The following is a 115,041-nucleotide window of genomic DNA, read 5'->3' as shown; positions in this document are numbered from 1 at the left end:
TACCCGGAGGTGTCGCTGAACCTTCTATCGCTCGATCGCACGGTCGATCTCGTGTCCGAGCAGGTGGATATCGCCATTCGCCTCGGCGACCTCGCCGACAGCTTCCTCCATGCGGTCAAAATCGGCGAATTCCGTTTGCTGACCTGCGCGAGCCCTGCCTATCTCGCGCGACATGGCGAACCTCAGGGTCCGGGCGATCTCATCGATCGCGAGGGGATATTCTTCAACAAGCGGACATTCTTCTGGACATTCGACGTCGACGGCAGGCCGATGGAGGCGGCGCCCCGCAACCGGCTGGAAGTGAATACAGCGGCGAACTGCGTCGCAGCAGCCGTCGGCGGAGCGGGGATCGCGCGGCTCTTCGACTACCAGGTTCCGGACCAGCTGGCGTCTGGCGCGCTCGTGCCCATCCTGCGGGATTTCGATGGAGCACCACAGCCGATTCATATCGTTTACGCGCGCCAGAGGATTCTGGCGCTGAAGGTACGCGCTTTTGTCGACTGGGCTTCGCCAAGATTAGGCGCGCGATCGAAGAAAGAAGGTAATCCAGCTTTATCTGAATGATGCGCGAATTTCTTCAACTGTATGTTCAGGATATTGAAGATGTGGAAAGTGGCCGATACCCGGCAGGATATCGATTTTCGCACCGATCTTGGCGGCCAACTCGATGCCCATTTCCTTTCTTATGTAGACGTCCTTTTCGCCCCAGATCTGCTTGACCGGCGTCTTCAGTCGCTCGAGGTTGGCCTCGAGGACGTTCTGGTCGCGCGTGAAACTCGCGTGGTAGTGGGCAAAGGCGTCCGCTGACGTCATCCCATCGAGGCTCCACGAACGGACCATGTCCCGCTGGACGTCGGTCGGCAAATCGAATTGCTCAGCGGGCGACAGGCCGCGCCTGTGCACGTTCTGAAGGATCTCGTCGCTTGTCTTGTTCATATACGCTCGGGTCGGCGAGGCCGTCGGCTCGGCCTTGAGGTTCTGCAGGCTCTCCCACATGTATTGCGGCCGGTCGAACGGCGCGAAGTCTCCGACGATGATCCGCCTGGCGATCGCCGGCTCATCGAGAGCAAGCAGCAGAACGGGGAGGGCGGCGATATCGGTCGCATAGATCACGAGGTTCGACCGGTCGATGCCGGCCCTCTCGATATAGGCCTTCAACACCGCCGCGTAGGCCTGCGGCGCGTAGGAAAACCGTTGCAGGATCGGGCGCGACGACTGGCCGTAGCCCGGCCAATCAAAGGCATGAACGTCATAGTCGCGAGCAAGCGTGCTCGCGATATGCTTCCAGACCGTCAGCGTTTCCGGAAACCCATGCAGGAAAAGCGCGGTGCCTTTTGGCGCCGGGGCGCGAACAATCATTCTCCTCAGCGTGAGCATCTCGTCGATCTCGATGAAGTCGACGGCGCCGTGCCGGGTTTCCGCGGACGCTAAGACTTCTCCGAGGGGGATGGATGAAGCTGCGGCGACCGATGCGGCGCTATTTGCGGTTTTGTTCTCAGACATAGGAGGTCCTTTCCTGAACGACGGGTCAATGGTTCTGTCTGCGCAAATAAGTGGCCACGCCGTCGCCGCGCGGTAGCCGGGGAAAATGAGAGGAACCCTCTCGATGTCGCTGCGACGCCGCTGCGCAATGCTTTTTCGATCGAGAGGCTGCCTCTTAATTTCTCAAGGTGCTGGGTCTGCTTCGACCGACCCAAATAGCTACCAGCCGCCGATTTGAGAAAGCTCGTTAGCGTATCGAGGCGGGAGGCAGAGCGTCGGGCGACAGCATGAGGAAGAACTGATATGACTGACCGAATTGAACCCATCAAGGGAACAGCCCTTGTCGAACCTGTCCGTTGACCCTCGATGTCAGGAAAGGACACACGTCATGGCGCTGCTGACCTCTTTGAACCACAGGCCTATGTCGCGACGCTCGCTGCTGTGGGGAAGTGCCGCCGCCGGCATATCCGCGGTTCTCCTTCCGCTCGCATCAGAGGCTGCCGATGTCACCGCCGCAGCGGCGGAGATCCGACCGTTCAAGGCCGAGGTTTCCGAGGCAGCGCTCGCCGATCTCAGGCGGCGACTTGCCGAGACCCGATGGCCCGACGGCGAAACCGTCACGGATCGTTCGCAGGGCGTCCAGCCCGCGAGGCTGAAGGAGCTGGTGGCCTACTGGCAGTCGTCCTACGACTGGCGCAAGGCAGAGAGCAGGCTGAATGCCTTTCCGCAATTTCTCACCAATATCGAAGGACTGGACGTCCATTTCATCCATGCCCGTTCCCGCCATGAAAACGCGCTGCCGCTGATCATGACCCATGGCTGGCCGGGTTCGGTGTTCGAACTGCTTGATGTCATCGGACCACTCACGGATCCGACGGCGCACGGCGGCTCGGCGGAGGACGCCTTCCACCTGGTGATCCCTTCGATTCCGGGATTCGGCTTCTCCGGGAAACCTCCGGCGACGGGTTGGAACCCGCAGCGAATAGCGGCTGCCTGGGACGTGCTGATGAAGCGGCTCGACTATGACCGCTACGTCGCGCAAGGCGGCGACTGGGGCGCGATCATCAGCGACGCCCTGGGTCGCCAGGCGCCCGACGGGCTGCTCGCGATCCACGTCAACAGGGTCGAGCGCGCCACGACGTTCCCATCGGACGCAGCCCAAGCTCTCAAAAATGGAGGACCGGCTCCCGGTACCCTGTCTGCGGACGAGAAAGTGGTCTTCGACGAGGCGCGGGACTTCCTCAACAATGGCTTCGGCTACGCCGCAATCATGAGCACACGTCCGGAGACGGTCGGTTACGGCATTGCGGATTCTCCCGTTGGCCTCGCCGCCTGGCTTTACGACAAGATCGCCGATTGGGTGTTCACCCCAGGCGACCCCGAACAGGCCCTCGGCAAAGATGCCATCCTCGACAACATCACGCTGTACTGGCTGACGAACACGGGCCCCTCGAGTGGCCGCATCTATTGGGAAAATGCGATGGCGGGCGCGAAGCTCACGGAGGTCAAAATACCGGTCGCCGTCACCGTATTCCCCGGAGAGGTCTACAAGCCGCCCAAGCACTGGTTGTCGAAAGCCTATCCGAAGCTGGTCTACTACAACCGCGTCGCCAAGGGCGGCCACTTCGCTGCCTGGGAAGAACCGGAACTCTTCAGTCAGGAGATCAGGGCAGGGTTCAAGACGGTGCGGTCATGAGCCGCCGATGGGGCGAGGGAACGTTGATCGCCGGTGATCATGCGACGAGTTCACGGACGGCCAGTGGCTGATCCTCGCATCACCCCTCTGCAAGCCTGAAAACATGGGCTTAGGCCACCGTCGAAGGGATCTCCGGGTAACGGCGGCCATTTGCGCGCGGGGGCAAACGTTAGGCTTTCGTCCGTCAGACGGGTTCGTCGATTGACGTTGATTGTGCAACGCTTCACAACGTCCGAAGTTTCTACCAACCAAGCAGAAGCGACGCCAACGTCGCGGGGACCACGGCTACATGCGCATCAACGACAACCGTCATTTTTTCGGTAGAGTGTCCATAGTCCTGACGGTGGTATTTTCGACGCTTCTGCTCGCGAGCGTAACGGCCGCCACAGCGGCCGAACCGACCGGTTCCTCGGGACCGATCCGTGTTATCATCGAATTGCCGAATGATGATGCCGGACGCGCGCTGGTCAATCGGATCGTCCCCGGCACTCAGGAACCGGCGCAACCGGCAGCGGCACCGCAGGAGGCGGCACCGCCGTCGATTGCCACTGCATTACAGGATTTGCGCCAAAGGTTGCTCATACTCGTCGATGCAGTCCCGACCCTTCCGGGACAGATCCAAACGGCGATCCGGGTCTTCCAAACGGATGATCGTATCGATGCCGTCGGACTGATCCTGGCGGTTACCCTCTTCATAGCAGGCGGATTCGCTGCGCAGCGCGTTGCCTGGTGGTCCGGGCGAGGGCTGCTTCATTTTGTGCTGACCGCGCCTGCCGACACCGTGCGGCAGCGGATCAAGCTCCATGCGAGCCGGCTTTCAATGGGCCTTCTCGCGTTGGTCGGTTATCTGATCGGAAGCCTCGGCGCGTTTATCCTCTTTCCTTGGCCTGCCGTCTTTCGCGATATTGCGCTCATTCTGCTATCAGCGGCGCTGATGGTGCGCCTCGGCGTGCTTGTGGGCCGCATTGTCATCGCGCCCGGCGCACGGCTGCCGCACATGCGGCTTCTGACGCTTGCCACCTCGCTTGCGTGGTTCTGGTACTACTGGCTCCTCGCAATCGTCGCCGTGCTGGCGGCTGGCTGGGCGATCATCGAAGTATTCCAGACCATCGGGGCTTCACCCATCCTGGTCGACCTTTTTACCGCGGCGTGGCTCGGTGTCGTTTCAATCACGCTGGTCGCCATGATTTGGCTGCGGCATTTTCGTTCTGATGGGCCGCCGGTGAACCGCCTGGTCTGTGTCGGCTTCAGCGCGAGCATCATGCTGTCGTGGCTGTTATGGGTGTCCGGGCTCCGCGGAGCATTCTGGACAGTGATCGTCATGACGCTTCTGCCGCTTACTGTTTCCGTGGCTCGTGATATCATTGGTCGCATTATACGATCCGGCGGCGAGCACGCCGTCGAAGATCCGGCCATCGTCGGATGGTCGGTGGTCATCATGCAAACGCTGCGTAACGGCCTCATCGTGGTCGCCGCGCTGCTCATTGCCCGTTCGTGGGATGTCAATCTCAGTGACCTTGCCGCAGCCGAGACGGTGACCACACGTTTGATCCGCGCAGGGATCCGTATCGTTATCGTGCTGCTGGTGACCGATGTCATCTGGAAGCTCGCAAGCACGCTGATCGACAGTCAGATGGCGGTGGCGTCGCGAAGTGCGGAGGCTGGGCATCAGGACGGACCCGATGTGCGCCGGCGTCAGCGGTTGAATACCCTGCTTCCGATCCTTCGCAATGTGCTGTTTCTGGCGATCGGTGCTGTCGGTTTCCTGATGATCCTGGATGCGGTCGGCATTCAGATCGGACCGCTGCTGGCGGGCGCTGGCGTCGTCGGTATAGCCGTCGGTTTCGGTGCACAAACACTCGTCAAGGACATCATCTCCGGCGTCTTTTATCTGTTCGACGATGCCTTTCGCATCGGTGAGTACATTCAGGCAGCAAAATACAAAGGGACGGTCGAAGGTTTCTCGCTACGATCCATCCGCCTGCGACATCATCGCGGTCCAGTCACCATCGTTCCCTTCGGCGAACTCGGCGCGGTGCAAAATCTGAGCCGCGACTGGGTGATCGATATCATTACTCTTACCCTGAATTATGACAGCGACCTTGAGGAGGTCCGCAAGACCATCAAGCGCATCGGCGTCGAGCTTCTGGAGGATGCCGAACTCGGGCCCAACATCATCGAGCCCTTGAAAATGCAGGGGATCGAGCAGATGGCCGATTACGGTGTGCAAATTCGGCTGAAGTTCATGGCGAAACCCGGCGAACAATTCGGCGTTCGCCGGAAGGCCCTTGCCATGCTCAGGAAGACATTCGCGGAAAAAGGCATCCAGTTTGCAACTCCGACGGTTCATGTTTCCAGCGGGACGGGAGATGCAATAGCCTCCGCCGCCGCCGCGGAACTACAACGGCCATCAAAAGTCATCCCAACACCTGAGGAGTAACCGCGTCGAGCCACGGGCGGCTTTCCATCGAATGCTTCGAAGCAATCGCAATGCTTAGCCGCTTTACGAGGGAAGGTCCGGAGATGAAACCGAAGATGTGCTTCAAAAGGCAAATTCGCGAGGATTGGTTTGAAAGAGTTGGACGTTGAGATGGATGACGACGGTATGTGATTGTAATCAGATGACATCTTATTGTTCCATAATCTATCTTATGCGATATTCACATGTAGAGGCTATTTAGTAATGCGACAGTTGGGCCAGTTAGAGATGCGACAGTCTCGCCTCTCGACGCACTGGTCAATGTCAACACGCTGCAGGGTTATGATCGATGCGGTGCAGCCGGTCTGATTTCGCAGAAGCGATCGCGGCGATGCAATCGCCTCCATAGCGAGGATTTTCGCGATGCGGCGCTCTCCATTACGGTCAGTAGCCGAGCGCACAACCATCTTTCCGATGATCGGAGGCGCCCAACAGCGTGTTGTGTTGATCGTCGATCCAGATTGCCTGGGCACCGCCGATCGCCCAATTCGGAGCGGTAACCTTGAAACCGCGCGCTTCGAGATCAGGACCGATCGAGGCACGGAGAAGTGCTTCGGCCTCGATGATCGCCGTGCCAGGCAGCGGAAAGAGCCGGGGTAAATCGATTGCGCTCTGGATGTCCAAATTGAAATCAAAAAGCTTGGAGAGGAAGTGGGCGTGGCCCATCGCCTGATAGTGTCCCCCCATGACGCCGAACGACAAAACAGTTTTACCATGGCGTGTGACCAGGCCTGGGATGATCGTGTGCATGGGCCTCTTGCGCGGCGCTATCGCGTTCGGATGGCCCTGCTTCAAATTGAAGCTCTGTCCACGATTGTGGAACAGGACGCCGGAGTTCTGAGCCATCAAGCCGCTTCCGTAGGGATGGAAGATAGAGTTGATGAAGCTGACAACATTTCGGTCCTTGTCGACGACCGAAATGTAAACGGTGTCCGAATGCTCGACGCCGTCGATGGCCGCGCCGGCGTCGGCGATCCTATGCATGTCGATCTTGGCGGCAAGATTGTCGGCAAGTTCCTCGGACAACAGGAAATCGACCGGAACATCCGCGCCTGCGGCGTCGGCGACCCAGCGATCGCGGGCGGCATAAGCCAGCCGAGTGGCCTCGACTTCGATGTGCAGATTGTCGACGCCCATTGGATCGCCTCTGCGTTCAAAGCGCTCCAAGATCTTCAGGATCATCAGCGCGACGATGCCCTGCCCGTTCGGCGGACATTCATGCACCGTCCACCCTCGATATGTGGCACTGACAGGCTTGACATATTCGCCAGCGGCAGACGCAAGATCCTCACGTGTATGCAGGCCGCCAAGTGAATTCAGCCGTGTCACCATGTCGTCCGCTACGGGGCCGCGATAGAAGCCGTCCCGCCCCGAAATCGCAATCGTTTCCAGTGTTTGTGCCAGTTCCGGCTGACGTTGAACCGATCCGACCTGCGGGGCCTGATCGTCGACCAGGAAAATGCGGCGTGTCGAAGGATCGCGCAGCAGCAAATCAGTTTGATTCGAGAGGTCGGCGGCAACCCGCGGTGTGATCGCATAACCGTCGCGAGCCAGTGCAATTGCGGGCGCAAGGATTTCTGACAGCGACATTCTTCCATGATCGGCAACGAGACGCGTCCACGCCTCCACCGCACCAGGAACCGTCACTGCATGCGGCGACCATCGCTCGATGGAAGCGATCCCGTTTTCCCGAAACCAATCGAAATGCGCCGCAGCCGGCGCGCGTCCCGAGCCATTGTAGGCAACGACATCATCATTTCCGTTTGATGACAGCAACGCAAAGCAATCGCCGCCTATGCCGGTAGAACCAGCCTCGACGACGCATTGCACGGCGCAAGCTCCCACTGCAGCGTCGATCGCCTTGCCGCCCACCTTGAGTATGTCGATGGCGGTCAAGGTCGCCATTGGGTGTGATGTTGCCGCCATCCCGTTGCGGCCGACAGCCATCGATCGTCCAGGCAATTCGAAATTTCGCATATCGTCAGTTCCTTCACTCAATAGAGGCCGGTCGCCCTCTCCCACGTGTAGGTGTCATCTAATGCCCGAGTGGAGCGGTCGAACAAGTCGTTGATCTGTGCTTCAGTGAAAATAAGCGGCGGGCAAAATGAGTAATTGTCGCCAGGGTACGGGTCGTTCCGCCGGCTGTTTAATGCTTGCGGGCACGGGGCAGCAGGTTCATGCTGTTTCTCTGTTTTGGCCCCGTTGGTCGCGGCTGACCTAGTCGTCACGCATCGGGTTTTCGTGGGACGCGTGCGATGGAGTGCGCCGGCTGCGGTTTCGATGTTCAAAGCGGTTTTGCCTTCTGTCCGCGATGCGGCGCAAGGCAGCCTCTCTGCTGCGCCGCTTGCGGCAATCCTTGTCAGCCCGATTTTGCCTTTTGCCCCAAATGTGGCGCGTCGATCTCAGGCAAAGCCCAGCCTGCGCCGAAGCCAAGCATCGAGGTGGTGCCGTCCAAATCCGATGGCGACGCCGACCGGCGGCCGGTGACCGTGCTCTTTGCCGATCTTTGCGGTTTCACGACGCTGAGCGAGCAGATCGATCCTGAAATCATGCGGCTGCTGCAGAACGAATTGTTCGAAGAGATGACCCAGGCGGTCGAGGCCTATGGCGGCTTCGTCGACAAGTTCGTCGGCGATGCGCTGCTGGCGCTGTTCGGCGCGCCGGTCGCACATGAGGACGATCCGGTTCGGGCGCTCGGGGCCGCACTCGATATGATCGGTCGGGCGACTGCAGTCGGCGCGCGCTGGCGCTCACGCGCCGGCGTGCCGCTGCGTCTGCATATCGGCATCAATAGCGGACCTGTTGTCACCGGCGGCTTCGGCGCAGTCAGCACAAAATCCTATTCCGTAACCGGCGACACGGTGAACACCGCCCAGCGCCTGCAATCGATGGCCGGCGAAAACGATATCCTAGTCGGGCCATTGACCTATCGCCTCACCCGCCATGCCTTTGCCTTCGACAGTCTGGGCGCACAGACCCTGCGCGGCAAAAGCGGAAACGTCCTCGTCCATCGGCTGACCGGGCTGCTGGAAGCGCCGCATACGGCGCGCGGGCTCGAAAGTTTCGGCCTTCAGGCGCCGATGATCGGACGGGATACGGAGTTGTCGCGGTTGCTGACATGCCTCGATCTTGCCTGCGGCGGTGCGGCGCAGCTCGTCCGCTTGATCGGCGAGGCCGGTATCGGCAAGTCGCGGCTGGTCGACGAGTTCGTCGGGACCGCCGCCAATGCGGCCCGATTCCAGGGCCTTGCCATACGCAGAGCCACCTGCTCTCCCCTCGGCGAGCAATCCTATGGCACCCTCGCCGCGGTTGTGCGCAGCGCTTATGGCATCGGCGAGCGGGATGATCTCGACAGGACACGGCAACTGCTGACGACAGGTTTCCGCGCGCTCGATCTCACGCAGGAGGACGTCGAGGGACTTTTGCCGCTCTTTCTGCATGTCCTCGGTCTCGGCGATCCCGACGGGGCGTTACGGCACATCGAGCCGGAACAGTTGCGACGACAGATCTTCTATGCGGTGCGCACCGTCTTCGAGCGGCGGCTGGCGCAAGGTCCCCTGCTGCTTGTCATCGAGGATCTGCACTGGGCGGACGTTGCCTCGCTGGAAGTGCTCCGCTTCATGATGGATCGGCTGGAGCGCAGCCGGCTGATGCTGCTTGCGATCTACCGGCCGACATCGCAGACCGACCCGCTGAACTCCAATCGCGTCAACGTCACCGTGCAGCGTCTTGAACCGCTCTTTGCAGCCGAGGGGCAGAAGCTGCTTGCTGCCTTTTTCGGCGAGGGTCATGGCAAGTTGCCGGTGACGATGCGAAAGCGGATCCTCGACCGCGCCGGCGGCAATCCGCTTTTCATCGAAGAAATCCTTAGGGTGCTGATCGACATGGGCACGTTGCACAATGACGGTCAGCGCTGGCATGTCGCGGCCGACGATACGGATGTCGATATACCGGTCAATCTGCAAGCGCTGTTGCTTGCTCGCGTCGATCGTCTGCCACAAGAGATAAGACGGTTGGCGCAGGAGGCGGCGGTGGTCGGCCCGAAGTTCGATACCGCCCTGCTCCGCACCGTGGCGACCGACCCCGGCGCGATCGATGCCGCGTTGGATTTTCTCTGCGATGCCAATATCATCGAAGAATTGCGCGGTCCCGATGCCGGCGGGTTGCCGGGCTATCGTTTCAGCCAGACGCTGATGCACGACGTCATCTACCATAATCTCCTGTTGCAACGGCGCATGGAGCTTCATCTTCGGATCGGCCGGGTTCTGGAACACCAATATGGCGCGGCGCCCGATCGGCCAGAGCATCTGGCGCAGCTCGGCCATCACTTCAGCCTGACGACCGAAAAGGCCAAGGGAGCCGGGTATCTAATGGCGGCGGGCGATCTGGCGCGCAAAACCTATGCCAATGACGATGCGATGCGCCTTTACCGTCAGGCGCTTGCGGCCTTTGCCAACGAGCCGGAGGTGACGCCGGAGCAATTGGCGCTGCTGGAGCGTCTTGCCGATCTTTGTGGTCCTGCGGGCCGGCGCGACGATGCCTTGAACCATTATCATAGCGCGCTGGCGATCCACCGCGCCAAAGACGACCGGATAGCTGCAGCGAGGATATTGCGAAAGATTGGCCGTCTGCATCTTGATGCGGGGCGCCGCGACCAGGCGGAAACCCATTGCGCCGCGGCCGAAGCGATGATCGCGACGATCGATGCGCCGGTCGAGCACGCGCATCTGCTGCAGGAGCGCGGCCATCTGGCCTTCCGCATGGGCGATCAAGCTGCCGCCGCCGAGTGGGCGACGCAGGCGCTGCAATGCCTGCAGACGCTGCCGGTCGACGGAACGACCGAGGCCGGGCGGGAGGCGGCGCGCGCGATGGCCGAGGCGCTGAACACCAAGGGTGTGGCCCTGGCGCGCCTTGGACGCCGCCGCGATGCCGTGCAGGAAGTGGAGCGCAGCCTTGCGGTCGCCGAAAAGGCCGATTTGCAAAGTGCAGCGTGCCGCGCCTATTCCAATCTCGGCGTTCTCTACACTATCGTCGACCCGGCCAACGCCATCAGGATCTGCCGGCGCGGACTGGAGGTCGCCACCCGTATCGGCGATCTCGGCTTCCAGGCGCGGCTTCTCGCCAATCTCGCCGTTTCCTGCTGTACCTTTACTGATCGCTGCGCCGCCGAGGGTGTTCCGTCGGCGGAGAAGGCCGTCGAAATCGACCGGGCTCTCGATCAGCGCGATCATCTCTCCGTGCCGCTGATCGTCCTCGGACAGATTCATCAGTGCCACGGAGAGCCGAAGCTAGCTCGTAAGTATTACGAGGAAGCCCTTGAGGTTGCGAAGGAAATTGACGAGCCGCAACTGCTCTTTCCGTGCTATGATGGCTTGGCGACACTGAGCCTCGAGCATGACGACATGGACGAGGCGGAGCGGTATTTCACGCTGGCACAGGATGTGTGCATTCGCCACAACCTCGATCCAGGCACACTTGTCGTCTTGCCGTTCCTCGACTGATCCTCCTCTTCGTACCACGACTGGAGATCGGTTAGTCGAACTGATTCAGACAGATAAAGGGAGGAATTAAACATGCAGGAGAACCACTCGGAAAGACCATTGCAGCCTGGAGATCGCGCGCCGAACGTGGTGCTGGATGCGATCACCCGCCAGGGTAAGATCGCCATCGACGATTTTCGCGGTCAAAAGCCGGTGCTTGTCGGGCTGTTCCGCGGACTGCATTGCCCCTTCTGCCGCCGGCAGATCGCCGCCATGGCCGAACTCACCGGTGCATTGCAGGAAAAAGGTATCGACAGCCTGACTGTGGTGAATACGCCGATCGACCGTGCCCGCCTCTATTTCCGCTACCACCCGCTTCCCAACCTGCTGGCGGCCTCCGACCCTGAGCGGATGTCGCACAGGGCGTTCGGCCTGCCAAATGTCCAGTTCACCGAAGCCGAGAATGACTGGCCGCACAAGCTCAGCATGAGCACGGTGACCTCGATGCGTATCGACATGCCGGGCGAGCTCCCCGAGCCCATGGACGTGATGGCGGCGGTGGACTATCTCGACAAGGCGGATGGTTACGAATTCACCGAGGATGACACGCAGATGATCGCTACCGGCTATGGCCAGCTTGTCGGCGAATTCCTGCTCGATCGGGATGGCGTCGTGCGCTGGTGTTTCACGGAAGTCGAGGAGGGTGGCCGCCATATGTTCGGCGGTCCCGCCCCTCGGGAAGTGATGTCGGCAGCCTCGAATATGGCTGTTTGAAGTGATCGGTCTTGCGTTCGGGGATTACTCCTCGGCGTTACATCGGGCGTGAGGCTAGCCAGTCGTGAAACGCTGCAACCTGGTATCGACGCAACGCCTTTGGCGAGGCGACGATGTAATACGCCCACTTCACCGACCAGCGGATATCCGGCAACAGATGGACCAGCCTGCCGCTGTCGAGTTCCTGCGCCACGAGCGCCTTGCGCACGAGGGCGACGCTCCTCGCCGCGACTGCGGCCTGGATCACCGCCGCTGCGCGCCGGCGGCGGGCATCCGCTTCCCGGAAGCCGCAATGGGTGTCTGGCCTGTGGAAGGACCACCTCATCCTGGCAGAGAGCGAGACAAGCCCCTCCGAACCTGGTTACCTTGCCGGCGCAGTTACCGCTGCGGGTCGAGCAGTCGCCGACATTCTGTCGAAGATGGATTCCAGATGAACATCATACATCAAGCCTCGGCCGACCCGGCAGCCGCGAAGCGCAACTCCTGGGTCCTTACCATTGCGCAGGCCTTCGGTGGCGCCAATGCCCCGATCATCGTCTCGCTCGGCGGTCTGGTCGGACAGCATTTGTCAGCGGATCCCGATCTCGTCACCCTTCCCGTCAGCCTTCTCAGCCTTGGGCTGGCACTCGGGACGCTCCCTGCCGCCTGGGTAATGCGTCGCTTCGGACGCAAGCCCGGCTATCTGCTGGGCTCGGCGATCGGCATGATCTCCGGTCTGATCGCTGCACTGGGGATCGTGCTCTCCAGCTTCCTGGTCTTCTGTCTTGGCACCTGTCTTGCAGGTTTCTACTCCTCCTATGTTCAGAGCTACCGGTTCGCCGCGACCGACAACGCCACCGGGTCGCAGAGCCATAAAGCGATCGCCCGGGTCATGGTCGGCGGCCTGGTCTCCGCGATCATCGGGCCGCAGCTCGTCATCTGGACGCGCGACGCCCTTCCGGGAACACCCTTTGCCGGGAGCTTCCTCAGCCAGGCCGCCCTTGCCGCCTTGGCGTTTCCGGTGCTGCTCTTTCTTCGCACATCGACGCCGCGGGCGGCTCATGCACCGGAAAGCGCCCCGGAACGGCCGCTTGTCCAGATTTTGACCTCGCCGCGCTATCTCCTCGCCATCGCAACCGGTGTCGTTTCGTATGGCTTGATGACCTTCGTGATGACCGCGTCACCGATCGCGATGGTCGGGCATGGTCACTCGATCGACCAGGCGGCACTGGGGATCCAATGGCACATTCTCGCCATGTATGCCCCGAGTTTCGTTACCGGCCGCCTGATGGTGCGCTTCGGCAAGGAACGGATCGCAGCCGTCGGTCTCCTCCTCATCGGCTGCTCGGCGGCCGTCGCGCTCTCCGGCTTCGACATCGCCCACTTCTGGCTCTCGCTGGTTCTGCTCGGGATCGGCTGGAACTTCGGCTTCATCGGCGCAACCGCCATGGTGGCCGACTGCCATACGCCGGCGGAACGCAGCAAGGTGCAGGGTGCAAACGACTTCCTTGTCTTTGGTACAGTCGCCTGCGCGTCCTTCTCGGCCGGATCGCTTCTCCACAGTTCCGGCTGGGAGACGATCAACTGGATCGTGCTTCCGGCCGCCGCCCTGGTGCTGGTTCCCCTGGTCTGGCGGGCGGCACGGCCCATCGCGATATAGGCCGGCGATCCTCAAGCCGTACGGCGACCGTGGCGCCTGAAGTCGATGTGCGGCGGGTCACGCCAGGGCGTTTTCCTTCTGCTGCTCTCGCAGTTAGCCTCACCTGCCCCCAAATTTCCGATTTATTATATAACCTGTTATATAACCTGTACTGCAAATGGAGAGGCGGCATGGTCGAGGATGTGGTCCGAACGCTCGGCTTTATGTGCATGGGCAGCCGGTTGCGGCGTATTGGAGAGAGGCTGCAGGCCGATACGCAGCAGGTCATCGACGAGGCCGGTCTCGGCATCCAGGCGGGTCAGTATCCCTTTCTTGCGGCAATCGACAGGGCCGGACCGCTGACGATCGGCGAGCTTGCCCAGGCAGTAGGAATTACCCAGCCCGGTGCAACGCGCACCATCGGCCAGCTTCTCGAACTCGGCTTTGTCGATATGCAGCCGGCCGCGGACGATCAGCGCCGCAAACTGGTCTCGCTGACCAGCAAGGGACAGCACCTCGTCGATCATTCGAAAAAGGTGATCTGGCCGCGCATCGCGGCCGCCGTTGCGGATCTTTGCGGCGATCTCGAAGGGCCTATTCTCCAACAGCTCGCAGCCATCGAGGACGGGCTTGCGGCGGTGCCGCTTGCGCGCCGCAAGCCGGGCAAGGAGGAAGAAGCATGACCCATATCCTCGACCGGCCGATCTGGACCGCGCTTAAGACGGCGCATGCCGGCCTTGCGGAGGGGAACGAAAACGCGCGGCGATACCCACCATCGATCGTCTCCTTCGCCGCCTCCGCTGACGATAGGCCCGAAAGCCTCGACGCCCTCGAGAATCTGCCTTCGCAGGAGGAGAGCATGATCCTCGTCGAAGCCGGGCCGATCGCCATTCCAGCGGGCCTTGCCATCGCCACGGAGGCACCGTTGGTCCAGATGATTGCCGAGCAGCCGCATGCGAAAATTTCGGATTCCCGCATCGAGATGCTGACGGAGGCCGACGCCGCCGACATGCTGGCTTTGGCGACACTGACCAAACCCGGGCCATTCACTCTGCGCGCCCAGTGCCTGGGGAGCTTCTGGGGCATCAGAAGCGACGGACGGCTGGTGGCGATGGCTGGGCAGCGGATGCGGCAGACCGGTTTCATCGAGCTCAGCGGGCTCTGCACCCATCCCGATTTCCAGGGGCGCAGTCTCGGCACCCTGCTCTTCCGCTTCGTTGCCGGCGAAATCGCATCCAACGGCGATACCGCCTATCTGCATGCCTATGCGGCAAACACATCCGCCATTTCCCTCTATCTCGCGCTCGGCTTTACGCTTCGCGCGGAGATGAATATGCGCGTGGTCAAACGCCGCTCATGAGCGAGTGCACGACGCACCTCTTTTCCGCACGGCTGCGCGGGACGATGTCTCGCGCCGGGCTCCGGTCCCATCCGAGACGAGATGCGCCGGCGGGGCTTCGAAGCGCCTATCGGACCGCAGCCGGCAGCACTTCGAATTTCCAGAATTTTTCCGGGCTGAAATAGGTCTTGGCAAATTCGCGGATATCGCCGGCGGTGACCTTGTCGTAGCCGCTGAGATTGTCGCGTATCCGATCTAAACGACGCGCATCCGTCTGAGCGCCGCGCAGATATTCGATCCAATATTCGTTGCTCTGCCGCTGATGCTTCAGTGTCTCGATAATGGGTTCCCGTGCACGCGCGAACTCGTCCGGAGAGACATCATGCGCCCGCAGGTCGTTGGCGATCTCGTCGACAAGAGCATAGAAGCGCGCAATCTTTGCCGGGGCCGTCTCGACATAGAAAAATGCGTAGCCATAGCCGGGGACTTCCCTTGACAGATTAGCGTCGCCCTCCACGGCGTAGCTTGCGCCTTCTGTAATACGAAACCGGTCGATCAGCCTGTTTTGGAAAATCTGGGTGGCAATATTGGCGGTGAAGGACCGCGGCAGATCGGAGAGCAAATCGCCGATCGGAGCCCCTACGGCGGCGGCGGCGTTGTCTGCCCTGCCGCTATGGGTCAGCAAAACGGGTTTCTCGTTCGCCGCCGGAAACCGCACGTCGCCCCGAGCATTGCTCGGCCCCGCCTCCGGGCGCGGCGGCAAAGCGCCGAAGGTTTCAGCTGTCAGCCGGATTGCGTCGTCCACCGTAACGTCGCCGACGATGGTGATATCGATCGGGCCGCTGGAAACCATAGGCCGGAACACCGCCTCGAAATCGCCTGGCTTGGCGGCGGACAACTCAGCGCGATCGGGGAAGGTCCAGCGCGGATCGCCGGAATGCACGAGACCTGCGAAATCACGGCTGACGACGCCGCCGGGGGTCGCCTGATACTGATCGAGGCCGCTCAAATAGGCCTGCTGCACACGCTTGAACGCCTCGGGGCGGTACGCGGGATCAGAGGTATATGCCGTCATCAGCTGCAATTGCGTCACAAGATCTTCAGTCCGTGTACGACCGTCGAACTGGAAGGAGCTGTCGCCGACCGAGAAGTCGATGCCGACGATGTTGGCCGTCAGCGCTTTCTGTACATCCTGGTAATCCATGGCCCTCACGCCGGACAGCGCGACGGCCGGGGATGCCCAGATCGGGGCGGGACGGTCGTGCGGTAGATCCAGTCGGCCGCGGCCGATATCTTCGCGCACCAGCACTTCGTTGGCGCGCAGCTTGGTCGGCTTGACGGTAAGCCGTACGCCATTGGAAAAGCGCACCATGGTCAAGCCGAGATCATCGACGGCGCGGCGTTCGACCACAGCCCCGGGTTCGCCGAAATGGGTGTAGGGCCAGGCGACGTCAGCGACACTGGCTGGCGCCGAGACGGCAATAGCCTTTGAAGCGTCATAGGCTTGGCGTACCGCATCGGCGCCGGCCTGCGGTGATTGGGCTGTCTGCAGCACGACCTGCGGACCGTTGCCTGTGAAAGCAAGTTGCAGGGCCTGATTGACCTCGGCCGCCGTGACGCCGTTCGTCATCGTTTCGAACAGTGAGAGATCCTGGGCAGGCGACGTGAAGACCTGATTATCATCGACGCTGCTGGCCAGTGTGGAAGCAATGTCGGTGGTCGTGCGCGTCTCGGCTCCGGCCACGGCAGCCTGGAGGGCCGAGCGATATTCGAGGATTTCGCGATCGATCTCAGCCTGCGCAACGCCGAACTCTTCGATGCGACGCTGTTCCTGGTCAATGGCCGTGAGGGCTGCCTGCCATTTGTCCGGCTCGGAATTTGCCGAGATCAGCACGACATGCGCGGAATCGAGGAGATCCTGGGAGCCGACGCCCGCGCTGATGAAAGGGGCATCCGCCTTGCTGGCGATGGTGCTCACCCGACGTTTGAGCACCATCAGGCCGAGATCTTCGACAAGCTCGGTGCGGCGCTTGGCGAAGGTGTCCGCCGTGGCGTCGTAAGGACGCGTCCAGGCGATCTGTACGCTAGTCATGCCGCCGGGAACGACGAGGACGCCGGTGCTTTCGCCTTTCGTCTCCAGTGTGCCGAGATCCGGTTTAGCAGGCGTCGGACCCACGCCCTTCCAGTCGCCGAAGCGCTGCCGGATTTCGATTTCCATGGCGGCGGGGTCGATATCGCCCACCACCATCAGCGTTGCCCGATCCGGCCGGTAGTTGGCCCGGTAATAATCGCGAACGAGGTCCACCGGCGCATTGCTGATAATGTCGGCTTTGCCGATCGGCGCGCGCATGGTCGCGCGCTGGCCAGCGAGCAACGAATTCATGATTCCGAGCCCGGCGCGATACTGCGGCGTATCGCGCAGCCGTTCCTCCGACAGGATGACGCCGCGCTCGCGATCAAAGGCGCCGGCATCGAGGGTCAGCTCGCTTGCCGTCTCTCGCATCAGCATCAGGCCCGTCGAAACCGTGTCGGCATCGACCTCGGGAAGATCGAGCGCATAGACAGTCTCATCATAAGAGGTATGGGCGTTGGTGTCCGGTCCAAAGGCCAAGCCCTTGCGCTGCAGGATACGGATGATCTCCCCTTCGGCGACATGCGTCGAACCCTTGAAAGCCATGTGCTCCAGAACATGCGCAAGGCCCTGCTGGTTGTCGTTTTCCTCAAGCGAGCCGGCGCCAATGCGAAAGCGGATTGCGGCCTGTCCGGGCGGTGTGGCATTGCGCATGATCGCAAACCGCATACCGTTGGCGAGCGTGCCGAAATGGACGTCGGAATCGGCCTGGAGATCGCTTTGCGTCTGTGGCCAGGACGCGGACAGGGTGTCCGCATAGGCCGGCGAGGCGAAGTTTGCGACAAGGGAGACGGTCGCGAGAAACCGCCAGGCGGCGGCGCATTCCATTTTGTGAGACATTCTTGTCCAGGAGATAAGCATTAAGAGATGGGAAGCGTTGATCTGACTATTCCACAGGTTGCATTTCGCTTCAACTTCCATGTGTGTGATTGGATAAGAAGTGAAAACTCGAATTAGCCGCCTGTGTCAGACCAATGTCATCGAAGTCTCCTAAGGGATTGCGCCTTATCTGTCACCAGGAGGCGTTTTCGATGGCGACATTGGAGCAGGTCGCGTTCAGGGCGGGATGCTCGCTGGCGACGGCAAGCCGGGTACTCAACCGCAACGGACCGGCCAGCGACCTGATGGTGCGCAAGGTGCGCCGCGCCGCGGCGGAACTCGGCTACCGCCCGGCCGGCCTGTCCGTCGGGCGGATTGGGCGCAGGCCGGTGGTCGGCGTGCTGATTCCGAGCATCACCAATCCGGTCTTTGCCTCGTCGCTGTCGAGCATCCAGAACCGCATGCTGGTTGCCGGCCATGGCGTGTTGATCGCCCAGTCGAATTACGACCCGGCGCGCGAGGCCGATGCCGTCGCAGCACTGCTGAACGACCGGCCGACCGGGCTGATCCTCACCGTCTGCGATCCGTCGACCAGCGAGGCGCTGCTTGCCAGGCTGCCGCCGACCGTGCTGCTCAACAACCTGCCGACGGCGCAGTTTCCGGCGGCCGTCACCGCCGACAATCGCGGCGCGGGCCGCGAGATCGCGACCTTCCTGATCGGCATGGGCCATCGCCGCATTCTGTTTCTCTCCGGCAATTTCGCCGCCTCCGACCGCGCGCGCCTTCGCTACCAGGGTTATCTCGACGCCATGGCCGAGAATGGGCTGACACCGCGCGATGCCATGCAGATCCCCTTCGTCGGCGGCTATGACCAGCTCGATCTCGGTGTCGCGATGGCCTCGCCTTCTCCGACGGCGATCATCGCCTCCAACGACCTTCTGGCGCTCGGCGTCATCGGCGCGCTGAAGCGTGAGGGGCTCTCGGTGCCCGGGGATGTTTCGGTCGCCGGCTTCGACGGCATCGCCATCGGCCGGCTGATCGATCCGCCGCTGACGACGATTGAAATGCCGGATGCCAGCATGGGAGCAACGGCCGCCTCGCTGCTTCTCGACATGGCGGAGAATGCCGCCCCTGCCCGCCATCTCGATATCGCCTATACCCTTCGCCGCGGCGGCACGGTGCGCGCCATCTGAAGCGTGCGAAACACGAAGGCCGCCAAGCGCTCGGCGTGGCGGCCTGCTTTATTGCTTCTAAGGAACCAATCAGCTGCGCGGCAGCATGCCTTCGACATCGGCGGCTGCGTCGTCAAGCGCTGCCTTCGGCTCGGCCGACTGGTCGACGATGCGCGAGAGGTTGTCGACGATCGTCTGCGTGACCTTGACGCCGTTCGAACCGGGGAAGGCATACCAGGGGATCATCACCGGCATCTGGCTGAGGCCTGCCTGGAACAGCGGGTTCTGCTTGTAGAAGTCGCCGAGGTATTCGGGCGACTTGGCGGCAAGCTCGTTGTTCGGAACGTAACCGGTGCCGGGCACGACGACGGAGGCGCCATAAGGGCCGGCGGCGAATTTGGCGAATTTCCAGGCGGCATCCTGCTTGGCAGCATCATGCGTCAAGATGACAACGGCGTTGCCGCCCGTCGGCAGATGGCCGTTCACCGGGTCGATCAGCGGAATCTTGGCCGTGCGCAGATCGAACTTGCTGCCGACATTCTTGATCGTGTTGCGCAGAGCGCCGGTCGTCTGGAATTCGAAACCGACCTTGCCGGCTGCGAAAGCCTGCTCGCCGGCGGGTTTGGTGAAAACGGGCATGCCGCCTTCGGTGACCAGGCGATGCAGGACCTCGACGGCCTTCTGACCTTCGGCACCGTTGAAGGCAACCTTGCCTTCGTCGTCGCTCAGCATCCTGCCGCCGGCGCCGAAGAGCAGCGCCGAAAACATCCAGTCGTCACCCTGCCAGCGGAAATCGATGCCGTCGACGCCATTGCCGAGCGCCTTGATCTTGCCGCCAAGGGCGATGACCTCATCCCAGGTCTTCGGCGGATTTTCGGGATCGCCGCCAGCCGCCTTCACGAGATCGGCGTTGTAATACATGATCGGATTGGAGGTCGCGAAAGCAAGGCCCACTTGCTTGCCCTTGACCTGGGCGAGCTTGAGGATCGTGTCGGAAAAGCCCTGCTCGGCCATGTTGCCGTCCTTCCGGACGAGCGGGCCGAGGTCGACGGCGACGTCGCGTTCGTCGAGCATGCGCAGGCGGTTCAGGCCGATGAAGGTAATGTCGGGCATTTCGCTGGTGCCGACCTGGCGAAGGATCGTCTGGATGCCTTCTTCATAGGTTGCCGAGGGGCTGGCGAACTGGATCTTGATATCGGTGTTCTCAGCCATGAACTTCTTCGAGATCGTGTCCATCACGTCCTTGAAGAAACCCGGCATCGGGTAATGGACCGTCAGCGTCGTCTCGGCCTGCGCGGGAAGCGCGATTGCCATCGAGACGGCCGCTGCGGCGAGCAGCTGGGTGATATGTTTCATCGCTCGTTCTCCTTACGTTGAAACCGGTCAGCCTTTGAGACCGGTCATGGTGATGCCCTCGACGAACCGCTTCTGCGCGAGCAGGAAGGCGACAACGAGGGGAAGGGTAATGATGAGGGTCGCCGCCATCAGCGCGCCGTAGTCGTCGCCGGCCTCGGCGGCGCGGAAATACATCAGGCCGAGCGGCGGCGTGGCATAGTCCTGCTTGCTGATGACGATCAGCGGCCAGTAAAGGTCGTTCCAATGGGCGACGACCGAGAAGATGGCAAAGGCGGTGACCGCCGGCCAGGCATTCGGCACGATGACGCGGGCGACGATGCCGACCTCCGACATGCCGTCGAGACGGGCGGCATGGATGAGATCGTCCGGCATGGCGCGAAAGAACTGCAGGAACATGAAGATCGCGAAGACCGAAATGGTGAAGGGCGCGACCAGAGCGGCATAGCTGTTGAGCAGCGAGGCACGGTCGAAGGCGACATAGAGCGGCAGCGCGGTCGCATGGATCGGCACGAGAAGGCCGAGCATGACCAGCACCATCATGGCGCGGGCGGCGCCGAAGCGAAGTTTGGCCATGGCGTAGGCGCAGGGGATCGCCACCAGCACCTGAAAGAAGAAGATCAGCCCGCAGACGACGACGCCGTTCCACAGGAGCCGCCCCATCGGCACCCGGCTCAAAGCCTTGGCGAAATTCTCGACATAGGCGAGATGCGCCGGGATCAGCGACAGCGATGAGGTGAAGATATCGCTCTGCGTCTTGCCGGCCGCGGAGATCATGAAGATGTAAGGCGACAGGAAGATGATCGCCCCTAGGGAAAGCAGGCTCAGGCGGATGATCCTGCCTAGGGAAAAAGCGCTGGTCATCATGTGTAATGTACCCGGCGATCGAGAAGGCGGTACTGCAGGAACATCAGCACCACCAGGATCAGCAGAAACACCACCGTCATCGCCGAGGCATAACCGACGCGCAGATAGACGAAGCCCTCCTGGTAGATCGTGAAGAGCAGCACTTCAGACGTCTTGTTCGGACCGCCCTCGGTCAGCGTCTTCACCGTCTCGAAGACCTTGACCGCATTGGTGATGCTGATGGTGATGACGAAGAGCGTCGTCGGACCGAGCATCGGCCAGGTGACCAGCAGGAAGCGGTCGAGCGAAGATTTGGCGCCGTCCACTTCGGCGGCCGCGTAAAGCTCGCGCGGGATCGCCGTCAGCCCGGCCAGGAACAGCACCATGTTGAAGCCAGCCGATTGCCAGACGCCGATGATCGAGAGGCTGTAAAGTACCGTGCCGGAGCTGCCCAGCCAGTTCGGGCCGGGAAGCCCGACAAGCGCCAGCAGCGCGTTCAGTGGGCCGATCGTCGGATGGAACATATATTGCCAGACGGTCGCCATGGCGACGATCAGCGAGGCGACGGGCAGGAAATAGGCAGTGCGGAAAAAGCTGCGGGCCGCGGTTTCGCTCTCGATCAGCATGGCGATGCCGAGACCGAGAAAGATCGAGGCCGGTGCGACAATCGCCGTATAGACCGTCGTATTCCATAGCGATTTGCGAAACGTCCGGTCGGTGATCAGATGGGCATAATTCTCGAAGCCGACGAAACGGAACTTGCCGTAGCCGAGTTCGAAATCGGTAAAGCCGAGCATGATGACTGAAGCAACCGGCAAAAGCACGAAGAGAAAAAGCAGGATCATTGCCGGCAGCACCAGCATCCAGGCGATGCGGGCCTCGCTACGCCGATGCGCAACAGCAGAATCGTGCGGAGCGGCCATGGAAACAACGCTAGCCATGCGCCCTCTCCCGCGGGGCATCGCCCATCGCGAGCCCGGCATCGGCGTTGCCGAGCCCGGCATCACCTGTTGCAACGCTGCCGGCCAGCCGGCTGCCGTCCTCGGCAAAGATCAGCGTGCGGCCCGGCGACAATCGAAGCCCCACCGCATCGCCTGCCGTAAGGCCCGAGGCTTCGGATGGTTGAACCTTGGCAACGACAGTCTCGCCGACCGCATCAAGCCGGCAATGGAGTATGACCTCGGAGCCCAGGAACTCGACGCGTTCGACATGGGCGGCAAGGCCGTCATGCCGGTTCTTCGACAGAAAGACGAATTCGGGACGAATGGCGAGCGTGACCGGCACCTTCCTGTCTGGTGCATTTTCAAGTGTCAGGCGCAAGCCGCCGAAAGCAATGGTGCCGCCTTCGGCCGCAGCCGGAAGCAGATTGATGCGCGGCTGGCCGATGAAGCGGGCGACCTCGATATGGGCGGGATCGTCGTAGATGACCTCAGGGCTGGCGATCTGCAGCAATTTGCCGCCCATCATCACGGCGACGCGGTCTGCCATCGACAGCGCTTCTGCCTGGTCATGGGTGACATAGAGGGTCGGCACGCCGGCGCGCCGATGCAGGTCGACGATCTCGCCGCGGGCATGGACGCGCAGGTTGGCGTCGAGGTTGGACAGCGGCTCGTCCATCAGGAAGATGCTTGGCTGGCGCACCATGGCGCGAGCGAGCGCCACGCGCTGACGCTGGCCGCCCGACATCTGGCCGGGCTTGCGATCGAGCAGATGGTCGATCTTCAGCGATGTCGCCATCTCCCTGACGTCGCGGGCGATCGCCGCGCGGGTAGCGCGCTGACCTGGAATCAGCGATCCCACGAAAGGCAGCCGCTCTACTCTCGACAACCGGCGCATTGCCAGCGGCACCGCAATGTTTTGCGAGGCCGTCAGGTGCGGATAGAGCGCGTAGGACTGAAAGACCATGGCGATGTTGCGGTCGGCGGCCGCCACACCGGACATGTCCCGTCCGCGGATCAGGATCTCACCGCGGTCGGCATGGTCCAGGCCGGCAAGAATGCGCAAGAGCGTGCTCTTGCCGCAGCCGGAGGGGCCGACCAGCGCGATGAATTCGCCGGCCTCGACGTCGAGGCTGACGCCATCGAGGATCTGGTTGTCGCCGAAAGCCTTGGTGATGCCGCGAATCGAGAGCGCGCTCATTCGACGGGTTCCCGCTCTCTGACCGCCTGCGGATAGACCTCGTGCACGACCTCGTCGAGTACATAAGCGGTCATGCCGGGAACGGCGACGATAGTGCTTTCGACATCGGCATCGAATTCGTGGACGACGGCGCCGATCAGACGCTCGCCCGGCATCTCCCGCTCCATCTTGTCGATGATGAAGGCGGCCGACGGACCCCAGGTCAGTTGGGTATTGTCGAAGCGGCCCTGCCAGGCCCAGTGAAGGTGGCCGCTGGCAAACAGGGCCACGTCATGGGCTGAGATCATATCGTAGAGCCGCCGGCGCTGAGCGGGGTGAACGCTCCAATATCCGGTATCGCCTTCGTCAGGCGCATCGACGAACAGCGGCTTGTGGGCGAAAAGCGCCACACGCCGCCCCGCGCTGTCGGAAAGCGCCTGGTCGAGCCATTCGAACTGGGCTTCCTCCTCGTCATCCTCATGACCGAGAAGCAGCGAATTCAATCCGATGAAACGCCAGCCGGCCGCATCCTCCAGCCAGCGGTCGGGACCGGCAAGGCTGCGCCAGCGCGACAGCCGCTCGGCATCGACCGCCTGGTCGGATCCCTTGAGGTGGCCGACATCGTGATTGCCGGGGACGATCAGCATTGGGATCGACACCTGGCGCATCAGATCCATCGAGAAGGTGATGTCCTCGTCCTTGTCGGCACCGTCGACCGTGAGATCGCCGGTATGAACGATCAAGTCGGCGCCGGTCGCTTCGATCCAGGTCAGAAGCGGCGCCCAGTTGCCGTTGAAATGCGGCTTATTGGGACTGAAATGGGTGTCGGTGATCTGAATGATTTTCATCGGCGCGTCTCCGAGACCTGGGAAGCGCGTGGTGCGTGCTTCCTTCTCGTGCCCTCTCTAGAAGGCTCGCATGTCAATCAGACACCGCCGGTTTTCAGCTGTTTCTCAGTTTTGACATCCATCTGTCATGCAAGAAGAAGGCTGCCCCCTGGAGCGGGCAGCCTTCGCCTGCATTTGGAACTGGAAACGCATGAGTTCAGTGCCGTCGCGCGTTGGCAGGAATGGACGACACCGTGGCCGAGACAGGGTCGCTTGCCGGAAAGCTATCCTCAAGACCTTCATTGAGTTCTTCCTCCAGCACCTTACTGTCATGGGTCGAACGTGCGCTCGGCTGGCCGATCAGGCCCCTGCTGCCTTCGTCGAAATTTCCGTTGCTCAAGGCATCGTAACGGTTGATGCTGCCATCCGCTTCCCCGGCAGCAAAGCTGGTCAGCTGGACCATCATCACCTTGGCGTGGTCGACGGCTGTGGAGTCGTCGAGCTCGCCATGAGAGTTGTCGATCTTGACGGAGATCGATTCTCTCCTTCGCCCAAGAATTCGACGGTGAAGACGTCACCGGCCTGTGTCACTCGTGTATCGATCAACTGCATGGAAACCTCCCGTGTTCATCGATATCAACGGCAATCACGGTCGGTGAGTTCCACGCCACTTCGAGACAAGGCAGCGACCGATCCTCGCACAGCATCCGCGCTGGAACAAAGAATGGCGGATGCGCGTTCATTGACGTCCAAAAGGTCCGCGTCCATGTCGAAGTCAACACTGTCGCCGCAAGAAAAACATTCGTTCTCCAACATTCCCGCAGACCAGAAGCTCGCCTTGATATCGCGATATTCGCAGGCGTTGCGCAAGCTCGCCAGATCGGCCGAAGCGGTCGGACGGGGTGATATGCTGCCGATGCTGTTTCAGGTGGCCGATGGGCTGGACAAAATGGCACCCGAGATTGCCGAGACCGAGGCGGGGCTCGAGGTGATGGCGCGCACGGCGCGGCTGATCCGGACGGGCGAGGACATGCTGCTGCCGAGGTCCTCGTCATCAGTCGCCCATTGAACGTCATCCAGCGAGAACGACCTGACTAAAGGCAGCACCGACCCCGGCCCTTATGGTTAATTTATTAATAATTCAGAGTTTATAAAGGGAACGAAGCGGCCTTTCCGAGTGTTGGTGGTGCGCCGTAGAGGAACCTCGATGATCCTGAAAATCCTTGCCCCCAAAATCGACACCGATTGCCATGACACCGGCACTTATGCCGATGGCATCTTTGCTGAAAACCGGATCGATCTGTCCGCTCGCCACAACGGCCGCCGCCGGTCGCAGCATGAGCGCGACTATGGTGCCGGCAGAAAACTGGACAACCTGCCGGTCGGGTTTGCCTGAGGGCCGCCCGCCATTACCTTCTGCCTTGGAAAAGCGTGACGCGTTACAGCCTGCGAAACACCAGGACACCTGACGCAGGCAGCACGGCATCGAGCGTTCCCGCCGTGGCTCTGATCTTTCTGCCGCCGTTGCCGACATTCCAGCCGCCATATGTCTGGGCATCGGTGTTGAAGACCTCTTCCCAGAGGTCATCTCCTAAACGCTCGCTGCGCAGCCGATAGCCACGTTCGAAGGGAGCGTCGTTCAGCGATCCCACCACGAGGAAATCCTGGCCGTCGTTCCATCGATGAAATGCGATCACCCGATCCTCGTCATGGACATAGGGAACGGCGATGTTGCGAGAACGAATGGCATCTTGGTGGATGCTGAGCGCGATCAGATCGCGATAACAGCTGATCATCCCCGCCCCGTTGCCCGAAGCCTCGCCGAGGATATTCTCGCGGTTCTCCAGGAAATCACTGTAACGATAGGGCTTCTGGGCGCCGATTTCCTCGCCCATGAAAAACATCGGCGTGCCGGCCGATAGCAGCGTCATCGCCGCCGCGAACCTGGATCTCGCCTCCGCCCAAGCCCTGGTCTCGCCGACGATCGGTGCGAAATTGACCGCGATGACTGCGGTTCTTGCCGACCCCTCGCGATTGCCGCAATCGTCGTGCGATTGGTTGTAGACCACCTTGGATCGCGCGCTCGCCTGCAAGGCGCCGGCAAGGGACGACATGGTCAGCGCCCGCTTGTCGCCAAAACCGGCATTCTTCAAAAGCTGCGCCTGAGCGCCGCCGTGATATTCGACGAGGTTGTGATGAAAATCGCCGTACCAGGTCGCGTCGAAGCCGAGCCCGTCGCCGGTCAGGCTCGGCTCCGTCATCGCCGACCAGTCCGAATAATCCTCGGCCGTCAGGAAAACCTCGGGCTTGATCAGCCGCATCGTGCGGCTCCACTGCTTCAGGAATTTCGCGCCTGACGCAGCGGCCCGATCGGCGCGCCGGCCGTCGGCATGCAGCACCGGATATTGATGGATCGAACTGGTCTGATCGAGCCGGAAACCATCGATATGGCAGACGGAGACGAGAAATGCCGCGCTGGAGATGAAAAGCTGGCGCACGGCCTCCTCATCGAAGGCAGGCGCCCATCCCGTCGAGATGTTGTCGATATAGCCGCCCGTCGGATCGGCGTAATCGCCGGGGCGTCCCTCGTACCAATAGTAGATATTGCGGGTGGGGTCGTTGGAATCATAGGCCCATTGCGCCCGCTCGCCATCCGGATCGAAGTGGTTGTAACAAACGTCCAGAATGACGGCGATGCCCTGCTGGTGGCAGGCCTTGACGAATAACTTCAGCCGGTCGGTGCCGCCGGTCCCCTGATCGGCGGCAAAGAAATGCGACGTGCCGTAACCCCAGTTGGCCCGCGTCTCGAATTCGGCGATCGGCAGCAGTTCCACGGCGTTGACGCCGAGCGCGGAAAGATGCGCGACGAAGGCGATCGCATCATCCAGCGTTCCCGGCGCTGGCTTGCCGAAACCGAGCGCGCCGACATGCAATTCATAGATCACCAGATCCTCGAGCCGCTCAGGAAGTTTGCGGCCGGCCACGAATTCGTCAGCCCAGAACGCCTCGGCGGCAAGCTCCTGCCCGGACGGCAGCGTCACCCACTTCGGGTCGCAGACGACCGAGCAGCTCTGCGGTCCGTCCAAACCAGCCGGCGATCCGTGATAGGCCGCGCCATCCGGATCGAAATCTCCCGCACCGATCTGCATCAGCGACCAGATGTCGGTCCGGTAGGCGAGCGATCCATCATCCTTGGTGACGCGATACATATACGGCGTGCCGACCATGCCGTCGAAATCGGTAAGGCGGCCATCGTCGCCGGTTTCAACCGACCAGATCCCCTCGCCGGTCCTTCGCATGCCGATGGTCCCGAGCGCTCCGGTGCCGTCGTCGGCGACGTAGCCGATGGCGGGATCAGCGAGGACAAGCGAGACCTCCCGAGCGTTCGGCGCCCAGACCGAGAAGCGAATGCCGGCGACACCGTCACGCCTCTCAACCCGGTTCGCCCCCAGACGGCCGATCCATGTCAGGTGATAGGTCTGCGGCGCCATCTCCTGGTGGAGATCGAAGGAACGTTCGCGACCCGACGAGGCCTCGTCGTCCAACTCGGCGGTGATTGCCCATAGATCCGGCATGCCCGGCCGATCGAGCTCGATGCCCCATCGAAAATTCGTGCCGATCTCGGCATCGGGAAAGGAAATCCTGGCGACAAAGACATCATATCCATCCTCGTCACGCGAGTCCTGCATAGGAACCGATGTCCAATCATTCGCGGGGCGGCCATGCTCGTCCCAACTGCCGCGGAGACGGACATTGTCAAACGCCATCGACGGCAGGCCGCTGCAAAACCGGAATTGCACATTGACGGTCATCGGATCCTCCAGAGGTATCGGATTTCGCCGGACTCCGCTTATGCGGCTGTCTCACTTGAGCAGTGATCGGCAGGCTGAATGCAAAATGCAAGCACCGATTCGGCATTCAAGGCGATCCAGCACGAGCCACATTCAGGACAATATATCATGGTTAACGGGCAATACTGCACGGCCCCTCCTCGTGTATTAAATCGAATCGGCAGCAGAAATGGGGATATATTCCCATCGCCGATTCCCTCTAAAACTGGGAGAAAAACTTATGGCTCAAGCCGTTAGAATAAACGATATTATTCAATCCTTTGGAATTGATACGCATATCGACTACACCGACGGAAAATATTCCAATGTCGGAGAAGTTGTCAAAGCTTTAGACTATCTTGGCCTTGATGCGGTCCGCGATCACGCCCCCAACTCCGCTTCCGATCCTAACGGTCAAACCCATCTCGGCGATGCTGCCGAAGCCGGCGTGCAGTTCGTCTTCAGCGCCCAGCGGGAAGTGGACCCCACCACGCTCGCCCAGCGGCTGCATACTTTCGTGCAGGCCCATCCGGGGTCGGTCGTCGGCATCGAGGGGCCGAACGAAGTCAATAACTGGCCGGTCAGCTATCACGGTCTTAGCGGCCAGGCAGCCGCGGTCGCCTATCAAAAGGACCTGTCTGCCGCCGTCAACGCCGATCCCTTGCTGAAGAACATCCCGGTTCTCGGCTTTACCGGATATACGGTCGCATCCGCCTCCGACTACACGACGATCCATACCTATGCGAAGGATGGCGACCAGCCATTCTCGTGGCTTTCCCGCGAAGCCGGCGTTCAGCGCGCTGCCGATCCGGGCAAGCCGCTGGCCATCACCGAGACCGGTTACCACACCTCCCTCACCGCCGACACCAATGGCGGCTGGGAAGGCGTCAGTGAAGCGACGCAGGCAAAGCTGGTGCTCAACACGCTGATGGACGGCGCAGCACTCGGATCGAAGCAGACATTCATCTACGAGCTGCTGGACGCCTATTCCGATCCGCAGGGCGCCAACCAGGAGAAGCATTTCGGGCTTTTTCATCTCGACTATTCAGCCAAGCCGGCGGCAACGGCGATCCACAATCTCACTGAAATACTGGCGGACGACGGCGCGGCAAAGGCGAGCTTCAGCGCAGGGGCCCTCAATTATTCGATCGACGGCATGCCGTCTTCGGCCCACAGCTTGCTCACCGAAAAATCGGACGGCAGCTACCAGATCATTATCTGGAACGAGCCCGACATCTGGAACCAGTCCACCGACACGGCCATTCAGGCCGCGACGACGGGCGTCAAGGTCAATCTCGGGGCCTCGTTCGGCTCCGTGAAGGTTTTCGACCCGGTGAGCGGGACGACGGCGATCAAAAGCCTCAGCAATGTGTCGTCGCTGACAGTGGATGTCGTCGACCATCCGGTTATCATCGACATCGGCGGCGGCAGCGCCAGCACGCCGCCAACGGCCGCCAGCCATATCTATGGCGGCACGGGCAACGACATATTCACCGTGAGCAGCCCCACTCAAATCGTCGACGAAAGCCGGGGCGGCGGAACCGATACGGTCATGTCGTCGATCAGCTTCAGCCTCAAGGATACGACGCATACGATCGGCAACGTCGAGAACCTGACGCTGACCGGCACCGCCAATCTGAACGGCACCGGCAATGGCCTGGCAAACGCTCTCGTCGGCAATTCCGGCAACAATATCCTTGATGGCAGCACTGGCGCCGACCATATGTCGGGCCATGCCGGCAACGATACTTATGTGGTCGACAATGCGGGCGATTTTGTCGATGAAACAGGGGCGTCCGGCAAGGACACCGTCAAGGCTTCGACTTCCTTCAGCCTGGCCGATCAGAAGCGCACGGGCGGAACGATCGAGAACCTCGCCTTGACCGGAACGGCCAATCTCAGCGCGACAGGCAACAACACCGCCAACGTTCTCACCGGCAACGACGGCAGCAACACGATCAATGGCGGCAAAGGGGCTGACCAGTTGACCGGCGGCCTCGGCAACGACAAGCTGATCGGCAAAGCCGGCGCAGACACGCTGACCGGCGGCGGTGGAGGCGACAGCTTTGTCTTCGATGTAAAGCCCGACAATGTCAGCGTCGACAAGATCGTCGACTTTTCCTCCGCGGCGGGCGACAAGCTGCTGCTCGACCATTCGATTTTCGCCGCGCTCAGCCTATCTCGATTTTCGGATGAGAATTTCGTGCAGGGAACGAGAGCGCTCGAGGCGGATGACAAGCTGATCTACGATCAGGCCAGCGGCAGACTCTCCTATGACGCGGATGGAAGTGCGGCGGGTGCGGCAGTCCATGTTGCTGATCTCGACAATTCTGCGGCGCTTCACTTCAAAGATTTCGGGCTTGTCTGATGCGGCCGGCCCGTCGTCTTCTGACGGCGGGCTCTCACACACGCGCGTTTCCGGGCTCCCCTTGCCGGCGTGACATTCCCGGCCACATTCCTCTGTTGACGCAACTCGCAGCACCGGAGAAGCCTTTGCCCTGGATCGCCTATATCGCCCATTTCATCGCCGCGGCGTTTCTGACCAACGGCATCCCGCATTTCGTCAACGGCGTCAGCGGCCGGCGTTTCCGCATTCCGTTCGCACCGCGGGCGCAGTTCAGCTCGCCGACGACGAATGTCGTCTGGGGCTGGGCGAATTTTCTCATTGCCTTCCTGCTGTTTGCCAATATCGGGCCACTCTATATCGGCGCGCCGGGCGATACGATCTTCCTCGCGGCCGGTACGCTTGTCACCGGCCTCCTGCTCGCCCGGATTTTCGACGGCGACAGCTGACATAGATAACTTGCATGATGATAGTCACTGCTGTAGTGACGTGATCCATGCAGCGGACGAGCTTCAGCCAATTCAAATGCCCGGCGGCGCGCGCGCTCGACAGCGTCGGCGACTGGTGGAGCATCCTCATCCTGCGCGACGCCTTTCAGGGGCTGTCGCGCTTCGACGATTTCCAGAAGAGCCTCGGGGTGGCGCCGAACATCCTGACGCGGCGGCTGAAACACCTGACGGATCAGGGACTGTTTGAACGGCGGCTCTACCATCAGCGCCCTGCCCGCTACGAATATCGGCTGACGGACAAGGGCCGCGATTTCTTTCCGGTGCTGATGACGCTGTTTTCCTGGGGAAGCCGGCACATCCCGGAGGAAGACCTCGCCTATCTGCTCGGCGATGCCGCCTCCGGCAAAGCGCGCGAGGCGGTGCTGGTCGACGCGCGGACCGGCGAACAAGTGACACCCGAAAACACCAGCCTGCTTGCAGGCCCCGCCGCCGATGACGAGGTGCACAAGCGGATCGCCCGCATGCGCGCCTGGTATCTCGGCATCGACGCATAAAGAGGAAAATATCATGGATCGCATCGTTGTCACCGGCATGGGACTTGTGTCACCACTCGGCACCGGCGTCGAGCTCGCCTGGAAGCGGCTTCTTGACGGCGGTTCGGGGCTGAGGGTGCTTTCGGACGGTGTCGTCGGCGAACTCCCGGCCAAGGTCGGCGGCATCGTTCCCGGCAGCGCCGAGGATGCAGAGAGCGGTTTCGATCCCGACCGTTACATCACCCCTAAGGACCAGAAGAAGATGGACCGCTTCATCCAGTTCGCCATCGCGGCGACGGAGGAAGCGGTGAAGCAGGCCGGCTGGATGCCGACCGACGAAGCGAAACGCGAACGCACCGCAACGATCATCGCCTCGGGCGTCGGCGGCTTCCCGGCGATCGCCGAAGCGGTGCGGATCGGCGAGACGCGCGGCGTGCGGCGGCTGTCCCCCTTCACCGTGCCCTCCTTCCTCGTAAACCTCGCTGCCGGCCAAGTCAGCATCCGCTACCGCTTCAAGGGGCCGCTCGGCGCTCCGGTGACGGCATGTGCGGCCAGCGTCCAGGCGATCGGCGATGCTGCGCGGCTGATCCGCTCCGGCGAAGCGGATGTGGCAATCTGCGGCGGTGCCGAGGCCTGTATCGACAAGGTAAGCCTCGGCGGCTTTGCCGCCGCTCGCGCGCTTTCCACCGGTTTCAACGACACCCCGGAGCTGGCGTCGCGGCCCTTCGACACGGCGCGTGACGGTTTCGTCATGGGCGAAGGCGCCGGCATCCTGGTCATCGAAACACTCGAACACGCGCTTGCCCGCGGCGCCACACCGCTCGCCGAACTCGTCGGTTACGGCACGGCGGCGGACGCCTACCACATGACCTCAGGCCCCGAAGACGGCGACGGCGCGCGCCGGGCGATGGAGGCAGCGCTCAAGCAGGCGAAGATCCCGGCTTCGGAGGTCAAGCACCTCAACGCGCATGCGACCTCGACACCGGTCGGTGACCGGGGCGAGATCGCGGCGATCGCCACGGTCTTCGGCCGCAATGGCGACATTGCCGTCAGTGCGACAAAATCGGCCACCGGCCATCTGCTCGGGGCCGCCGGCGGGCTGGAAGCGATCTTCACCATCCTGGCGCTGCGCGACCAAATCGCGCCGCCGACCCGCAACCTTGATGAGGCCGACCCTGATGCCGACGGCATCGATATCGTCGGCAAGACGGCGCGGCCGCTGGCAATGGACTATGCCATCACCAACGGTTTCGGCTTCGGCGGCGTGAATGCCAGCGCCCTCTTCCGGCGCTGGTCATAAAGTCCACTTTTCTTGCGCCAGAAATGGCCTACACTTCTGCTCTATCGGGTCTTTCCCCCGATAGAGCCGGAGATCTCCCATGCGCGCCTTCTTCGCAGTTCTCGTTCTGTGTGCCGCGTTCATCCTCCCCGCTGTCTCGGCCCTTGCCGAAGATCCGATCGACACGACGCGAACGATGATCGAGGAACAGATCACAGCTTTCCTCAAGGACGATGCCGAAGCCGCCTATTCCTACGCTGCTCCCGGCATCAGGGCGATGTATCCCGACAAGAACCTGTTCTTCGCCATGGTGAAAAAGAGCTACGAGCCGGTCTATCATCCCGGCAACTACGCCTTCGGCCGCAGCCGCTCGATCGACAACGGCGCGCTGATCTATCACGAGGTGCTGATTTCAGGCCGCGACGGCAAGGACTGGACGGCGATCTACCAGATGACTCGACAGCCAGACGGCAGCTACAGGATCAACGGCGTGCAGATCATGCCGGATGCCGACAGCAAGGGCATCTAAAGCATGTCGCGCAAAAGCGGGCAGCGGTTTTGCGATAACGACATGCGAAAAAATAAAGAGCTGGAGCGCGACAGCCGCACCTGAAAGATCGCGACGCGGTTTAGCGGATTAAGCATCCCTGCAGATTAAAGTTGTGTCCGGCGCTGCTGGAACGTACGGGCTCATGTGGTTCTGTCCCAGCGGTTGAAAACTCAATGCTCATTTCATTCAAGTGGTTGGTCACCGCCGCGGCGATCGGCTTTGCCGTCATGCCGGGTGTTGCGCAGGCGGAATCCTTTTCAAAGCTTGCACGGCGGGATTACGCCATCGGAAAACTCACCAAGGGGAAGTCCGGCGGCTACGGCTGGGTCGTCTCGAACGGCAGCAAGCGGTTCTTCTGCCGGCTGGATGCCAGCCTGGCTTATGTCAACAAGAAAGAGATGGTGAGCATCCTTGCAAGCGGACGGCTCATCAAGCTGAACCGCGCCGCGTTTGAGGCATCGATCGGTGGCCCTGATCCGTCCATACCGCAATGGAGCGATCTTCAGGCCGGCCGCGTCAAGCCGGCAGATGTCGGGAGCTGCACACCAGCTCCCTGATTAAAGGGCGTCGCATAGAGCGAGAGATAGATCAAACGGGTTGAAGATCGCCTCTTGCCCATTCTTCCTGCGTCTCCGCCATGAAATCGGCGAAGCGGCCTTCGGCGATTGCCTTGCGGATACCCTGCATCAATTCCTGGTAATAGGCGAGATTGTGCCAGGAGAGCAGCATGCCGCCGAGCGCCTCGTTGGCGCGGACGAGATGGTGCAGGTAGGCGCGCGAATAGTCGCGCGAGGCCGGGCAATTCGACTGTTCGTCGAGCGGGCGCATATCCTCGGCATGACGGGCATTGCGGATATTGACCTTGCCGCGGCGGGTAAAGGCCAGGCCATGGCGGCCGGAACGGGTCGGCATGACACAATCGAACATGTCGATGCCGCGGGCGACGGATTTCAGCATATCGTCCGGCGTGCCGACGCCCATAAGGTAACGCGGCTTTTCCCCCGGAAGTACCGGCAACGTCGTTTCCAGCATCTGCAACATGACGTCCTGCGGCTCGCCGACGGCAAGGCCGCCGATGGCATAGCCCTTGAGATCGAGTTGGCTCAGCGCCTCAGCCGAACGGATGCGCAGCGCCGGAATATCGCCGCCCTGGACGATGCCGAACATTGCCTTTCCAGGCTGTTCGCCGAAGGCGACCTGGCAGCGCTCGGCCCAGCGCAGCGACATTTCCATGGCGCGCTCGATCTCCTTCGGCTCGGCCGGCAGCGCCACACATTCGTCGAGTTGCATCTGGATATCCGAGCCGAGCAGCCCCTGGATTTCAATCGAGCGTTCCGGCGACATATGATGCAGGCTGCCGTCGACATGCGATTTGAAGGTGACGCCCTGCTCATCAAGCTTACGCAGGCCGGACAGCGACATGACCTGGAAGCCGCCGGAATCCGTCAGGATCGGGTGCTCCCAGCGGATCAGCTTGTGCAGACCGCCGAGGCGGGCGACGCGCTCGGCGCTGGGGCGCAGCATCAGGTGATAGGTATTGCCGAGGATGATGTCGGCACCGGTTTCGCGCACCTGGTCGAGATACATCGCCTTGACGGTTCCCACCGTGCCGACGGGCATGAAGGCCGGCGTCCGGATCGTGCCGCGCGGCATGGAAATCTCGCCGAGGCGCGCACCGGCATCGGTCTTGTCAAGTGTGAATTGGAAGTTCTCTGTCATTTGTCTTTCCGGAAAAGAAGGCTCGCGTCGCCGTAAGAGTAGAAGCGGTAGCCCGTCGCAATGGCGTGGTTGTAGGCCGCATGCATGGTCTCAAAGCCGGCAAAGGCCGAGACCAGCATGAACAGCGTCGAGCGCGGCAGATGGAAATTGGTCATCAGCATGTCGACCGATTTGAAACGGTAACCGGGCGTGATGAAGATGCCGGTGGCGCCGCTCCAGCCGCGGATCTCGCCGCTCTCTTCCGCAGCACTCTCGATCAGCCGCAGCGAGGTGGTGCCGACGCAGACGATACGCCCGCCCTTTGCCTTGACGGCGTTCAGCCGTGCCGCGGTCTCAGCGCTGACGGTGCCGCCTTCCAGATGCATCCGGTGGTCGTCGGTATCGTCGGCCTTGACAGGCAGAAAGGTGCCGGCGCCGACATGCAGCGTAACGAAATGGCGTTCAATGCCAGCTTTGTCGAGCGTCTCGAACAGGCCGGGCGTGAAATGCAGGCCGGCGGTGGGCGCAGCGACGGCGCCCTCCTCGCGGGCATAGATCGTCTGGTAATCCGCGCGGTCGCGCTCGTCCTCGGGCCGCTTGGCGGCGATATAGGGCGGCAACGGAATGTGACCGACGGCGGCAATCGCCTCGTCGAGCGCCGGGCCGGAAAGATCAAATGCGAGCGTCACCTCGCCGGCCTCGCCCTTTTCCTCGACGGTGGCGTCGAGCGAGCCGAGCAAGCAGCTTTCGCCGCTATGGCCGAAGGCGATGCGGTCGCCCTCCTTGATGCGCTTGCCGGGCTTGGCAAACGCCTTCCAGCGGCTCGGGCCGACGCGCATGTGCAGTGTTGCCGACACCTGCTGGCCGCCGGCGCCGTCCCGATGGCGGATGCCCTCGAGCTGGGCCGGAATGACCTTGGTGTCGTTGAAGACCAGCGCATCACCCGCCCGCAGGAACGACGGCAGATCGCCGACGCGATGATCAGAAAGCACGCGTTCCGCATCAGGCACGCTTTCCGCGTGGGGATTGACGACGAGCAGGCGCGCGCTGTCGCGCGGCTCGGCGGGCCGCAATGCGATGCGTTCATCGGGCAGATCGAAATCGAAAAGGTCTACGCGCATAAGGGTACTTTCAAAGCGAAACCCGCCCCCACGCGGTTAGGCGCAAGAGCGGGTTTCAGCAGAAATCACAATCAGACGTCGGCGGCAACCCGCATCGAGACGATCGAATCCGGATCGGAAACCGGCTCGCCGCGCTTGATCTTGTCGACGTTGTCCATGCCTTCGATGACCTGGCCCCAGACGGAATACTGCTTGTTCAGCCAGGGTGCATCGGTGAAGCAGATGAAGAACTGCGAATTGGCCGAGTTCGGGTTCTGCGAACGGGCCATCGAGCAGGTGCCGCGCGTATGGGTCGTCGCGGAGAATTCAGCCTTCAGATCCGGCTTGGAGGAGCCGCCCATGCCGGCGCGGCCGGGATTGAAGGTTTCCGAACCTTTCTTGCCAAATTCGACGTCGCCCGTCTGGGCCATGAAATCCTGGATGACGCGGTGGAAGACGACGCCGTCATAGGCCTTCTCGCGGGCGAGTTCCTTGATGCGGGCGACATGCTCCGGGGCGACCTGCGGCAAAAGCTGGATGACGATCTTGCCCTTGGTGGTTTCCAGAATGACGGTGTTTTCGGGATCCTTGATCTCGGCCATTGTCTTCTCCTCTTGTTTCTCTGGTAACTTACTTCTTGCCCAGGGTAACCTTGACCATCCGGTCGGGGCTTTTGACTTCGCCGTTCTGGCCTTCGCCGCGCTTGATCTTGTCGACATTCTCCATGCCGGAAACGACCTTGCCGACGACGGTGTACTGGCCGTTGAGGAAGGAGCCTTCGGCGAACATGATGAAGAACTGCGAATTGGCGGAATTCGGATCCTGCGAACGAGCCATGCCGACGGTGCCGCGCACGAACGGGGTCTTGGAGAACTCGGCCGGAATATCAGGCATATCGGAGGAGCCGGTGCCGGCGAGGCTCGCATCGAAACCCTTTTCCATGTTGCCGTATTTGACGTCGCCGGTCTGGGCCATGAAGCCGTCGATGACGCGATGGAAGGCGACGTTGTCGTATTCGCCCTTCTTGGCCAGCGCCTCGATCTGAGCGACATGCTTCGGCGCAACCTCAGGCATCAGCTGGATGACGACAGGGCCGTTCTTCAGCTGGATGGTTAGATAATGATCAGCCGACTGGGCGAACGCATCCCCCGCGAAGGAGGCGAGATATAGCACGCCGGCAAATGCGAGATAAAACAGTTTCATATGGGCTCCGTTGCGGCGGGTTCCGCCTGGTCTTTGCGCTTGCTAGTCTTTGCGTTTGTTGGTTTTGGCGCTTGCTATTCTGGGCGCTTGGATGTGAGGGCTTGCAAGACGGCGGCCGGCACGAAAGCGCTGACATCGCCGCCCATGGCGGCGATCTGGCGGACCAATGTGGCGGTAATGGGCCGCGAGGCCGTGCCCGCCGGCAAAAAGATGGTCTGGATATCGGGCGCCATCGTCCTGTTCATGCCGGCCATCTGCATTTCATAATCAAGATCGGTGCCGTCGCGAAGACCGCGGATCAGAAGCGTGGCGCCATGGCTGCGGGCGGCATCGACAACCAGATTGTCGAAGGCGACGACGTCGATGTCGCCGGTCTTGCCGGGCAGCGCTTGCGCCAGGGAACGGCGGATCAGTTCGGCTCTCTCCTCGAAGGAAAAGAGCGGCGCCTTGCCGGGATGGATGCCGATCGCGACGATCACCTTTTCGGCGACGTTCAGCGCCTGGACCAGAACATCCACATGCCCATTGGTGATCGGGTCGAAGGACCCCGGATAAAAAGCTGTCGTCATCTGGCCCGACCGTTGGTTTGACGCCTTTTGTCACGGATGCCGCCTTGCCGCAAGTGATTTGGCCAATCGTCCCGGACGGTTGAACGGCCCGTTCAAGGCGGTTTCAGACGGGATCTGCTTAACTCAAATCATCAAGACAGCCGATGCCATTCCGGCATCCGGCGCCCCCTCGAAAGACCAAGTCCATGCTGATCGTGCTCGTTGCACTTGCCGTCGTTTCCTCCCTCGCCGCCGAGCTGGCCTATGGCTATTTCGCCGATCGCTACGAGGTGAGCTGGGTGCGGCCGGCGCTTGCCGAGCATGCGGCGATCGTGCGCGCTCAAGGCCGGCTGCGCGAAAAACGACGTTCGAATCTGAACGCCAGATGAACGAGACATTCAAGGAGGCTTCAGATCGGCGTTGGTAAACACCCGTCAACATCCGGCGGAACCATTTTAAAACGGATGCGTTCATTCAACCGACACATAGATGCGATTATCGCGGCAGGAAGGACTAAAGATGCCCGGCAAGATTACGATGATTAACGTGCTCTGGATGGTAATGGTCACGGGCATGCTGACTGCAACTGTCGCTCTCTATGATCAGAAGATTGATACGTCCAAGGTTTATGGTCCCTATGCTTCGGCCCGGACGGCCGTACTGGGCCAGTACTGAGGGGCGGGAACGCAACTCCCCAGGAAAGGAATGCCTATGTTCACGATCTTGACAGTGCTCACGGCCCTTATCAGCGTCATGTTCATCGTGTCAGTAACCTCGACGATATCAGCGCTCCGGCGCGAAGGCGAAGAGGTAAAGGCGCTGAACGAAAAACATAGAGCGTTCTGACTTTCCTTTTTTACTTCCCTCTTCCCCACCTTGAGCGGCACCCTTCCGTCGCCTAAGGCCATTCAAAGCCGGATGCACCCAGCGTCCGGCTTTTTCTTTGGGCGTGGCTTTAAACCATTCCCCGGACTGAAAAGAAAAGGGCGGCTTGAAGCCGCCCCGTTCATCTGATCATTCCTCGGCGGGCCCCGGATCGCCATCGGCAATCGGCGCTTCGCCCGCAGCATCTTCGTCGGTAATAGCGGCGCCGTCGGCGACCTCGACGGCCTCCTCCGTCTCGTCCTCCTCCGGCTCGCTGATGCGCTCGACCGAAACGACCTTCTCGTCCTTGGCCGTCGAGAAGATGGTGACGCCCTTGGTGGCGCGGCTGGCGATGCGGATGCCGCCGACCGGCACGCGGATCAGCTGGCCGCCATCGGAAACCAGCATGATCTGGTCGCCGTCCTCGATGGGGAATGCCGCGACCAGTTCGCCGATCTCGCCGGTTTTCGACGTATCGGTGGCGCGAATGCCCTTGCCGCCGCGGCCGGAGATGCGGAAATCGTAGGACGACGAACGCTTGCCGAAGCCCTTTTCGGAGACGGTGAGAACGTACTGCTCAAGCTGTTTCAGCTCTTCGTAACGCTCGTCACTCAGTTGTCCCTCCTCGGTGACTTCCTCACCGACCAGCGCGATCTCCTCGGCCTCACCCGTTGTCAGACGCCGATCGTTGGCGGCGCGCTTCAGGTAGGCGGCGCGCTCCCACGGCTCGGCATTGACATGGCGGACGATGGTCATCGAGATGATGCGGTCGCCGCCGGCAAGGCTGATGCCGCGCACGCCGATCGAGTTGCGGCCGGCGAAAACGCGGACGTCGTCGACGGAGAAGCGGATGCACTGGCCGAGCGCGGTCGTCAGCAGCACGTCGTCATTTTCGGTACAGGTCTCGACGGAGAGGATTTCGTCGCCCTCCTCCTCGAGCTTCATGGCAATCTTGCCATTGCGGTTGACCTGGACGAAGTCCGACAGCTTGTTGCGGCGAACCGTGCCGCGCGTCGTCGAGAACATCACGTCGAGATTGTCCCAGCTCTCCTCGTCCTCGGGCAAGGGCAGGATGGTAGTGATGCGCTCGCCGGGTGCAAGCGGCAGCATATTGATCAGCGCCTTGCCGCGCGAGGTCGGCGTGCCGATCGGCAGGCGCCAGACCTTCTCCTTATAGACGATGCCGCGCGAGGAGAAGAACAGAACCGGCGTATGCGTATTGACTACAAATAGCCGGCTAACGAAATCCTGGTCGCGGGTGGTCATGCCGGAGCGGCCCTTGCCGCCGCGGCGCTGGGCACGATAGGTGGTCAGCGGCACGCGCTTGATATAGCCCAGATGCGAGACGGTGACGACCATGTCTTCACGAGCAATCAGATCCTCGTCGTCCATTTCGAGGCCGCCATCGATGATCTCGGTGCGGCGCGGCGTGCCGAATTCATTGCGGACAGCGAGGAGTTCGTCCTTGACGATGGTCTGGATGCGGACGCGCGAGGAGAGAATATCGAGGTAATCCTTGATCTCCTCACCGATTTTGTTGAGTTCGTCGCCGATTTCGTCGCGGCCAAGGGCCGTCAGGCGGGCAAGGCGCAGTTCGAGGATGGCGCGGGCCTGCTCTTCGGAGAGATTGTAGGTCAGGTCCTCGTTGATGCGATGGCGCGGATCGTCGATCAGACGGATCAGGCTTTCGACATCTTCGGCCGGCCAGCGGCGGGTCATCAATTCTTCGCGGGCCGACTGCGGATCGGGCGCCTGGCGGATGACGCGAATGACTTCGTCGATATTGGCGACGGCAATCGCGAGACCGACCAACACATGGGCGCGGTCGCGCGCTTTGCGCAGCAGGAATTTTGTTCTCCGGCTAACAACTTCTTCGCGGAAGGAGACGAAGGCGCGCAGCATGTCGAGAAGGGTCAGCTGTTCCGGCTTGCCGCCGTTCAGCGCCACCATGTTGCAGCCGAAGGACGTCTGCAGCGGCGTATAGCGATAAAGCTGATTGAGGATGACCTCGGCATTGGCGTCGCGCTTCAATTCGACGACGACGCGATAACCCTGGCGGTCGGATTCGTCGCGCAGGTCGGAGATGCCTTCGATGCGCTTGTCGCGCACCAACTCGGCCATCTTTTCGATCATCGTCGCCTTGTTCACCTGGTAGGGAATCTCGGTGATGATGATCTGCTCGCGGTCACCGCGCATTGGCTCGATGGCGGCGACGCCGCGCATGATGACCGAGCCGCGGCCAGTCTCATAGGCGGAGCGAATGCCGGCACGGCCGAGGATCTTCGCACCCGTCGGGAAATCGGGGCCGGGAATGATCTGGATCAGATCCTGCAGCTCGATTGCCGGATCGTCGATCAGCGCGATGCAGCCGTCGATGACTTCGGAGAGATTATGCGGCGGGATGTTGGTCGCCATGCCGACGGCGATGCCGCCTGCGCCATTGACGAGCAGGTTCGGGAATTTGGCCGGCACCACAACCGGCTCGGAGAGCGTACCGTCATAGTTGTCGCGGAAATCGACGGTTTCCTTGTCGAGATCGTCGAGCAGCGAATGGGCAGCCTTTTCGAGGCGGCATTCGGTGTACCGTTCGGCCGCCGGCGGGTCACCATCAACCGAGCCGAAATTGCCTTGGCCGTCGATCAGCGGCAGACGCAGCGACCAGGGCTGCGCCATACGGGCGAGCGCATCATAGATCGCGGAATTGCCGTGCGGATGGAATTTACCCATCACGTCACCGGTGACGCGGGCGCATTTGACGTATTTCTTGTTCCAGTCGATGCCAAGCTCGGACATGCCGTAGAGGATGCGCCGGTGCACGGGCTTCAGGCCGTCGCGCACGTCGGGCAGCGCGCGGCTAACGATGACGCTCATGGCGTAATCGAGATACGACCGCTGCATTTCCTCCATGATGGAGATGGGCTCGATGCCTGGCGGGAGCTTCCCGCCGCCGGGGGGTGTTTGCTCAGTCAAAACAGATCACGATCTCTTCTAGAATCACTTGAAGATTTATAGCGGAAAGCCCGTTGCAGCGCCAATTTCACCGGGCGTTTTGAACAGGCTTTTGCGGCTTAAAGAGGGTAAAACATGCAAGTTGCGCGGCCGAACCGGACAAATCCGCCGCGGGCCGCCGCGGGATATTTGCCAAATCGGAATCGCCGCTTCACAATCATAAAACCACGCATAAAAACCACCCGACTATATGGGGTTCCGGAGAGACGATGGCAAGCGCCGACCAATTGATCAACGCCTTCACGACGCTGCTGGTCACCATCGATCCGCCGGGGCTCGCACCGATCTTCCTGGGGCTGACGATGGGCATGAGCCGCGCCCAGCGCACGCAGGTGGCGCTGCGCGGCTCGGTTATCGCCTTCATCATCCTCGCCGTCTTCGCGCTGTTTGGGGCCGGCGTACTCGGCGTGCTCGGGATTTCGATCGGCGCCTTCCGCATCGCCGGCGGTCTGCTGCTGTTCTGGATCGCCTTCGAGATGGTCTTCGAAAGACGCCAGGAACGCAAGGAGAAGGCCACCGAAGCGGCCATCACCAAGGATCACATCGAGAATATCGCCGTCTTCCCGCTAGCCTTGCCGCTGATTGCCGGCCCGGGCGCCATCTCGGCGACGATCCTGCTTGCCGGCACGCTCGCCACCTCCATCGGGAAAGCCCAACTGATCGGCGTCATTGCCGCCAATCTGCTGCTGACCTTCCTAATGCTGCTGATCGCCGAACGGCTGGACCGTTTCCTCGGCGTCACCGGCCGGGCAATTCTGACGCGGCTTCTCGGCGTTATCCTCGCGGCCCTTGCCGCACAGTTCGTCGTCGACGGGGCGAAATCGGCGTTCAATCTGATCAGCGCAACGCCGCACTGAAAACGGCATCCGCCGCGAGATCAAAGAAAAAGAGCATGACGCCGTTAAAGACGTCATGCTCTCGGATAAATCATAAACCACGAACGGCCGATCAGAACGGGATGTCGTCGTCGAGATCCCGCGAGAAGTTGCCACCGCCGCCACCGCCGCGGCTTGGCGATGATGAGGGAGCCGGGGCGCCGTAGTCGTCGCCATAATCATTGCTGCTGCTGCCGCCACGGCCGCCACCGGAGCTTGCACCGCCGCCTTCACCGCGGCCGTCGAGCATGGTCAGCGTCGAACCGAAGCCCTGCAGCACCACTTCCGTCGAGTAGCGGTCCTGTCCCTGCTGGTCCTGCCACTTACGGGTCTGCAACTGGCCTTCGATATAGAGCTTGGCGCCCTTCTTCACATATTGCTCGACGACCTTGCACAGGCCCTCGTTAAAGACGACGACAGTGTGCCATTCGGTCTTTTCACGACGCTCGCCGGAATTGCGGTCGCGCCAGGTCTCCGAGGTCGCAATACGAAGATTGGCGATCGGCCGGCCATCCTGGGTGCGGCGGATTTCCGGGTCCGCACCGACATTTCCGATCAGAATTACCTTGTTTACGCTACCAGCCATGCTCTCACCCTACCTGCCGCCCTGCCCGGCGGCGTTTCAATCGATCGGCGCACCTTAAACCATCAACGACCGCCGATGCGCATGGGCGGCACTTAATCCACATATTTCTCCGTCAGAACACCGCATGCATCCATCAGGATTTTTGTTCTTTCTTTGTTCTAGTTTATCCGTATGATCCTGTCAACAGAATCGAAAACCTTCAGTGTTGCGGACATTCAGCCTCGACTCGCCGTTCGGCATCACTAAATAAGGGCTGTTATCCCAAAGGACCAAGCTGAGACGATGAGCGAACTGAAGACGATCTCCATCCGCGGCGCGCGCGAGCATAATCTCAAAGGCATCGATCTCGATCTGCCGCGCAATAAGCTGATCGTCATGACCGGGCTTTCGGGCTCCGGCAAATCCTCGCTTGCCTTCGACACGATCTATGCCGAGGGCCAGCGGCGCTATGTCGAGAGCCTCTCGGCCTATGCCCGGCAGTTTCTCGAGATGATGCAGAAGCCCGACGTCGACCAGATCGACGGACTGTCGCCGGCGATCTCGATCGAGCAGAAAACCACCTCGCGCAACCCGCGCTCGACGGTCGGCACCGTGACCGAGATCTACGACTATATGCGGTTGCTCTTTGCCCGCGTCGGCGTGCCCTATTCACCGGCGACCGGCCTGCCGATCGAAAGCCAGACCGTCAGCCAGATGGTCGACCGCGTGCTCGATTTCGGCGAAGGCACCCGTCTTTATATTCTCGCGCCGCTCGTGCGCGGGCGCAAGGGCGAATACAAGAAGGAACTGGCGGAGCTGATGAAGAAGGGCTTCCAGCGCGTCAAGGTCGACGGCCAGTTCTACGAGATTGCCGAGGCGCCGGTGCTCGACAAGAAATACAAGCACGACATCGACGTGGTGGTCGACCGCATCGTCGTGCGCTCGGATGTCTCGGCCCGCCTAGCCGACAGCCTGGAAACCTGCCTGAAGCTCGCCGACGGGCTGGCGGTCGCCGAATTCGCCGACAAGCCGCTGCCGCTGGAAGAGACCTCGGCCGGCGGTTCGGCCAACAAGTCGCTCAACGAGACGCATGAGCGCGTGCTGTTTTCGGAAAAATTCGCCTGCCCGGTTTCCGGCTTCACCATTCCGGAGATCGAGCCGCGACTGTTCTCCTTCAACAATCCCTTCGGCGCCTGCCCGACCTGCGACGGCCTCGGCGCCCAGCAGAAGATCGATCGCGACCTGATCGTGCCCGAGCCGGAACGGACGCTGCGCGACGGGGCGATCGCGCCCTGGGCCAAGTCGACCTCGCCCTATTACAATCAGACGCTGGAAGCGCTGGGCAAACATTACGGCTTCAAGCTCGGCACCCGCTGGAACGATCTTTCCGACGAGGCCAAGGACGTCATTCTCAACGGCACCGACGACAAGATCGAATTCCATTATGCCGACGGCGCCCGCTCCTATACGACGCAGAAGAATTTCGAGGGCATCATCACCAATCTCGAGCGGCGCTGGAAGGAGACCGATTCCGCCTGGGCGCGTGAGGACATCGAGCGCTTCATGTCGGCAGCACCCTGCCCTTCCTGCAACGGCTTCCGCCTGAAGCCGGAAGCGCTCGCGGTGAAGATCGCCACGCTGCATATCGGCGAAGTGACTGCCATGTCGATCCGCGTCGCCCGCGACTGGTTCGAGACGCTGCCGGCCAGCTTCAACGCCAAGCAGAACGAGATTGCCGTGCGCATCCTCAAGGAAATCCGCGACCGGCTGCGTTTCCTCAACGATGTCGGCCTGGAATATCTCAGCCTGTCGCGCAATTCCGGCACGCTGTCGGGCGGCGAAAGCCAGCGCATCCGGCTGGCCTCGCAGATCGGCTCGGGGCTGACCGGCGTGCTCTATGTGCTCGACGAGCCTTCGATCGGCCTGCATCAGCGCGACAATGCCCGGCTGCTCGACACGCTGAAGCACCTGCGCGACATCGGCAACACCGTCATCGTCGTCGAACATGACGAGGATGCGATCATGACGGCCGACGACGTGGTCGATATCGGCCCGGCCGCCGGCATTCATGGCGGCGAGGTCATCGCCCACGGCACGCCGCAGGATATCATGGACAATCCGAAGTCGCTGACCGGAAAATATCTCTCGGGCGAACTCGGCGTTCCCGTTCCCAACGAGCGCCGCAGACAGAAGAAGGGCCGCGAGATCAAGGTGGTCGGCGCCCGCGGCAACAATCTGAAGAACGTCACGGCGGCAATCCCGCTCGGGGTGTTCACGGCGGTGACCGGCGTTTCCGGCGGCGGCAAATCCACCTTCCTGATCGAGACGCTGTATAAATCGGCAGCGCGCCGCGTCATGGGCGCGCGCGAAAACCCGGCCGATCACGACCGCATTGACGGCTTCGAGCATATCGACAAGGTGATCGACATCGACCAGTCGCCGATCGGCCGCACGCCGCGCTCGAACCCGGCGACCTATACCGGCGCGTTCACGCCGATCCGCGATTGGTTCGCCGGCCTGCCGGAGGCAAAAGCGCGCGGCTACCAGCCGGGGCGTTTCTCCTTCAACGTCAAGGGCGGGCGTTGCGAGGCCTGCCAGGGCGACGGCGTCATCAAGATCGAGATGCACTTCCTGCCCGATGTCTACGTCACCTGCGACGTCTGCCACGGCAAGCGCTACAATCGCGAGACACTCGATGTCACCTTCAAGCAGAAGTCGATCGCCGACGTGCTCGACATGACGGTGGAGGAAGGCGTCGACTTCTTCGCGGCGGTGCCGGCCGTGCGCGACAAGCTGCAGTCGCTGAAGGATGTCGGCCTCGGTTACATCAAGGTCGGCCAGCAGGCCAATACGCTGTCGGGCGGCGAGGCACAGCGCGTCAAGCTGGCCAAGGAGCTGTCGAAACGCTCGACGGGGCGCACGCTCTACATTCTCGACGAACCGACGACCGGCCTGCATTTCCACGACGTCGCCAAGCTGCTTGAAATGCTGCACGAACTGGTCAACCAGGGCAATTCCGTGGTGGTGATCGAGCACAATCTCGAAGTCATCAAGACGGCCGACTGGGTGCTCGATTTCGGTCCCGAAGGCGGTGATGGCGGCGGCGAGATTGTGGCTTTCGGCACGCCCGAGGCGATCGTCAAGGAGAAGCGCTCCTATACCGGGCACTTCCTCAAGGAATTGCTGGAACGGCGGCCGGCGAAGAGGGCGGCTGCGGCGGAATGACGATGCGGCCGGCGTCGCCCGAAGATCTGGAAAGGATCACGACGCTGACAGCAGCCGCCTATCGGCCCTATACCGAACTGTTCGGCGCTCCGCCGATCCTGATGACGGAGGATTACGCGCCTCGCATCGAACGCGGCGAGGTCTGGCTCCGCGAGGTCGGCGGCGAAACCGCGGGGCTGATGGTTGTCGAGCGGCATTCCGATCACCTCATGCTGTTCAGCATCGCGGTCTCGCCGGCCTTTCAGGGGGCCGGACATGGTCTGGCGATGCTCAGGTGGCTGGAGGGCAAGGCGCGCGAGTGGGCAAAGCCGGAAATCCGGCTCTACACCAATGCGCTGATGGAGCGGAACATCGCCCTTTATCGCGCCGTCGGATTTCACGAAACGGGTCGCCGGCCGAACCCATATCGGCCAGGATGGACGCTCGTCGACATGGCGAAACAGATCGATGCGGCCTGAACGGCTGCAAACAGGGAGGACGACATGACCAAATCCGGCACTATCCGCACCGGCATCGGCGGCTGGACCTTCGAGCCCTGGCGCGGGCATTTCTTTCCCGATGACCTGAAACAGAAGGACGAGCTGAATTATGCCAGCCGCCAGCTGAAGGTTATCGAGGTTAACGGTACCTATTACAGCACGCAGAAGCCGGCGGTTTTCGCCAAATGGGCGGCCGACGTACCCGACGGTTTCATCTTCTCGCTAAAGGCGACGCGTTTCGTCACCAACCGGCGGGTGCTTGCCGAAGCCGGTGAATCGATGGAACGCTTCCTGTCCTCGGGCATCAGCGAACTCGGCGATCATCTCGGGCCGCTGCTCTGGCAGTTCGCACCGACGAAGAAGTTCGATCCGGAAGATTTCGAGGCCTTCCTGAAGCAGCTGCCGGCAAAGCAGGACGGGCTGGCGCTCCGCCACGTGGTCGAGGTGCGGCACGATTCCTTCAAAGTGCCGGAATTCGTGGCGCTGCTGGCGAAATACGGCGTGGCGCCGGTCTGCGCCGAACATTTCGAATATCCGATGATCGCCGATGTCACGGCCGACTTCGTCTATGCCAGGCTGCAAAAGGGATCGGACGATATCCCGACCTGCTATCCTGATAAGGACCTGAAGGCCTGGGCAAGCCGACTGGAGACCTGGGCGGAGGGCAAGGTCCCGGACGATCTGCCGCTGATCGATGGGGATCGCAAGGTGAAGGCCGAGCCACGCGACGTCTTCGCCTTCATGATCCACGAGGGCAAGGTCAATGCGCCGCATGGGGCAATCGCCCTGCAGCAGGCGCTGGCAAAATAGGCCGGGCTGAGATTTGCGCTAAAGACATAAGCATCGGCGGCTCGAAGCTGAAGCATCGGCGGCTCGAAGCTGAAGCATCGAGCGGGTTAAAGCGGCGAGACGTGGGTCGCGAGCTCCTCCGCCGTCAGGCCCTTGCCGGCGCGTTGGCCGGCCTCTCCGTGCAGCCAGACGCCGGCGGCCGCGGCCTCGAAGGCCGGCAGGCCCTGGGCGAGCAATCCGCCGATGATGCCGGCGAGCACGTCGCCGGAACCGGCGGTGGCAAGCCAGACCGGCGCGTTGGTATTGATGAGCGCACGTCCGTCCGGCGCGGCAATGACGGTATCGGCGCCTTTGTAGACGATCGCGGCATTGGCGAGGCGGGCAGCGGCCACTGATTTATCAACCTTCCCGAGCCCATCGTCGCCGGCAATATCGGGAAAGAGCCGGGCGAACTCGCCCTCGTGCGGCGTCAGCACCAAGCGCGGCTCACCCCGGAAAAGATCAAACAGCTGCTGTGGGTCTTCCTTGAACGAGGAGATGCCGTCGGCGTCGAGCACGAGATGGCGCTCGGCAAGGGCCGAGACAAAGCCGCGCGCTCTGACGCCGATGCCGAAGCCGGGGCCTAGAACGAAGCTTTGCAACCGCTTGTCGGCGAGCCAATCGTCGAGGTCGGCCGCGTCGTCGATTGCGTGCAGCATGACGGCGGTGAGATGCGCAGCATTGGCGGCCATCGCCGCGCGCGGGGCTGCGATCGTCACCAGGCCAGCGCCGGCCTTCAGGCCGGAGATCGCCGACATGCGCGCGGCCCCCGTCTTGTCGGCCTCGCCTGAGAAGACGACCAGATGACCGCGCTTGTATTTGTGGGTTTCCAACTGCTCGGCCGGCAGCACACCCTTCCAGGCATCCGGCCTGTTCTCGGCGATGACGCCGCCCGCCGCAGCCCTGACGATGCGGGCGGGAATGCCGATATCGAAAACCTCCAACTCGCCGCAAAGCTCCCTGCCCGGCATCAGGAGATGGCCGGGTTTGCGCGTCATGAAGGTGATGGTGTTGCAGGCCCGGAAGGCGGCCCCCAACACCCTGCCGGTGCGGCCATCCAGTCCGGAGGGCAGATCGATGGCAAGCACGGGAAGACCTGCCTCGGCGACGCACTCTATGACCGTGCGGACATCGGCCGGCACTTCACGGCCGAGCCCTGCACCGAACAGGCCATCGATGACGACGTCGCCGGTTTCGGGATTATAGAGGTGGAGCTGTTCCCCCTGGATCGCGCATCCGGCTCTCGCGCGAGCCGCATCGCCCTTTAGCCTGGCGGGGTCGCTGAGATGGAAGAGCGCCACCGTCGCCCCGCTCTCCCGCAGATGTCTTGCCGCGACGTAGGCGTCGCCGCCATTGTTACCGGGCCCGCAAAGCACGACGAAGCGCAAAGCTCCGGGATGAAGGCGCAAGGCAGCCGCCGCGACCGCCGCCCCTGCCCTTTCCATCAAAGCGAAGGAATCGATGCCGGATGCGGCAGCGGCAGCGTCAACCGCGGCCATCTCGGCAGGCGTGAGAAGAAGATCGGACAGTTCATGGCTCATCGGCCTATTCAATCAAAAAACGCCTAAAAAACAACCGCCTGAAACACCAAAGAAAAGAGCCTATTTTGTGCAATTGCCTATATTTTCACCCCACTAAGACATAGTTGCGCGACTCCTTAAACTCATGTCTTTTTCGATTTTCGATATGATTTTGATCGAAGGACCGAGTTTTCCCGCTGGTTTGCCGCCAAACCGTCATCAAAATCCCCACAAATGCGGCGGTTTCGGCAAAATCCTCGTATTTTTTTAAGAAGATGGATTTCAAACTGGCACGATATCTGCATCATATCCGGCGAGCGGGAAAATTCCTGCCATAACGGGAGAAGCGGAGAGACATTTTCTCATGAAAAAGATCGAAGCGATCATTAAGCCTTTCAAGCTGGACGAAGTGAAGGAAGCCCTTCAGGAAGTCGGCCTGCAAGGTATCACGGTCACAGAAGCCAAGGGTTTCGGCCGTCAGAAGGGTCACACGGAACTTTACCGCGGAGCCGAATACGTCGTCGATTTTCTGCCGAAGGTAAAAGTCGAGGTCGTGCTGGCCGACGAGAACGCGGAGGCGGTCATCGACGCGATCCGCAAGGCGGCGCAGACCGGCCGCATCGGCGACGGAAAAATCTTCGTCTCCAACGTCGAAGAGGTCATCCGCATTCGTACCGGCGAGACCGGCATCGACGCCATCTGACCCACTTTGCCTGGCGCGCAAAGTTCGATACGGTCAGCGCAGCCATGTATTGTCATCGCAAATCGGAGGAAGGTATTTAATGGCGACCGCAAGCGAAATTCTGAAGCAGATCAAGGAGAACGACGTGAAGTTCGTCGATCTGCGCTTCACCGACCCGAAGGGCAAGCTACAGCATGTGACGATGGACGTTGTCTGCGTCGACGAGGACATGTTCGCTGACGGCGTGATGTTCGATGGCTCCTCGATCGGCGGCTGGAAGGCCATCAACGAGTCCGACATGGTGCTGATGCCCGATACCGAGACGGTGCATATGGACCCGTTCTTCGCACAGTCGACCATGGTCATCGTCTGCGATATTCTCGATCCGGTTTCCGGCGAGGCCTATAACCGCGATCCGCGCGGCACTGCCAAGAAGGCCGAAGCCTATCTCAAGGCATCCGGCATCGGCGACACGATCTTCGTCGGCCCGGAAGCGGAATTCTTCGTCTTCGACGACGTCAAGTACAAGGCCGATCCTTACAACACCGGCTTCAAGCTCGATTCGACCGAACTGCCGTCGAACGACGACACCGACTACGAAACCGGCAACCTCGGCCATCGCCCGCGCGTCAAGGGCGGCTATTTCCCGGTTCCGCCGGTCGACAGCGCCCAGGACATGCGTTCGGAAATGCTGACGGTTCTCTCCGAGATGGGCGTCGTCGTCGAAAAGCATCACCATGAAGTCGCCGCCGCCCAGCACGAACTCGGCATCAAGTTCGATACGCTGGTGCGCAACGCCGACAAGATGCAGATCTACAAATACGTCGTGCATCAGGTGGCGAATGCCTATGGCAAGACGGCAACCTTCATGCCGAAGCCGATCTTCGGCGACAACGGCTCGGGCATGCACGTGCACCAGTCGATCTGGAAGGGCGGCAAGCCGACCTTTGCAGGCGATGAATATGCCGGTCTTTCCGAGAGCTGCCTCTACTACATCGGCGGCATCATCAAGCATGCCAAGGCGATCAACGCCTTCACCAATCCGTCAACGAACTCCTACAAGCGTCTCGTCCCGGGCTACGAAGCACCGGTTCTGCTGGCATACTCCGCTCGCAACCGCTCGGCGTCCTGCCGCATTCCGTTCGGCACCAACCCGAAAGCAAAGCGCGTCGAAGTCCGTTTCCCGGATCCGACCGCCAACCCCTATCTCGCCTTTGCCGCCATGCTGATGGCCGGCCTCGACGGCATCAAGAACAAGATCCATCCCGGCAAGGCCATGGACAAGGATCTCTACGACCTGCCGCCGAAGGAATTGAAGAAGATCCCGACCGTCTGCGGCTCGTTGCGCGAAGCACTCGAAAGCCTCGACAAGGACCGCAAGTTCCTGACGGCCGGCGGCGTGTTCGACGACGACCAGATCGATGCCTTCATCGAGCTGAAGATGGCTGAGGTGATGCGTTTCGAAATGACGCCGCATCCTGTCGAATACGACATGTACTATTCGGCCTGATTGGCCTGAACACGGAAAGTCCCGGTTCGCCGGGGCTTTCACCTCCCAGGGTCATGGACGCCATCACAGCGCCGCGCGTCTTTTCAGACGCACAAAGACGCTGTAACACTTTGAAATGCTGCATAATTTCATCCTTAAATCGATGCCGATCTAAGGAATTATGCAGGAGGAGGATATGACGTTCATGTGACGAGCTTGCGCAAAAATCTTGATTTGCGCGGCACCAATCACCAAATTTGGTGATGAAAGGAAGTCGTACCATGAAAGAAAGAGTAGCAAAGTTCAGTATCGGCGAAGTGGTCCGGCACAAGGTTTTCCCGTTTCGCGGCGTCATCTTCGACGTTGATCCGGAGTTCGCGAATACGGAGGAATGGTGGAATTCCATTCCGGCCGAGGTGCGCCCAAGCAGGGACCAGCCCTTCTATCACCTGCTCGCGGAAAATGAAGAAAGCGAATATGTCGCTTATGTCTCCGAGCAGAATCTGATGAACGATGAAAGCGGCACGCCGCTTCGCAACCCGCAGATCTACCAGATTTTCGATCAGGCCCCGTCAGGGCAGTTCAAACCCAAGATGAGCTTCGCCCACTAAACTCGGTCTGACCGCAGCATCATTCAAGGCCTCGTTCCCGACGAGGCCTTTTCCTTGCGCACAAAAAACCCGGCTTGAAGCCGGGTTTCTATTCAGTATGGCGGCAGGATTACTGCGCCTTGGCTGCCTTCTGGGCGTCTTCCAGCTTCTTGCGGGCTTCTTCGGCCTTCTTCTGCATGCCTTCCTGCAAACTGCGCTGACTTGCGGCGAGCTTGTTTTCGGAAACCGGTTCGCCGTCATAAGCGCCGGTGAAACCTTCGAGCGAGATCTTGATCGGGTTCGGGGCGCGACGGAAGTTGATCGAGGTGAAGATCACGTCGCTGCCCTTCTTCAGGCTGGCGATCATCGCGTCGGTCAGCGGAACTTCGGCCGTGCACTTGTCCGGCAGGCAGACGGCGTAGTCGAGCTTCTGGCCCTTGCCGCCGTCGATCTGCATGATGACGCCCGGGGGGATCAGGCGTGCCGTGGGAACCGAGACCTGCAGGAGCTTGCGGTTGATCTTGCCGGAAACCGAGATCAGGCCGACGGCCGTGACGAGTTGGCCGCCATTGGCGAGAATCAGGTTCTGGACAACACAGATGTCGTTGTCTTCCTGCTTGCTGCAGGTCTTGTACCAGCCGAGCTTCGGCGCGCCGGCGGCCTGCGCCTGGCCATCGGCAGGAGCCGCGGCTTCCTGGGCGAAGGAGGAGACCGGAGCCGAAGCGGCGCCGAACATCACTGCCAGAACGGACAGCGCTGCCCGCATTTTCTTTTCAGACTTGAACATCATAACGAATTCCGTCTCCTGATATCCGTTCAGGACAGCGACTTGCCGCCCCAACCTCGGGTCGTTCGGCACTCACCTCTTAAAAAAATAAGGCAAATGCATGACCCCGAAACTTCGGGTTCACCTGTTACATCGCGGCGTTCAAGATATCCAGCATTTCTTTGGCAATTTGAGGAGCATTTCGTCGCGATGCCAAAGAAATCGGCGCTCCGTGTTGGAATCGCTCGACCCCATGATAATCTCCGCGGTGAATCATGCCCGTTTTCGTGGTCTCAAGGATTGCCGAATGCTCCGGATCGTCGTCCCCCTCGTCCTGTCGCTGCTGTGCGGCGCTGTCGCCGCCGAGCCGCTGCATGGCATCGCGATGCACGGCGAGCCGGCTTTGCCGGCGGATTACAAACACTTCCCTTACGTTAATCCTGATGTGAAAAAGGGCGGCAAGATCACCTACGGCGTCGTCGGCACCTTCGACAGCCTCAACCCGTTTATCCTGAAGAGCATGCGCACGACGGCGCGCGGAATGTGGGATCCGGAATATGGCAATCTCGTCTACGAATCGCTGATGCAGCGCTCCAGGGACGAGCCGTTCACGCTCTACGGCCTGCTGGCCGAGACGGTCGAATGGGACGACGACAGGAGCTTCATCCAGTTCAACCTCAATCCGAAGGCGAAATGGGCCGATGGCCAGCCGGTGACGCCTGAGGACGTGATGTTCACCTTCGAACTGATGCGCGACAAGGGCCGCGTGCCCTTCGCCAACCGCCTCAACGTCGTCGCCAAGATGGAGAAGGTCGGCGAACACAGCGTGCGCTTCACCTTCAACGACAAGGCCGACCGAGAGACGCCTTTGATCTTCGGCCTTTTCCCGGTTCTGCCGAAACATGCGATCGATCCGGAAACCTTCGACCGTTCGTCGCTGACGCCGCCGATCGGCTCCGGTCCCTACAAGGTGAAAACGGTGAAGCCCGGCGAGAGCATCACCTATGAGCGTGATCCGAATTACTGGGGCAAGGACATTCCCGCCAAGGTCGGCACCGACAATTACGACACGATCACCGTCCAGTATTTCCTGCAGGATACGACGCTATTCGAGGCCTTCAAGAAGGGCGATGTCGACGTCTATCCCGACGGCAATCCCGGCCATTGGACCAATGCCTATGATTTCCCCGCGGCCACCTCGGGCTCTGTCCTCAAGGACACGTTCACGCCGAAACTGCCGAGCGGCATGCTCGGCTTCGTGTTCAACACGCGCCGGTCGATCTTTGCCGATCTCAAGGTGCGGGAAGGCCTGTCGCTGGTGTTCGATTTCGAATGGGCGAACAAGAACCTTTATTCCGGCGCCTACAAGCGCACCCAGAGCTTCTGGCAGAATTCCGAGCTGTCGAGCTTCGGCGTACCCGTCAATGCCGCCGAGCTTGCCCTGCTCGGGCCGATCAAAAGCAAAATCGCGCCCGACATTCTCGACGGCACCTACAAGCTGCCGGTCACCGATGGCTCCGGCCGCGACCGCAATGTGCTGAAACAGGCTGTTGGATTGTTGAAAGAGGGCGGCTATGCGATCCAGGGCGGCAAGATGGTGGATGCCTCCGGCCGCCAGCTCGCCTTTGAAATCATGACGCAAAATGCCGACCAGGAGAAGCTCGCCGTCGCCTATCAGCGATCGCTGCAGACGATCGGCATTGCCGCTTCGATCCGCACCGTCGACGATTCGCAGTATCAGAGCCGGACGAACAGCTTCGACTACGACATGATCATGAAGTCCTACACTTCGTCGCTATCGCCTGGAAACGAACAGCTCGGCCGTTGGTCTTCCGCCGCCAAGACCCGCGAAGGCACCGACAGTTTCGCCGGTGTCGCCGATCCCGATATCGACACGCTGATCGACCATCTGCTCAGGGCGCGCTCCGCCGAGGATTTCACCGCGGCGGTGCGCTCCTATGACCGGCTGCTGCTTTCCGGCCATTACGTGCTGCCGCTCTACCATATAGACCAGCAATGGCTGGCACGCAGCAAGCGCATCGGCCATCCCGAGAGCGTGCCGCTCAATGGCTATCAGCTGCCGGTATGGTGGGATACGAGCGTGCAGTAAGAAGAGCCGAATCGGGCCGGCTGAATGTCTCCGTTCTGAGACGCAGAGAATAAGGAAAATCATCATGGAGCGTATCGCCATCGACGTCGTCTCGGATGTCGTCTGCCCCTGGTGCTATCTCGGCAAGGCGCGGCTGGAGCTTGCCATTGCCGAGGTGCAGGACCAAATCGGCGTCGACATCAACTGGCGGCCGTACCGGCTCAATCCCGAGTACCCCAAGGAGGGAGTCGACCAGAAGAAGGCGCTGGCGGAGAAACTTGGCGGCGAGGAACGCGTGGCGCAGGCCCACAAGATGCTCACCGATTTGGGCCGCGAGGTCGGCATCGCCTTCGATTTCGAGGCGATCAGGATCGGCCCGAATACGCTCGATGCACATCGGCTGATCCACTGGGCGATGATCGAAGGCCGCGAGAAGCAGGACAAAGTGGTTGCCGCCCTGTTCACGGCGAATTTCGAGGAAGGCCGCAATGTCGGCGACCATGCGGTGCTGCTCGATATCGCCGAGAAGGCCGGCCTCGACCGCCCGGCCACCGCCTCGCTGCTCGCCTCCGATGCCGATCGCGATCTGATCGTTGCCGAGATCACGGCGGCCCAGGAGATGGGCGTCAACGGCGTGCCGTTCTTCATCTTCGACCAGCAATATGCCGTCAGCGGCGCCCAGACGCCCGACGTGCTAGTAAACGCGTTGCGCGATATCGCCAAAGCGAAGGCCGAGGCGCGATCCGGGCTCAACTAGCAGACGGCAAAGGGCCGGCAACGATTTCAGCGTCAGCCCAGAACTGGAACGCAGCGCACCTCGGTCTTCACCGAATTGGCGATGAAGCAGTCGTCATGGGCGCGATGGTGCAGGCTTTCGAGCTCACTCAGGGAAGGCTGTTTGTCGCCCCTGAAGACGACATGCGGACGGAGCGTCACGACGGTCATGGCGAGGCGGCCTTCGGCGTTCTTCTCCATGATGCCCTCGGCGGCATCGGTGTAGCTGTCGACGCAGAACCGCTGTTTGGCGGCAATCGACAGGAACCAGAGCATGTGGCAGCTGGAGAGCGAGGCGACGAAAGCCTCTTCCGGATCGACGGCGTCTTCGACCGAATAGGGCAGCGGAACGACATGCGCCGAGGAGGACGCCCTGACCTCGATGCCGCCGTCGAAGCTCCAGCGGTGGGCACGGCTGTAGCGGTTGTCGGTGAATGTCTCGCCGTTCCGGTCCCAAGCGATCCTTGCGCCGTATGTCGCCATCCTCAAGTCCTTCCGTTTATTTCGCCATCTCGGCCAGTTGCGTCATGATAACGGCAGCGCCCTGCAGGCGCTTTTCCGGCGTCGGCAGGTCGCGGGTCAGGAAAACGCTGTGGTCGGGGCGGATTTTCGCCATCGCGCCCTGCTTGCCGATGTAGCCGACGAGGTTTGCCGGGTTGGGGAATTCCTTGTTGCGGAACTGCACGACGACGCCCTTCGGGCCGGCATCGAGCTTTTCGACATTGGCGGTGCGGCAGAGCGACTTGATGTAGACGATCTTCAGGAGATGCTGGACCTCGATCGGCATCGGCCCGAAACGGTCAATCATCTCGGCGCCGAAGCCGTCGATCTCCTTGAGTTCGGTGATTTCGCCGAGACGGCGGTAGAGCGCCATGCGCAGATGCAGGTCGGGCACGTAGCCCTCCGGGATCATCACCGTCGTGCCGACCGATATTTGCGGCGACCAGCCGGTGTCGTGGATCTCGTCGATACCCTTGACCTCGGCGACCGCCTCTTCCAGCATCTGCTGATAGAGCTCGAAGCCGACCTCCTTGATGTGGCCGGACTGCTCTTCGCCGAGCAGGTTGCCGGCGCCGCGGATATCGAGATCGTGGCTGGCCAGCTGGAAGCCCGCGCCGAGCGTATCCAGCGACTGCAGCACCTTGAGCCGGCGTTCGGCGGTGGCCGTCAGCACCTTATTCACAGGCAGGGTGAAGAGCGCGAAGGCGCGCACCTTCGAGCGGCCGACGCGGCCGCGCAGCTGATAGAGCTGGGCAAGGCCGAACATGTCGGCGCGGTGGACGATTAGCGTGTTGGCTGTGGGCACATCGAGGCCGGATTCGACGATGGTGGTCGACAGCAGCACATCGTAACGGCCCTCATAAAAGGCATTCATGATGTCTTCGAGTTCGCCGGCCGGCATCTGGCCATGGGCGACGGCGACCTTCAGCTCCGGCAAATCCGACTGCAGGAAGGCATGTATGTCCTCGAGGTCGGCAAGCCTAGGGCAGACATAGAAGCTCTGGCCGCCGCGATAATGCTCGCGCATCAGCGTCTCGCGGATGATCAGACTGTCGAAGGGCGAGATGAAGGTGCGCACCGCCATGCGGTCGACCGGCGGCGTGGTGATCAGCGACAGTTCGCGCACGCCGGTCATCGCAAGCTGCAGCGTGCGCGGGATCGGCGTCGCCGACAGCGTCAGCACATGCACGTCGCTCTTCAGCTCCTTCAGCCGTTCCTTGTGCTTGACGCCGAAATGCTGCTCCTCATCGATGACGAGCAGGCCGAGATTGGCGAATTTGATGCCGGCGCCAAGCAGCGCATGGGTGCCGACGACGATATCGGTCTTGCCTTCGGCCACTTCCTTCTTGGTCAGCGCCAGCTCCTTGGCCCCGACCAGGCGCGAGGCCTGCTGGATGCGCACCGGCAGGCCGCGGAACCGCTCGGAAAAGGTCTTGAAATGCTGGCGGGAGAGCAATGTCGTCGGCACGACGATGGCGACTTGGGCGCCGTTCATCGCCGCGACGAAGGCGGCACGCAGCGCCACTTCGGTCTTGCCGAAGCCGACGTCGCCGCAGACGAGACGGTCCATCGGCCGGCCGGCGCCGAGATCGGAGCGCACGGCCTCGATGGCGGCATCCTGGTCCTCGGTCTCGTCATAGGGGAAGCGGGCGGCGAATTCGTCGTAGAGACCTTCCGGCGTCGTCAGCATCGGCGCATGGCGCGTCAGGCGCTCGGCGGCGATGCGGATCAGCGCATCGGCCATGTCGAGCAGGCGCTTCTTCAGCTTGGCCTTGCGCATCTGCCAGGCGCCGCCGCCGAGCTTGTCGAGCTGGGCCTCGGTGCCCTCGCCGCCGTAGCGCGAGAGAAGATCGATGTTTTCGACCGGCAGGAAAAGCTTGGCCTCGTCGGCATATTGCAGTTCGAGGCAGGCATGCGGGGCGCCTGCGGCCTCGATGGTCCTCAGCCCGATGAAGCGGCCGATGCCATGTTCGGCGTGAACGACGATCGAGCCTTCGTCGAGGCCCGCGACCTCCGAGATGAAATCGGCGGCGCGCTTGCGGCGCTTGGAGCGGCGCACCATGCGGTCGCCGAGGATATCCTGCTCGCCGATGACGACGAGGTCGCCGGCCTCGAAGCCGGCTTCGAGACTGAGTACGGCGGCGGCCGCCTCGCCTCTCGCCAACGAGCCGAGATCCTTCAGCGCCTCGACCGGCTTGACCTTTTCCAGGCCGTGTTCGTTCAGCACCTGCAGCAGGCGCTCCAGCGAACCTTCGGTCCAGGCGGTGACGAGCACTTTCGCGCCGCCGGCGCGGCGGTCGGCGATATGTTTGACGACGACGTCGAAGATGTTGATGCGTTCTGCATCGCCGCCGCCTTCGGCATTCGCGCGAGCCCAGCGCTGGCCCTGGCGGGCGTCGATATTGACGACGCGGCGCGCCTCGCCCTCATGCTCGTTGAAGGGGCTGATGCGGATCGCCCCGAGCGCGTCGAGGGTCTTTGCGAAAAGCTTGCTGTCGAGATAGAGCTGGCCCGGCGTCACCGGCTTGTAGGGCGTGCCCTGCGCCATCTGGCCCTTGGCCGGCTGGCCGGAATTCAGCCGGGCGTCGTAATAATCGAAGACCAGCTTGGAGCGCTCCTCGGCTGCCTCACGCACCGTATGGTCGGTGACAACACGGAAGCCGCTGAGATAATCGAAGACGGTATCGAGCTTCTCGTAGAAGAGCGGCAGCCAATGCTCCATGCCCGGATAACGCCGACCCTCGGAGACGGCGAGATAGAGCGCGTCGTCGCGCGTGGTGGCGCCGAAAGCCGAGAGGTAATTCTTGCGGAAGCGGCTGATCGTATCCGGGGTCAGTGTCACCTCGCTCATCGGGTTGAGATCGAGGGAGCGCACCTGGCCCGTCGTGCGCTGGCTTCCCGGATCGAAGCAGCGGATCGATTCCAGCGTGTCGCCGAAGAAATCGAGGCGGACCGGCTCTTCCGAACCCGGCACGAAGACGTCGAGAATGCCGCCGCGCACGGCATATTCGCCGACCTCGCGCACGGTTGCGACACGCTCGAAGCCGTTGCGCTCCAGGCGGCCGGCAAGATCGTCCATGCGCAGCTGGTTGCCGGGACGGGCTGAAAAAGTCAGGCTTTCGATGACATCCTGCGGCGCCACCTTCTGCAGCATGGCATTGGCGGTGACGAGGACGATGGCGGCATGCGGCTTCTTGCGGTGGGCGATGAGGCCGCCGAGTGCTGCAAGCCGGCGGGCCGAGGTATCGGCACTCGGCGAAACGCGGTCATAAGGCAGGCAGTCCCAGGCCGGCAGGGTGAGAACAGGAATGTCGGGGGCGACAAAGCCCAGCATCTGCTCGAGATCGGCCATGCGGTGGCCGTCGGACATGACATAAGCGACCGGCTCTCCCGCTCGGGCGAGTTCGGCCAGCAGCAGCGGTTCCAGACCTGACGGCACATTGCCGATCGTCAGCGGCTCGGCAATGGCCGCAAGCTTCTTCGCATCGAAACCAGGGATCATTCCGGCGTCCTGAGGGGCTTGTCGAAATCGGGTGTGTAGGCGGCAAGGCGGGTAAACATCGGTGTCTGGAAACGCTCGGGCACCGGCCATGTTCCCATGATCCAGCGAACAAGGTCATTGTCCTCTTCCGCCATGATCGTCTCGAACTCGTCAAGCTCGGCTTCCGAAAGCGTCGCGATCTCGGCTTCGGCGAACTGGCCGAAGACCAGGTCCATCTCGCGGATGCCGCGGTGCCAGCAGCGGAAAAGGATCCGGCGGCGGCGCGGGTCGAGACCGGCACTGGTGAGCGTGACACCTGTCATGGCATTACCTTCCTGTTGATGCGCCTCTATAGACCCTGGAAAGCGGCTTGTCAGCCTTGCCAAGGCCGCATTGTTCATCGCATTTTGGCCGCATGCGCCCCGCCATTCTCGATCCTCTGTTTTCCCCAATTTCGGGCCTTCCGGGCGTCGGCCCGAAGATCGCCGACCTGCTGGTCAAGCTGCTCGGCCGCGAGACGCCGGAGGATTGCCGGGTCATCGATCTGATCTTCCACGCGCCGTTTTCGCTGATCGATCGGCGCAACCAGCCGGGCATCGCCCGCGCGCCGCAGGGCGCGATCGTGACGATCACGGCGCGTGTCGACCGGCACCAGGTGCCGCCGCGCGGCAAAAGCAATATTCCCTATCGCGTCTTCCTGCATGACGAGACCGGCGAGCTGACGCTGGTCTTCTTCCGCGGCCAGGCCGCCTGGCTGGAAAAACAACTGCCGATCGATGCGGAAGTGACGGTCAGCGGCAAGGTCGATTGGTTCAACGGCCGCGCCTCGATGGTGCATCCCGACTATATCGTCAGGGCCGATGAGGCGGAAAACCTGCCACTGGTCGAGCCGATCTATCCGCTGACGGCGGGGCTTTCGCCGAAGACGCTGCGCAAGATCATCGACGCCGCCCTGCCGCGTTTTCCCGAGTTGCCGGAATGGGTCGACCTCGCCTTGACGCAGAGAGAGGGCCTGCCGTCGATCCGCGACAGCTTCCATATGCTGCACGAGCCGCACGATCCTGCCGATATCGACCCGCAGGCTCCTGCCCGGCGGCGGCTTGCCTATGACGAATTCCTCGCCGGCCAGCTGTCGCTGAGCCTGGTGCGACAGAGGCTGCGCAAGGTGGCGGGCCAGCCGGTGCATGCGACGGGAGACATCAGCGGTGAGATTCTGAAGTCCCTGCCCTTCTCGCTCACATCAAGCCAGAACGAGGCGATCGCCGGTGTTTTGAAGGACATGGCCAGAGCCGAGCGCATGCTGCGGCTGCTGCAAGGCGATGTCGGCTCCGGCAAGACGCTGGTGGCGCTGATGGCAATGGCGGCGGTGATCGAAAGCGGCGGCCAGGCCGTGCTGATGGCGCCGACCGAAATCCTGGCGCGGCAGCACCATGCGACGATCTCGAAATTCGCCGCCTCCGCCGGACTTGGCATCGAGATCCTGACCGGCCGCACCAAGGGGCGGGAGCGGGAGGAAATCCTCGAGCGCATCGCCTCGGGCGCAGCACAGATCATCATTGGGACGCATGCGCTGTTCCAGGACAGCGTCGCCTACGCCAAGCTGATGCTGGCCGTGGTCGATGAGCAGCACCGTTTCGGCGTGCATCAGCGCCTGAGGCTGACCGCCAAGGGCATCTCGCCGCACATGCTGGTGATGACGGCGACGCCGATCCCGCGCACGCTGGTGCTTGCCGCCTTCGGTGATATGGACGTTTCCAAACTCACCGAGAAACCGGCCGGCCGCAAACCGATCCAGACGATCACCGTGCCAATGGAGCGGACCGGCGAAATCGTCGGGCGGCTGCAGGGCGCGATCGCCGAGGGCAAGAAGGCCTACTGGATCTGCCCGCTGGTCGAGGAATCCGAAGAGCTCGACCTGATGTCGGCCGAGGAGCGGCACGCGACACTGGTCGCCGCGCTCGGTCCCAATGTCGGCCCGGGTATCGGACTCATCCATGGCCGGATGAACGGCCCGGAGAAGGACGCGGCGATGCTGGCGTTCAAGAACGGCGAAACGCGGCTGCTCGTCGCCACCACCGTCGTCGAGGTCGGTGTCGATGTGCCGGATGCGACGATCATGGTGATCGAACATGCCGAACGCTTCGGCTTGGCGCAATTGCATCAGCTGCGCGGCCGCGTCGGGCGTGGTGACCAGGCCTCGACCTGCATCCTGCTCTACAAGGGACCGCTCGGCGAGACCGGCCATGCGAGGCTGTCGATCATGCGGGAGACGGAGGACGGTTTTCGCATCGCCGAAGAGGACCTGAAGCTGCGCGGCGAAGGCGAATTGCTCGGCACCCGCCAGTCCGGCACGCCGGGCTTCCGCATCGCCAGCCTCGAGGCGCATGCCGACCTCTTGGAAATCGCCCGCAAGGATGCGGCCTATCTCATTGAGCGCGATCCGGAGCTGACCAGTGACAGAGGAACGGCGATCCGCACCCTGCTCTATCTCTTCCGCCGCGATGAGGCGATCCGGTTTCTGAGAGCGGGATAAAGCGCGCCGCGACGCGCTTTAAATCTTTGTTACATGCATGTCGTTATCCCAAAACCGCTGACACTTTTGGGCGACATGCTTCAATCCGCCTTTGAAACCGCCACCGGCTTCGGCCGCGGCAAATGTTTCTGCTTCGGCTCGGGCGGCTTGTGTCCGGGGGCAACGAGACCGCCGGAAATCAGGAATTTGGCGGCGTCTTCCGGGCTCATGTCGAGCAGGACGATCTTTTCGCGCGGCACGAAGACGAGGAAACCTGCCGTCGGCACCGGGGTCGGCGGCAGGAAGACGGCCACCATATCCTGGCCCATGGCGTTGAACTTCGACGCGATCTCGCCCTTGGCGTCGGTGGCGATGAAGACCAGCGCCCAGAGGCCGGGGCCTGGATATTCGATGAGGCCGACCTTCTTGAAGGAATTCGCCTGTTCCTTCAGCACCGTTTCGAAAATCTGTTTCACGCTTCTATAGATCGTGCGGACCAGCGGCATGCGCTGGACGATCGATTCGCCGAAACGGACGATGCTCTGGCCGATCAGGTTCTTGCCGAGAAAACCGACGACGGTGATCAACACGATGGCGGTCAACAGGCCGAAACCGGGAATGGCGAAATTGAGATAGCTTTCCGGATTCCAGCGCGCCGGAATATAGGGCCTGACCCAGCTGTCAGACCAGTGGATGAAGGTCCAGGTCAGCCAGATGGTAATGGCGATCGGCGCGCAGATGATCAGGCCTGCGAGAAAATTGTTCCTCAACCGGCTCGCCACCGGCATTCTGGGGGTGTTGTCGGTCATCTCTACTGATGAACTCCATCTCAGTCCTGGACAGGCCGGAACGCCGGCCCTTCCCCCTTGTCCGCAGACCAAAATTGCCAGAATTCGAGGCGTCGCACAATATGTTTCGGCGCGAAGATCGGGTTGTCGCGGGCTTATTCCACGGTTACGGATTTCGCCAGATTACGCGGCTGGTCGACATCGGTGCCCATGAAGACGGCGGTGTGGTAGGCGAGCAGCTGGATCGGCAGCGAGAAGATCATCGGCGCGATGATTTCGTCGACCACAGGCAGGGTGATTGTCGCCATGGTCGGCAGTTTCGAGGCCGCCGCACCGGCTTCGTCGGTGATGAAGATGATGCGGCCGCCGCGGGCTGCGACCTCCTGCATGTTCGAGACGGTCTTTTCGAAGAAGCGGTCGTAGGGGGCGATGACGATGACGGGCATGTTCTCGTCAATCAGCGCGATCGGTCCGTGCTTCAATTCGCCGGCGGCATACCCCTCGGCGTGGATATAGGAGATTTCCTTGAGCTTCAGCGCACCTTCCATAGCAAGCGGGAAGCTGGTGCCGCGGCCGAGATAGAGCACGTCCTTGCACTTCGACAGCTCCCGCGCCAGGCTTTCCATCTGCGGCTGGATGAGGTTCAGCACGCGACTCATGATGCGCGGCATTTCGGCGAGATGGCGCACCAGCGTCTTCTCCTCATCGGCACTCACAGTGCCGCGCGCCTTGCCGGCGCCGATCGCCAGCGATGCCAGCACGGCAAGCTGGCAGGTGAAGGCCTTGGTCGAGGCGACGCCGATTTCGGGGCCGGCCATGATCGGGAAGACGGCATCGGATTCGCGGGCGATCGTCGATTCGCGGACATTGACGACGGCGCCGATCTTCAGGCCGTTGTCGCGGCAATAGCGCAGCGATGCCAGCGTATCGGCGGTTTCGCCGGACTGCGAGATGAAGAGAGCGGCCTGCGATGGCGACAGCGGCATTTCGCGGTAGCGGAATTCGGAGGCGACGTCGATCTCGACCGGCAGACGGGCATAACGCTCGAACCAGTATTTGCCGACGAGGCCGGCGAGATAGGCGGTGCCGCAGGCCGAGATCGCCAGGCCGGTCGCCGCCTTGAAGTCGATCGCGGCGGCGTTGGCGCCGATGGTGTTCTCGGCGAAATCAACGTAATGGCTGAGCGCGTGGGAGATCACCTCCGGCTGCTCGTAGATTTCCTTTTCCATGAAATGGCGATGGTTGCCCTTGTCGACGACATAGGCGGTCGCCTGCGAGATCTGCCGGGCGCGCTTGACCGGCTTGCCGGCAAAATCGATGACGGCGACACCGTCGCGGGTGAGGACGGCACAATCGCCGTCGACGAGATAGGTGATCTCGTTGGTGAAGGGCGACAGTGCGATCGCATCCGACCCGAGGAACATCTCGCCGCGGCCATAACCGACGGCAAGCGGGGGCCCCGAACGGGCGGCCATGATCGTGCCGGGATCGGCCTTGAGCATGACGGCAAGCGCATAGGCGCCGGTCAGCCGGTTCAGCATCTGCAACATTGCGGCGCGCGGCTCCAGGCCTTCGCGCAGGTATTTCGCCATCAGCTGAGCGACGACCTCGGTATCGGTCTGGGTTTCGAAGACCGAACCCTCCGCCGTCAACTCGTCGCGCAACTCGGAGAAGTTCTCGATGATGCCGTTGTGGACGACGGCGACACCTTCGACGAAATGCGGATGGGCATTGGTCTCGTTCGGAACGCCGTGGGTCGCCCAGCGCGTATGGGCGATACCGACCACACCGGGCAGCGGTTCGGCGTCCAGGCGCTTTTCCAGATTGAACAGCTTGCCTTCGGCGCGGCGGCGATCCATCACGCCCTCATGGATGGTGGCGACGCCGGCGGAATCATAACCGCGATATTCGAGACGCTTCAGCGCATCGACCAGGCGCCCGGCAACAGGCGCAGTTCCGACGATCCCGACAATGCCGCACATAAAACATCCCCATAAGGCTTCGACAACGAGGCCAGTCCTAACGATTTCCGCTTATTTCTCAATCACCTCGGCGGTCACTTTCAATTTCCGCCGGTTACGCAAAGCAGGCTCAAGCCTTCGCCTTCTTCGCCGCCTTGATGGCGAGCGCGCGCTCGCGCAGCAGCGTTGCGCGGCCGGGCTTGATCTCCTGGCGGGCACGGCCGAGTGCCAGCGCATCGGCCGGCACATTGACGGTGATGACGCTGCCGGAGGCGATATAGGCGCCGTCGCCGATCGTCACCGGCGCGACCAGCGAGGAGTTGGAGCCGATGAAGGCGTTTTCGCCGATCACCGTCTCGCTCTTGTTGACGCCGTCATAATTGCAGGTGATCGTGCCGGCGCCGATATTGCTGCCGGCGCCGATGACGGCATCGCCGATATAAGTCAGGTGATTGACCTTGGCGCCCTCGCCGATCCGACCATTCTTGACCTCGCAGAAATTGCCGACCTTGGCGCCGATGCCGAGATCGGCGCCCGGCCGCAGCCGCGCGAAGGGGCCGACGGTCGCGCCCTGGCTGACATGAGCGCCTTCGATATGCGAGAAGGCATGGATGACGGCGCCACTGTCGATCACCGCGCCGGGACCGAAGACCACATTCGGCTCGATCAGCGCATCCTGGCCGATGACGGTGTCGTAGGAGAGGAAGACCGTTTCCGGCGCGATCATGGTGACGCCTGAAAGCATCATTTGGTGGCGCCGGCGCTCCTGCCAGAAGCGCTCGATGACAGCGAGTTCGGCCCGGGTGTTGCAGCCGGTCATCTCGATTTCAGGGGCATCGACAGCGGTGACGCGTCCGCCGAGCGAACGGGCGATCTCGACGAGATCGGTCAGATAGAATTCGCCCTTGGCGTTGGCGTTGCCGATGCGCGAGAGAAGATCGAGCGCCTTGCGGCCGTTGATCGCCATCAGCCCGCTGTTGCACCAGGTGACGGTACGCTCGGCATCGGTCGCGTCCTTCTCCTCGCGGATGGCGATGAGTTCGCCGTCCTTGACGAGCAGACGGCCGTAGCCGGTCGGGCGGTCGGTGTGGAAGCCGATGACGACGATATCGCTGCCGTCGGCAAGGCCTTGGCGGGCGGCCTTGAGGGGGCCGTCGGTCTGCAGCGGCACGTCGCCATAGGTGACGAGGATATCGTCGTAACCCTTGGCAATCGCTTCGCGCGCCGCCAATACCGCGTGGCCGGTGCCAAGCCGTTCCTTCTGCAGGCAGGATTCGATGCCGACACCGCCAATGCTTGCGGCCTTTGCCACGTCCTCGGCATCGCGGCCGACGACGAGGGCGACGGACGAGATGCCGGCGGAGGCGACTGCCTCGACCACATGCGCAATCATCGGCCGGCCGGCGACCGGATGCAGCACCTTCGATTTCGAGGATTTCATCCGCGTGCTGTCACCGGCGGCAAGGATGACGGCAAGACAAGTGCGTTCCATGATGTGCTCCGCGAATCCGTGCCATGAGGCGGCTTTGATGCCTCATACTGCATAATTTCTGAAATCGGAATCGATTTTCGGAAAGCAGGCTTCGTGGATTGAAGGTCTTGCACGTCCCTTGCGCGCCCGAAAAAGACGCGCGGCGCTCTCAGATAAGCAAAGTCTCTACAGGTGTGAAATTTCGGCAGAAATCGGCACTATGACGGTCTCCGAACCGCGGGCAGCGAAGGCCTCGTGCACATGATGGCGGCCATCCAGGATGACGAGTTCCATGGCGCGGCGCGCAGCCAGGCCGTCGCCGGAAACGATCGCGTCGACGATGCGCATATGGGTGTCGGCGATATTGGCAAAACCGTTTTCGGATGGCGGCGTGCTCATGCGGAACATGCCGACGAGGGCCGCTTCGATGAGGCTGCCCAAGGTGCGCATGAAAGGATTGTGCGAGGCCTCGGCGAGTGCCAGGTGAAAGTTAAGGTCGGCAAGTGCCAGGCTGTCGGCAGTGTGGCCGCTCGCCGCCATCTCGAGCGCCAGTCCGCGCAGCGTCTCGATATCCTCTGCATTCGCCCGTTCGGCGACAAGACCGGCGGCGAAGGGTTCAAAGGCGAGACGAATATCGTAGAGCTGTAGCAGGAACTCTTCCGTCACACCATTGTCGAAGTGCCAGGCGATGATTTCGCTGTCGAACATGTTCCAGAGGTTCTTCTCGGTCACACGCGTGCCGACCCGCGCCTTGGCGACGACCATGCCCTTGGCGGCAAGCGTCTTCATCGTCTCACGCAAGACGGTACGGGACACCTTGAAGCGTTGCGCCAGTTCGGTGTCGCCAGGCAGGATCGAGCCGACAGGATAGGTGCCGGCGACGATACCCTTGCCGAGTTCGTCGACCACCTGCGCGTGGCTCGTCCGGGCTCTGCGCCCCGTCTTGCGGGTCTCGTCCAATTTGTTGCGCAAGCGATCCCTCTCCCCTCAGGCGTACCTCTTGTTCAGACTGGAAACGAACAGGATGGCTTTCTGCATCAGGATGAATGCAAAAAGCAAAAGGCCAATCAGGATCTTGGTCCACCAGCTCGACAGCGTGCCGTCGAAGGTGATGTAGGTCTGAATGAGCCCCTGGATCAGGATACCGATCAAGGTTCCCGCCACGAATCCCGCTCCTCCGGTCAGCAGCGTCCCCCCGATGACGACGGCCGCAATGGCATCGAGTTCGACGCCGACTGCTGCAAGAGAATATCCGGCAGAGGTGTACAGCGAAAAAACGATCCCGGAAAGGCCTGCCAGAAAGCCGGACAGCGCATAAATCTGGATTGTTGTGCGGCCGACCGGCACACCCATCAACCGCGCCGTCTGCGGGCCGCCGCCGAGTGCATAGACATTGGTGCCGAAACGGGTGCGCTGGGCGATGAAAATGCCGACGGCAAAGACCAGAAGCATGATGCCGCCGATCAGCGTCAGCCGGCCGCCTCCAGGCAGACGATAATAGAGGCTGGTCAGCGTCGAATAATATTCATGATCGATCGGAATGCTGTCGATCGAGAGCACGAAGGCCATGCCGCGCGCCAGGAACATGCCGGCGAGCGTGACGATGAAGGCCGGCATTTCGAGATAGTGGATGATTGCGCCCATGACCGCGCCGAAGGCGGTCGTGATGACGAGCACAAGCGCGAAGGCGAGCAGCGGATGGATCGAGGTCTTCTGCAGGATCACCGCAAGGAAGACGCCGGTGAAGGCGATGACCGACCCGATCGACAGATCGATGCCGCCCGAGATGATGACGAAGGTCATGCCGACGGCGGCGATGCCGAGAAAGGCGTTGTCGGTCAGGAGATTGCCGATGACGCGCGTCGACAGCATGTTCGGATATTGCAGCGTGCAACCGGCATAAGCGAGCACGAAAATGACGATGGTCGCAAGCAGCGGCAGGTATTTGGAGTTCATTTCGGCTGCTCCCTGCCGCTCTGCCGGCGGCTGGCGAAGATGGCGAGCGATTGCACCGCCGGCGACTGGATGACGAGGATGACGATAATGATGACGGCCTTGATGATCAGGTTGAATTCAGGCGGGAATCCGGAGGACAGAATGCCGGTATTCACCGCCTGGATGATCATCGCGCCGATCAGCGATCCGAGAATGCTGAAGCGGCCGCCGAGCAGCGAATTGCCGCCGACGACGACGGCGAGGATGGCGTCGAGTTCGAGCCAGAGGCCGGCATTGTTGGCGTCGGCGCCCTTGATGTCGGCGGCGACGATGATGCCTGCAATCGATGCGCAGAGCCCGCTCAGCATGTAGACCGCCATCAGCAGTACCGGCGTTTGGATGCCGGAGAGCGTGCTGGCGCGGCGATTGATGCCGACGGCCTCGATCAGCATGCCGAGCGCCGTGCGGCGGACGAGCAGGATGACGAGCAGGCCGACGAGCAGCCAGATGACAACAGGCATCGGCAGCAGGGCCATGGAACCGCTGCCGAAGAAGGTCAGGCCGTCATCGTTGAAGGTCAGGATAGCGCCTTCGGTGATGAGCTGGGCGATGCCACGGCCGGCGACCATCAGCACCAGCGTGGCGATGATCGGCTGGATATTGAGGACTGCCACGAGGAAACCGTTCCAGACGCCGCAGGCAATGCCGATCGCAAGCGTCAGGATGACGGTGTAGGCAACTGAATTTCCAGCGACAATCGACGAGGCGGCGACGGCGCCGCAGATGGCGACGACGGCTCCGACCGATAGATCAATGCCCTTGGTGGCAATCACCAGCGTCATGCCGATCGCCAACAGCGCCACCGGCGCGCCGCGGTTCAGGACGTCGATCAGGCTGCCATAGAGGCGGCCATTTTGAACCACAACATTAAAAAACTGCGGTGACGTTATGAAATTCAATAGAAGAATGACAACGAGCGCGATTAATTGCGGCGCCAGGCGATATGCCAGCGTCTTCAGCGAGGACTTCATGCATGCTCCGTCTTGTGCTCGGCGGCGGCGATGGCATCGACGATACCGGCGGCGGTGATGCGCTCGCCTGTCAGTTCGGCGATATGCTGCCTGTCGCGAAGTACGATGACACGTGAACTATAGGCGACAAGTTCTTCAAGTTCCGAGGAAATCACGATCAGCGACATGCCCTCGGCGCAGAGCTGTTCGATGAGCTTGATGATCTCGGCGTGAGCGCCGACATCGATGCCGCGGGTCGGCTCGTCGAGGATCAGAAACTTGGGATTGGTCGCCAGCCAGCGGGCGAGGATCGCCTTCTGCTGATTGCCGCCGGAGAGCAGCCGAATCGGTTTTTCGCGATCGGTGGTGCGAATGTCGAGCGCCTTGATATAGCGATCGGCAAGCGCATTCTGCTCGGCGCGCGACAGCGGCCGCGTCCAGCCGCGGCGGGCCTGCAGCGCTAAGGCAATGTTCTCCCGGATCGACAGGTCGCCGACGATGCCGTCGGTCTTGCGGTCCTCGGGGCAGAAGCCAAAACCTTTTTCGATTGCGGCGCGCGGGCTCGAAAGCGCCACCGGCTGACCGTCGATCGTGGCGCTGCCGCTATCGGCATGTTCGATGCCGAAGAGCAGTTCGGCGGTTTCGGTGCGGCCGGAACCTAGCAACCCGGCAATGCCGACCACCTCACCGGCGCGCACGTCGAGATCGAAGGGCTTGACCTTGCCGCGTTTGCCGTAGCCTGCAAAACGATATCGGACTTCGCCGGCCGCAACGCTGCGTTCCCTGACCGTCTCCTCGACATGAGCCAGTTCGCGGCCGAGCATCATGGCAATCAGGCCCTGGCGCGGCAGATCGGCGGCGTCGCGGGTGCCGACGAGCTTGCCGTTGCGCAGCACGGTGATGCGGTCGCTGATCGCATAGACCTGCTCGAGAAAATGGGTGATGAAGACGATGCCCAGACCGCGCTTCTTCAGGTCCTCGATGATGCGGAAGAGCAGCGCCACTTCTTGGTTGTCGAGGCTTGCCGTCGGCTCGTCCAATATCAGCACCTTACCGGAAAGATCGACGGCGCGGGCGATGGCAACCACTTGCTGGACAGCGACGGAAAAACGGCCAAGCTCGGCGGTGACGTCGATATCGACGCCGTAGCCGGTCAGCAGGTCGCGCGCCTTGCGGTTCATCGCGCGCACGTCGGTCATGCCGAAACGCCTTGGCTGGCGTCCGAGAAACAGGTTTTCGGCGACGCTCAGATTGGTAAGGAGGTTGACCTCCTGGTAGACGGTGCCGATGCCAAGCTTCTGGGCGGCGAGTGTATTGGCCGGATTGATTTCATGGCCGTCGAGCGTCAGACTGCCCTCGTCACGATGATAGGCGCCGGTGATGCACTTGATCAGCGTCGATTTGCCGGCGCCATTCTCACCAAGCAGCGCGTGCACCTCGCCCTTGCGCAGCGTGAAATCGACCTTGTCCAACGCCACTGCGCCGGGAAAAAATTTCGATATTCCGGAAGCCGCGAGAACGTTCTCGAAATCGTCAGTCATAAGGGTCTGTTTTCCTGATATTGACCGCAAAGGCCGCGCCGCGGCCGGACATGAGGTCCCAAGGCGGCAAGGCAGTTCCGCACCGGTCCATGACGGGCCGGTGCGGTTCTACAGCGTCACGCGACTTTTCAGGCGCGTGACGCTGCAGCGCTTTGAATGCTGCATAATTCTACCCTCAAATCGATCCCGATTCAGGGATTATGCAGCGGTGTCAAATCAGATCAGTAGCCCTGACCCTTCTTCTGTTCGTAGACCTTCATCGGCTCGTCGGCAGGGGTGTAGAGCTTGGACTCGGTCTGGATCCACTTCGCCGGAGCCTTCTTGTCCTTCAGGTAGGCATCGAGGGCATCGAAGGCCGGGCCTGCCATGTTCGGCGTCAGCTCGACCGTGGCATTGCTTTCACCTTCGGACATCGCCTTGAAGATATCGGGAACGGCATCGATGGAGACGACGAGGATATCCTTGCCTGGCTTCAGGCCGGCTTCCTTGATCGCCTGGATGGCGCCGACGGCCATGTCGTCATTATGGGCGTAGAGTGCGCAGATGTCCTTGCCGCCATTCTCGGCCTTCAGGAAGCTTTCCATGACTTCCTTGCCCTTGGTGCGGGTGAAGTCACCGGTCTGGCTGCGAACGATCTTGAGATTGTCGTGACCGGCGAGAGCCTCTTCGAAGCCCTTCTTGCGGGCGATGGCCGGCGACGAACCGGTCGTGCCCTGCAGCTCGACGACGTTGCACTTCTTGTCGCCGACAGTCTTGACCAGGAAGTCGCCTGCGACCTTGCCTTCATGGACCAGGTCGGAGGTCACAGCCGTCAGGTAGAGATCGTCCGGAGCCTTGATGGTGCGGTCGAGAAGGATGACCGGAATCTTGGCTTCCTTGGCTTCCTTGAGAACGTCGTCCCAGCCGGTTTCAACGACCGGCGCAATGAGAATGGCATCGACGCCCTGAGCAATGAAGGAGCGCAAAGCCTTGATCTGGTTTTCCTGCTTCTGCTGTGCATCGGCAAACTTCAGATCGATGCCGCGCTTCTTGGCCTGCTCCTTGGTAACGGTCGTTTCAGCCGCACGCCAGCCCGATTCCGAGCCGATCTGCGAGAAGCCGACGGTCAGTCCGCCGGCCGAAGCCGAACCGAACATGCAGGCAGCAAGAATCGTGGCACTCAAAAGTGCAGTCTTCAATTTCATGATTTCCTCCCAAGCCGCATCTCGCGGCGCAGGGTCAAAAAATCATATAGTATTACTTTTGTAAATCGGAATCTTGGCATGCACTGCAGCAAAAAAAGAGCACCCACAAGGGGCGCTCTTCGCAACTGCGAATTGAAGGCGACTTATTGCGCCGGCAGCTTGTCGTCGACTCCTTCGACATAGAAGTTCATGCCGAGCAGCGTGCCATCATCGGCCTTTTCGCCGGCCTTCAGCCAGGGTGTGCCGTCCTGCTTGTTGATCGGGCCGGTGAAGGGATGCAGTTCACCTGACTTGATCTTGGCTTCGGTTTCCTCTGCCATCTTCTTCACGTCGTCGGGCATGTTGGTGTAGGGCGCCATCTTCAAGATGCCGTCCTTGAGACCGTCCCAGCTCTGCTCGGACTTCCAGGTGCCGTCCAGAAGCGCATGGATGCGCTTGGAGTAGTAGGTGCCCCAGGTGTCGACAATCGCCGTCATCTGCGCCTTGGGACCGGCTGCGATCATATCGGACGCCTGACCGAAGGCGTGGATGCCGCGTTCTTCGGCAACCTGCATCGGCGCCGTCGTATCGGTGTGCTGGGTCAAGACGTCGACGCCCTGATCGACCATCGCCTTGGCGGCGTCGGCTTCCTTGCCCGGGTCGAACCAGGTGTTGACCCAGATGACCTTCAGCTTGAAGCTCGGATCGACCGACTTGGCGCCTTGCTCAAACGAATTGATGCCCATCACCACTTCGGGAATCGGGAAGGAGGCGATGTAGGCGGCGCCGTGGTTCTTCGAGGTCTTCGCGGCAATCTGGCCTAGGATGTAGCGGCCTTCATAGAAACGCGAATTGTAGGTGGCGAGGTTGGGGCCGGACTTGTAGCCGGTGCCGTGCTCGAACTTGACCTTCGGGAACTTGGCGGCGACCTTGACGGTCGCATCCATGAAGCCGAAGGACGTCGTGAAGATCAGCTTGCAGCCGGAACGGGCAAGGCGCTCGATGGCGCGCTCGGCATCCGGGCCTTCCGGTACGTTTTCGAGGTAAGGCGTGTCGATCTTGTCGCCGAACTCGGCCTGGACCTGCTGGCGGCCGAGATCGTGGGCTTGCGAATAGCCGCCATCGGTGTGCGAACCGACATAGACGAAGCAGACCTTGGTCTTATCAGCAGCCTCTGCGGCGGACGAGATGCCGATCACGGCGGCGGCCGAGGCGGCGAGTGTGAATGCGAACTTCTTCATGGTGACCCCTGTTGGTTTGAAGTTATTGCGGAACCCGTCTTTGTGTTCTTGCCTTATCGCTCCGGCACGAAGGCTTTTCCGAGCGAGGCGGGCGTATTGATCAACGTCGTGCGCCGATTATGGGAAATGATGATGAGAACCACAATAGTCGCGGCATAGGGCAGCATCGAGAGGAACTGCGAGGGAATGCCGAGACCGAATGCCTGCGCGTGCAGCTGCAGGATGGTGACCGCGCCGAAGAGATAGCCGCCGGCAAAAACCCGCCACGGCCGCCAGGAGGCGAACACCACCAGCGCCAGCGTGATCCAGCCGCGGCCGGCCGACATGTTCTCCGCCCATTGCGGGGTGTAGACAAGCGACAGTTGGGCGCCGGCAAGACCGGCGCAGGCGCCGCCGAACATCACCGCCAGATATCGCGTGCGGATAACCTGAATGCCGAGCGCATGGGCCGAACCGTGACTGTCGCCGATCGCTCTCAGCTTCAGCCCGGCGCGGCTGCGGAACAGGAACCAGCTGACACCGACGACAAGCGCAATCGACAGGTAGAAGACCAGATCCTGCCTGAAGAGAACGTGGCCAATGACCGGAATATCCGACAGGCCCGGGATAACGATCTCTCCCAGCCGGATGCCGGGCACGCTGACATAGGCCTCGCCAAGCATGCCGGAGGCGCCGAGGCCGAGAAGGGTGAGCGCCAATCCCGTCGCCACCTGGTTTGCCACCAGGGTCAGCGTCAGGAAGGCGAAGAGAAGAGAGAAAAGCGCGCCTGCCGCAATGCCGCAGACGATGCCGACATAGGGCGAGCCCGACATTTGCGCGCCGGCAAAAGCGGCAACCGCGCCCATGATCATCATGCCTTCGACGCCGAGATTGAGCACGCCGGAACGCTCGGTGACGAGTTCGCCGAGGGCGGCGATGACGAGCGGCGTCGAGGCGGTGATGACCGTCAGCAGAATGGCTTCGAAGATGCTCATGCCGCCTCGCCCCTTAGCCGCGACCAGACAATGCGGATTTTGTAATAGATCAGCGTATCGCAGGACAGCACGAAGAACAGCAACAGCCCCTGGAAGACGCGGGTGACCTTGTCGGAGACCCCGAGCGACAGCTGTGCCGCCTCGCCGCCGAGATAGGTCAGCGCCAGCACCAGGCCGGAGGCGATGATGCCGAGCGGATTGAGGCGGCCGAGAAAGGCGACGATGATGGCGGTGAAGCCGTAGCCCGGCGAGATCGCCGGCTGCAGGTGGCCGATCGAGCCGGAGACCTCGGCTATCCCGGCAAGGCCGGCAAGAGCGCCCGAAAACAGAAAGCTGAACCAGATCATCTTCTTCGACGAGAAGCCGGCAAAGCGCCCTGCCCGCTCCGATTGGCCGAGCACGACGATCTCGAAGCCTTTCAGCGTATAACGCAGCATGAACCAGACGCCGATGGCCGCGACTATGGCGAAGATAAAGGCCCAATGCGCCCGGCCCGATTCTTCCCAGATCGCCGGCAGCACCGCCTCAGGGGCGAAATCGCGCGAGACCGGGAAGTTGAAGCCCTTCGGATCGCGCCAGGCGCCGCGAATGAGCCAATCGAGGAAGAGCTGGGCGATATAAACCAGCATCAGCGATGTCAGGATCTCATTGGTGTTGAAATGCGCTTTCAGCAGCGCCGGAATGGCGGCGAAAAGCGCACCGCCGAGCGCACCGAGGATGAGCATCAGCGGCAGCACCAGCGGCGAATGCCAATCGTAAAAGACGATCGGCAGATAGGAGCCGGTGATGGCGCCGATGGTGAACTGGCCTTCGGCGCCGATATTCCAGTTGTTCGAGCGATAGCAGACGGCCAGGCCGACGGCGATCAGGATGAGGGGTGCTGCCTTGATCGCCAGTTCGTGCAGCGACCAGACCTCGAGCAGCGGCTCGACGAAGAAGGCGTTCAGCGCCTCCACAGGGTCCTTGCCGAGCATTGCGAACATGATGGCGCCGAAGATCAGAGTCAGCACAAGGGCCAGCAGCGGCGAGACGAAAGCGTAGAGCTTCGAGATGTCGGGGCGTTTTTCGAGTTCAATGCGCATGGGCTGCCTCTTCAATGCGCATGGGGCGCCTCTTCAATGCGCATGGCGCGCCTCCGGGGCATTGCCGCTCTGGTGCAGGCCACCCATCAGCAGGCCGATCTTTTCGCGCGTCAGCTCGCCGGCCGCAGCCGGGCTGGAAAGGCGGCCTTCGCAGATGACGGCGATATCGGTCGCCACTTCGAAGATCTCGTCGAGATCCTGGCTGATGACGACAACCGCCGAACCGCTTCTGGCCAGATCGACCAATGCCTGGCGGATGCGGCTAGCAGCACCCGCATCGACGCCCCAGGTCGGCTGGTTGACGACGAGCACCGCCGGCTGGCGGTCGAGCTCGCGGCCGACGATGAACTTTTGCAGATTTCCGCCGGACAAGGAGCCGGCGGCCGGATCATCGCCGCTCTTGCGGACATCCATGGCCTCGGAAATCCGCCGCGCGGCAGATTTCACCGCTCCATGGCGGATGATGCCGAGCAGGCCGAGAAACGCCTTGCGGTCCGACTGGCTGCGGGCGAGCACCAGATTGTCCGACAGTTTCATGGCGGAAACGGCGGCATGGCCGTGACGCTCCTCCGGCACGAAGCCGGCGCCGAGCAGGCGGCGAGCGGTGATGCCCTGGGTGCCGACCGGCCTTTTACGGATGATGATTGCGTCGGGCGACGCGACCGGATATTCGCCGGACAGCGCATCGAAGAGCTCGCTCTGGCCGTTGCCGGCGACACCGGCAATGGCGAGGATTTCGCCAGCGCGGACCGTCATCGAGACGTCACGCAGCGGCATGGCGAAAGGCGTGCGGGCGGCGACGGAAAGGTTGGCAACGGCAAGCTGCACCTCGCCCTTGTCGCTGCACTCCGGATGGGTGACAGTCGCCACCTCGCTGCCGACCATCATGCGGGCGAGCGAGGCGGGCGTTTCCTGCTTCGGATCGCAGGCACCGGTGACGCGGCCATGGCGCAGCACGGTGGCGCGGTCGCAGATGCGCTGCACCTCTTCCAGGCGGTGGCTGATATAGAGAACCGAACGGCCCTCGGCGCGCAGCTTGAACAGCGTCTCGAACAGCCTGTCGGCCTCCTGCGGCGTCAGCACCGAGGTCGGCTCATCGAGAATGATCAGCTTCGGATTTTGCAGCAGCGCACGGACGATCTCGATGCGCTGGCGCTCGCCGACCGAGAGATCGGCAACATGGGCGTGCGGATCGAGCGGCAGGCCGTAAGCCTGCGACAGTGCCCTCGCCTCCTCGGCGATCCTGTCGATCGGGATGGCGTCATCGAGCGAGAGCGCGATGTTTTCGGCAACCGTCAGCGCCTCGAACAGCGAAAAATGCTGGAAGACCATGCCGATGCCGAGCTTGCGGGCTTCACCCGGCGAGGTGATCGAGACCTGCTTGCCCTGCCAGAGGATATGCCCGTCCGTCGGCTCCAGTACGCCGAACAGCATCTTCACCAGCGTGGATTTGCCGGCGCCATTTTCGCCGAGAAGCGCATGAATTTCGCCCGGCGCGATATCGAGATCGATTTCATTGCAGGCTGCAAAGCCACCGAAGAACTTCGTCAGCTTCTGGACGGATAATAACGCACCGGACTCCGGCACATTCAATGGCGACACGTTCCCCTCATTTCTTCTGCCAACCGGTCCGTTCGGATCTCATGGAATCAGCAGCGTCGTTCCTGTTGTTTTTCTTGTTTCCAGATCCGCGTGAGCCTGCCCAACCTCACGTAACGGATAGGTTTGATTGATATTGATACGCACTTTGTTGCTTTGCACAACATCAAATAGCGCCTTTGCACTGTCGATCAATTCCTGGCGCGCGGCGATGTAGGTGAATAGCGTCGGCCGCGTCGCAAACAGCGACCCCTTCTGCGCCAGCATCGCCAGGGTGAAATTCTCGATCGGCCCGGAGGATTGGCCGAAGGAGGCAAAAAGGCCGCGCGGCTTCAGGCAATCGAGCGACTGTGGAAAAGTATCCCGGCCGATCGAATCGTAGACGACATCGACGCCTTTGCCGGCGGTGATCTCGCGGACGCGGACGGCGAAGTCCTCGCTCTTGTAGTTGATCACATGGTCGTAGCCATGGGCGAGCGCCAGCTGGACCTTGTCTTCGGAGCCCGCCGTGCCGATGACGGTAGCGCCGAGCGCCTTTGCCCATTGGCCGGCGATCAGCCCGACGCCGCCTGCTGCGGCATGAAACAACAGCACTGTCTCAGGGCCGACCTTGAAGGTGCGGTTCAGCAGATATTCGGCAGTCATGCCCTTCAACATCATCGCCGCCGCGGTTTCGAGCTCGATGCCGTCAGGCACATGCACCAGATGGCGCGTCTCGATATTGCGCTCAGCGCTATAGGCGCCGTCGGCGCTGGCATAGGCGACACGGTCACCGAGCTTGAAATCCGTAACGCCGGGGCCGACCGATGTCACGGTGCCGGCGCCCTCCTTGCCGGTGACGAAGGGTAGATGCGGCACCTTGTAGGAGCCGTTGCGGAAATAGACATCGATGAAATTGAGGCCGACCGCCGCTTGGCCGATCTGCACCTCACCGACTGAGGGCGGCGGGAGGTCGAGCTCGACATAGTCGAAAACCTCCGGCCCGCCCGTCCTCGAGAATGAAACCGCCTGCGTTTTGGTCATCTGGCTTGTCCTATGCTTCGCGTCCGAGAGCGGGGAAGAATTGCAGCACCGCACCGATGACGTAAAGATAGAGCCCGGTCACGATGAAGAGAATGAGCGCCCATTCGGGTGTGTCGAAGTGCATCAGCAGCGAAAAGATGCCCAGCGCCGACCACAGGAAGAAGACGCCGAGATTGAGCGGGCGCAGCCTTTTGACGCGGACCGGGTGCAGGAAATTGATCGGCAGGAAGGTCAGCACCACCGAAACGATGACGACGGCGAGCGCCATCGTCGCGCTGGCATCGATGACGAACAGCGTGAAAACGATCATGTTCCAGACGACAGGGAAGCCGGAGAAGAAGTACTCCTCGGTCTTCATGCCCATATCGGCATAGTAAATGGCGCTTGAGATGACGATCATGCCGGCGGCGACGAAGGACCAGGGCTCGCCGATCATGCCGCTCTGATAGAGCGCGAAAGCCGGCAGCAGCACATAGGTGACGTAGTCGATGATATTGTCGAGCGTATCGCCAGACCAGTTCGGCAGCACTTCCTTGACGCGCACCTTGCGGGCGATCGGCCCGTCTATGCCGTCGACGAGAAGGGCAAGGCCCAGCCACCAGAACATGTCGATGAAGCGGTGCTCGGCGGCGGCAACGACGCCGAGAAAGGCAAGGAAGGAGCCGGAGGCCGTCAGGATATGGACGGAAAAGGCGCGCATCTCCGCGTAAGGAACACGCTTGTACTTGAAAATCTTCATATTCCCCCGACCGCCCTATCGCGCTCGCCCCGGCAAGCATCTTTTTTCGCCAACTATCACCGGACCCCTCTTCCTGAATCGGGTCCCGACGCCGTAGGTCTTTGTTGTCGCACCGTTTTTGCCGAAAACCGGCATCGATATCAGGCGCGCCGCCCTAATATGCATCCTTTGCCGGGCTTCGCCAGCGGGAAATACGACATTGCCCGCGAGCCATTGAATCCTGACAATGGCATGCATATTTCCCTTCAGGAGTGGTGCGTGGAATGGAATACCTTTAATTCGGGCGCGATTTGTAATATCTCGCTCGCATCCGACAGTTCATCCGACGAATACGGGATCCGCTACCGCAATGAACGCGCCTGCAAAGACCGAAGACTTCGCCTTGTCCATCCCCGCCGGCGTCTATGCCGAGACGGTGCTCGATGTCACGCACTATACCGACCGGCTCTTCCGCTTCACGATGACCCGGCCGCAGGGCTTCCGTTTCCGTTCCGGCGAATTCGCGATGATCGGCCTGATGGTCGAGGGCAAGCCGGTATTCCGCGCCTATTCGATCGCCAGCCCAGCCTGGGCCGAAGAGCTTGAATTCTTCTCGATCAAGGTGCCGGACGGCCCGCTCACCTCGCATCTGCAGGCAATCAAGCCGGGCGACCAGGTACTGATGCGCAAGAAGCCCACCGGCACGCTGGTGCTCGATGCGTTGACCCCTGGCCGCCGTCTCTACATGTTCTCGACGGGAACGGGCATTGCGCCTTTCGCCAGCCTGATCCGCGATCCCGAGACCTATGAGAAGTTCGAGGAAGTCATCCTCACCCACACGACACGCGATGTCGCCGAGCTGAAATACGGCTTCGACTTGGTGCACGAGATCCAGAACGACGAGTTGCTGAAGGAAGTCGTCGGCGACAAGCTGCGGCATTATCCGACGGTCACGCGCGAGGATTTCGAATATCGCGGCCGCATCACCGACCTGATCTCCTCCGGCAAGCTGTTTACCGATCTCGGCGTGCCGCCGCTCGACCCGGTGATCGACCGCGGCATGATCTGCGGTTCCTCGGCGATGCTGAAGGATACCAAGGAACTGCTCGAAAAGGCCGGCCTCGATGAAGGCGCCAACAGCAAGCCCGCCGAATTCGTCATCGAACGCGCTTTCGTCGGCTGACGTTTTCCGACAATCAGATCTGACAGCGGCTCCGGAAACGGGGCCGTTTCTATGTCTGGGCGAGATAGTCGATCAGCACCGCCATCGCGGCGCGCGCCTCATCCTGATTGCCCTGATGGATGGCGCGGATGACGGCGACATGCAGCGCGATGGCGCGATCCATGCGCTCCGGGCTTGCCGTCGAATACCAGAGGCGACGTGAATGCGTCTGCACCGGGCCGAGCGCTGCCATGATGAAGCCGTTCGGGCAGGCCTCCTCAAGGATTTCGTCGAAAGCCTTGTCGGCGGCGAAGAAGCCGGCGAGATCGCCGGTGACGGCGCATTCCTCCATCGCACGCGCGCAGTCGATGAGGCGTTCACGCTGCTCGTCGGTTGCATGTTCGGCAACGAGGCTAGCTGCGATCGGCTCCAGCTCGCGGCGCACCTGCATGACATTGCCATGGTCCTCCGGCGCGATCTCGGCCACCTGCAGCCCGACGCGCGGCTTCACCAGGATCAGCCCCTGCCAGGCAAGCTTCTGGATCGCCTCGCGCACCGGCGTACGCCCATGGCCCGCCATATCGATTAGCTGTTTTTCGGTAACCAGCGCCCCGGGCTTCAGCGCCAGCGTGACGATCAGATGCTCGAGCGCGAGATAAGCTAGATGGCTCTGTGACGTCTGCATGCTGGAGTCCAATGCCACTGATATATCTTATGTGCGTGCCGCATCCGGCGCGGTCATCTGATATATCATCATGCCGACAACATGTTAACCACCCGTCTCAAGGCTAAGTGCCCATGAAGGATGGCTTCGTGGAAGCCTATCCCTTCAGCGTTCAGTGCCATCGAACTCGCTATGAGATATCGACGTCCCGCACCCGACGATTGTCATGCGCGAGACGAAATGCTTCGATGGAAGCCATGAGGCAGTTTCATGGAGTCTGGAATGTCTTCTGACGACGTTGATCTCAATCTTCTGCGCGTATTCGATGTCCTGATGCAAGAGCGGAGCGTGACGAGCGCTGCCGATCATCTGGGCCGGACCCAATCCGCGGTCAGTCACTCGCTCGCCAAGCTTCGCATCATTTTCAAGGACGAGCTTTTTACCCGCGACGGCGGATTGATGAGGCCAACGCCGCGCGCATTAGAGCTTATCGGGGGCATATCTGATGCCCTCGGAAAAATTCGCACGTCGATCGGACGATATAAACTGTTCGACCCGGCAACGACCGAACGAAAGTTCCGCGTGGGGCTCACCGACTATCATGCGATGATTTTCCTCCCGGGTCTCATCCGGGAATTCTCCAGACAGGCGCCACACGCCACCCTGAATGTCATCCCTGCGAACCGCGCCGAAGCCGAAAGCGCAGATTATTTCCGCCAGGTCGACTGCACTTTGACGGGCGCAAGTCTGAAAGACGACCCCAACCTGACAAAAACCGAGCTTGGACAGGACAGGATGCTGTGTGCCGTTTGGAGTGGCAGCCAAATCGCCAAGGTTCCGTTGAGTTTGGAAGATTACCTTACAGCCTCTCACCTTCAAATTTCCGCCGATGGTCTTTCTGAGGGGTTGGCGGATGGGGCACTCAAAGAGCGTGGCCTTAGGCGAAAGGTCGTTGCAACCATTTCGAACTACTTGGTGATGCCCTGGGTGCTCAGAGGGACCGACTTGATCACGCATTGTGGCGACGGCATTTTTCAAATGCTTGATGAAGCAAGCGAGGTGACACTCCTGTCGCCGCCTATTCCCATTCCCTCAGTCAGCACGAACCTCGTCACTCATCGGCAGATGTCTGCCGATCAGGGAACACTCTGGCTGCGTCGATTGATAACCGAATTGTACCACGCCGCTCAAATCAGAAAAAACGAACTCATACTGGCAAACAATATCGTCGCGCGATGAGGAGCGTCGACAAGCATCCAAGCGTCATCATCCGGCTGTGTGCCCGGCGTTAGATATGGATGCGAGGAAATTACGGCCGCGGCACCGAATGAATTTCATTCATAAAGTTGATGACGACAATCAATTTGACGATTAGCCGCTAGCGAGCCACCCTCTTTTACAGAATTAAAAAAGGGGATCATTCAATTCGAAAATACTGGCTACAGTTTTCGGCGCAGCAATCGCCGCCCATGCATGCCCCGTCTGGGCGGGGACATTGGACGACGTTAAGGCAAAAGGTGTGCTCACATGTGGGACAAATCCGGCAACGGCGGGTTTCAGCGTCCCTGACAACGATGGGAAATGGACAGGCTTCGTCGTCGACTACTGCCGTGCTGTGGCCGCTGGCGTCCTCGGCGATGCCACGAAGGTCAAGTTCATACCGCTCAACGCCAAGGATCGATTTACTGCGCTCCAGTCCGGTGAGATCGACATCCTGGCCCATAATGCGACCTGGACATCCTCGCGCGACACCTCCCTTGGTATCATCTTTGCCGGCACTTATTTCTACGACGGCCAAGGCTTTATGGTTCGCAAGTCCGAGAAAATACAGTCTGCTAAGAATCTGGATGGTGCTTCGATTTGCGTTTCGCAGGGGACTACTGCCGAGTTGAACCTTGCCGACTATTTCCGCACCAACGGCATGAGCTACAGTGCCGTCGGTTTTGCGGATGAAGAGGCTGTTATCAAGGCCTACGAAGAAGGGCGTTGCGACGTTTTTTCCGCAGACACATCGAGCTTGAACGCTGCGCGCATTCGTATGGCGAAGCCCGAAGAGAATGTTGTGCTCCCTGAAATCATTTCGAAGGAGCCGCTGGGTCCGGCAGTCCGCCAGGGTGACGACCAGTGGCTGAACGTCGCCAAGTGGACGCTCAATGTTATGCTGGCTGCCGAAGAATTCGGCGTCACCTCGAAGAATATCGACGAAATGAAGCATTCCGACGATCCGAACATTCGCCGCCTCCTGGGCGTCGAAGGAAGCTTCGGCAAGGACGTCGGGCTCGGAGAAACCTGGTCTCAGGACATCATCAAGCAGGTCGGCAACTATTCCGAGATTTTCGAGCGTTCGATCGGCAAGGAATCTCCCTTAAAGATAGAACGTGGCGTGAATGCGCTCTGGAACGCCGGTGGCCTTCAGTACGCACCCCCCATCCGTTGATCCACGAGGCCGCCACGAGGAGCGGCGGCCTCTTCATAGTTGGAGGAACGAATGGTTGCCATCTCTCAGCCTACGCAGGTGCGCAGGAACTTCTCGTTCTATGACAAAAAGCTTCGCGGGATCGCTTATCAAACCGCATTGGCTGTGAGCCTTGCAGTGATCATCGCCGGGGTTGCAACCCAAACTGTTTCCAACATGAAACAGCGCGGCATTCCTCTTACCTTTGATTTCTGGAAGCAGACGTCAGGCTTCCAGATCAATCAGACGCTGATCCCATACGACAGCTTATCGACGTACGGCCAGGCTTTTTGGGTGGGTGTTGCCAATACGCTCCTGGTCAGCGCAATCGGTATCATGCTTGCCACGGTCATCGGCTTCCTCGTCGGTATTTCTCGCCTTTCCGCCAACTGGATAGCAGCCAAGGTCGCGGCCTCATATGTCGAAGTCATCCGCAATGTCCCGCTGCTGCTTCAACTTCTGTTCTGGTACAATGCAGTCCTCAAGCCGCTGCCTGCTCCAAAGGCATCGATCTCCCTTCCAGGGGGAATCTACCTCAACAACCGCGGAATAATAATGCCGGCGGTTGAGCTTCAGGCAGGGGCCGGCTGGATCGGTGTGGCAGTTGTTGCCGCGGTGGCTGTGGCTGTCGCATTTGGAGCCTACACTCGGACGGTCCAGAAGCGAACGGGCAAGCAGCTTCCGATCTTACTCGTCACCCTAATCGCCCTTATCGGGCTGCCCCTGCTTGCTTCTCTGGTGGTGGGCAACCCCTGGACCTTCATCTATCCGGAATTGAAGGGTTTCAATTTCCGCGGCGGCCTGCAAATCTATCCCGAGTTCGCGGCTCTCCTGATCGGTCTTTCTGTCTACACCGCGTCATTCATCGCCGAGATCGTCCGTGGCGGCATTCAGGCCGTTTCCAGGGGGCAGACAGAAGCAGCCCACGCACTCGGTTTCTCGAACGGCAAAACGTTGCGCCTCGTTGTGGTCCCGCAAGCTTTGCGGATCATCATCCCGCCTCTGACCAGTCGATATCTGAATTTGATCAAGAACTCGTCGCTCGCTGTTTTCATCGGTTATCCCGACCTCGTTCAGGTCTTCGCAGGATCGGTGCTCAACCAAACGGGAGCGGCGGTCCAGGTGATGGCCATAACGCTCGCAGTCTATCTCGTCATCTCCTTGATCACATCGGCCGCCATGAACGGCTTCAATCAGCGTTTCGCGCTCGTGGAGAGATGAGATGAACGAAACTCTTCATGCACCGGCTCCATATCAGCATGAATATCTGCCTGCTGTCCCGCCTCCGGGCGACATCCAGCCCGGCCTCGTGACTTGGACACGAAAGAACCTGTTCTCAAGTCCCTTTTCCTGCCTGTTGACCGTGTGCTTCACCGGTCTGGCGGTGTGGCTCGTTTCGCAATTCCTGAGCTTTGCGTTGTTTAAGGCGGTGTGGAGCGGTGACAGCGAAGCCTGTCGCATCAATCCCGACGGTGCATGCTGGTCCTTTATCGGCGCTAAACTGAACTATCTTCGCTATGGAGCATATCCAGCAACCGAGCGCTGGCGCGTCGACTTAACGCAGGTGGTTGGTGCTTCCTTGATCGGTTGGCTCCTATGGCGGAATGCCCCGCGTCGGAACATGGCAGCACTGCTGTTTTTCGGAATCTATCCCATTGTGGCGTTTGCGCTGCTTCGTGGCGTGGCAACGATTGGCCTACCGGTCATAGACACCACCCTCTGGGGCGGGATGATGATCACCCTCTTGATGTCCGTCATAGGGATCGTGTTTTCGCTGCCATTTGGTATCGTTCTCGCGCTCGGCAGACGTTCCGAACTCCCTATCGTCAAAGCCGTTTGCGTCTTCTATATCGAGGTTGTCCGAGGCGTACCGTTTATCACCGTGCTCTTCATGGCGAACTTCATGATGCCCCTCTTCGTGCCTGAGGCGCTTACGCCGGACAGGCTTTTGCGCCCGATGATCGGCACTGCCCTCTTCTCCGCGGCTTACATGGCCGAGGTGGTGCGTGCCGGCCTGCAGGCTATCCCCAGTGGGCAATACGAAGGCGCTCAGGCTCTGGGCCTCGGCTACTTCACGATCATGCGGCTCATCATCCTGCCTCAAGCGCTCGCGATCGTGATTCCCGGCATCGTTTCGACATTCATAGGACTTTTCAAGGATACGACGCTCGTCGCGATTGTCGGCATAGCGGACTTCCTGCGAGCGATTGAAACGGCCCGCATCGATCCGACCTGGGCGGGGCCAACGATCTCGTCAACCGGCTACCTATTCGCCGCGGTTGTCTACTGGATCTTCTGCTTTGGGATGTCTCGGTATTCCATGTCCGTGGAACGTCATCTCGCGCGCGGTCACAAATCATAGGAAATCTCGATGCTGGACAATCCGAAATACGCGCCGGCTGGTGACGTCGAGACCGCAGTTGAGCTTCAGGCCTGAGGTGATCGTCCCGCCCGTTCAATCGCGCGGCTGGCGCACACATTACTACTAGGAATCTAAGCCGATGATACAGTCACGTGTGCCGGCGACCAGGAAACTGGCCGCTACGGAGTTGAGCTTTGATGTTGTTCATGATCGCAGCCAGTTCGGGTCAGCGAAATGGGCCAACCAATGGGATGAATTCTCTCCCCGCGTCGAGGGCGATGGACTGGTGTCGCTTTGGACGGCCGACATGGACTTTCGTGCGCCAGAGCCGGTGATTGCACGCCTGCGCGAGGCCGTTGACCATGGTATTTATGGCTATACGAAGCGCGATCCGCACCACTACGAAATCGTAAAATCGTGGTTCGAGCGCCGCCACGGCTGGAACGTTGATATCGAGACGCTGCTTCCTGCTCCGGCGATCATGCCCTCAGTCGCGGTGATTTTACGCACCTTTACGCAGCCCGGTGACGGCGTCATCGTTCAAGCTCCGGTCTATTCCCCATATTTCCAAGTCATCCGCGAGAACGGCAGGAACCTCCTCATCAACCGCCTGAGGCTTGTGGACGGCGCCTACGAGCTCGATCTGGAGGATTTTGAACGGCAAGCTGCAAGCGGTGCCCGCGCATTTTTATTGTGCAATCCGCACAACCCTGCTGGAAAGGCCTGGACACGTGAGGAGCTTCAGAGCCTCGACGCGATGTGTGAGCGCCATGGCATTCTGGTCATCTCCGACGACATTCACTGCGATATTCGACTAAACGACCGCCCCCACACGGTATACTCCTCTATCAGCGACGCCGCGGCAGCGAAATCCTTCATCTGCACTGCTCCGACTAAGACATTCAACTTGGCCGGTGTACCTGCGGCTACCCTCTCGGTTGCGGACCCGAAACGCCGCGAGGAGCTGTTCCAAGCCATGCAAGCATCGTTCATGCTGAACGCGAATTATTTCGGGCGGTTAGCACTTGAAATCGCATATAGCTCGGGCGATCAGTGGCTCGACGGCCTTACATCCTATGTCCAGGAGAATGTCGATCTCGTATCGAGCATCGCGGCCAGCGATCTTCCGGGCATCAGGCCCATGCGACCGGACGCATCATATCTGATCTGGCTGGACGCACGGGGGTTAGACGCAAAAGTGGGAGGCGTTCATCGATTCTTCGTCGAACGGGCTGGGGTCAACTTGTACGATGGACGCGTCTATGGGCCAGGTGGAGAAGGCTTCATCCGCCTCAACGTCGGTTGTCCGCGCTCAGTCCTCGCGGAAGCGTTGGGACGCATGGCACGCGCCCTTGCATCTCTCTAGCCATTGGTCGCCCGCCTTTTACTCATGCCGCAGCGCCTCGATCGGATTGAGCTGTGCCGCCCGTCTTGCCGGGAAATAGCCGAAGATCATGCCGATTGCGGCGGAGAAGAGGAAGGCGACGGCGACCATCATCGGGCTGAAAACGAAGGGGACTTTTAGGAGCGTCACCGCGCCGAAGCCGAGGCTCAGGCCAAGCACGATGCCGGTGATGCCGCCGAACAGTGACAGCGCCACCGCTTCGACCAGGAACTGGGTCAGCACCTGGTTTTCGAGCGCGCCGATCGCCAGGCGAATGCCGATTTCGCGGGTGCGCTCGGTGACGGAGACCAGCATGATGTTCATGATGCCGATGCCGCCGACGAGCAGGCTGATGGCGGCGACGGCGCCGAGCAGGCCGGTCAGCAACGTCGTCGTGCCGGTCATCGCCTCGGCGATCTGGGTCATGTCGTTGACGTTGAAATCGTCCTGCCGGCCGGGCACGATCTTGCGGCGCTCGCGCAGCAGATCTTCGACATCGGACTGCACCTTGGCTGTGGAGACGCCGTCGCGCGCCGAGATGATGATCTGCGGCACGTTGCTGTTGCCGCTGATGCGCCGCTGGAACACCTTGACCGGCATGATGACGACATCGTCCTGGTCGGTGCCCATGCCGGACTGGCCGCGCTTGGCGAGCACGCCGATAACCGGGCATGAAACCTTACCGACGCGGATCTGCTGACCGATCGGATCGGCGGCGCCGAAGAGCTGCGAACGCACCGTCTCGCCGATGATGCAGCGGGACTGGCCGCGTTCCTCGGCGGGGGTAAAATTGCGGCCGAGCGCCAGGCTCCAATCCTGCGCCACGAAATAGTCGTTGGTGGTGCCGGAGACGCTGGTCGAATGGTTCTGGCCGCCAAAAATCACGGTCGCGGTGGACTGGTTGAGCGGCGCCACGGCTCTAAGGCCGCCGATCTGATCGCGGATGGCGGCGACATCCTTGACGCTGAAGCGTTTGGCCTCGGAGCTCGCCCGGCCGGGGCCGAACTGGCCGGGGCGGACGAACAGCATGTTGGTGCCGAGCCGCGACAGTTCGGTCGAGACCTGTGCGGTCGTGCCATTGCCGATCGTCACCAGCGCGATAACGGCGGCGACGCCGATGACGACGCCGAGCACAGTCAGGAACGAGCGCAGCATGTTTCGGCTGATGGCGCGCAGCGCCAGCTTCAGCGTCTCAAAGAACATGATCCGCCCTCCTGCGATGCTCGACCTCGGTCTCCAGCTTGCCGTCGACGAACCTGAACAGCCGCTGCGCATAGGCGGCGATATCGGGTTCGTGCGTGACCATGACGATGGTGATGCCCTGCTCGCGGTTCAGCCGGGTCATCAGATCCATGATCTCGATGCTGGTTTTCGTGTCGAGATTGCCCGTGGGCTCGTCGGCGAGCAGCAGCGCCGGTTCGGTGACGATGGCGCGGGCGATGGCGACGCGCTGCTGCTGACCGCCCGATAGTTCCTGGGTCTTGTGATGTTCGCGGCCGGACAGCCCGACCAGCGCCAGGGCTTCGCGGGCTCGTTCGCGCCGCTCGCGCACCGCCATCCCGCGATAGATCAGCGGCAGCTCGACATTTTCGACGGCCGAGGTGCGCGACAACAGGTTGAAGCCCTGGAAGACGAAGCCGAGCATATGGCGGCGCAGAAGCGTCAGCTGGCTTCGGTCGAAGCCACTGGTCGGAATACCTTCGAAGATGTAATCGCCAGCACTCGGCACGTCGAGGCAGCCGAGGATGTTCATCGCCGTCGACTTGCCGGAGCCCGATGGGCCCATGATCGCGACGAATTCGTGAGTGTTGATTGCAAGGTCGACATGGTCGAGCGCGCGGATCGCCGCTTCGCCTTCGCCGTAGATTTTCGAGACCTGCCTGAATTCGATGAGCGGCGGGCTTGCCATCCGTCTCTCCGCCTAGTTCGCACGCGTCGTGGCGTCGGTCACCAATGCGTCGTTTTCCTTGAGGTCACCGGAGGCGACCTGGGTGAACTGACCGTCGGACGAGCCGACCTGGATGACGACAGGCGTGGGCCGGCCGTCGCGCAGCACCCAGACGCGCCGCTGCGCTCCCGTCAACGCCTGACCTGAATTGCCGCCGCGCTGACGTGGTGGGCCGAAGATCCCGAAAATGCCGCGGCCGCGCCTTTCGGCTTGCGGGGGAGCATAACGTAGCGCGGTGTTCGGCACCATCAGCGTGTCCTTGACAGCTTCGACGGTGATGTCGGCCGTCGCCGTCATGCCGGGACGCAGCAAGAGGTCGGCATTGTCGACGGAGAGGACCGCCTTATAGGTCACAACATTGTTGACCACTTCGGAGGCGAAGCGGATCTGCTCGATCTCAGCCGGAAAGCTCCGGTCGGGATAGGCGTCCACTGAAAACTTCGCCTTCTGGCCGACAGCGATCTGGCCGACATCGGCCTCGTCGACATCGACCTGCAGCTCCATCTTCTTCAAATCGCCGGCGATGGTGAAAAGGATCGGCGCCGAAAGCGAGGCTGCGACCGTCGCACCCGGATTGACGGCACGGGTGAGGATCACGCCGTCGATCGGCGAGATGATCTTCGCCTTGGCGAGATTGACCTCGGCAAGCTGCAGATCGGCCTCCGAGGCCAGGACCTCGGCTTCGTTGATCTGTTTGGCGGCGACGGCGGAATCATATTTGTAGCTGGCGTCGTCGAGGCTCTGCTGGGTGGAGACGTTGCTCTTGACCAGGCTCTTCAGCCGCTCGAGCGAGGTGCTTGCTGATTGCAGGTCGGCATTGGCCTTGGCGACATTCGCCTTGGCCGAATTGAGCTTGGCGCGTGAGCTCTTCACATCCGCCTCGAGCTTGTTGGTGTCGAGTTGCGCCAGCACGTCGCCCGATTTGATCGTGCTGTTGTAATCGACGTTGACGTCGCGGACCGTGCCGGAAAGTTCGCTCGATATATCGACCTGCTCGGTCGGCTGCACCGAGCCGGTGGCGGTGACGAGCACCGTCAGGTCGCCGCGTTTTGCCGGCTGGGTGGCATAGCTCACTTCGCTTTGCCCGCGCCCCACATAGAAGTATGCGGCGCCGGCTGCAGCGGCGACGAGAATCAGCAGAATAAGCAGACGTCCGCGCCAGCGGCTGCGCTTGCCCTGCCGTCCCGATGCGGCAAGGACCGCTGCGAGATCGGACGCGCCGTTTGTCTCTGCCCCGGTCTTCTTGCTGGCTCCGGTATCGTTCATGTCATCCTCGATCAGTCGGGAGCCGTCTCGGCCCCGCTGCGAAATAAGCACAGCGCAGATGAACCGGGCATTAGCATTGCCGCCGAAGTGGCACGGAATTGCGGACGGGGGAAATGAAATATTGGTAAGGAAAGTCAAGTTTTGGCGGGGAAGCGCACGTCAGTCAGCATCTTCGGCATATTGCCCCGCGCCCGGCAGCGGATGCAGCCAGGGCTCGCGCCGTTTAATCCAGACTTCGTAGTCCGGCGCAAGGTCGCTCGGCGGATCGTCGAGCGAGCCGAGGCGGATTTCTGTCGTCTCCTGCTGCAGGCAGAACAGCCTGCCGCCGCAGGCGGGGCAGAAGCTGCGACCGGCGAAGGTGGCGATCTCGCCGCTGTGGGAAAAAGCCCGGCGCGGCCAGACCGCGAAGAAGACGAAGGCGGAGCCGCTCGATTTGCGGCAATCGGCACAGTGGCAGAGGCCGACACGAAGCGGTTCGCCTTCCACGCGATAGGCAACCGCCCCGCATAGACAGCTTCCGGTGCGGATCCTCATGGGGCGGCCGTCAGGCGTCGAGACTGGTGGGCAAGCCCGGCGGGCGCCGCTTGGCCGCCATCAGCAGATCGAGTTCGGTTGCGGAGGGGCCGAACTTCTCGTAGAGGCGCTTGGCCTCCTCGTCATCAAGCCGGTATTTCCTGGCAAATTCGCTGATGCTATAGGGGCGCCCACGCAACACTCTTCGCGCCGGGGTCGCCGTATTCGGTGCGTCGGACATGGGTTTCTCCTTTCTTTGCATGCCTTTTAAGCTAGTGCGACAAGGTCAATTGGAAAGAGGCGGCGGGCTGCAGCGGCTCTTCCGGCATGGGTGGATCGGGTGGATTGCGGAACCTTCCCGCCACCACCGGCATTGTCAAAGCGAGGTTGCGGGCCGCGCTAAGCGGACGCGACGGTGCTGGAGAACATCGGGATTTTTCCGCTTTCTCCCGATGGCCAACGAAATGGCAGGCGAGCTCCCTACCCGCCCGGTCCGCTTCCTCATCGCTGTTTTCGAAACGAGATCACGAAATATTAAAATTGGGAACACATGCGCCTCAGCGAGGTTCTTCCCTCGGGGTCGACGTGGCCTCGTTCAAACCGAAGGAGAACCGTATGGCAAACCAAGGTGGAACCCACGAACAGCACGTCAAAGCTGGGCAGCAGAGTCACAAGAACGACTCCAACGCCCGCAGCTCCTCTTCAGGTGGCAGCGACGCGCAGTCCAGCGGGACCCGCGGCGGCAGCCATGAACAGCATGTAAAAGCTGGTCAACAGAGCCACAAGAACAGCCAGTAAAGCTGTCTTGATTTGAAAATTTCCGGCTCGCGCTTCGGCGCGGGCCTTTCTTGCGCGCTCAAGACAGACGCCGGCCGTCCTCGCCAAAGAGGTGCAGCACAGCGGGATCGAGATGGAGCGGCAGGCTGTCGCCTGATTTCATCCGTTGTTGGCCGGCAAAAACGGCGATGAGCTTCTTTCCACCTGAGTCGGCGTGGACGACGGTCTCCGAGCCCAGTTCCTCGACAAGAGTGATGCGGGTGTCCAGCTTGCGCGCACCAGTTCCATCGGCAAGGGTGATGTGCTGGGGCCGGATGCCGATGCTGACCCTTTCGCCGATTGGGCGCGTCTCTTTGGCAATCACCGAGAGACGGTGGCCGCCGACGGTTTCCACCTCGGCGAAACCATTCTCATGGCCGATGATCGCACCTTCCAGGAAATTCATGTGCGGCGCGCCGATGAAACCGGCGACGAAGCGGTTGGCCGGCGTGTTGTATAGTTCCAACGGCGTTCCCACCTGTTCGATCCTGCCGCTTCGAAGCACGACGATGCGGTCGGCAAGCGTCATCGCCTCGACCTGATCGTGGGTGACGTAGATCATCGTCGCCTTCAGGCGGGCGTGGAGGGCGGCGAGTTCGGCGCGCATGCTGACCCGGAGTTCGGCGTCGAGATTGGACAATGGCTCGTCGAGCAGGAAGGCATCCGGCCGGCGGACGATGGCGCGGCCGATCGCCACGCGCTGGCGCTGGCCGCCGGAAAGCTGACCGGGACGGCGCTGCAGGAAGGGCTCGATTTCCAGCATGCGGGCGGCGTCAGCGATGCGCGCTTCGATCTCGGCCTTGGCCACCTTGGTATTCTCCAAACCGAAGGCCAGGTTTTCCCGCACGCTCATATGCGGATAGAGCGCATAGGACTGGAAGACCATGGCAAGGCCGCGGTCGGCGGCGCCGATCTCGGTCACATCCTTGCCGTCGATAGCGATGCTGCCGCCTGTGGGCTTGTCGAGGCCGGCGATCAGACGTAGCAGCGTCGATTTCCCGCAACCGGAAGGGCCGACGAAAGCGACGAACTCGCCATCGTCGACGGCAAGCGAGACATCACGGATGACCTCGACGGTGCCGAAATTCTTGACAATGTTCCTGAGCTCGAGCCCGCTCATGCACTCTCCTGTTTGACTATTTGAGTCCCGAGCCGGCAATGCCCGTGGTGATGAAGCGCTGCAGGAAGACGAAGATCAGCACGACCGGGATCATCGAGACGACCGTCATGGCGAGGATGTAGTGCCATTGCACGTTGAGCTCGCCGGCATAGACGTTGAGACCGACCTGCAGCGTATAGAGTTCCTTGCGCGACAGCACGATCAGCGGCCAGAGAAAATCGTTCCAGCGCCAGACGACCGAGAAGATCGCCAGCACCGCAAGCGCCGGCGCCGACAGCGGCAGGATGATGCGCCAGTAGATCTGCCATTCACTGGCCTTGTCCATGCGCGCGGCGTCGATCAGCTCGTCGGGGATGGTCAGCATATATTGCCGGAGCAGGAAGACACCCGTCGGGGTGGCGACCGTCGGCAGGATGACGCCCCAGAGGCTGTCGAAGAGGTTCAAGGTGCCGATGACGGAATAGAGCGGCACGACGATGACCGAAAGCGGCACCATCAGCGTCGCCAGGATCATCAGCATAACGGCAGTGCGGCCGGGGAACTGGTATTTCGACAGCGCGAAGGCGGCCATTGAATTGACCAGCAGCGTGATCGCCGTCGCGATGACGGTCACGAAGACGGAGTTGCGTAGGAACAGGAAGAAATCGAAGCGCTGGAACGGCTCGGTGTAATTGCCGGCGGCGAATTCGACCTGGCGCACCGGGGTGCGGTCCTTGATGTTCGCCTTGACGATTTCACCCGGCTGTTTCGGATCGACCATCTGGCCGATGATGCCGATGCGGCGGACTTCGGCGAGCACACGGCTGCTGCCATCGGGCATCGTCACGGTATAGAGCGGCAGCGGCTTGTCGTAACCCGGCACCACGGCCTGTTCGGTGACATAGGGCAGGAAGGATGGCGGGAACTCGGCAAGGGCGGCCGGCGTCTTGAAGGAGGAGAAGACCAGCCAGACGGCCGGGCCGAACATCAGGAAGACGCCCGAGATCAGCCAGATCCAGGTGACGACATCCGTCCAGTGCCAGCCGCGGCCGCGGCGGCGCAGCAGGAACGTGCCGACAGCGCTCATTGGCGTGTTCCCTTTTTCTCGTTACGGCTGCTGGCTCCGAGTTGGACCAGCGTCAGGATGACGAGCACGATGCCCATCAGGATCGAGGCGGCCGAAGCGAGCCCCGGATTGCGCAGTGAACTCGCAAAGCCGGTCTCGTAGATATATTGGGTGATGTACATGGTGCTGGTGCCCGGCCCGCCGCCGGTGAGCACGAAGACCTCGTCGAAGATCTGCACGGCGCGGATCAACGCCAGGACCAGGACGACGATGAGGTTCGGCATCAGCAGCGGCAAAGTGATGCGCCGGAAGATGCGGGTGGGGCTTGCCTTGTCCATCGCAGCCGCCTCGTAGAGATCCCGCGGGATCGCCTGCAGGCCGGCGAGCAGGATCAGCGCGTAAAAGCCCATATGCGCCCAGACCGAGACGAAGACGGCGAAGAAGAAGGCCCAGAAACGATCGCTGAGCCAGGAGAAGGGTTCGAAGCCGAAGGGGCTCAGCGCATAGTTCAGCAGGCCCTGGCGCTGCAAGATCCACTTCCAGATCAGGCCGACGACGACGGGCGACAGCAGCACCGGAAAGAAGAACACGGCCCGCCAGAAGCCCCGATTGGAAAGCTCGCGGTTGAGGATCAAAGCCGTTGCCAGCGCCGCGATCAGCATTGCCGTCACCTGGAAGACGACGAAGACGGCGGTGTTGCGCACAGCCGCCCAGAAGGTGTCGGCCGCGCAGGTCGAAGGGTCGAGATAAGAGCCGCAATCGAAGAGGATGCGATACTGGTCGGCGCCGACATAGGTCCTGTTCTGCAGGAAGATGCCGCTGCCGCTCGTCGTCGAATAGAGGAAGTTGATGACCAGCGGCAGGAGCACGAAGACGGTGAAGATCAGCATGTTGGGCGCCAGGAAGACACCCGCCATGCCGTTCAGCCCCGTCAGCTTCTGCCAGGCGCGCATGGGAACGTCGACCAGCCCCATGGCAAGCCGGACAGGCGCAACGAGCGCCTGCCGCAGACCGGCTTTCGCCGGCGGTTCAGAAGTAACCGTCTTCTCCGCCATCTGTTCTTCCGTCAGTTGCCGGCGACCTTGGCCTTGATGTCCTCGTCGATGCGGGCATAGGCGTCGTCGAGCTTCATTTCGCCGGCGATCACCTGGCTGATGCGGGCGACGATGGCGCTGTAATAGGCGTCCGACCACTTCCAGCCCGGCAGCTTCATGGCGGGTGCGGCCGTCTGGCCGGCGGATTCGACGAAGGCCTTCAGCGCCGCCTGCACATGCGGATTGTCGGTCTTGAAGTCCATCTGGCCGGCCGCCACCGCCTTATGCGCCGGAATGAACAGGCTCCGCTCGGCGAATTCCTTCTGCACGTCGGCGCCTGCCAGGTAATCCATCACCTTGGCGACGTCCTTCGGGTTCTTGGTATATTTGACGGCGACGAGACCGGCGCCGCCCTGCATGCCGGTGCAGGCGGCCGTACCGCAGGGGCTTCCCGCCATCACCCAATCGAAACTGTCGCCGATCTTCTGGGCGAAGCCCGAGATCTGCCAGCTGCCCGAATAATAATAGGCAAGGCCACCATTGATGAAGTCTTCGGCCGCGGCGCGATAGGTGGTGCCGGCAGCACTCACCCAGACATCCTTGTTGACGATGCCGTCCTCGTTCCACTTGACGAAGCGGCTGAGGAATTCCTTGGCGCCCTGATCGATCGGCGCCGGTTTGCCGTCGGCGGCGATATAGTTGGCGCCGTAGGAAATGTTCGGGCCAGAGACGCGGTGGCCGGAGCGGTCGATCGCCATGGCGAAGACCTTCTGGCTGTCCGCAACCTTCTTGGCGGCCGCCGCCCAGTCATCCCAGGTTGCCTTCGGGCCGGGGATTTCGACACCGGCCTGCTCGAACAGTGTCTTGTTGACGAAGCCGCCGGTCAGCGTCAGCTGCGTCATGAAGCCGGTGATGGCGTTCGAGCCGTCAGGGCGCATCCAGTCGGCCTGGGCGCCGAAATTGTCGTCCCAATATTTCGCGTCGGCAAGGAGGGGGCGAAGATCAAGCCAGTGCTGCGCCTGCGCCTTCAGATTGGTGACGCGGGCGATATCCGGCCCCTTGCCGGCTTCGAGCTGCACCGGCAGCTGTTCCTTGACGACGTCGTAGGAGACCTCGTCGAGGATGACGTTGATGTCGGGATTGGCCTTGGAGAAGCGCGCCAGCAGATCCTTGATAACAGCGCCTTCGCCGCCGTCGGAATACCACATGATGCGCACGTCGCCGGCATGGGCGGCAACGGAACTCATGAGAACAGCAGCCAAAGCCGCGCCGATCGATTTCATTCTGGTCATTTTCTCCTCCTCTTGACCGATGAATTCCCCTGCCCGGCCGGTCCTCCGCCTGCCGGACATCTCGTCTACGAGGCGGCGCGCCGAGGCTGCCTGCCGGGTATTTCCAAATGTACCGCGTCTCCCCGCACCGACCAGTCCGAAGGACGAAGAATACGGCCTTCGGCGCGCACAGTGCCGTCCTCCTCGAAGACGACCTGGCCATAATCCGGATCGACGACGATCAATGCGCCCTCGTCATCGCGGCGGGCCGAAAGCGTGGCGAAACGCGCCTGCATTCCGTCGAGGCCACCCTCGCGCTCAAGATCGGAGAGGCGGACGATCCAACGGCCGTTACGGCCGGCGAGGCGCAGTTCGATATCGGTGGTCGGGCCCTGCTTCACCGGCTCCAGCGCCCCATTGCCGATCAGCATTGCAAACCCGTTGCCGGAGCGGGCGAGCGCCAGGTTGCCTTCAACCATCGTGTCGTCGAAGGCTTCGAGGGGAAACCAGGCATGGGTGAAATCCGGCTGGCCCTCATGGATGGCGAAATCGAGGATCGCCAGATCGCGATACTGGTGCACACGCGGCAGCGTCCCGCAGCCGCCCCAGAAGCTTGGCCGGCCGTAGCCGAACTGAATGGTTTCGCCGGGATGGTTGATCCAGATCTGCGCTTCCGGCCGGTCGCCCAAGCGCAGCTGCAGCACCGTCTCCTGATAACCCCAGGCGCCGGGGCGATAATGGGCGATGGTGCCGAGCGCGGTGTCGCGCGTCTTATAGTGATAGAGCGCGGCGAAACTGTTCTCGCCCTGCGAGAATGTCCATTCCTGCGCGTCGTCGGACTGGTGCGCGGCGATTTCGGCAAGTGCTTCTGGAAAACGCAGGCCATGATCGCGGATGCAGACGGCAAGCTGCGGCAGCGCATGGACGCGCCGGCCGTACCAGCCGCGGCCCCAGAGCAGCCGGGCGATGGCGGACAGTTCCACCGAGCGGCCGGGACGCAGAGTATGTTCGTAGGAGCGGCCCTGGCTGCCGGTCAGCATGCCGTGATGGGCCGAGCGGGCGACGATCTCCATCAGGCGGACGATGCTGGCACTCGCCCGGGCGCGGATCGCCTCATCCGGCGCGCAGGCGGCGAGCGCCGTCAGGCCCTTGAGGTCGATCGGGAAATAGGGAACGGAATTCCACTCGGCCATTTCCCAGCGCTCGAAATGATCGAGCCAAGCGCGGACGCGCTCTTCGCCGACCTTCATCTGCTCGGCGCCGGTACGGCCGGAACGAACGAAGACGGCATCGGGGAAAAGCTTGCCGCCGAGATAGGCGGCGGTGTGGAAGAGGAGCGCGTGGTTTTCCGAAAAATACCACTGAACGTCGTTGCCCGGCTCGTCCATCCAATAGCGGTAATTGAGAACGGCGTGTTCGATCCTCTGCCTGAGAGCCTGCGACAGCAGATCGCTCCAGCGGGTATAGGCAAAGAGCAGCGGCACCAGCACGAAATCGGCGCAGTCGTGGCAATCCTCGATGACCGGCAGCATGGCCGAAATCATCGCTTCGGTCTCCTCACCGCCCTGCCCCAGAGCCAAACGCGCGAAAGCGCAGACAGTATCCGGCTCTGAATGAGCGGCGACTTCTTCAAGTGCCTCGGCGACGCGGTCCTCCAGCGCGGCGGGCGCTTGCCCCTGGCGTTGGGGATGACAGATCTCGACGCCGAGTGTGCGGCCGACGGAAAGTTCACCTGCCTTGAAGGTGATGCGGAAATGGCGGAAATCGGCGGGCATCCGCGCCGAGGTGCCAAGCGCCAGCTTGGTAGCGCCTTCCTCGAGCGCGAAGTCATAGTCGAAGCGCTCGCTCGACATGAAGTCGCCTTCGATCTCGACATGGCAGCTCAGCGCCACCGGCAGCGGCACGGGGAAAAGGATCGTCACGTCCTCGCCGAGATAGGCGGTGCGGTCGAAGCGCATGCCTTCGAGGATCGCCTCCAGGCCGTCCGCAGCATCGGCGGCGATCGGAACAGGAACAGCGGTTTCGACCTCAGGACCGTCGAGATAATCCAGCTGGAAATAGAAGCGGGCGTCGCGTTCGGCGAGATCGTCGAAAAAGATGCGGATCTCGTTGAGGCCGTCCGAAAGCTCGACCTCGAAAAGCTGCTGGGCTTCCAGATTGCGCTCGTAAGGCGCCATGAAGCCTTGCTCGCGGCCATTGACGAAAAGGATGGCGCCGCCGCAGGTCGACAGGCGAAGTGTGGCTCGCGCCGCTGAGCGGGCATCGAGGAAAGTGCGCGCCCAGCAGCCGATGCGGGTCGGGCGAAACCAGAAGCCGGAGAGATCGACACGCGGCGAGGCAAAGGGAAGCCACCAGCGAACGGGTTCGAATACGGCGGTCGGTTTCGGTCTTCGGCCGGAGAATGATTTTTTGAATTCGGTGCGGCAGGGATATTCGTGCGGGATGAAGTTCTTCGTCTTGGTGACGAAGAAAAACGGATCCATCCTGCCTTCCATCGGCCGGTCGGCGACGTCGTAGCGCTCTTGCGAGAGGTGGCCGAGCTGCCAATAGACAATCGGGCTCTGCTTGCCGGTGGCGCGGCGAAGATGGGATTTCTCAGCGGTCATGCTTCAGCTCGCTCGAGCCGTGAGACGTCGGAAACGCCGACGCATGGACTGGCGGTCAAGCCGCATCTTCAAAGCCTCCCTGCTCTGCCGCTTGTCGCGGACTCCTCTTGGGCAATTGTGCATAGGCATTCCGTTTGCGCAATCTGAAAGATTTTTGCATAAAGGAATGGGAGCGAGGAGAACGACATGGCGGCGGACGAGAAAAAAGGCAGACGCACGCGTCTCGACGATATCGCCGCCCGGTGCGGCGTCTCGATCAGCACGGTGTCGCGGGCGCTGGCCGGCGAAAAGGGCGTCAGGCCGGACATTCGCAAGCTGGTGCTGGAAACGGCAAGTGCCGTCAGCTACGCCGTGCCGGGAAGCGTCGCCGGCAAAAAGGTCATGCTCGTCGCCTCCGGCGCGGCGATGATCGATTATGTGCGCAACCAGTTCACGCTTTATGTGCTCGAAGGCCTGAATGCGCGGGCGGCGGCCCTCGGCATCGAACTGGCGATGCGACCGGTCGCCGACGAGGGGGATGAAGCGCGCGTCGTCGCCGAGATGCGGGATGATCCGAGTTTCGGCGGCATGCTGATCCTGACCGTCGACGAGGAGGATATGCTGGCGGCAGCCGCCGGTCTCGGCAAGCCCGTCGTGCTCGTCAATAGCGACGATCCCTATATGCGGCTTTCGAGCGTGACGCCCTGCAATCGCTCGGCCGCCTTCATCGCCGCCGAGCACCTGATCAAAACAGGGCATGAACGCATCCTATTCATGCTGCGGCCGGGACGGCGAACGATCGAGCGGCGCCTGGAAGGCTGGCGCGATGCCCTGCAGCATCATGGGCTGAAGGCCGATACCGATCTGGTGCTCGAGGTCGACGACTGGCTGCCGGAACTCGGCGCCGAGGCTCTCACCCGACTTGTCCGCGACAAGGGCCTCTCCTTCACCGCCGTCCTGACGGCGGGCGACAGCCTTGCCAACGGCGCAGTACGCGGATTGCAGGCGATGGGTTATGCCGTGCCGCAAGATGTCTCCGTCATGGGTATCGACGACCTGCCGCAGTCGGCCTTTCTTAATCCGCCACTGTCGACGGTGCATATCCCGATGCGCGAACTCGGCGCCACCGCCCTCGATCTGCTGCGCGACATGATGCTCGGCCTGGCCGCGCCGCGCCGCCGCGTCGAGCTTGCCTGCCACCTCGTCGAAAGGCGTAGCGTCGCAGCCGTCAGCCCAAATATCAGGCTTCGATGAAGCTCGCTTCGAACAGTTCGCGCGCATAGGCATCATGCATGGTGCCGGCCTGCAGATCCTCCCTGCTCAGTTCGTCGACGAAACAACCGTTCTTCATGATCAACACCCGATCGCACATATGGGCGATGACCGCGAGGTCGTGGCTGACGAGCAAATAGGTCAGTCCCTTTTCCTCACGCTGATCGGCAAGCAGGTTGAGGATTTCGGCCTGGACCGAGACATCGAGCGCCGATGTCGGCTCATCGAGCAGCAGGATGGGCGGCGACAGGATCAGCGCTCGGGCGATCGCCACGCGCTGCCGCTGACCGCCGGAAAGCTCATGGGGAAATCGATTGGCGAAGCTCGCGGGCAGTCCCACCTGGATCAACGCCTTTTCGACCTTCGACCAGATATCGGAATGGCGCATGGCGCGCAGCGGCTCGGCTAGCGCGGTGCCGATGCGATGGCGCGGATGCAGGGATCCGTAAGGGTCCTGAAAGACCATCTGGGCAAACTTCAATTCCTCGCGGGAGCGCTGCTTGCCGATCGGTCTGCCGCCAAGCTCGATCTGCCCGGCCCAGCCGGACTCCATTCCGGCAAGGCAACGCAGCACCGTCGATTTGCCGCATCCGGATTCGCCGACAATGCCGAGCGTCTCTCCCTGGGCGACTTGAAAACTGATGCCCCTGACGACATGGTTGCTGGATTTGCCGGAGGCAAAGACGACATCGAGGTCGCGGACATTGATCATTGCGCCGTCTCCAGATCGAGTTTTGCCCTGTCGAGAACCGCCAGCCGGCGAACCGGGTTCTTCGGGTCGGGCAACGCGGCTATCAACCCGCGCGTATAGGGATGGCGGGCCGCTTCGAGACTGGTCAGCGTCTCGACGATGCGGCCGGCATACATGACGATGATGCGCTCGCAAAAGGCCGCCACCATGCGAATGTCGTGGCTGATCAACAGCAGGCCGGAATTGTTCTCGCGGACCAGTTCATCGAGCAACAGCAGCACGTCCTTGCGAACGCTGACATCGAGCGCCGAGGTCGGTTCGTCGGCGATAACAAGCTTCGGCCGCGCCAGCAGCATCATGGCGATCATGACGCGCTGGCCCATGCCGCCCGATATCTGGTGGGGATAAAGCGCCATGACCCGATCCGGATCGCTGATGCGCACGCGCTCCAGCATGGCGCGGGCCGCGTCAAGCGCCTGGGTCTTGCCAAGACCAAGATGAAGGCGGGCGGCTTCGGCGACCTGCTTGCCGATCGAGAGCACCGGATTCAGCGAATAACGCGGATCCTGCATGATCAGCGCGATATCCTTGCCGCGAAGCGCACCCATTTGCCGCTCGCTTTTGGAAAGCAACGGATCGCCACCGAGGTCCAGGCGTTCGGCGGTGACGACCGCTGCCGGCGGCAGAAGGCGCATGATGGCGCGGCCCGTCGTCGATTTGCCAGAACCGGATTCTCCGACGATGCCGACACGTTCGCGCCCGACGTCGAAACTGACATTGGAAACGGCGGGCACGGCGCCGCGGCCGAAGCGAACGCTCAGTCCTTTGACGGACAGAACGGGTTGCAGATCATGGTCATTCATTTCACGATCGGGCATGGCGGGGATCCAAAAGGTCGCGCAGAGCATCTCCGGCGATGTTGAAGGCGAGGCTGGTGAGGAGGATGGCGACACCCGGCATCACGGCGACCCACCAGTAATCCAGCATGAACTTGCGGCCGTTGGAGATCATCGCGCCCCATTCCGGCGCCGGCGGCTGCGCGCCGAGGCCGAGGAAGCCGAGCGACGCCGCCGTCAGGATAATGCCGGCCATGTTGAGTGTCAGGCGAACGATGACCGATGGAACGCACATCGGCGCGATGTAGAGGAGAAGGATGCGCAACGGCGAGGCGCCGTAGAGGCGGGCGGCGACCACATAGTCGGCGTTTCTGACGACCAGCGCCTCGGCGCGCGCAAGCCGGGCAATCGGCGGCCAGGCGGTCAGCGAGATCGCAATGATTGCCGTGGTCAGGCCGGCGCCGATGGCTGCCGCAAAAGCCAGCGCCAGGATCAGCGACGGGAAGGACAGAACGATATCGGTCGCCCGCATCAGCAGCGCATCGGTGCGCCCACCGAAGAAGCCGGCGACGACCCCGATCAGCAGGCCGATCGGCCCGACGATCAGGGAGATCGAAAGCACGGTCTGAATGGTGATGCGCGTGCCGAAGATCAGGCGGCTTAGGATGTCGCGGCCGAATTCGTCGGTGCCGGCCCAATGCGCGAGGCTCGGGGCCCGCAAGGCATCGCCAAGCGACTGCACGACCGGATCATAAGGCGCCAGAAGCGGCGCAAAGATCGCAATCAGGCACAGTAGGCCGAGGATGATGAAACCGGCAAGGCCAAGCGGCTCGGCAGCCAATTTGCGGCCGGCGCGCGCAAACGACGCCGCGATGCGGGTCGACACGCTTGGCGGGCGGATATGAATGTCAGTGCGGATGGCGTCACTCATCGGGCTGCCTCCCGCATGCGCGGATCGAAGACGGCGTAAGCGACGTCGGCGAGGAAGTTTAACAGCATGAAGATGAATCCCACGATGATGGTGCCAGCCACGATGGCGTTCATGTCGCCGATCATGAGGGCGTTCGTCATGTACTGGCCGATGCCCGGCCAGGAGAAGACGATTTCGGTCACGACAGCGCCTTCGAGCAGCCCGCCATAGGAAATGGCCAGGATGGTAATCAGCTGCACGGCAATGTTCGGCAGGACGTGGCGCCAGATCGTGCCGAAGGGGCTCACACCCTTTGCGCGGGCTGCGATGACATAATCCTGGCTCAACTGCTCCAGGGTGAAGCTGCGTGTCATGCGGGTGATATAGGCCATCGCCGCATAGGCGAGGATGATGGCAGGCAGAATGATGTGGCCGAGCGCATTCCAGAAGATTTCCGTCTCGCCCTGCAGCAGGCTGTCGATCAGCAGCAGGCCGGTCCTCGGCGTGACGAGGCCTTCATAAAACACATCGATCCTGCCCGGCCCGCCGACCCAGTTGAGGCCGGCATAGAAGATGACGAGCCCGACGATGCCGAACCAGAAGACCGGGATCGAATGCCCGACGAGCGCCACCACCCGGGCTATCTTGTCGATGAAGCTGTCGCGAAACAAAGCTGCGACCAGGCCGAGCGGCACGCCGACGAATGTCGAAATGATCACCGCCAGCGTCGCCAGTTCGAATGTTGCCGGAAACGCTTGGGCGAGGTCTGAGGAGACGGGATTGCCGGTGAGCACGGCAGTGCCGAAGTCACCATGCGCCAGCCCGTTCAGATAGAGGAAAAACTGCTGGTAGATCGGCAGATCGAGCCCCAGGCGGGCCCGCATCGCCGCGTAGGCGGCGGGATCGGCGAGCTCGCCGACAATCGCGCCGACCGGATCGTTGGGCAAGACGCGGCCGATCACGAAGGTCACACAGAGGAGAATGAACAGGCTGACCAGCAAATGCGCCAGGCGTCGGCCAAATTCGGCTACGGAGAGTTCCTTCATGATCGGCTGTCCTGGGAGTCTTTACTGGGTTTCTACCTTGGTCACGTTCTCGAGACGCGTTAACTGCGACGGATGCCCGACATATCCCTGAACCTTGCTGGTCAGGACGATCGGCTCAAAGCGCTCGAAAAGCGGAAGCACGGCCGGCTTCTGCTCGATGAACATCTTCTGCATCTGAACGTAGAGTTCGCCGCGCTTCTTGGCGTCCGGCTCCATCGATGCCTTCGCCGTCAGCGCCGTCAGTTCGGGAATGTCCCAGGCCGAGCGCCAGACGAAATTGCCGGCATTGTTGGCCTCTTTCGAGTTGTCGGGGTTGGAGGAAAACTGCTCCATCGAACCGAGCACGTTCGGCATGTAGGCGCTGGTCTGCGGGATCAGCAGATCGAAATCCCTGGCGCGATGGGCGGCAATGATTTCCGAGCCGTTGCCCTGCTGGATGTCGATCTTGATGCCGACCTGGGCAAGCGATGCCTGGATGGCGGTGGCAAGATCGATGCGCGGCGTTTGCGCAATGGTCTTCAGCGTCAGCGAGAAGCCGTCCTTGAAACCTGCCTCGCTCAGCAACTGCTTGGACTTTTCGACGTCGAGATGCCAATCCGGGCTCGGGATCGCATATTCGAAGTTCTCCGGAACGGGAACGGTTCTTGCCCGTCCGTAAGGCCCCATGATCGTCTTCTCGATGCCCTTGTAGTCGATGCCGTAAGCAATGGCCTCGCGGACCTTGGGATTGGCGAGGTACTGGTTGCCGGCATTCATCGACAGCACGTAGAAGCCGCCAGTCGGAATACGCTGAATGGCGAAGCCCTGCTTGGCCTGGAAGGTCGCAAGATCGGAGGCCGTGAGCGCACTGGCAATATCGATATCGCCGCGCTCCAGCATCAGCCGCTCGACCTGGCTTTCCGGCACATGGCGGACGATGACGCGCTTCATCTTCGGAGCGCCGGCGACATAACCCTTGTTGGCGTCGAGAATGACAAGCTCGTTCGGAGACCAGCGGTTGAGGGTGAACGGGCCGGAGCCGGCCGAATGCGTCCGCATCCAGGCGTTGCCGTAGTCATTGTCGACGGCGTGGCTCTCGACCTCGACGCTGTCGACCACGCTGGTGGTGGTCGTCGTCAGCCGGTAGAGCAGAAGCTCCGCCGTCACCTGGTCGGAAAGATCGATGCGCACAGTCTGGTCGTCGACCGCCTTGACGAGCTTTTCGACATTGTTCTTGTCGTAACCGACGCGCTTGAGGTTGGCGGCAGCGGCCTGATCCATCTTCAAGAGCCGCGCCAGTGAATAGACGACGTCCTTCGAGGTGACCGGGTTGCCGGAGGCGAAATTGGCCTTGCGCAGCGTAAAGGTAATGCCTTTGTCGTCAACCTTCCAGCTTTCCGCCAACTGCGGAAGGATCTTTCCGTCCGCCGTGCTGGCGACCAGCCGGTCGTAAAGATTCGACATGATCTCGACCGCTTTGCCTTCGGTCGCCTGCTGCGGATCGAGGGACAGAACCTGGGCCAGCGATGTTCCGATCACCAGCTGGTCCTGCGGCGTGGCGGCCTGCAGCTGCGGTGCGGCGATCGTCAGGGCGCCGAAAACGGCGCCGACGAACAAGCCTTTAGAAAAATGCTTCATTGTCACTCCTCCCTGGATTACTATAGGAGACATATTATGTCGCCCGTATGTCGTATTATGATCTAGCGAAGTCTGATACCGTTGACAAGGCCCGAGCGGGAGACTTGAGTGCAAAGGGATTGGGGAACGGAAAATGACGACACTCGGCCGTGGGCGAGAAAGACTGGCGCAACAGGTCATCGATCAGCTGCGGGCGCAGATCGAGACGGGGAAGCTGCGGGTCGGCGACCAACTGCCGACCGAGCCGCAGCTTGAAGCGACGTTCGGCGTCAGCCGCACCGTGGTGCGCGAGGCGATTGCCGATCTCAGGTCGGCGGGCTTCGTCAAGCCGATCCAGGGCAAAGGGGTGTTTGTCGCAGATCCGAAGGCAAATTCTGTCCTGTCATTGACGCCGGTGGAAATCAAAAGCATTCCGGAGACCCTGGAATTGCTGGAGTTTCGTATGGCGGCAGAGGGTGAAGCGGCGGCGATTGCCGCCTATCGCCGCACCGCCGAGCAGGAGGCGGCCATTCGTGATGCCAATCGCAGAATGGCAAACCTGATCGAAACAGGGCAGCAGACGGTGGAGGCGGATTACGCCTTCCACATGGCGATTGCCGCCGCCACGAACAACCGATTCTATGTCGATGTCCTGCGCCAATTCGGCCCCAAGGCCATCCCCCGCGGCCAGTTTCCGACGCTGCCCGAGGCCAATGACCGCGACTATCTTCAAAAGGTTTATGCCGAACATGTCGAAATCCTGTCGGCCATCGCCGATCAGGATCCGGATCGCGCCCGCCAGGCGATGCGCGCCCATATGATGGCCAGTCAACGTCGCTATCGGATGCTCTCCGAGCAGCAATAGGGCTCGACTCTCTCAGAAATTCATATTATGTCATATGACATTGTGTAATTTCGAAAGAGACTCAAATGTATCTGGGAACACAGGTCGCAGCGCGGGACGACGACGATTATCGTATCTTCGCGCAACTGGGTGTGAAGCATATCAACGCCGACCCGCCGGGAAAACCCAGCAGTTGGACGCTTTCCGATCTCGAGCGTCATCGCGACAAGGTCGAAAGCTTCGGCCTGATCCTCGACATGATCCAATTGCCGCTGCCTTCGCAGCCGATCGAGAAGGCGTCCTATCCCGATATATTGCTTGCCGGCCCCGATCGCGACAGGCAGATCGACGCCGTCTGCAAGCTGATCGAGAATACCGCGGCGGCCGGCATTCCGGCGGTGAAATATAACCTCAATCTGATCGGCATTCCCCGCACACCCGATGAACCGGGACGCGGCGGGTCGATGAATGCCAGCTTCCGCTGGGACAAGACGGATCAGCAGGCCGAACCCGGCCTTGCCGGCGTGCTGTCCGAAGACGAAAACTGGGAACGGATCGACTATTTCCTCGAGCGCGTCGTGCCTGTCGCTGCCAGCAATCGCGTCCGGCTCGCCTGCCATCCGCACGACCCCTATACCCCGCCCGGCTATCGCGGCGTCACGCGGGTGCTCGGCACCGTCGAAGGCCTGAAGAAATTCGTGCTGATGCGCGAAAGCCCTTATCACGGCCTCAATTTCTGTCAGGGCTCGATCGGCGAGATGCTCGAAAATCCCGGCAAGGAGATCGACGATGTCATTCGCTGGTTCGGCCAGCGCGGCAAGATCTTCAATGTTCACTTCCGCAACATTCGCGGCGGCAAGCTTTCCTTCATGGAGACCTTCCCCGACGAAGGCGACATGGACATGGTCCGCTCGGTCAAGATCTACAAGGAAGTCGGCTTCAAATACATGCTGATGCCCGACCACGTGCCGACCGTCAGCGGCACGGATCCTTCCGCCACCGCATTTGCTTACTGCTACGGCTATATCGCGGCCCTTCTGCAGGCGCTCGAAAGCGCCTGAACGGTCAACATTCAACACGTAAAGAACAGGACTTGATGATGAACCCGAATGAATTGAAGAAGGCCGTCGGTAGCGGTCTCCTGTCGTTTCCGGTGACGCATTTCGACGATCAGCTGAAATTCGACGAGGCGAAGTACCGCCGCCATGTCGAGTGGCTTGCGGGCTACGATGCGGCTGCACTATTTGCCGCCGGCGGCACGGGAGAGTTCTTCTCCCTCAATCCCGCCGAGATTCCGCAGGTTATCAGGGCCGCCAAGGCGTCGGCCGGCAAGACGCCGATCATCTCGGGAACCGGCTACGGCACGTCGCTCGCCATCGAGATCGCACAGGCGGCCGAGAAGGCAGGCGCGGACGGATTGCTGCTGCTGCCGCCCTATCTGATGTTTGCGGAACAGGCCGGCCTCGTCGCCCATGTCAAGGCGATCTGCCAATCGGTCGGCATCGGCGTCATCGTCTATAATCGCGACAACGCCGTGTTGACGGCCGAAAGCATCGCGCGGCTTGCCGAGGAATGCCCGAACCTGATCGGTTTCAAGGACGGCGTCGGCGATGTCGACAAGGTCATCGAGATCACGACCCTGCTTGGCGACCGTCTCGTCTATGTCGGCGGCATGCCGACCCATGAAGTCTATGCCCAGGCCTATTTCGCCGCCGGCGTGACGACCTATTCCTCGGCCGTCTTCAACTTCGTGCCCGCCCTCGCCCAGCGCTTTTACGGCGCCTTGCGCACCGGCGACCAGGCGACCGTCGACGAGATCCTGAAGGGCTTCTTCTTCCCGTTCGTCGCCTTGCGCAACCGCAAGAAGGGCTATGCCGTCTCGATCATCAAGGCCGGCCTTCGCGTCCTTGGGCAGAACCCGGGCCCGGTGCGCCCGCCATTGACGGATCTCACCCAGGAAGAGCTAGCGCTGCTCGACAAGATCGTCCAGGCCAACGGCGTCTCGCGGATCGCGGCGGAATAGTCTCTGGCTGTCTTTATCAGCAGTCACGACCGCCGGGCTTGCTCGGCGGTTTTGTCGTTGTCAGGCATCCGTTAAATCACGCCTACGGCATGTCGCGCAAAGTGCGCAGCAATTTTGCGATACCTACATGCGATCCACTTCAGAGCGCCACGCCGCTGTTGCGGTCGAAGACGTGCACCTGATCGCTGGCAATGCTTGCCTCGAACACCGCGCCGTAGCGGACGGGGTATTCGCCGTCGACGATGGCGGTCACCTGCTGTCCGGCAAGGTCGAAAACCACATGGGTCTGGGCGCCGGTGGGTTCGACCAGCATGGTGCGGCCGGCAAGCGGCGTGCCGGCTGATATGCCGGGAATGAGATGTTCGGGGCGCAGGCCGATGGTGACGGCCTGGCCGCGCCTGACCTTGCGGTCGGGCGCGATGCGGATTGCCGTGCCGTCGGTCAGGCGGGCGGCGGGTTCGCCATTTTCGCCGTCGACGGTGCCGTCGAGCATGTTCATCGCCGGCGATCCGATGAAGGCGGCGACGAAGAGATTGGCGGGCTTCCGGTAGAGTTCGAGCGGCGTGCCCTGCTGCTCCACCCTGCCCTGATTGAGCACGACGATGCGGTCGGCGAGCGTCATCGCTTCGATCTGGTCGTGGGTGACATAGATCGAGGTCGTCTTCACCTTCTGGTGCAGCGTCTTGATTTCCGAGCGCATCTGCACGCGGAGTTTCGCATCGAGGTTGGACAGCGGCTCGTCGAACAGGAACACGGCCGGATTGCGCACGACGGCGCGGCCCATGGCGACGCGCTGGCGCTGGCCGCCGGAAAGCTGGGCCGGCTTGCGGTCGAGCAGTTCGGCGAGATCGAGCATACGGGCGGCCTCGGCAACGCGGGCCTCGATCTGCGGCTTGGCAACGCCGGCGAGCTTCAGATTGAAGCCCATGTTTTCAGCCACGGTCATGTGCGGATAGAGCGCGTAGGACTGGAAGACCATGGCGATGTTGCGTTCGCGCGGGGTCATGGCGTTGACGACCTTGCCGCCGATGGAGATGTCGCCATCGGTGATTTCCTCAAGGCCGGCAATCATCCGCAGCAGCGTCGATTTTCCACAGCCGGAAGGCCCGACCAGGGCGACGAATTCCCCATCCTGAATATCCAGCGAGATGCCGTGGATGACATCGACGGCGCCATAGGTCTTGCGAATATCGTTCAATTCAACGGATGCCATAAATGCACCTCCAAGGGTTCGGCTCAGGACTTCACGGCGCCCGCGGTCAGGCCGGCGATGATGTGTCTCTGGGCGACGAAAAAGACGATGATTGTGGGAAGGATGGTCAGCGTGATGAAGGCCAGCACCAGCTGCCATTCCGTGCCGTATTCGCCGCGATAGACCATGATGCCGAGCGGCCAGGGATATTTCGATTCGGAGTTCAACATGATCAGCGGCAGGATGTAGCTGTTCCAGCTGCCGACGAAGGAGATGATGCTGACGGTGGCGACGATCGGCCGGGAAAGCGGCAGCGAGATATGCCAGAAGAATCTGAGATAGCCGCAGCCGTCGACGAAGGCCGCCTGAAACAATTCTTCCGGAAGGTTGCGGAAATAGTTTCGGAACAAAAGGATGCTCATGCCGAGGCCGAAGGCCACCTGCGGCAGCACCACGCCCCAATAGGTATCGAGCAGGCCGAGATCGCGGATGCGGATGAAGAGCGGCAGGATTGCGGTTGCCGCCGGAAACATCAGGCCGAGCAGGAAATAATTGAGCAGGAAGGAGGAGCCGAAGAAGCGGACATGGGCAAAGGCGAAGGCGGCCATCGACGAAACGATCAGCGTCAAGAGCACGGTGAGCGCGGCGATAACCAGCGAATTGCCGATCTGCAGCCAGTAGCGCTCGCCGAACAGAATGTCGGTATAGTTTGCCCATTGCCACTCTATCGGCAGGCCGAAGGGATTGGTGCGCAGGTCGCCCAACGTCTTGAAGCCGCCGAGCGCCGTCGTCAGCAGCGGCACGAGTACGATCGCGGCAATCAGGCTCAGCGACACGTAGAGATAGACGCGGGTCGAGGTGCGCATGCGGATGGAAGAACTCATATCAGTCATGGCGCATGAAGATCCTTTTGTAACCGAAGGCGAGCGTGACGCAGATGATGAACAGCACCACGCCGACGGCGCTGCCGAGGCCGACCTGCATGCGCATGACGCCGTAGGTGTAGAGGAAGGTGACCATCGTCTGCGTTGAGTTGGATGGCCCGCCGCCGGTCAGCGGCATGATCATGTCGAAGAGCTGCAGCGAGCCGACGACGGCAAAGAAGATCGAGAGGCGCAAGGTCGAGCCGAGCAGCGGCAGCGTGACATAGCGGAATTTCTGCCAGCCGGTGGCGCCGTCGATCTCGGCTGCCTCCAGCACGCTCTTGTCGACCGATTGCAGGCCGGCGATGAACAGCATCATGTGGAAACCGAAATATTTCCAGACGATGACGCCGAGCACGGCATAGATCGCCAGGTCCTTATCGGCGAGCACATAAGGGTTGGCGAAACCGAAGAAATTGGAAACAGCGGCAAACAGACCGTAATCGCCATCATAGACGAAGCGCCAGATCAGGCCGGCGGCAACGTCGGCCAGCACATAGGGCAGGAAGAAGATCAGGCGGTAGGCGACGACGCCGGGAATGCGGTGGGCCAGCATGGTGGCAAGCCAGATGGCCAGCGGCACCTGGATGCAGATCGAGATCACGATGATCAGGCCGTTATTAAGCAGCGCCTGGGTGAAAGCCGCATTTCGAAACAGAACCTGGAAATTGCGCAGGGCGATGAACTCGGTCGGCGTCCCGTAGCCGTTCCACTTGTAGAGGCTGTACCAGGCCGCCTCGCCCATCGGCATGATGACGAAAAGCGTGAACAGCAAGAGCGCCGGCGGCAGAAAGATCAGCAGCACCGTCAGCCGGTCATGGGCGACCGAGCTCCTGGCGTTTGCGGCTTTCCGTGCCGGCCGTGCGGCTGATGTCATCGATGGGACTGAAATATTGGCCATGGGTCCTGCTTTCGCATGTCGTCGGCAGCAATGCCGGCGCTCCCGCTCTTTAGCTGGGAGCGCCGGGAAGGGTCTGCTGGCGCTGGTTATTGTTCCAGTTCGAAAGCGTCCTGGATCATCTGGGCGCCGTCCTTGGAATTCATCTGCCCGGAAACGATTTCCACCGAGACGTCGTTGACGACACGGCCGACGGCAGCACCGAGATCCTGGTCGAAGAAGTTCTGATGCCAGGTCGAACCCGCAAGCTGTTTGGCCGATTCGGCCAGCAGCGGATTGACGACGCCATCATCGGCGCCGACGGCAACGGGCAGAAGCATGCCGGCCTTGGCCATCACCCGCTCGTTCTCCGCGCTCGTCAGGAAAGCGAGGAAATCGATCGCTTCCTTGGAGGCCTTCTTGGTAACGGCCCAGCCGTTCAGACCGCCGAGCGTATCCGTCGGCTTGCCGGCGCCGCCATCGACCGTCGGGAAGACGAAACGGCCGATATTGTCAGGTGCTAGGCCCTTGCCGTCGCCGGCATTCTTGCGCTGATTGGCTTCGGTTGCTTCAAAGCCGAGGATGATCGCCGCCTTGCCGTCACCGAAGACGCCGAGCGTCTGCGGCCAGGTCGCGCCGAGATAGCCGGGCTGGAAAGGTTCGAGTTTGCCGAGTTCGGCGAGATCGTCGCCGGCCTTGATGATGGCGGGATCAAGGAAACCTTCGCCCTCGCCCTTCTTCGCCGCGTCGAAAACCTTCTGGCCGCCTTCGCGCATGACGAGATAGCTCCAGTAGAAATGGATCGGCCATTTCTCACCGCCGCCGCCGGCGATCGGCACAATGCCGGCCGCCTTAATCTTCTTCACCGTGGCGAGAAAATCGGCCCAGCTCTTGATGTCCTCGGCTTTGACGCCGGCCTTGGCAAACAGCGCCTTGTTGTAGAAAAAGCTGACCAGACCGACCTTATAGGGGATGGCCCAGGTCTTGCCGTCAAAGGTCAGGCCGTTGACCGAGGCCGGGGTATAGGCGTTGCGCAGTTTGCCGCCATCAGCATCGAGGGCTGCCGTCACATCCTGCAGCGCGCCGGTCTCGGACTGCTGCTTCAAGACGCCGCCGCCCCAGCTGAAGAAGAAATCCGGCACGTCGTCGGATTGCAGCAGAGTGGGAAGCTTGGCCTTGAAGGCTTCGTTTTCGAGGAACTGCATCTGGATATCGACGTCGGGATGCTGGGCTTCGTATTTCTTGACGATGTCTTCCCAGGCCGCGACGTTTTTCGGGTCGAGCTCGAGATGCAGCCACTTGACCACCGTCGTCGCGGAGGCGGCGCCTGCCCCCAACAGCAACAGGCCGGCTGCCGCGGCCACGGATGCGATGCGCCTGCCGCCGAGAGCGGCGCTTTTGTGCATAAAATTCATGATTTTTCCTCCCAGGGGTCTATCCTCACAATTTTTCCCCTATGCGGATTAATTCACCGGAGCTTTCATCCAATGTCAACCCAATGCCGCTATTTTTATCAAATGCGCTTGACAGGGCCACGAAATTGCCGGCTATTTATTTCGTAACCCGTTATAAATATTTGGGTTCCGCCCAACGAAACGCTTGCCTGGCTAGTTCTCATGAAGACCGCAGATCCCGAATTAATGCGCGCGATCAATCGCTTGAACGTGCTCGATACCGTCCGACGCCATGGGCCGATCTCGCGGATCGAGATCAGCGAGCGCACCGAACTCTCCACCACCACGGTTTCGGCCATCACCGCCTCGTTGCTCGACGACGGGCTGATCCTGCCGCGTCACGAAGGCGATATCCGCAATGAGGCGGTGCGCGGCAGGCCGCGGGTGATGTTGGAACTCAATCCCGATGCGGCGCGTGTGGTCGGCGGCAAGATCGCCGCCAACCGGATGGTGTTCGTCGTCACCAATTTCCGCGGCGACGTGCTGTCGAAGCTGGCTTTGCCGATCCGCCTCGACCGGCAGCCGATCGGCGTCATTGCCGATCTGGTCGAGGATGGCGTCAGGCGCTGTGTCGTCGATGCCGGGCTGTCGCTTGAAGACGTCGACAGCGTCTGCCTCGGTTTTCCCGGCGTCATCGAGCACCGCACCGGCTATATCCGCAGCAGCCCGATCTTTCGCGACACCAATGTCGATTTCGCCGCCGAGATGTCGACGCGGCTTTCGACACCGACCATCGTCGAAAGCGACGCCCACGCCATCACGCTTGGCCATCACTGGTTCGGGAAGGCGCGCGATCTCGAGGATATGGTGCTGATTTCGCTGGAACAGACGCTGGGGCTCGGCGTGCTGCACGGCAACAGCCTGTTCCGCGGCGCCGGTGGCCTCAGCCACAATCTCGGCGACCTCGTGCTCGGCACAGGACCGAATGGCGTCGTGCGGCTGTTCAGCCAGGCCGGCGAAAGCGCAATCCTCGGCGAACAGCTGGCCGATGGGCGTTTTGCCGAAGCGATCCGACTCGGGCGCGGCATGAACCATGCCCAGGCGCTGATCAAGGCCGATGACGACCGGCTGATTGGTGCTGCCATCCGCGCCGGCGAAGCGGTGGGATTGACCGTTGCCAACATCGTCACGCTGTTTGCGCCGCCACGGGTCATTCTGGTGGGATCGAGCCTGGCGCTCGGCGAGCCGTTTTTGAACAGCCTGCGCGATGCCTATGCGCTCGCCATTCCGCCGTCGCTGCGCGGCGTCAGCGAACTCGTCTTCGACGATTCGACCGATGATTTCTGGGCCCAGGGTGCGGCTGCGGTGGCGCTCTACGAACTCTACGAATCGCCCTGGAGCACGACGGGGCCGGCGCTCTGACGAGCAGCACAATCATAATGAATGGAGGACTTCATGGATAAAGTCGGTATCGGCATCATCGGATGCGGCAATATTTCGGGCGCCTATCTCAAGGCGATGGCATCCTTTCCCATTCTCGATATCCGCGGCGTCGCCGATCTCAACCGGGAACTGGCAGAGGCAAAGGCTATCGAATTCAACGTTCCGGCAAAGACCGTCGAGGAACTTTTCGCCGACCCCAAGGTTGAGATCATCGTCAATCTGACGATCCCGAAAGCCCATGTCGCTGTTGCGCTGCAGGCCCTCGAAGCCGGCAAACATACCTATTCGGAAAAGCCCCTCGGGATTAATTTCGCAGAAGGGAAAAAATTGGCCGACGCCGCCAAAGCGCGGAATCTTCGCATCGGTGCGGCCCCCGATACTTTCCTCGGCGGCGGCCACCAGACGGCCCGCATCCTGATCGACCAGGGCGTCATCGGCCAGCCGGTCGGCGGCTCGGCAAGCTTCATGTGCCCGGGCCATGAGCGCTGGCATCCGAACCCCGCCTTCTATTACGAAGTCGGCGGCGGGCCGATGCTCGATATGGGGCCCTATTACATCACCGATCTCGTCAATCTGCTCGGGCCGGTGTCTGAGGTTGTCGGCTTTGCGTCGACGCCGCGTACAGAGCGGCTGGTGACCAGCGAGCCGCGCAACGGCGAACATATTCCCGTGCATGTGCCGACGCATGTCGCCGGCATGATGCGTTTTGAGAACGGCGCCGTCGTGCAGATCGCCATGAGCTTCGATGTCGCCGGCCACAAGCATGTGCCGCTCGAAATCTACGGAACCGAGGGCACGCTTATAGTCCCCGATCCCAACAAATTCGGCGGCCCGGTGGAATATCTGAAGAAGGGCGGCGAATTCGAGGACCAGCCACTCACAGCACCCTATGCCGACGGCAATTATCGCTCGCTCGGCGTTGCCGACATGGCGCATGCGATCCGCTCCAACCGGCCGCATCGGGCCAATGGCGATCTGGCGCTGCATGTGCTCGAAGTCATGGAAGCGTTCCACACCGCGTCTGCGACCGGGCGCACGGTGGCGATCACCACGGCGGTGGTGCGCCCCGCCCCCTTGTCCGATTCCATCGTCGACGGACGGCTGGCGAAATAAATTCAGGAGGAAAGACTATGCGTGAAGCACTGATCGTCTGGGGCGGCTGGAGCGGCCACGAGCCGCAGGAATGCGCCGAAGTCATCAAGACCATGCTCGAGGAGGACGGCTTCAAGGTCTATCTCGAACACGGCACCGAGGCGCTTGCCGACCCTTCGGTCCACGATCTCAGCCTCGTCGTGCCGATCATGACGATGTCGAAGATCGAGAAGGAGGAGGTCAAGAACCTCGCCGCCGCCATCGAGAGCGGCGTCGGCATCGCCGGTTATCACGGCGGCGCGGGCGATGCCTTCCGCGACTCGGTCGATTACCAGTTCATCATCGGCGGCCAATGGGTGGCGCACCCCGGCAACATCATCGACTATACCGTCAACATCACCCGGCCCGACGATCCGCTGATGGAGGGCATTGCCGATTTCCCCTACACGTCGGAGCAATATTACATGCATGTCGACCCCTCGAACGAGGTTCTGGCGACGACCAAATTCACCGGCAACCACGCCTACTGGATCGACGGCGTCGTCATGCCCGTCGTCTGGAAGCGGAAATACGGCAAGGGCCGGGTCTTCTATTCTTCACTCGGCCACCAGGCCAAGGAATTCGACGTGCCCGAGATGAAGGCCATCTTCCGCCGCGGCGCCAACTGGGCGGCGCGGTAGGGCGAGGTTCGCGCGGACGGCGGCCCCTCATCCGGCTGCCGCCACCTTTGTAACTTCCCTTTACCCGCTATTGGCGTAGTACTGCCTGTTGCGGTGGCGGATGGAAGACCGTTGCACCTTTGGGACACCAAGCCCGTGGGAGAGCCTGGGTCTCCGTCCGCCGTTCCATTGAAC

The 115,041-nt window shown here is 61.6% G+C and carries 98 protein-coding genes and 2 pseudogenes (1 of these 100 only partly in view); 43 read left to right on the top strand and 57 right to left on the bottom strand.

Annotated elements, in window-relative coordinates:
- Positions 1-564, top strand: the 3' portion of a protein-coding gene (locus tag HJB89_RS25895; protein ID WP_207580504.1) for a LysR family transcriptional regulator. 351 nt of this gene lie to the left of the window's left edge; 564 of the gene's 915 nt are visible here — the last part of the coding sequence; the start codon falls outside the window, past its left edge; it ends in the stop codon at positions 562-564.
- Here HJB89_RS25895 and HJB89_RS25890 read toward each other — a convergent pair.
- The gene (locus HJB89_RS25890; RefSeq protein ID WP_221150736.1) at positions 553-1,503 is read right to left on the bottom strand and encodes an alpha/beta fold hydrolase; all 951 of its coding nucleotides are present in this window, start codon (positions 1,501-1,503) and stop codon (positions 553-555) included. The two genes, HJB89_RS25895 and HJB89_RS25890, sit on opposite strands and share 12 nt — an antisense overlap.
- Before the next feature lie 367 nt (positions 1,504-1,870).
- Here HJB89_RS25890 and HJB89_RS25885 point away from each other — a divergent pair, with 367 nt between their 5' ends.
- Together HJB89_RS25885 and HJB89_RS25880 are read left to right on the top strand one after the other, a co-directional pair.
- Positions 1,871-3,178: an epoxide hydrolase family protein gene (locus HJB89_RS25885; RefSeq protein ID WP_207580502.1), complete on the top strand. Its 1,308-nt coding sequence runs from the start codon at positions 1,871-1,873 to the stop codon at positions 3,176-3,178.
- 289 nt (positions 3,179-3,467) lie between these two features.
- Complete coding sequence (locus tag HJB89_RS25880; RefSeq protein ID WP_207580501.1) at positions 3,468-5,618, top strand: mechanosensitive ion channel family protein; 2,151 nt, start codon at positions 3,468-3,470, stop codon at positions 5,616-5,618.
- A gap of 423 nt (positions 5,619-6,041) precedes the next feature.
- Here the strand turns inward: HJB89_RS25880 and ggt are convergent, their stop codons facing one another.
- On the bottom strand, positions 6,042-7,634 hold the full coding sequence (gene ggt, locus HJB89_RS25875; RefSeq protein ID WP_221150735.1) for a gamma-glutamyltransferase: 1,593 nt from the start codon (positions 7,632-7,634) through the stop codon (positions 6,042-6,044).
- Between the two features lie 278 nt (positions 7,635-7,912).
- On the opposite strand from ggt, the gene HJB89_RS25870 reads away from it, so the two are divergent.
- Both HJB89_RS25870 and HJB89_RS25865 read left to right on the top strand, forming a co-directional pair.
- Complete coding sequence (locus HJB89_RS25870) at positions 7,913-11,158, top strand: adenylate/guanylate cyclase domain-containing protein (protein WP_221150734.1); 3,246 nt, start codon at positions 7,913-7,915, stop codon at positions 11,156-11,158.
- Positions 11,159-11,230: 72 nt separating this feature from the next.
- Entirely contained in the window at positions 11,231-11,911 is a 681-nt protein-coding gene (locus tag HJB89_RS25865) for a peroxiredoxin-like family protein (RefSeq protein WP_207580492.1), read from the top strand.
- 37 nt (positions 11,912-11,948) lie between these two features.
- On the opposite strand, the gene HJB89_RS25860 is transcribed toward HJB89_RS25865, so the two are convergent.
- Positions 11,949-12,236, bottom strand: a complete 288-nt coding sequence (locus tag HJB89_RS25860) for a hypothetical protein (protein WP_246762663.1) — start codon at positions 12,234-12,236, stop codon at positions 11,949-11,951.
- A gap of 105 nt (positions 12,237-12,341) precedes the next feature.
- On the opposite strand from HJB89_RS25860, the gene HJB89_RS25855 reads away from it, so the two are divergent.
- From HJB89_RS25855 to HJB89_RS25845, 3 genes are all read left to right on the top strand, one after another.
- A complete protein-coding gene (locus HJB89_RS25855; protein ID WP_207580491.1) occupies positions 12,342-13,550 on the top strand; it encodes an MFS transporter in 1,209 nt (402 codons plus the stop codon).
- A 170-nt stretch (positions 13,551-13,720) separates the two neighbouring features.
- Positions 13,721-14,212, top strand: a complete 492-nt coding sequence (locus HJB89_RS25850; protein ID WP_221150733.1) for a MarR family winged helix-turn-helix transcriptional regulator — start codon at positions 13,721-13,723, stop codon at positions 14,210-14,212.
- On the top strand, positions 14,209-14,889 hold the full coding sequence (locus tag HJB89_RS25845; protein WP_221150732.1) for a GNAT family N-acetyltransferase: 681 nt from the start codon (positions 14,209-14,211) through the stop codon (positions 14,887-14,889). The genes HJB89_RS25850 and HJB89_RS25845 overlap by 4 nt, the downstream gene beginning before the upstream one ends.
- Before the next feature lie 106 nt (positions 14,890-14,995).
- On the opposite strand, the gene HJB89_RS25840 is transcribed toward HJB89_RS25845, so the two are convergent.
- Positions 14,996-17,839 carry a pitrilysin family protein gene (locus HJB89_RS25840; protein WP_207580488.1) on the bottom strand — a complete coding sequence of 948 codons (2,844 nt, stop codon included), beginning with the start codon at positions 17,837-17,839 and terminating at the stop codon, positions 14,996-14,998.
- Between the two features lie 191 nt (positions 17,840-18,030).
- Between HJB89_RS25840 and HJB89_RS25835 the strand changes: the two genes are divergently transcribed.
- Positions 18,031-19,011: a substrate-binding domain-containing protein gene (locus HJB89_RS25835; RefSeq protein WP_221115986.1), complete on the top strand. Its 981-nt coding sequence runs from the start codon at positions 18,031-18,033 to the stop codon at positions 19,009-19,011.
- Between the two features lie 69 nt (positions 19,012-19,080).
- Here the strand turns inward: HJB89_RS25835 and HJB89_RS25830 are convergent, their stop codons facing one another.
- The 6 genes and pseudogenes from HJB89_RS25830 to HJB89_RS25805 form a co-directional block, all read right to left on the bottom strand.
- Positions 19,081-20,346: an ABC transporter substrate-binding protein gene (locus HJB89_RS25830; RefSeq protein WP_221150731.1), complete on the bottom strand. Its 1,266-nt coding sequence runs from the start codon at positions 20,344-20,346 to the stop codon at positions 19,081-19,083.
- A gap of 27 nt (positions 20,347-20,373) precedes the next feature.
- Positions 20,374-21,210, bottom strand: coding sequence for a carbohydrate ABC transporter permease (locus HJB89_RS25825; protein WP_221115984.1), 837 nt, complete (start codon positions 21,208-21,210; stop codon positions 20,374-20,376).
- Positions 21,207-22,130 (bottom strand): carbohydrate ABC transporter permease, encoded by a 924-nt coding sequence (locus HJB89_RS25820; protein ID WP_221115983.1) that lies wholly within the window; start codon positions 22,128-22,130, stop codon positions 21,207-21,209. Before HJB89_RS25820 ends, HJB89_RS25825 begins: the two co-directional genes overlap by 4 nt.
- A complete protein-coding gene (locus tag HJB89_RS25815; protein WP_221115982.1) occupies positions 22,123-23,328 on the bottom strand; it encodes an ABC transporter ATP-binding protein in 1,206 nt (401 codons plus the stop codon). Before HJB89_RS25815 ends, HJB89_RS25820 begins: the two co-directional genes overlap by 8 nt.
- Positions 23,325-24,155 (bottom strand): metallophosphoesterase, encoded by an 831-nt coding sequence (locus tag HJB89_RS25810; RefSeq protein ID WP_207580486.1) that lies wholly within the window; start codon positions 24,153-24,155, stop codon positions 23,325-23,327. Before HJB89_RS25810 ends, HJB89_RS25815 begins: the two co-directional genes overlap by 4 nt.
- A 196-nt stretch (positions 24,156-24,351) precedes the next feature.
- A pseudogene (locus HJB89_RS25805) lies at positions 24,352-24,746 on the bottom strand (hypothetical protein).
- 154 nt (positions 24,747-24,900) lie between these two features.
- On the opposite strand from HJB89_RS25805, the gene HJB89_RS25800 reads away from it, so the two are divergent.
- Both HJB89_RS25800 and HJB89_RS25795 read left to right on the top strand, forming a co-directional pair.
- Entirely contained in the window at positions 24,901-25,203 is a 303-nt protein-coding gene (locus HJB89_RS25800) for a hypothetical protein (RefSeq protein WP_207584312.1), read from the top strand.
- Between the two features lie 138 nt (positions 25,204-25,341).
- Positions 25,342-25,530 carry a hypothetical protein gene (locus tag HJB89_RS25795; protein WP_221115979.1) on the top strand — a complete coding sequence of 63 codons (189 nt, stop codon included), beginning with the start codon at positions 25,342-25,344 and terminating at the stop codon, positions 25,528-25,530.
- A gap of 43 nt (positions 25,531-25,573) precedes the next feature.
- Here HJB89_RS25795 and HJB89_RS25790 read toward each other — a convergent pair whose 3' ends face one another.
- On the bottom strand, positions 25,574-27,946 hold the full coding sequence (locus HJB89_RS25790) for an alpha-amylase family glycosyl hydrolase (RefSeq protein ID WP_221150730.1): 2,373 nt from the start codon (positions 27,944-27,946) through the stop codon (positions 25,574-25,576).
- 259 nt (positions 27,947-28,205) lie between these two features.
- Between HJB89_RS25790 and HJB89_RS25785 the strand changes: the two genes are divergently transcribed.
- The 6 genes from HJB89_RS25785 (at position 28,206) to HJB89_RS25760 (ending at position 33,676) form a co-directional block, all read left to right on the top strand.
- Positions 28,206-30,332 (top strand): calcium-binding protein, encoded by a 2,127-nt coding sequence (locus HJB89_RS25785; RefSeq protein ID WP_221150729.1) that lies wholly within the window; start codon positions 28,206-28,208, stop codon positions 30,330-30,332.
- Positions 30,333-30,457: 125 nt separating this feature from the next.
- Positions 30,458-30,757, top strand: a complete 300-nt coding sequence (locus HJB89_RS25780; protein ID WP_221150728.1) for a hypothetical protein — start codon at positions 30,458-30,460, stop codon at positions 30,755-30,757.
- 47 nt (positions 30,758-30,804) lie between these two features.
- On the top strand, positions 30,805-31,311 hold the full coding sequence (locus HJB89_RS25775; RefSeq protein WP_221150727.1) for a helix-turn-helix domain-containing protein: 507 nt from the start codon (positions 30,805-30,807) through the stop codon (positions 31,309-31,311).
- A 13-nt stretch (positions 31,312-31,324) separates the two neighbouring features.
- Positions 31,325-32,590: a beta-ketoacyl-ACP synthase II gene (fabF, locus tag HJB89_RS25770; protein WP_221150726.1), complete on the top strand. Its 1,266-nt coding sequence runs from the start codon at positions 31,325-31,327 to the stop codon at positions 32,588-32,590.
- A gap of 79 nt (positions 32,591-32,669) precedes the next feature.
- Positions 32,670-33,098, top strand: coding sequence for a DUF4864 domain-containing protein (locus HJB89_RS25765; RefSeq protein ID WP_221150725.1), 429 nt, complete (start codon positions 32,670-32,672; stop codon positions 33,096-33,098).
- Between the two features lie 194 nt (positions 33,099-33,292).
- Positions 33,293-33,676, top strand: coding sequence for a hypothetical protein (locus HJB89_RS25760; protein ID WP_221150724.1), 384 nt, complete (start codon positions 33,293-33,295; stop codon positions 33,674-33,676).
- 31 nt (positions 33,677-33,707) lie between these two features.
- Here HJB89_RS25760 and tgt read toward each other — a convergent pair whose 3' ends face one another.
- From tgt to coaD, 5 genes are all read right to left on the bottom strand, one after another.
- Positions 33,708-34,838 carry a tRNA guanosine(34) transglycosylase Tgt gene (gene tgt / locus HJB89_RS25755; protein WP_221150723.1) on the bottom strand — a complete coding sequence of 377 codons (1,131 nt, stop codon included), beginning with the start codon at positions 34,836-34,838 and terminating at the stop codon, positions 33,708-33,710.
- Complete coding sequence (queA, locus tag HJB89_RS25750; RefSeq protein WP_221150722.1) at positions 34,835-35,938, bottom strand: tRNA preQ1(34) S-adenosylmethionine ribosyltransferase-isomerase QueA; 1,104 nt, start codon at positions 35,936-35,938, stop codon at positions 34,835-34,837. Before queA ends, tgt begins: the two co-directional genes overlap by 4 nt.
- A 71-nt stretch (positions 35,939-36,009) precedes the next feature.
- A complete protein-coding gene (locus HJB89_RS25745) occupies positions 36,010-36,519 on the bottom strand; it encodes a peptidylprolyl isomerase (RefSeq protein WP_007628975.1) in 510 nt (169 codons plus the stop codon).
- Between the two features lie 28 nt (positions 36,520-36,547).
- Positions 36,548-37,120 (bottom strand): peptidylprolyl isomerase, encoded by a 573-nt coding sequence (locus HJB89_RS25740; RefSeq protein WP_207580474.1) that lies wholly within the window; start codon positions 37,118-37,120, stop codon positions 36,548-36,550.
- 74 nt (positions 37,121-37,194) lie between these two features.
- Positions 37,195-37,689, bottom strand: a complete 495-nt coding sequence (gene coaD, locus HJB89_RS25735; RefSeq protein ID WP_207584232.1) for a pantetheine-phosphate adenylyltransferase — start codon at positions 37,687-37,689, stop codon at positions 37,195-37,197.
- Positions 37,690-37,768: 79 nt separating this feature from the next.
- Between coaD and HJB89_RS25730 the strand changes: the two are divergent.
- Both HJB89_RS25730 and HJB89_RS25725 read left to right on the top strand, forming a co-directional pair.
- Positions 37,769-38,057 (top strand): annotated as a pseudogene (locus HJB89_RS25730) (hypothetical protein).
- Positions 38,058-38,187: 130 nt separating this feature from the next.
- Entirely contained in the window at positions 38,188-38,343 is a 156-nt protein-coding gene (locus HJB89_RS25725; protein ID WP_003586478.1) for a hypothetical protein, read from the top strand.
- A gap of 339 nt (positions 38,344-38,682) precedes the next feature.
- On the opposite strand, the gene gyrA is transcribed toward HJB89_RS25725, so the two are convergent.
- On the bottom strand, positions 38,683-41,502 hold the full coding sequence (gyrA, locus tag HJB89_RS25720) for a DNA gyrase subunit A (protein ID WP_207584231.1): 2,820 nt from the start codon (positions 41,500-41,502) through the stop codon (positions 38,683-38,685).
- A 248-nt stretch (positions 41,503-41,750) separates the two neighbouring features.
- Between gyrA and HJB89_RS25715 the strand changes: the two genes are divergently transcribed.
- The gene (locus HJB89_RS25715) at positions 41,751-42,398 is read left to right on the top strand and encodes a MarC family protein (protein ID WP_207584230.1); all 648 of its coding nucleotides are present in this window, start codon (positions 41,751-41,753) and stop codon (positions 42,396-42,398) included.
- A 91-nt stretch (positions 42,399-42,489) separates the two neighbouring features.
- Here the strand turns inward: HJB89_RS25715 and HJB89_RS25710 are convergent, their stop codons facing one another.
- Complete coding sequence (locus tag HJB89_RS25710) at positions 42,490-43,002, bottom strand: single-stranded DNA-binding protein (protein WP_207584229.1); 513 nt, start codon at positions 43,000-43,002, stop codon at positions 42,490-42,492.
- A 282-nt stretch (positions 43,003-43,284) separates the two neighbouring features.
- On the opposite strand from HJB89_RS25710, the gene uvrA reads away from it, so the two are divergent.
- Genes uvrA through HJB89_RS25695 form a run of 3 tightly spaced genes read left to right on the top strand, consistent with a single transcriptional unit; the run spans position 43,285 to position 47,495 of the window.
- Positions 43,285-46,206: an excinuclease ABC subunit UvrA gene (gene uvrA, locus HJB89_RS25705; RefSeq protein WP_207584228.1), complete on the top strand. Its 2,922-nt coding sequence runs from the start codon at positions 43,285-43,287 to the stop codon at positions 46,204-46,206.
- Positions 46,203-46,664 carry a GNAT family N-acetyltransferase gene (locus HJB89_RS25700; protein ID WP_221150721.1) on the top strand — a complete coding sequence of 154 codons (462 nt, stop codon included), beginning with the start codon at positions 46,203-46,205 and terminating at the stop codon, positions 46,662-46,664. Before uvrA ends, HJB89_RS25700 begins: the two co-directional genes overlap by 4 nt.
- Before the next feature lie 24 nt (positions 46,665-46,688).
- Complete coding sequence (locus HJB89_RS25695) at positions 46,689-47,495, top strand: DUF72 domain-containing protein (RefSeq protein ID WP_221132607.1); 807 nt, start codon at positions 46,689-46,691, stop codon at positions 47,493-47,495.
- Between the two features lie 86 nt (positions 47,496-47,581).
- Here the strand turns inward: HJB89_RS25695 and HJB89_RS25690 are convergent, their stop codons facing one another.
- Positions 47,582-49,054 (bottom strand): NAD(P)H-hydrate dehydratase, encoded by a 1,473-nt coding sequence (locus HJB89_RS25690; protein WP_221115969.1) that lies wholly within the window; start codon positions 49,052-49,054, stop codon positions 47,582-47,584.
- Positions 49,055-49,397: 343 nt separating this feature from the next.
- Between HJB89_RS25690 and HJB89_RS25685 the strand changes: the two genes are divergently transcribed.
- From HJB89_RS25685 to hspQ, 3 genes are all read left to right on the top strand, one after another.
- Positions 49,398-49,736: a P-II family nitrogen regulator gene (locus HJB89_RS25685; protein ID WP_003539626.1), complete on the top strand. Its 339-nt coding sequence runs from the start codon at positions 49,398-49,400 to the stop codon at positions 49,734-49,736.
- A gap of 79 nt (positions 49,737-49,815) precedes the next feature.
- Complete coding sequence (gene glnA / locus HJB89_RS25680) at positions 49,816-51,225, top strand: type I glutamate--ammonia ligase (protein ID WP_003559365.1); 1,410 nt, start codon at positions 49,816-49,818, stop codon at positions 51,223-51,225.
- A gap of 260 nt (positions 51,226-51,485) precedes the next feature.
- Positions 51,486-51,815, top strand: coding sequence for a heat shock protein HspQ (gene hspQ / locus HJB89_RS25675; protein ID WP_207584224.1), 330 nt, complete (start codon positions 51,486-51,488; stop codon positions 51,813-51,815).
- Between the two features lie 109 nt (positions 51,816-51,924).
- Here the strand turns inward: hspQ and HJB89_RS25670 are convergent, their stop codons facing one another.
- Positions 51,925-52,584: an invasion associated locus B family protein gene (locus HJB89_RS25670; protein ID WP_207584223.1), complete on the bottom strand. Its 660-nt coding sequence runs from the start codon at positions 52,582-52,584 to the stop codon at positions 51,925-51,927.
- Positions 52,585-52,867: 283 nt separating this feature from the next.
- Here HJB89_RS25670 and HJB89_RS25665 point away from each other — a divergent pair, with 283 nt between their 5' ends.
- Complete coding sequence (locus tag HJB89_RS25665) at positions 52,868-54,670, top strand: extracellular solute-binding protein (protein ID WP_207584222.1); 1,803 nt, start codon at positions 52,868-52,870, stop codon at positions 54,668-54,670.
- Between the two features lie 64 nt (positions 54,671-54,734).
- Entirely contained in the window at positions 54,735-55,406 is a 672-nt protein-coding gene (locus HJB89_RS25660; RefSeq protein WP_207584221.1) for a DsbA family oxidoreductase, read from the top strand.
- 32 nt (positions 55,407-55,438) lie between these two features.
- Here HJB89_RS25660 and HJB89_RS25655 read toward each other — a convergent pair whose 3' ends face one another.
- From HJB89_RS25655 to HJB89_RS25645, 3 genes are read right to left on the bottom strand one after another with little or no spacing between them, the layout of a single operon-like run.
- Complete coding sequence (locus HJB89_RS25655; RefSeq protein ID WP_207584220.1) at positions 55,439-55,906, bottom strand: OsmC family protein; 468 nt, start codon at positions 55,904-55,906, stop codon at positions 55,439-55,441.
- Between the two features lie 16 nt (positions 55,907-55,922).
- A complete protein-coding gene (gene mfd, locus HJB89_RS25650; RefSeq protein WP_207584219.1) occupies positions 55,923-59,426 on the bottom strand; it encodes a transcription-repair coupling factor in 3,504 nt (1,167 codons plus the stop codon).
- Positions 59,423-59,728: a succinate dehydrogenase assembly factor 2 gene (locus HJB89_RS25645; protein ID WP_207584218.1), complete on the bottom strand. Its 306-nt coding sequence runs from the start codon at positions 59,726-59,728 to the stop codon at positions 59,423-59,425. The genes mfd and HJB89_RS25645 overlap by 4 nt, the downstream gene beginning before the upstream one ends.
- Positions 59,729-59,820: 92 nt before the next feature.
- On the opposite strand from HJB89_RS25645, the gene recG reads away from it, so the two are divergent.
- Entirely contained in the window at positions 59,821-61,938 is a 2,118-nt protein-coding gene (gene recG / locus HJB89_RS25640) for an ATP-dependent DNA helicase RecG (RefSeq protein ID WP_221150720.1), read from the top strand.
- Positions 61,939-62,018: 80 nt separating this feature from the next.
- On the opposite strand, the gene HJB89_RS25635 is transcribed toward recG, so the two are convergent.
- The 14 genes from HJB89_RS25635 to pcsA all read right to left on the bottom strand — a co-directional run bounded on the left by HJB89_RS25635 (position 62,019) and on the right by pcsA (position 78,444).
- The gene (locus tag HJB89_RS25635; RefSeq protein ID WP_221150719.1) at positions 62,019-62,726 is read right to left on the bottom strand and encodes a DUF502 domain-containing protein; all 708 of its coding nucleotides are present in this window, start codon (positions 62,724-62,726) and stop codon (positions 62,019-62,021) included.
- A 134-nt stretch (positions 62,727-62,860) separates the two neighbouring features.
- Positions 62,861-64,687 (bottom strand): glutamine--fructose-6-phosphate transaminase (isomerizing), encoded by a 1,827-nt coding sequence (gene glmS / locus HJB89_RS25630; RefSeq protein WP_207584215.1) that lies wholly within the window; start codon positions 64,685-64,687, stop codon positions 62,861-62,863.
- Between the two features lie 109 nt (positions 64,688-64,796).
- Positions 64,797-66,158 carry a bifunctional UDP-N-acetylglucosamine diphosphorylase/glucosamine-1-phosphate N-acetyltransferase GlmU gene (gene glmU, locus HJB89_RS25625; protein WP_207584214.1) on the bottom strand — a complete coding sequence of 454 codons (1,362 nt, stop codon included), beginning with the start codon at positions 66,156-66,158 and terminating at the stop codon, positions 64,797-64,799.
- A 165-nt stretch (positions 66,159-66,323) separates the two neighbouring features.
- Positions 66,324-67,109, bottom strand: coding sequence for a FadR/GntR family transcriptional regulator (locus HJB89_RS25620; RefSeq protein ID WP_221115962.1), 786 nt, complete (start codon positions 67,107-67,109; stop codon positions 66,324-66,326).
- 15 nt (positions 67,110-67,124) lie between these two features.
- Complete coding sequence (yjfF, locus tag HJB89_RS25615) at positions 67,125-68,093, bottom strand: galactofuranose ABC transporter, permease protein YjfF (protein ID WP_207584212.1); 969 nt, start codon at positions 68,091-68,093, stop codon at positions 67,125-67,127.
- Positions 68,090-69,103 (bottom strand): ABC transporter permease, encoded by a 1,014-nt coding sequence (locus HJB89_RS25610; RefSeq protein WP_207584211.1) that lies wholly within the window; start codon positions 69,101-69,103, stop codon positions 68,090-68,092. Before HJB89_RS25610 ends, yjfF begins: the two co-directional genes overlap by 4 nt.
- Entirely contained in the window at positions 69,100-70,623 is a 1,524-nt protein-coding gene (gene ytfR / locus HJB89_RS25605; RefSeq protein WP_207584210.1) for a galactofuranose ABC transporter, ATP-binding protein YtfR, read from the bottom strand. The genes HJB89_RS25610 and ytfR overlap by 4 nt, the downstream gene beginning before the upstream one ends.
- A gap of 221 nt (positions 70,624-70,844) precedes the next feature.
- Complete coding sequence (gene ytfQ / locus HJB89_RS25600; protein ID WP_207584209.1) at positions 70,845-71,807, bottom strand: galactofuranose ABC transporter, galactofuranose-binding protein YtfQ; 963 nt, start codon at positions 71,805-71,807, stop codon at positions 70,845-70,847.
- 143 nt (positions 71,808-71,950) lie between these two features.
- The gene (locus tag HJB89_RS25595; protein WP_221115961.1) at positions 71,951-73,027 is read right to left on the bottom strand and encodes a BMP family ABC transporter substrate-binding protein; all 1,077 of its coding nucleotides are present in this window, start codon (positions 73,025-73,027) and stop codon (positions 71,951-71,953) included.
- 53 nt (positions 73,028-73,080) lie between these two features.
- The gene (locus HJB89_RS25590; protein WP_207584207.1) at positions 73,081-74,001 is read right to left on the bottom strand and encodes an ABC transporter permease; all 921 of its coding nucleotides are present in this window, start codon (positions 73,999-74,001) and stop codon (positions 73,081-73,083) included.
- Positions 73,998-75,083 carry an ABC transporter permease gene (locus HJB89_RS25585; RefSeq protein ID WP_207584206.1) on the bottom strand — a complete coding sequence of 362 codons (1,086 nt, stop codon included), beginning with the start codon at positions 75,081-75,083 and terminating at the stop codon, positions 73,998-74,000. The genes HJB89_RS25590 and HJB89_RS25585 overlap by 4 nt, the downstream gene beginning before the upstream one ends.
- 33 nt (positions 75,084-75,116) lie before the next feature.
- A complete protein-coding gene (locus HJB89_RS25580) occupies positions 75,117-76,685 on the bottom strand; it encodes an ABC transporter ATP-binding protein (protein WP_207584205.1) in 1,569 nt (522 codons plus the stop codon).
- Between the two features lie 39 nt (positions 76,686-76,724).
- The gene (locus HJB89_RS25575) at positions 76,725-77,705 is read right to left on the bottom strand and encodes a quinone oxidoreductase (RefSeq protein ID WP_221115960.1); all 981 of its coding nucleotides are present in this window, start codon (positions 77,703-77,705) and stop codon (positions 76,725-76,727) included.
- A 10-nt stretch (positions 77,706-77,715) separates the two neighbouring features.
- A complete protein-coding gene (pcsA, locus tag HJB89_RS25570; RefSeq protein WP_221150718.1) occupies positions 77,716-78,444 on the bottom strand; it encodes a phosphatidylcholine synthase in 729 nt (242 codons plus the stop codon).
- A 349-nt stretch (positions 78,445-78,793) separates the two neighbouring features.
- On the opposite strand from pcsA, the gene HJB89_RS25565 reads away from it, so the two are divergent.
- A complete protein-coding gene (locus HJB89_RS25565; protein WP_003539571.1) occupies positions 78,794-79,606 on the top strand; it encodes a ferredoxin--NADP reductase in 813 nt (270 codons plus the stop codon).
- A 49-nt stretch (positions 79,607-79,655) separates the two neighbouring features.
- Here HJB89_RS25565 and HJB89_RS25560 read toward each other — a convergent pair whose 3' ends face one another.
- Complete coding sequence (locus tag HJB89_RS25560; protein ID WP_207584202.1) at positions 79,656-80,270, bottom strand: GntR family transcriptional regulator; 615 nt, start codon at positions 80,268-80,270, stop codon at positions 79,656-79,658.
- Between the two features lie 261 nt (positions 80,271-80,531).
- Between HJB89_RS25560 and HJB89_RS25555 the strand changes: the two genes are divergently transcribed.
- The 5 genes from HJB89_RS25555 (at position 80,532) to HJB89_RS25535 (ending at position 86,432) form a co-directional block, all read left to right on the top strand.
- A complete protein-coding gene (locus tag HJB89_RS25555; RefSeq protein WP_221132599.1) occupies positions 80,532-81,488 on the top strand; it encodes a LysR family transcriptional regulator in 957 nt (318 codons plus the stop codon).
- A gap of 193 nt (positions 81,489-81,681) precedes the next feature.
- On the top strand, positions 81,682-82,686 hold the full coding sequence (locus HJB89_RS25550) for an amino acid ABC transporter substrate-binding protein (RefSeq protein ID WP_221150759.1): 1,005 nt from the start codon (positions 81,682-81,684) through the stop codon (positions 82,684-82,686).
- A 51-nt stretch (positions 82,687-82,737) separates the two neighbouring features.
- On the top strand, positions 82,738-83,925 hold the full coding sequence (locus HJB89_RS25545) for an amino acid ABC transporter permease (RefSeq protein ID WP_221150717.1): 1,188 nt from the start codon (positions 82,738-82,740) through the stop codon (positions 83,923-83,925).
- 1 nt (position 83,926) lies between these two features.
- Entirely contained in the window at positions 83,927-85,066 is a 1,140-nt protein-coding gene (locus HJB89_RS25540) for an amino acid ABC transporter permease (RefSeq protein ID WP_221132598.1), read from the top strand.
- Positions 85,067-85,205: 139 nt separating this feature from the next.
- Entirely contained in the window at positions 85,206-86,432 is a 1,227-nt protein-coding gene (locus tag HJB89_RS25535; RefSeq protein ID WP_207584197.1) for a MalY/PatB family protein, read from the top strand.
- 18 nt (positions 86,433-86,450) lie between these two features.
- On the opposite strand, the gene HJB89_RS25530 is transcribed toward HJB89_RS25535, so the two are convergent.
- From HJB89_RS25530 to HJB89_RS25510, 5 genes are all read right to left on the bottom strand, one after another.
- Positions 86,451-87,653: an ABC transporter permease gene (locus tag HJB89_RS25530; RefSeq protein WP_207584196.1), complete on the bottom strand. Its 1,203-nt coding sequence runs from the start codon at positions 87,651-87,653 to the stop codon at positions 86,451-86,453.
- Complete coding sequence (locus tag HJB89_RS25525) at positions 87,643-88,359, bottom strand: ABC transporter ATP-binding protein (RefSeq protein WP_221115957.1); 717 nt, start codon at positions 88,357-88,359, stop codon at positions 87,643-87,645. Before HJB89_RS25525 ends, HJB89_RS25530 begins: the two co-directional genes overlap by 11 nt.
- Positions 88,360-88,371: 12 nt before the next feature.
- A complete protein-coding gene (locus HJB89_RS25520; RefSeq protein WP_221115956.1) occupies positions 88,372-89,664 on the bottom strand; it encodes an efflux RND transporter periplasmic adaptor subunit in 1,293 nt (430 codons plus the stop codon).
- A 159-nt stretch (positions 89,665-89,823) separates the two neighbouring features.
- The gene (locus tag HJB89_RS25515; RefSeq protein WP_207584193.1) at positions 89,824-90,198 is read right to left on the bottom strand and encodes a GFA family protein; all 375 of its coding nucleotides are present in this window, start codon (positions 90,196-90,198) and stop codon (positions 89,824-89,826) included.
- 10 nt (positions 90,199-90,208) lie between these two features.
- Positions 90,209-90,418, bottom strand: a complete 210-nt coding sequence (locus HJB89_RS25510) for a hypothetical protein (RefSeq protein ID WP_164015325.1) — start codon at positions 90,416-90,418, stop codon at positions 90,209-90,211.
- A 374-nt stretch (positions 90,419-90,792) separates the two neighbouring features.
- On the opposite strand from HJB89_RS25510, the gene HJB89_RS25505 reads away from it, so the two are divergent.
- On the top strand, positions 90,793-90,975 hold the full coding sequence (locus HJB89_RS25505) for a hypothetical protein (RefSeq protein WP_221150716.1): 183 nt from the start codon (positions 90,793-90,795) through the stop codon (positions 90,973-90,975).
- A gap of 58 nt (positions 90,976-91,033) precedes the next feature.
- Here the strand turns inward: HJB89_RS25505 and HJB89_RS25500 are convergent, their stop codons facing one another.
- The 5 genes from HJB89_RS25500 to HJB89_RS25480 form a co-directional block, all read right to left on the bottom strand.
- Positions 91,034-92,113 (bottom strand): ABC transporter ATP-binding protein, encoded by a 1,080-nt coding sequence (locus HJB89_RS25500; RefSeq protein ID WP_221150715.1) that lies wholly within the window; start codon positions 92,111-92,113, stop codon positions 91,034-91,036.
- A 16-nt stretch (positions 92,114-92,129) separates the two neighbouring features.
- The gene (locus tag HJB89_RS25495) at positions 92,130-93,179 is read right to left on the bottom strand and encodes a carbohydrate ABC transporter permease (RefSeq protein ID WP_207584185.1); all 1,050 of its coding nucleotides are present in this window, start codon (positions 93,177-93,179) and stop codon (positions 92,130-92,132) included.
- Entirely contained in the window at positions 93,176-94,213 is a 1,038-nt protein-coding gene (locus HJB89_RS25490; RefSeq protein WP_207584184.1) for a carbohydrate ABC transporter permease, read from the bottom strand. The genes HJB89_RS25495 and HJB89_RS25490 overlap by 4 nt, the downstream gene beginning before the upstream one ends.
- Before the next feature lie 11 nt (positions 94,214-94,224).
- Positions 94,225-95,484 carry an ABC transporter substrate-binding protein gene (locus HJB89_RS25485; protein ID WP_207584183.1) on the bottom strand — a complete coding sequence of 420 codons (1,260 nt, stop codon included), beginning with the start codon at positions 95,482-95,484 and terminating at the stop codon, positions 94,225-94,227.
- A 65-nt stretch (positions 95,485-95,549) separates the two neighbouring features.
- Positions 95,550-98,069, bottom strand: coding sequence for a hypothetical protein (locus HJB89_RS25480; protein ID WP_221150714.1), 2,520 nt, complete (start codon positions 98,067-98,069; stop codon positions 95,550-95,552).
- 186 nt (positions 98,070-98,255) lie between these two features.
- On the opposite strand from HJB89_RS25480, the gene HJB89_RS25475 reads away from it, so the two are divergent.
- Positions 98,256-99,302: a LacI family DNA-binding transcriptional regulator gene (locus HJB89_RS25475; protein WP_207584181.1), complete on the top strand. Its 1,047-nt coding sequence runs from the start codon at positions 98,256-98,258 to the stop codon at positions 99,300-99,302.
- Here HJB89_RS25475 and HJB89_RS25470 read toward each other — a convergent pair.
- From HJB89_RS25470 to HJB89_RS25450, 5 genes are read right to left on the bottom strand one after another with little or no spacing between them, the layout of a single operon-like run.
- Positions 99,289-100,032 (bottom strand): ABC transporter ATP-binding protein, encoded by a 744-nt coding sequence (locus HJB89_RS25470; RefSeq protein WP_221150713.1) that lies wholly within the window; start codon positions 100,030-100,032, stop codon positions 99,289-99,291. The genes HJB89_RS25475 and HJB89_RS25470 overlap by 14 nt on opposite strands.
- Entirely contained in the window at positions 100,029-100,874 is an 846-nt protein-coding gene (locus HJB89_RS25465; RefSeq protein ID WP_207584311.1) for an ABC transporter ATP-binding protein, read from the bottom strand. Before HJB89_RS25465 ends, HJB89_RS25470 begins: the two co-directional genes overlap by 4 nt.
- Position 100,875: 1 nt before the next feature.
- Positions 100,876-101,778 carry an ABC transporter permease gene (locus tag HJB89_RS25460; RefSeq protein ID WP_221150712.1) on the bottom strand — a complete coding sequence of 301 codons (903 nt, stop codon included), beginning with the start codon at positions 101,776-101,778 and terminating at the stop codon, positions 100,876-100,878.
- On the bottom strand, positions 101,775-102,803 hold the full coding sequence (locus tag HJB89_RS25455; protein WP_221132592.1) for an ABC transporter permease: 1,029 nt from the start codon (positions 102,801-102,803) through the stop codon (positions 101,775-101,777). Before HJB89_RS25455 ends, HJB89_RS25460 begins: the two co-directional genes overlap by 4 nt.
- Positions 102,804-102,824: 21 nt before the next feature.
- Entirely contained in the window at positions 102,825-104,420 is a 1,596-nt protein-coding gene (locus HJB89_RS25450) for an ABC transporter substrate-binding protein (protein ID WP_207584177.1), read from the bottom strand.
- A 133-nt stretch (positions 104,421-104,553) separates the two neighbouring features.
- On the opposite strand from HJB89_RS25450, the gene HJB89_RS25445 reads away from it, so the two are divergent.
- From HJB89_RS25445 to kdgD, 3 genes are all read left to right on the top strand, one after another.
- Positions 104,554-105,264: a FadR/GntR family transcriptional regulator gene (locus HJB89_RS25445; protein ID WP_207584176.1), complete on the top strand. Its 711-nt coding sequence runs from the start codon at positions 104,554-104,556 to the stop codon at positions 105,262-105,264.
- 65 nt (positions 105,265-105,329) lie between these two features.
- On the top strand, positions 105,330-106,304 hold the full coding sequence (locus tag HJB89_RS25440; RefSeq protein WP_221115949.1) for a mannonate dehydratase: 975 nt from the start codon (positions 105,330-105,332) through the stop codon (positions 106,302-106,304).
- A 35-nt stretch (positions 106,305-106,339) separates the two neighbouring features.
- Positions 106,340-107,266: a 5-dehydro-4-deoxyglucarate dehydratase gene (gene kdgD, locus HJB89_RS25435; protein WP_221115948.1), complete on the top strand. Its 927-nt coding sequence runs from the start codon at positions 106,340-106,342 to the stop codon at positions 107,264-107,266.
- Positions 107,267-107,405: 139 nt separating this feature from the next.
- On the opposite strand, the gene HJB89_RS25430 is transcribed toward kdgD, so the two are convergent.
- The 4 genes from HJB89_RS25430 to HJB89_RS25415 all read right to left on the bottom strand — a co-directional run bounded on the left by HJB89_RS25430 (position 107,406) and on the right by HJB89_RS25415 (position 111,673).
- Positions 107,406-108,479 (bottom strand): ABC transporter ATP-binding protein, encoded by a 1,074-nt coding sequence (locus HJB89_RS25430; protein ID WP_207584173.1) that lies wholly within the window; start codon positions 108,477-108,479, stop codon positions 107,406-107,408.
- A gap of 23 nt (positions 108,480-108,502) precedes the next feature.
- Entirely contained in the window at positions 108,503-109,351 is an 849-nt protein-coding gene (locus HJB89_RS25425) for a carbohydrate ABC transporter permease (RefSeq protein ID WP_207584172.1), read from the bottom strand.
- Positions 109,344-110,282 (bottom strand): carbohydrate ABC transporter permease, encoded by a 939-nt coding sequence (locus tag HJB89_RS25420; protein WP_207584171.1) that lies wholly within the window; start codon positions 110,280-110,282, stop codon positions 109,344-109,346. The genes HJB89_RS25425 and HJB89_RS25420 overlap by 8 nt, the downstream gene beginning before the upstream one ends.
- 86 nt (positions 110,283-110,368) lie before the next feature.
- A complete protein-coding gene (locus tag HJB89_RS25415; protein WP_221115947.1) occupies positions 110,369-111,673 on the bottom strand; it encodes an ABC transporter substrate-binding protein in 1,305 nt (434 codons plus the stop codon).
- Between the two features lie 201 nt (positions 111,674-111,874).
- On the opposite strand from HJB89_RS25415, the gene HJB89_RS25410 reads away from it, so the two are divergent.
- From HJB89_RS25410 to HJB89_RS25400, 3 genes are read left to right on the top strand one after another with little or no spacing between them, the layout of a single operon-like run.
- A complete protein-coding gene (locus HJB89_RS25410; protein ID WP_207584169.1) occupies positions 111,875-113,074 on the top strand; it encodes an ROK family transcriptional regulator in 1,200 nt (399 codons plus the stop codon).
- A 33-nt stretch (positions 113,075-113,107) separates the two neighbouring features.
- Entirely contained in the window at positions 113,108-114,208 is a 1,101-nt protein-coding gene (locus HJB89_RS25405) for a Gfo/Idh/MocA family protein (protein WP_207584168.1), read from the top strand.
- Positions 114,209-114,225: 17 nt separating this feature from the next.
- Complete coding sequence (locus HJB89_RS25400) at positions 114,226-114,867, top strand: ThuA domain-containing protein (protein ID WP_221115946.1); 642 nt, start codon at positions 114,226-114,228, stop codon at positions 114,865-114,867.
- Positions 114,868-115,041 lie beyond the last annotated feature (174 nt).

It is taken from the genome of Rhizobium sp. NZLR8, assembly GCF_019685025.1.
Lineage (GTDB): Bacteria > Pseudomonadota > Alphaproteobacteria > Rhizobiales > Rhizobiaceae > Rhizobium.
The sequence above is the reverse complement of the archived record's forward strand: the minus strand, read 5'-3'. Positions and strand labels throughout refer to the sequence as shown.

What these genes read in the sequence shown, in the direction of transcription:
- HJB89_RS25890 (WP_221150736.1), bottom strand. Translation starts at nt 1,503, where the DNA reads ATGTCTGAGAACAAAACCGCAAATAGCGCCGCATCGGTCGCCGCAGCT.
- HJB89_RS25885 (WP_207580502.1), top strand. Translation starts at nt 1,871, where the DNA reads ATGGCGCTGCTGACCTCTTTGAACCACAGGCCTATGTCGCGACGCTCG.
- HJB89_RS25880 (WP_207580501.1), top strand. Translation starts at nt 3,468, where the DNA reads ATGCGCATCAACGACAACCGTCATTTTTTCGGTAGAGTGTCCATAGTC.
- ggt (WP_221150735.1), bottom strand. Translation starts at nt 7,634, where the DNA reads ATGCGAAATTTCGAATTGCCTGGACGATCGATGGCTGTCGGCCGCAAC.
- HJB89_RS25870 (WP_221150734.1), top strand. Translation starts at nt 7,913, where the DNA reads ATGGAGTGCGCCGGCTGCGGTTTCGATGTTCAAAGCGGTTTTGCCTTC.
- HJB89_RS25865 (WP_207580492.1), top strand. Translation starts at nt 11,231, where the DNA reads ATGCAGGAGAACCACTCGGAAAGACCATTGCAGCCTGGAGATCGCGCG.
- HJB89_RS25860 (WP_246762663.1), bottom strand. Translation starts at nt 12,236, where the DNA reads ATGAGGTGGTCCTTCCACAGGCCAGACACCCATTGCGGCTTCCGGGAA.
- HJB89_RS25855 (WP_207580491.1), top strand. Translation starts at nt 12,342, where the DNA reads ATGAACATCATACATCAAGCCTCGGCCGACCCGGCAGCCGCGAAGCGC.
- HJB89_RS25850 (WP_221150733.1), top strand. Translation starts at nt 13,721, where the DNA reads ATGGTCGAGGATGTGGTCCGAACGCTCGGCTTTATGTGCATGGGCAGC.
- HJB89_RS25845 (WP_221150732.1), top strand. Translation starts at nt 14,209, where the DNA reads ATGACCCATATCCTCGACCGGCCGATCTGGACCGCGCTTAAGACGGCG.
- HJB89_RS25840 (WP_207580488.1), bottom strand. Translation starts at nt 17,839, where the DNA reads ATGTCTCACAAAATGGAATGCGCCGCCGCCTGGCGGTTTCTCGCGACC.
- HJB89_RS25835 (WP_221115986.1), top strand. Translation starts at nt 18,031, where the DNA reads ATGGCGACATTGGAGCAGGTCGCGTTCAGGGCGGGATGCTCGCTGGCG.
- HJB89_RS25830 (WP_221150731.1), bottom strand. Translation starts at nt 20,346, where the DNA reads ATGAAACATATCACCCAGCTGCTCGCCGCAGCGGCCGTCTCGATGGCA.
- HJB89_RS25825 (WP_221115984.1), bottom strand. Translation starts at nt 21,210, where the DNA reads ATGATGACCAGCGCTTTTTCCCTAGGCAGGATCATCCGCCTGAGCCTG.
- HJB89_RS25820 (WP_221115983.1), bottom strand. Translation starts at nt 22,130, where the DNA reads ATGGCTAGCGTTGTTTCCATGGCCGCTCCGCACGATTCTGCTGTTGCG.
- HJB89_RS25815 (WP_221115982.1), bottom strand. Translation starts at nt 23,328, where the DNA reads ATGAGCGCGCTCTCGATTCGCGGCATCACCAAGGCTTTCGGCGACAAC.
- HJB89_RS25810 (WP_207580486.1), bottom strand. Translation starts at nt 24,155, where the DNA reads ATGAAAATCATTCAGATCACCGACACCCATTTCAGTCCCAATAAGCCG.
- HJB89_RS25800 (WP_207584312.1), top strand. Translation starts at nt 24,901, where the DNA reads ATGTCGAAGTCAACACTGTCGCCGCAAGAAAAACATTCGTTCTCCAAC.
- HJB89_RS25795 (WP_221115979.1), top strand. Translation starts at nt 25,342, where the DNA reads ATGATCCTGAAAATCCTTGCCCCCAAAATCGACACCGATTGCCATGAC.
- HJB89_RS25790 (WP_221150730.1), bottom strand. Translation starts at nt 27,946, where the DNA reads ATGACCGTCAATGTGCAATTCCGGTTTTGCAGCGGCCTGCCGTCGATG.
- HJB89_RS25785 (WP_221150729.1), top strand. Translation starts at nt 28,206, where the DNA reads ATGGCTCAAGCCGTTAGAATAAACGATATTATTCAATCCTTTGGAATT.
- HJB89_RS25775 (WP_221150727.1), top strand. Translation starts at nt 30,805, where the DNA reads ATGCAGCGGACGAGCTTCAGCCAATTCAAATGCCCGGCGGCGCGCGCG.
- fabF (WP_221150726.1), top strand. Translation starts at nt 31,325, where the DNA reads ATGGATCGCATCGTTGTCACCGGCATGGGACTTGTGTCACCACTCGGC.
- HJB89_RS25765 (WP_221150725.1), top strand. Translation starts at nt 32,670, where the DNA reads ATGCGCGCCTTCTTCGCAGTTCTCGTTCTGTGTGCCGCGTTCATCCTC.
- HJB89_RS25760 (WP_221150724.1), top strand. Translation starts at nt 33,293, where the DNA reads ATGCTCATTTCATTCAAGTGGTTGGTCACCGCCGCGGCGATCGGCTTT.
- tgt (WP_221150723.1), bottom strand. Translation starts at nt 34,838, where the DNA reads ATGACAGAGAACTTCCAATTCACACTTGACAAGACCGATGCCGGTGCG.
- queA (WP_221150722.1), bottom strand. Translation starts at nt 35,938, where the DNA reads ATGCGCGTAGACCTTTTCGATTTCGATCTGCCCGATGAACGCATCGCA.
- HJB89_RS25745 (WP_007628975.1), bottom strand. Translation starts at nt 36,519, where the DNA reads ATGGCCGAGATCAAGGATCCCGAAAACACCGTCATTCTGGAAACCACC.
- HJB89_RS25740 (WP_207580474.1), bottom strand. Translation starts at nt 37,120, where the DNA reads ATGAAACTGTTTTATCTCGCATTTGCCGGCGTGCTATATCTCGCCTCC.
- coaD (WP_207584232.1), bottom strand. Translation starts at nt 37,689, where the DNA reads ATGACGACAGCTTTTTATCCGGGGTCCTTCGACCCGATCACCAATGGG.
- HJB89_RS25725 (WP_003586478.1), top strand. Translation starts at nt 38,188, where the DNA reads ATGCCCGGCAAGATTACGATGATTAACGTGCTCTGGATGGTAATGGTC.
- HJB89_RS25715 (WP_207584230.1), top strand. Translation starts at nt 41,751, where the DNA reads ATGGCAAGCGCCGACCAATTGATCAACGCCTTCACGACGCTGCTGGTC.
- HJB89_RS25710 (WP_207584229.1), bottom strand. Translation starts at nt 43,002, where the DNA reads ATGGCTGGTAGCGTAAACAAGGTAATTCTGATCGGAAATGTCGGTGCG.
- uvrA (WP_207584228.1), top strand. Translation starts at nt 43,285, where the DNA reads ATGAGCGAACTGAAGACGATCTCCATCCGCGGCGCGCGCGAGCATAAT.
- HJB89_RS25700 (WP_221150721.1), top strand. Translation starts at nt 46,203, where the DNA reads ATGACGATGCGGCCGGCGTCGCCCGAAGATCTGGAAAGGATCACGACG.
- HJB89_RS25695 (WP_221132607.1), top strand. Translation starts at nt 46,689, where the DNA reads ATGACCAAATCCGGCACTATCCGCACCGGCATCGGCGGCTGGACCTTC.
- HJB89_RS25690 (WP_221115969.1), bottom strand. Translation starts at nt 49,054, where the DNA reads ATGAGCCATGAACTGTCCGATCTTCTTCTCACGCCTGCCGAGATGGCC.
- HJB89_RS25685 (WP_003539626.1), top strand. Translation starts at nt 49,398, where the DNA reads ATGAAAAAGATCGAAGCGATCATTAAGCCTTTCAAGCTGGACGAAGTG.
- glnA (WP_003559365.1), top strand. Translation starts at nt 49,816, where the DNA reads ATGGCGACCGCAAGCGAAATTCTGAAGCAGATCAAGGAGAACGACGTG.
- hspQ (WP_207584224.1), top strand. Translation starts at nt 51,486, where the DNA reads ATGAAAGAAAGAGTAGCAAAGTTCAGTATCGGCGAAGTGGTCCGGCAC.
- HJB89_RS25670 (WP_207584223.1), bottom strand. Translation starts at nt 52,584, where the DNA reads ATGATGTTCAAGTCTGAAAAGAAAATGCGGGCAGCGCTGTCCGTTCTG.
- HJB89_RS25665 (WP_207584222.1), top strand. Translation starts at nt 52,868, where the DNA reads ATGCTCCGGATCGTCGTCCCCCTCGTCCTGTCGCTGCTGTGCGGCGCT.
- HJB89_RS25660 (WP_207584221.1), top strand. Translation starts at nt 54,735, where the DNA reads ATGGAGCGTATCGCCATCGACGTCGTCTCGGATGTCGTCTGCCCCTGG.
- HJB89_RS25655 (WP_207584220.1), bottom strand. Translation starts at nt 55,906, where the DNA reads ATGGCGACATACGGCGCAAGGATCGCTTGGGACCGGAACGGCGAGACA.
- mfd (WP_207584219.1), bottom strand. Translation starts at nt 59,426, where the DNA reads ATGATCCCTGGTTTCGATGCGAAGAAGCTTGCGGCCATTGCCGAGCCG.
- HJB89_RS25645 (WP_207584218.1), bottom strand. Translation starts at nt 59,728, where the DNA reads ATGACAGGTGTCACGCTCACCAGTGCCGGTCTCGACCCGCGCCGCCGC.
- recG (WP_221150720.1), top strand. Translation starts at nt 59,821, where the DNA reads ATGCGCCCCGCCATTCTCGATCCTCTGTTTTCCCCAATTTCGGGCCTT.
- HJB89_RS25635 (WP_221150719.1), bottom strand. Translation starts at nt 62,726, where the DNA reads ATGACCGACAACACCCCCAGAATGCCGGTGGCGAGCCGGTTGAGGAAC.
- glmS (WP_207584215.1), bottom strand. Translation starts at nt 64,687, where the DNA reads ATGTGCGGCATTGTCGGGATCGTCGGAACTGCGCCTGTTGCCGGGCGC.
- glmU (WP_207584214.1), bottom strand. Translation starts at nt 66,158, where the DNA reads ATGGAACGCACTTGTCTTGCCGTCATCCTTGCCGCCGGTGACAGCACG.
- yjfF (WP_207584212.1), bottom strand. Translation starts at nt 68,093, where the DNA reads ATGAACTCCAAATACCTGCCGCTGCTTGCGACCATCGTCATTTTCGTG.
- HJB89_RS25610 (WP_207584211.1), bottom strand. Translation starts at nt 69,103, where the DNA reads ATGAAGTCCTCGCTGAAGACGCTGGCATATCGCCTGGCGCCGCAATTA.
- ytfR (WP_207584210.1), bottom strand. Translation starts at nt 70,623, where the DNA reads ATGACTGACGATTTCGAGAACGTTCTCGCGGCTTCCGGAATATCGAAA.
- ytfQ (WP_207584209.1), bottom strand. Translation starts at nt 71,807, where the DNA reads ATGAAATTGAAGACTGCACTTTTGAGTGCCACGATTCTTGCTGCCTGC.
- HJB89_RS25595 (WP_221115961.1), bottom strand. Translation starts at nt 73,027, where the DNA reads ATGAAGAAGTTCGCATTCACACTCGCCGCCTCGGCCGCCGCCGTGATC.
- HJB89_RS25590 (WP_207584207.1), bottom strand. Translation starts at nt 74,001, where the DNA reads ATGAGCATCTTCGAAGCCATTCTGCTGACGGTCATCACCGCCTCGACG.
- HJB89_RS25585 (WP_207584206.1), bottom strand. Translation starts at nt 75,083, where the DNA reads ATGCGCATTGAACTCGAAAAACGCCCCGACATCTCGAAGCTCTACGCT.
- HJB89_RS25575 (WP_221115960.1), bottom strand. Translation starts at nt 77,705, where the DNA reads ATGACCAAAACGCAGGCGGTTTCATTCTCGAGGACGGGCGGGCCGGAG.
- pcsA (WP_221150718.1), bottom strand. Translation starts at nt 78,444, where the DNA reads ATGAAGATTTTCAAGTACAAGCGTGTTCCTTACGCGGAGATGCGCGCC.
- HJB89_RS25565 (WP_003539571.1), top strand. Translation starts at nt 78,794, where the DNA reads ATGAACGCGCCTGCAAAGACCGAAGACTTCGCCTTGTCCATCCCCGCC.
- HJB89_RS25560 (WP_207584202.1), bottom strand. Translation starts at nt 80,270, where the DNA reads ATGCAGACGTCACAGAGCCATCTAGCTTATCTCGCGCTCGAGCATCTG.
- HJB89_RS25555 (WP_221132599.1), top strand. Translation starts at nt 80,532, where the DNA reads ATGTCTTCTGACGACGTTGATCTCAATCTTCTGCGCGTATTCGATGTC.
- HJB89_RS25545 (WP_221150717.1), top strand. Translation starts at nt 82,738, where the DNA reads ATGGTTGCCATCTCTCAGCCTACGCAGGTGCGCAGGAACTTCTCGTTC.
- HJB89_RS25540 (WP_221132598.1), top strand. Translation starts at nt 83,927, where the DNA reads ATGAACGAAACTCTTCATGCACCGGCTCCATATCAGCATGAATATCTG.
- HJB89_RS25535 (WP_207584197.1), top strand. Translation starts at nt 85,206, where the DNA reads ATGATACAGTCACGTGTGCCGGCGACCAGGAAACTGGCCGCTACGGAG.
- HJB89_RS25530 (WP_207584196.1), bottom strand. Translation starts at nt 87,653, where the DNA reads ATGTTCTTTGAGACGCTGAAGCTGGCGCTGCGCGCCATCAGCCGAAAC.
- HJB89_RS25525 (WP_221115957.1), bottom strand. Translation starts at nt 88,359, where the DNA reads ATGGCAAGCCCGCCGCTCATCGAATTCAGGCAGGTCTCGAAAATCTAC.
- HJB89_RS25520 (WP_221115956.1), bottom strand. Translation starts at nt 89,664, where the DNA reads ATGAACGATACCGGAGCCAGCAAGAAGACCGGGGCAGAGACAAACGGC.
- HJB89_RS25515 (WP_207584193.1), bottom strand. Translation starts at nt 90,198, where the DNA reads ATGAGGATCCGCACCGGAAGCTGTCTATGCGGGGCGGTTGCCTATCGC.
- HJB89_RS25510 (WP_164015325.1), bottom strand. Translation starts at nt 90,418, where the DNA reads ATGTCCGACGCACCGAATACGGCGACCCCGGCGCGAAGAGTGTTGCGT.
- HJB89_RS25505 (WP_221150716.1), top strand. Translation starts at nt 90,793, where the DNA reads ATGGCAAACCAAGGTGGAACCCACGAACAGCACGTCAAAGCTGGGCAG.
- HJB89_RS25500 (WP_221150715.1), bottom strand. Translation starts at nt 92,113, where the DNA reads ATGAGCGGGCTCGAGCTCAGGAACATTGTCAAGAATTTCGGCACCGTC.
- HJB89_RS25495 (WP_207584185.1), bottom strand. Translation starts at nt 93,179, where the DNA reads ATGAGCGCTGTCGGCACGTTCCTGCTGCGCCGCCGCGGCCGCGGCTGG.
- HJB89_RS25490 (WP_207584184.1), bottom strand. Translation starts at nt 94,213, where the DNA reads ATGGCGGAGAAGACGGTTACTTCTGAACCGCCGGCGAAAGCCGGTCTG.
- HJB89_RS25485 (WP_207584183.1), bottom strand. Translation starts at nt 95,484, where the DNA reads ATGACCAGAATGAAATCGATCGGCGCGGCTTTGGCTGCTGTTCTCATG.
- HJB89_RS25480 (WP_221150714.1), bottom strand. Translation starts at nt 98,069, where the DNA reads ATGACCGCTGAGAAATCCCATCTTCGCCGCGCCACCGGCAAGCAGAGC.
- HJB89_RS25475 (WP_207584181.1), top strand. Translation starts at nt 98,256, where the DNA reads ATGGCGGCGGACGAGAAAAAAGGCAGACGCACGCGTCTCGACGATATC.
- HJB89_RS25470 (WP_221150713.1), bottom strand. Translation starts at nt 100,032, where the DNA reads ATGATCAATGTCCGCGACCTCGATGTCGTCTTTGCCTCCGGCAAATCC.
- HJB89_RS25465 (WP_207584311.1), bottom strand. Translation starts at nt 100,874, where the DNA reads ATGAATGACCATGATCTGCAACCCGTTCTGTCCGTCAAAGGACTGAGC.
- HJB89_RS25460 (WP_221150712.1), bottom strand. Translation starts at nt 101,778, where the DNA reads ATGAGTGACGCCATCCGCACTGACATTCATATCCGCCCGCCAAGCGTG.
- HJB89_RS25455 (WP_221132592.1), bottom strand. Translation starts at nt 102,803, where the DNA reads ATGAAGGAACTCTCCGTAGCCGAATTTGGCCGACGCCTGGCGCATTTG.
- HJB89_RS25450 (WP_207584177.1), bottom strand. Translation starts at nt 104,420, where the DNA reads ATGAAGCATTTTTCTAAAGGCTTGTTCGTCGGCGCCGTTTTCGGCGCC.
- HJB89_RS25445 (WP_207584176.1), top strand. Translation starts at nt 104,554, where the DNA reads ATGACGACACTCGGCCGTGGGCGAGAAAGACTGGCGCAACAGGTCATC.
- HJB89_RS25440 (WP_221115949.1), top strand. Translation starts at nt 105,330, where the DNA reads ATGTATCTGGGAACACAGGTCGCAGCGCGGGACGACGACGATTATCGT.
- kdgD (WP_221115948.1), top strand. Translation starts at nt 106,340, where the DNA reads ATGATGAACCCGAATGAATTGAAGAAGGCCGTCGGTAGCGGTCTCCTG.
- HJB89_RS25430 (WP_207584173.1), bottom strand. Translation starts at nt 108,479, where the DNA reads ATGGCATCCGTTGAATTGAACGATATTCGCAAGACCTATGGCGCCGTC.
- HJB89_RS25425 (WP_207584172.1), bottom strand. Translation starts at nt 109,351, where the DNA reads ATGACTGATATGAGTTCTTCCATCCGCATGCGCACCTCGACCCGCGTC.
- HJB89_RS25420 (WP_207584171.1), bottom strand. Translation starts at nt 110,282, where the DNA reads ATGGCCAATATTTCAGTCCCATCGATGACATCAGCCGCACGGCCGGCA.
- HJB89_RS25415 (WP_221115947.1), bottom strand. Translation starts at nt 111,673, where the DNA reads ATGAATTTTATGCACAAAAGCGCCGCTCTCGGCGGCAGGCGCATCGCA.
- HJB89_RS25410 (WP_207584169.1), top strand. Translation starts at nt 111,875, where the DNA reads ATGAAGACCGCAGATCCCGAATTAATGCGCGCGATCAATCGCTTGAAC.
- HJB89_RS25405 (WP_207584168.1), top strand. Translation starts at nt 113,108, where the DNA reads ATGGATAAAGTCGGTATCGGCATCATCGGATGCGGCAATATTTCGGGC.
- HJB89_RS25400 (WP_221115946.1), top strand. Translation starts at nt 114,226, where the DNA reads ATGCGTGAAGCACTGATCGTCTGGGGCGGCTGGAGCGGCCACGAGCCG.